The sequence below is a fragment of the Polaribacter sp. genome (genome assembly GCF_024639685.1).
GTDB lineage: Bacteria > Bacteroidota > Bacteroidia > Flavobacteriales > Flavobacteriaceae > Polaribacter.
Map to the genome: position 1 here is coordinate 1 of NZ_JAHEHX010000021.1, position 115343 is coordinate 115343.

Sequence of the window (115343 nt, forward strand, 5' to 3'; positions counted from 1 at the left end):
AATATACAACTCATTTCTATTCTCACAACTATTTCATAATAAAAAATTAAACCTTTTTTAAAACATAACCACAAAACACTCTAAAAATGAAGCTTATAACATTAAAAAAAAATGAAAAATAGCGAGGAAATAATTGAAGCTAACAAATTTAAATGATACAATAAGTACATTCTACGGAAAATAGAATAGATACATCATAGAAATTTACTCAGAAGATTAACTCAGGAGTGACTAAAAAACTTCTATTTTTTCTTCTTTTTTATTTTAGAGAACATCAATTTATATTTTTCTACATCAATCTGTGCTTTCTTTTTAAAAATAATATCAGAAAAATCGAAAGTAAGTTTTGTTTTTTGAGTTTCTAAAAGACCATCTCTATATGCTCTTTGTAATATATCTTCTATTAAAAAGTCTTCATTTATATTTTCAGGATCATATTCATCCTTTAAAGAAAGTTTAAAAAGGTTAGCAGTTGTATTATACCAAAAAGCTTTCCAACCACTTCTCAAGCCCTTTATATTATTAAACGTAGTTTCTCCTGTTTGACGATGAATCAATTTAATTAAAATACGACCTTCAGTCTTCGTCATCTTTTTTATTTGATCTGTAAATTCACCTTCAATGTACTTTTGAACTTGTCTTGTATATTTTCTCTTTTTACTTTTAGATTCTATTCTACTTAACCTTGAATTTAATGAATCTAATCTTTTTGATGCCAAAATTGCATAAGGATATGCCTTAAAAACTTTTCTTCTAAACCATAGGTAATAACGAATATCATCTTTAGACTGAAATTTTTGTTTTGGTAATAAGGTAATCTCATTTAGTTTGATGGTTACACTATCTCCTGGTTTAACAAAGATATAGTCATCAATATTATGAGGAAGATTATCTAACACCTCTTTCTTTTGGGAAAAAGCTATCAACGAGAAACACGTTATATATATGTATAGTATTTTTCTCAAACTTTTAAATAATAATCATTAATTGGGCCAAAGTATTTTAAGCTATTTTATCTATAAACTCTTGTTCTGAAATAATAGCTATACCTAAGGTTTCTGCCTTCGCCAATTTTGAAGGTCCCATATTATCACCAGCAACAATAAAATTTGTTTTCTTAGAAATTGATGAACTTACTTTACCTCCATTATCTTCAATTACTTTTTTAAGTTCTGTTCTACTCATTTGATGAAAAACCCCAGAAACCACAAATATTTGACCTTGTAACTTATCTGTCTGATTTTTTAAACTGTCTTCAGATACTGATAATTGAACTCCCGCTTCTTTTAAGCTAGCAATTAATTGAATACTAGTTAAATTTGATGAAAAATCGATAATGCTTTGTGCAATTCTATTTCCAATTTCATCTACAGATATTAGAGTTTCAAAATCTGTAGCCATTAATTTATCTATAGATTTAAAATGTTTTGCTAACTTTTTAGCTACAGTTTCACCAACAAAACGAATTCCTAAAGCAAATAATACTTTTTCAAACGGAATTTCTTTCGACTTTTTAATTCCATCAATCAAATTCTTGGCAGATTTCTCTGCTATTCTTTCTAAAGGCAAAACTTTCTCTACAGTTAAATCATATAAATCTGCATAATTCTGAATTAAGCCTTCCTTTCTTAATAAATCCACAGTTTCTCCTCCTAAACCGTCAATATCCATAGCTTTTCTAGAAATAAAATGCTGAATTCTACCTGTTATTTGAGGAGCACATCCAAATTCATTTGGGCAGTAATGTTTTGCATCACCCTCTGTTCTTATTAATTCTGTTCCACATTCAGGACAATTAGTTGCATAAACTGTTGGCTCTGAATTTTTAGGACGTTTAGAAAAATCTACTCCTACTATTTTAGGGATGATTTCCCCACCTTTTTCTACAAAAACTGTATCATCTACTCTAATATCTAACTTTTCTATTTGATCTGCATTATGCAAAGAAGCTCTTTTAACGGTTGTGCCTGCCAATTGAACTGGCTCTAAATTTGCAACTGGTGTAATTGCACCTGTTCTACCCACTTGATAGGTAATTTCATTTAATAACGTAGCTTCTTGCTCAGCTTTAAATTTATAAGCAATAGCCCATCTTGGAGCTTTTGATGTATATCCTAATTCTTCTTGATGTTGTAAATTATTTACTTTTATAACAATACCATCGGTTTCATAGGGCAAATCATGTCTTTTTGCATCCCAAAGATTTACAAAATCGAAAACTTCATTAATAGAGTTTACTAGTTTTATAGTATCAGGGACTTTAAAACCTACGTTTCTTGCTTGCTCTAAACTTTCAAAATGAGTTTGATATTTTCTTTCTGATGTAACCACCTGATACAATAAACAGTCTAAAGGTCTTTTTGCAACTTCTGTACTGTCTTGTAATTTTAAACTCCCACTTGCTGTATTTCTTGGGTTTCTGTATTCTTCTTCTCCATTAGCAACTCTTTCTATATTCATTTTATTAAAACCATTTAAAGGCAAAATAATTTCTCCACGCATTTGGAAATTGCTAACAAAGTCTTTTTGAATAGTTAAAGGAATTGATAAAATGGTTTTAATATTATTGGTTACTTCATCACCCTGGAAACCATCACCTCTTGTAACTGCTTTTACAAACTGACCATTTTTATAAGTTAAGTTTATTGATGCTCCATCATATTTTAATTCGCAAGTGTAAGATAGTTCTGATGTACCTAATATTTTCTGAATACGTTTTTCCCAATCTAATAAATCTTCTTTTGAATAAGAATTATCTAAAGAATACATTCTATTCTTATGAACAATAGTGTTGAAGTTTTTAGTAATGGTACCTCCTACTCTTTGCGTTGGAGAATTCGCATCAAAAAAGATAGGGTTTTCTTGTTCTAACTTTTCTAGTTCTTTCAATTTTATATCGAACTCAAAATCGGAAATAGTAGCATTATCTAGTACATAATAATTGTAGTTATGTGCATTTAATTCATTTCGTAATTCTATTATTTTTTCTTGAACATTCATATTCATAAAACTTTATTGCAATACTTTCTTTAATTCTTCAATTATTAGAAGATAAATACGCTATAAAAATACGCAATTTTTCTACAGCTAACCTCTTACAATTCTTTAAGAATTTATTATCTAAGCCAAGAATTTTATGGAACTTTCGATTTAGATATTTGAAAGTATTGATTTAAAAGAACTAAGAAACTAAAAAAGCAAATTATTCTAAAAGTAAAAACCCAAAACAATTTGTTTGGGGTTTTTACTTTTTATATAATTACTACTAATAATAAGTAAATCTTCTAACTTTTGCAATATGTTTTGCCAAACGCATTACTTGATGAGAATATCCATACTCATTGTCATACCATATATAAATTACAATAGAATCTCCATTTGTAATAGTTGCTTTACTATCAAAAATTGATGGTGCTGTAGAACCAATAATATCTGAAGAAACCAATTCGTTATCTAAAGAGTATTTAATTTGTTCTACTAAATCACCTTCTAAAGCGTTTTGTTTTAAAATTGCATTAATAACATCTGTTGTAACAGGTCTTCTTAATTGTAAATTTAATATTGCTAAAGATCCATTTGGTACAGGAACACGAATTGCATTAGAAGTTAATTTACCTTCTAAAGCTGGTAATGCTTTTGCTACTGCTTTACCTGCACCAGTTTCTGTAATTACCATATTTAATGCTGCAGCTCTACCTCTTCTATACTTAGAGTGCATATTATCTACTAAATTCTGATCATTAGTATAAGCGTGAATTGTTTCTAAATGTCCTTTCTTAATCCCGAAGTTGTCTTCTAATACTTTTAAAACAGGTGTTATTGCATTAGTTGTACAAGATGCAGCAGAAAAAATATCAACTTTATCTGGGTCATTTTGTTTGTGATTAACTCCATGTACAATATTAGGTATTCCTTTACAAGGAGCGGTTAATAAAACTTTACTAGCTCCTTTTGCTTTTAAGTGTCTTGCTAAAGCAACGTCATCTCTAAAAGCACCTGTATTATCAATAATTAGAGCGTCGTTAATTTTATACGCTGTATAATCTATATCTTCTGGGTTTTTAGCAGAAATCATATGAACAGTAGTACCATTTATAATTAAAGCTTTGTTTTCTAAATCTGTTTGCACAGTTCCTAAAAAATCTCCATGAACAGAGTCTATGCTTAATAAAGAGGCTCTTTTATCTAAAACTGCCTGAGTAATTTCTCCACGAGTTACAACAGCTCTTAATCTTAATTGAGAACCTTTACCCATTTTTGTCATTAACTCTCTTGCTAATAATCTACCAATTCTACCAAAACCATACAATACGACATCTTTTGGAGTTATATTTTTTGCTTCAGTTACATTCTGTAATTGTTTTTTTACAAAGGCAACTTTGTCTTCACAACCCTTAGGATTTAAATGACATTCGTAAGCCAATTTACCAATATCCAATTTTGATGATGGCAAAGCTATTTTTTGTATAGCTCTTGCAATACTTAACGCATCTTGTATTGTAATTGGTTTGTTTACAAATTCTTTTGCGTAATCAATTAGGTTTAAAACCTCACTAGCTCTTTTATCTACTAGCGGATTTCTAAAAAGTACAAGTTCAATAGATTTATCATACCATAAATCATTTACAATATCAATAAATTCTACAGTAGCTCTTCTCGTTTGTGCTTGTGAAGAAACTTCTTTTTCATAATCTAAAATTGATGACATAGTTGTATTGCTATTTTAAAATTTTTTGCAAAATTATTTCTTTTTTTTAAAATACGAAATCGATTTCGTTAAAAGTTTAGTCTAAAAAAAATCCTGATGTTCACATCAGGATTTTTAATTTGATTTTTGAATCTTATCTTAAAACAATCTTCTCTATTTCTCCTTTAGGGTTTATCAACTCTAAAAATAAAGGTGTACCTCTATTTACCTTACTATTTTCTATTTTTCTTATAGCATCTGCAGCATTTGCTATTGATTTAGAGTTCACTTTTGTAATGATATAGCCTTCTGTTATTCCATAATAATTTAAAGTTCTATTATTATTTTGAATAATCTTTGCCCCTCCTTTAATATCAAACTTCTTTTTTTCTTTAGCAGTTACATCCTTCAAAGAAATATTTAAAGTTCTTGAATTAAAAGTATCTTTTTTATTTAAGACTACTTTTTTTGTTATTAACTCCCCTTTTCTTTCTATAGTAACATCTACATAATCACCAGGTCTTTTAGCTGTTAACTGCCCTTTTAATTCAGAGAATTTGGAAATTTTTACATTGTTAATGCTTTTAATAATATCACCTTCTTTAAATTGATTGTTATGAGCACCCTCATCATAATATACCTTTCCAATTTTTACGCCTTCATCTTCATATCTATTGTCAATACCAATTCCTAAAATTGCTTCTTGCACTGCTCCAAACTCTAATAAATCATCAACAATTTTTTTTGCAATATTAGAAGGAACTGCAAAAGAATAACCTACAAATGAGCCTGTTCTAGATGATATTGCAGTATTAATACCTACCAATTCTCCTCTTGTATTTACCAAAGCTCCTCCACTATTACCTGGATTAACTGCTGCATCTGTTTGTATAAAAGATTCAATATTACCATTTCCTTCTAAATCTCTTCCCTTTGCACTTACAATACCTGCAGTTACTGTAGATGTTAAATTATATGGATTACCAACAGCCAAAACCCACTCCCCTATTTTTACACTATCTGAGTTAGTAAAAGGAGTATAAGGCAAGTCTATATCTGCTTCAATTTTTAATAAAGCTATGTCATTAATAGCATCTGAACCTATTAATTCTGCCTCATACTTTTTCTTATTATTTAAAGTAATTTCTATTGCACTTGCATTTTCTATTACGTGATTGTTTGTAACAATATAACCATCTGCTGAAATAATAACACCACTTCCTGTGCCAACTTGTTCAAATTTTCTTGTACCATTTCCTGTACCAAAGAAAATATCTAAAGGACTTTGTTGCGTTTTAATCGTGGTATTTTTAACATGCACTACAGCATTTACTGTTTTTTCTGCTGCAATTGTAAAATCAATAGATGCTGTTTCTATTGAAGTCGAATTTGTGCTTAATGATGAATTATAATTTGCCTGTATTGTTGGCAAAGTAGCATCTTGTAAATTATTTTGAACCAATGGCTCATTAAAAAGCATTTTATATCCTCCTAAAGTAAGAGCTCCTCCTAAAAATGCTATTCCTAAAAAACTGAAAAATTTCTTCATAATTTTAAATTTTAATAAAGTAAAAATACAATTTTAACATTTTTAAAAATTCTGTTTAACTTTGTTTTAACTGTTTTTAACCGTGTTTTAACATAACTAATTTTATACGTAAATCATTACCTTTGTTATATGAATTTACCTTTTTTAAAATATCAAGGAACAGGAAATGATTTTGTTATGATTGATAACAGAACAAAAATCTTTCCAAAAAAAAATACTGAAAAAATTTCACAAATTTGCAATAGACACTTTGGAATTGGTGCAGATGGTATTATACTTATAGAAGAGGATAAAGAGTATGATTTTAAAATGATATATTTTAATGCAGATGGTAGTAAAACTTTTTGTGGTAATGGAGCTAGATGTGCTGTGGCTTTTGCTAAACATTTGAAAATGATTACTGACAAAACCACTTTTATTGCAGTTGATGGACCTCATTTTGCTGAAATAAATAATGATATTATTTCTTTACAAATGATAGATGTTGATGAAATTGAGGTTAAAGAAAATGCAGTATTTATATATACAGGTACACAGCATCATGTAGAACTGGTAGACTCCATAGATAATTATCCAGTATTTGAAAATGGTAAAAAAATAAGGTATTCTTATGCGAACCCGGGAAGCAATGTAAACTTTGTGCAACAAATAAGTGAGAATACATTTAGAGTTAGAACTTATGAAAAAGGAGTTGAGAATGAAACTTTAGCTTGCGGAACCGGAGTAACAGCTGTTGCAATTGCCATGCATAAAATCAAGAAAACAAATAGTAATTTAATTTCTTTACCTGTAGAAGGAGGACATTTAAAAGTATCGTTTTCTGAAGAAAATGGTACCTATAAAAATATTTTTCTAAAAGGACCTGCTACATTTGTGTTTAAAGGAGAAATATCAATTTAATGAAAACACTAAAAGGTAATTCGGTTTTTTTAAGAGCTTTAGAGCCTGAAGATTTGGAGTATTTATTTGAAATTGAAAACAACGAAACTTTTTGGGAAGTTAGCCATACACAAACTCCATTTTCTAAATATGTCTTAAAACAATATTTAGAAAATGTACATTTAGATGTTTTTGCAGCAAAACAGCTGCGTTTAATGATCGTAGATGCTTTAAATCGCAAAAATATAGGCTTAATTGATCTGTTTGATTTTAATCCGAAACATAAAAGAGCAGGAATTGGTATATTAATTGACCCAGCATTTCAACACAAAGGCTTTGCAAGTGAATCTTTAGAGTTACTTATCAAGTATACTTTTTCTCATTTAGAACTGCATCAACTTTATGCAAATATTACTAGTGACAATGCTAAAAGTATTAAGTTGTTTGAAAGTAAAAACTTTACTAAGGTTGGTGTAAAAAAAGACTGGATTTCATCTCAAGGAAATTTTAAAGATGAAATTTTATACCAATTGATAAATGATTAGTTTTGTTAAAATTTAAGATTATTACAATTTGAAAAAGAAAATAGTCATTATAGCAGCAATTACTTTTATAGGTTTAGCTTTAGTTGTATTTACTTACTATCAAAACATTTTTGGTAAAGCTATAAAGAAAGAAACTGTTCTTTTTGTTAATGAAACTGATAACTTAATTGATCTAAATAAGAAAATTGCTCCTATTTCTAATAGACCTAATTACTTTTTGTGGTTGGCCTCAAAAAAAAGTTTTACCAAAGTAAAATCTGGTAGATACATATTAAGTAAGGGCATGTCTAATAATGATTTAGTGAATATGCTAAGAATTGGAAATCAAACTGCAGTAAGTGTATCTTTTAATAATCAAGATACTCTTGAAAAGTTTGCAGGAAGAATTGCAGAACAAATTGCTAAAGATTCAATTGCTATTTTAAATTCCTTTAAAAATGAACAATTTTTAAAGGAGAATAGTCTAACAGAAAAATCTGTTCTACAAATTTGCATACCTAATAGTTATGAATTCTATTGGACAGTTTCAGCTGATCAGTTTAGAGATAAATTATTAACTGAATACAACCGATTTTGGAATAAGAATAGGCTAACAAAAGCTAAAGATTTAAACATGACACAATCTGAAGTAATTACCCTAGCTTCTATTGTACAGAAAGAAACAACAAAAAAAATAGAAAGACCAATTGTAGCTGGTTTATATATAAATAGATTAAAAAATAGTTGGCCTTTACAAGCAGATCCAACAGTTATTTATGCTATAAAAGAAGTTAAAGGTAAAGATTTTGTTGTAAAACGTGTCTTAAATGTTGATTTAGAGATTAACTCACCTTACAATACTTATAAAAACACAGGCTTACCTCCTACTTTAATTAGTATGCCAGACATTTCGTCTATAGATGCAGTTTTAAACTATAAAAAACATAATTACTATTATATGTGTGTTGATATAGAGAATTTTGGATATCATAAATTCGCAAATAGCTTGACACAACACAACAGAAATGCAAGAAAATATCAGGCTTGGCTAAATAAAAACGGCGTAAATAGATAAGTTTTTATCAAATCGATCTAAATATTTATGTTTTATTAGATTATTCTTAAGTGTAAAGGCTATGATTACTACAAAGTCTTAATAAAAACACTTTTATACAGTATTATAGACAATTTTCACAAAATTAATCTATTGGTTATCAGTGTTTTTAAAAATTAACTTTAAATTTGCAATCGCAAAACAAAGATTATTATGATCGAAAAGTTTTTATTTTTAATAAGTATAACTTTAATACTCTCAGTGATTACTGAAGAAACTGAAAAGAAAAACATTATTGAAGCAGATACAAATCCTATCTATGTAGACTATAACATCCTTTATTTGCAAAAAAACTTTGTGGCTTTTAAAGAGGCAGTTGCTTTTAAAGAGTCTCAAGGAAAATATAAAGTAATCAACACTTTAGGTTATTTAGGTAAATATCAGTTTGGAACAACTACTCTAGAACGCTTTAGAATATATAATACAAAAGCTTTTTTAAACAATCCTGAACAACAAGAAAAAGCATTTATTGCTTTGTGTAGCGTAAATAAATGGATTCTTAGAAAAGACATTAAACGATCTGTGGGAAAAACTATTAACGGAATTAAAATTACAGAATCTGGAATTTTAGCTTCAGCACATTTAAGTGGTGCAGGAAATGTGAAAAAATTTTTAAGAAGTAATGGAACTGTACATTTTAAAGATGCCTTCGGAGCTACGATACAAATGTATATGAAAAAATTCTCTGGTTATGATGTTAGCTTTATTAAAGCTAATAGAAAAGCAAAAGTATAATTACTACTTCTGAATTATAAAAATAGCTGGTTTTTTGTGTAAATCTGGCTGTTGGTGTTTCCAATCTTTTATAGAATGTGTTTTAATATATTCACTAGGCAAAGTAATATCTGCAGCTATACATAAAGATGTACTTGGTGATAAAATGGCTTTTAAATCTGTTAGCATTTTTTCATTCCTGTAAGGTGTTTCAATAAAAATTTGAGCTTGATTTTTATCTAAAGAAATTTTTTCTAAATCTTTAATTGCCCTTTTACGTTCTCCTTTATCAATAGGTAAATAACCATTAAAAGCAAAGTTTTGTCCATTCATACCAGAACTCATCATTGCCATTAAAATAGAGCTAGGCCCAACTAGGGGCACAACTTGAATGTTCTTTTCATGTGCTAGTTTCACTATACTTGCTCCTGGATCTGCGATAGCTGGAACTCCTGCTTCAGATAACAAACCTACGCTAAAACCTTGAACACAAATATCTAAATACGTTTGAGTTTCTTCTTCTACAGCGTATTTATCTAACAACTTTATAGTTAAATTTGGTTGTGGCTTTTTTGGTGTAATTTTTTTTATAAAACGTCTTGCTGATTTTTCATTTTCTACAATGTAATAATCTATTTGCTCTACTACCTTTTTAACAGACAGTGGCATAACCTCTAAAGGTTCAGTTTCTCCTAAAGTTGTTGGTATTAAATAGAGTTTACCAATCATAGTAAATAAAATTTTTGATTAATTATAGTTTTGATGCTATTGCTGAACAAGCTTCATCTAACATATTATATACATTTTCAAAGCCATCATTTCCCCCATAATAGGGATCTGGAACTGATAAATTTTGTGAAGGTTCAGACTCATTCAAAATCAAATGAACTTTAACCTCATCTTCACGATTCCTAGCCAAGTCTAAAATATTTTGATAATTTCTTTTGTCCATGGCATAAATGAAGTCAAATTTATCAAAATCTTCAACGATAAACTTCCTTGCTCTTTGACTTGTAATATCGATATCATATTTCTGTGCAACCTTAATTGAACGTTCGTCTGGTAAATTACCGACATGATATGCTGCGGTTCCTGCAGAGTCTACAAAAACATCTTTTGAATTAATTTTAGATTGTAAAATTCCTTCTGCCAAAGGTGAACGACAAATATTCCCTAGACAAACCATGAGTACTTTAGTCATGATAAAGGTTTAGAAGGTTAACTTCTTAGTAAGGTCGTCTACGTATTTTTTAAACTGCTTGTCTGTTTCTGTAAGATTATCTACAGTTTTACAAGCGTGTAAAACAGTTGCATGATCTCTTTGCCCTATTTGATTACCAATACTTGCTAAAGAAGTTTTAGTTAATCTCTTCGCAAAAAACATGGCTAATTGACGTGCTTGAACAATATGACGTTTTCTTGTTTTAGATTGTAATGTAGCTACGTCCATGTCAAAGTACTTAGAGACTTCTTTTTGAATGTAGTCTATAGATACCTCTTTTTTAGTATTCTTAACAAACTTATCTACAATCTGTTTTGCTAACTCTATAGAAAATTCTCTTCTGTTAAAAGATGCTTGTGCTATCATAGAAATAATGACACCTTCTAATTCTCTTACATTAGATTTTATATTCTTAGCAATATATTCAATAATTTCTTCTGGCATTTCTACACCGTCTCTAAACAATTTGTTTTGAAGAATAGAGATTCTAGTTTCATAGTCTGGTGCTTGTAATTCTGCTGATAGTCCCCATTTAAAACGAGATAATAAACGTTGCTCTATGTCTTGCATATCTACAGGTGCTTTATCTGATGTCAAAATAACCTGCTTTCCATTTTGGTGTAAGTGATTAAATATATGAAAAAACACATCTTGTGTTCCTGCTTTACCAGATAAGAACTGAACATCATCTATAATTAATACATCTATCATTTGATAGAAATGAATAAAATCATTTCTTGTATTCGATTTTACAGAATCTATAAATTGTTGTGTAAATTTTTCTGAGGATATATATAAAACAGTCTTGTCTGGGTATTTGTCTTTAATATCTACACCTATAGAGTGAGATAAATGTGTTTTTCCTAGCCCTACACCTCCATAGATTAATAAGGGATTGAATGATGTTCCACCTGGCTTATTTGCAACAGCCATTCCTGCAGAACGTGCCAAACGATTTGAGTCTCCTTCTACAAAATTAGCAAAACTATAATTTGGATTCAACTGAGACTCAATCTTTACTTTTTGTAAACCTGGGATTATGAATGGATTTCTTAATTCTCTTTTGTTTGATTCTAAAGGAACAGTAACCTTTTGTGGCTTTAGTGGATCTCTATTAGAACTTGGTATTTTAACAGTTTGAGGCCTATTACTACTGTAATTATTTTCCATCTTTACGTCATAAATCAATTTGGCATCATTTCCTAATTGCCTTACTAACGCAACTCTTAATAACTTTATATAATGTTCTTCTAACCACTCGTAAAAAAATTTACTAGGTACTTGTATGGTAAGTGCTTCTCCAGAAAGCTTTACTGGTTTAATAGGCTCGAACCAAGTTTTATATGCTTGTGGTTTAATATTATCCTTTATGAAAGATAAACAGTCGGTCCAAACGGATTCAGGGGAATAACTCATTGGTTAATTGTCATTTTCTAAATTAAAAGTTTTTCTGGATAAAATCCTTTTCAATAGCCCTACAAAAATGTGAATAAAAAACAATAAAAAAAAATGATTTTGCTATTGATTATTAATTATTTTTTACGTACAATGAGGTTGATTTTTTTTAAAAAGAAAAAATTGCAGCAATCAATTACAAAAACTAGAGTAAGATATTCAGAAACAGATCAAATGAGCGTAGTTTATCATGGAAATTATGCGCAATACTTTGAATTAGGCAGAACGGAATGGCTTAGGGATCTAGGCATTACCTATAAAAGTATGGAAAATAAAGGAATTATGTTACCTGTAATTTCTTTAACTTGTAATTTTAAGAAATCTGCTTTGTATGACGATCTTTTAAAAATTACTACTTCATTAGTAAAGAAACCAATGGTAAAAATTGAATTTATATATGAAATCAAAAATGAAGAAGATCAACTTATTTGTACCGGAAACTCTGTACTTGCTTTTATAGATATTAAAACGAATAAACCTGTTAAATGTCCAAAGGATTTATTAATAAAACTAGGATTCTAATTTTAGGATATCAACTTTATGTAAAATATCAAAAATATCAAAAATAACTTTTGACTCTTTTTTTCTAACTGATACAACATATTCACAAGTTAAATCCATTTTTTGACTTATTAAATTGATGTTCTTTTCTTTTAAAACTCGCATCACTTTATTCATCATATCATATTCGAAATTTAATTGATAAGAAACATCTATGGTTTTTTCAACAATTTCTGAAGCATCTAAAGAAATTTGAGCGGATGATTTGTAGGCATTTATTAAACCACCTACTCCCAATTTTGTTCCACCAAAATATCGAATAACAACTATTAAAATATTGGTAACTTTAAAAGACTGAATTTGTCCATAAATAGGCATTCCTGCAGAGTTATTAGGCTCTCCATCATCATTTACTCTATACTTAACATCTTCTACTCCTATTTGATATGCATAGCAAAAATGACGTGCTGAATGATGTATTTTTTTTACCTCTTCTAAACAATCTTTTACTTCCTCTTCATTAGTAACAGGAAACGAAAAACCAAAAAACTTACTGTTTCTGTCTTTAAACAAGGTTTCTTTTGTAGGTTCTACAATAGTTTTATAACTGTCTAAACTCATTAAGCTAATGCTACAATTATGATTCCTAAAATGGCCAAAACTACACCTAACTTATTTTTTAAGGTAAACTGTTCTCTAAAAATTAGAATACCTAAAAGTGTAGACACAATTACAATACCTACATTATTCATTGTAAAAAGTGTAGAGCTCTCAAAACCTTCTGTTTGCAATGCTTTTATTAAAAAAACTATCGAAAAGTAGTTGGGTACGCCCAAAATTAAGCCCGCAAAATAATTTTTAATTCCAAATTTTTCTTTCTTTCTAAATGTTTTTATTATTAGTATAACCCCTGAAAAAAAGGCTGCTATAACAAAAAGACTTCCAGAAAAAATAGAAACATCTGCTTTGTCTACAAAATTAGTTTCTATATATTTTAACGTAGTGTCTATAGTGCCTGAACCGAAAAAAAGTAAAATAGGGAATAATAATCCTGCATTTTGAGCAGTAATTTTATCTTCTTTTACAGATGTCAAATACACAGCTATTAGCGCAATTACAATACCTACTACCTTTAAAACTGTGAGTGATTCATTATACAGAAGAACCCCAAAAAAAACAGGGATAACAACAGACATTTTACCTGCTACAGAAGCAACTGAAACACCATTTTTATGAGCAGTAACAGCCATTACAAAGAAGATTGACACAAAAAGCGCTCCTAAAAATAAAGCTCCTATAAACCAAGACTGATTGGGGATCTCCACTACCGAAAAATCTCTTTCTGCAAAAGTAAAGCCTAAGATAAAAGCGACAATATAATTAATAAAAATAGCCTTTAATATATCAACTTTGTAAATACCAAAATATTTGAAAATCACAAATAGGCCTGTAGAAATTAATATGCTTAATACTAAGTAAATCAAAGACTATAGTTTTTAGTAAATAAATTTGTTACATCTTCTGTTTTAGGATCTAAATTCCAAACCTGAACACCTAATTTCTTTGCAGAATCTGTATTTTCTTTTAAATCATCTACAAATAAAGTTTCTTTTGGTTTTATATTATTTTGCTCTAAAACAAACTCATATATTTCTGAATCTGGCTTTCTAAAATGAATTTCATGCGATAAGTAGAATTGTTCGAAAGCTTTTTTAAATTCGTTATAAAACTCAGTACCTAAACTATTTTGAATCCATTTTATATGTAAATCATTAGTATTACTCAATAAAAACAATCTATACTTTTTACTTGCTGCTAATTCTGTAATAAAACCTAACCTTCTTTTTGGGAAATCAAGTAAAATTGCATTCCAGGCATTAACCAGATCTTCTCTATTTAAATGAAATTTATCCTCATAAAAATTAATAAATTCCTCTGTAGAAATTAATCCTTTTTCATATTGATGATACACCTGAATCATATCCTCAGAAATCTTAGTAACAGCTAAAGCAGCCATAGCTTTATAAGTCCCTTGTTTATCTAGGTTGATGAAAATATCACCAAAATCAAAAATTATATTTTTAATCATTTATATATACTTTTAAAGTATCGTTTTTATTTTTTTGTTGATGAGCTAATTTCATATCAAACTTAGGCGCTTTTACACCTTCTTTAAATTCAACATTACCTACAAAAACCATAGCCTCATCCCAAAGGTTTTCATTTATAAAGGTTTGCATTGTCTTTGCTCCTCCTTCTACAATTAAAGACTGAATTTTATGTTTTTGCAAAATTGCAGTAATTTGCTTAGCAACATTATTTTGAAAATCAATCTTTTCAAACACTATGTTTTCCTGCTTTGAATTTGCATCTGTATTTTCATCAATGATAAAAATGGTTTTTACTGAATTATCAAACACATGCAAAGATTTAGGTATCCTTAAATTTTTATCTAAAACAACTCTTGTAGGATTATTACCTGACCAAGACCTAACATTCAATTTAGGGTTATCTGCAATTACAGTATTTGTACCTACTAAAATAGCATGTTCTTTGCTTCTATGCTTATGTACAATTTGTTGCGAATATTGACTTGAAATCCAAACAGGTTTTTGTTCCTCTTTATAATTTGGAGCTATAAATCCATCTTGAGATTCTGCCCATTTTAAAATTATATAAGGTCTTTTCTTCTTTTGATTAGTAAAAAAGCGTTTGTGATGCACCTTACATTCCTCTTCTAAAACCCCTACTAATACTTCAATTCCTGCATTTTTTAATCTTTCAACACCTTTACCTGCAACCAAAGTATTAGTATCTAAAGTACCAATTACCACTTTTTTAAAGTTATGTTTTACAATTAAATCTGCACAAGGTGGAGTCATGCCAAAATGAGAACAAGGCTCTAAAGTAACATAAATAGTAGCCTCTTTTAATAAGCTCTTATCTAAAACTGAATTAATTGCATTTACTTCTGCATGATTGCCTCCATAATTAGAAGTAAAACCTTCTGCAATTATTTTATTATTGTTTACAATTACAGCACCAACAAAAGGGTTTGGTCTTGTAGTACCCAACCCGTTTTTGGCAATTTGCAAACAACGTTTTATGTAAACTTCGTGATTAATAGCGTATTATATTTTTAATAAAAATGAACTAATTTCTAAAACTAAGTTAAAAATATAGCCTTTAATTTATCTAATATTTCTTTAAAAAATTAAGTAAATTGCTAAAGCAAAAATACAGTATTAAATGACAAGTGAAGATTTTATCATTAGAGAAATTAAACCACAAGATGATGCAGCTCTTGCTAAAGTTATCCGCGAAGTAATTCTAGAAATGGGTGCTCCAAAAATTGGGACAGCTTATGAAGATGAGGCTACAGATAATATGAATAAACAGTATCAAAAAACTAGAAGTAAATACTATGTAGTTACCCACAAAAATACTGTTGTTGGTGGTGCAGGTATTGCTCAATTGGATGATTTTGAAGGAAACACTTGTGAACTTCAAAAAATGTATTTTTTACCTATTGCAAGAGGAAAAGGCATAGGCACTATGCTTATTAACAAATGTTTAGATAAAGCAAAAGAATTTGAATTTACTCATTGCTATCTTGAGACACTGCCATACATGAAAGCTGCTGTAAAACTTTACAAACAAAATAATTTCAATCATTTAGAGCAACCATTAGGAAACACAGCGCATTATAATTGTACGGTATGGATGATTAAAAAGCTATAGTTTCTAAAAACTAATTATATAATACATTCTTCTCCATTTACTTCTATTTTAAACCTTTATCATAAGCATGACATTAAAAGAATACAGATCTTTTTTTACCGAATCGTTACTTACGATTTATCCAAAAACAGAAATAGAGACATTCTTGTATTTATTAATAGAGGAATATTTAGGGCTAAATCGTATTGAATTTGCAATACAACCAAATTATGAAATTAAAGAGGAGAAAATACAGCTTTTAAATAAAGGGCTGGAAAGGTTAAAAAAAGAGGAACCCATACAATACATCATGGGACATACTGAGTTTTTTGGATATTCTTTTATTGTAAATAAAAACACGCTAATTCCAAGACCAGAAACAGAAGAACTAGTTGCATGGGTTTTAAATGAAATTGAGAAACCCACTTTACATCAAAGAAAAATAAATTACATTTTAGATATTGGAACAGGTAGTGGATGTATTCCGATTTCAATTGCAAAAGAAAATAAAAACACAAATCTAACTGCAATTGATATTTCTGAAGAAGCTTTAAAAACTGCTCAAAAAAATGCAAAAAAAAACAAAGTTACTATTCAATTTACAAAAGCAAATATTTTAACTGAAGCTAAACTAGACAAGCAATATGACATCATTATTTCTAACCCTCCCTATGTTAGAAATCTTGAAAAAAAAGAAATTAAAAATAACGTGCTGTTAAACGAACCCCATTTAGCTTTGTTTGTAGAGAATAAAAACCCTTTGATTTTTTATGATAAGATTGCAGATTTAGCTAAACAATATCTAACAAAAAAAGGAAAACTATTTTTTGAAATTAACCAATATTTAGGAGAAGAAACAAAGCAACTTTTAATTCGAAAAGGGTTCAATAATATTGAACTACGTAAAGATATTTTTAAAAATGATCGGATGATAAAAGCAACTCTTTAATACAAAAAAAGCCAATGAAATTTCATTGGCTTTTTTTAAACTTATTTATACTTTTATTTATTTAAATACATTTTACGTCTTGCATATAAATCGTAAAATTCATCGTCTTTTAAACTATCTATAAATAATATACTTTCTCCTGTAGATTTCATCTCTGGGCCTAGCTTTTTATTTACGTTTGGAAACTTGTTAAATGAGAATACTGGTTGCTTTATAGCAAAACCAACTAACTGCGGGTTAAAATCGAAATCGGTTACCTTCTTTTCACCTAACATTACTTTTGTAGCATAGTTTACATAAGGTTCTTTATATGCTTTTGCTATAAAAGGAACAGTTCTAGATGCTCTTGGGTTTGCCTCAATAATATAAACTATATCATTTTTAATAGCAAACTGAATATTTATTAAACCAACTGTTTTTAAAGCTCTTGCAATTGTATGCGTATGATCTTTAATTTGTTGCATTACAAATTCGCCCAAATTAAATGCTGGTAAAGTTGCATTAGAATCACCTGAATGTATTCCACAAGGTTCTATGTGCTCCATAATCCCTATGATATATACATTACCATCTGCATCACAAATTGCATCAGCTTCAGCCTCTATTGCTCCATCTAAATAATGATCTAGTAATAATTTATTACCTGGCATTCTACCTAATAAATCAACAACATGCTCTACAAGTTCTTCTTTATTGATAACAATTTTCATTCCCTGACCACCTAATACATAAGAAGGTCTTACTAATATTGGAAAGTTTAATTGATCTGCTAAAGTTAATGCCTCATCTGCAGTTTCTGCAATACCAAACTCTGGATAAGGAATGTTATTTTCTTTTAACATTGATGAGAATCTACCTCTATCTTCTGCAATATCTAATGCTTCAAAAGAAGTACCAATAATCTTAATTCCGTATTTAGTAAGTTTCTCTGCTAATTTTAAAGCAGTTTGTCCTCCTAATTGTACAATTACTCCTTCTGGTTTTTCATGACGAATAATATCATAAATATGCTCCCAGAAAACTGGTTCGAAGTATAATTTATCTGCTGTATCAAAATCTGTTGAAACAGTTTCTGGATTACAGTTAATCATTATAGTTTCATAACCACACTCTGAAGCTGCTAAAACTCCATGCACACAACAATAATCAAACTCAATTCCTTGACCAATTCTATTTGGTCCAGAACCTAAAACAATTACTTTTTTTCTATCTGAAACAATACTTTCGTTTGCAATGGTAATTTCTCCATCTGCAGTTTCTATTTCATTTTCGAAAGTTGAATAATAATAAGGTGTTTTCGCAGTAAATTCTGCAGCACAAGTATCTACTAACTTATAAACTCTTTGAATTTTAAGTTCTTCTCTCTTACTATACACCTCACTTTCTAAACAATCTAGCATATGTGCTATTTGTCTATCTCCATATCCTTTTTGTTTTGCCTCTAACAATAAATCTCTTTCTATTGTGTCAATAGTAAAGGTTGATATTTCTTTTTGTAATTGAAATAACTCTTCATATTGTTTTAGATACCACATATCTATTTTAGTGATATCGTAAATTTTACTTAGAGGAATTCCCATTGCAATTGCATCATAAATTGCAAAAACTCTATCCCAGCTTGCGTTGGTTAATTTTTCTATAATTTGGTTGTAGTTGGTATATCCTTTACCATCTGCTCCTAAACCATTTCTTTTTATTTCTAAAGATTGAGTGGCTTTGTGCAGCGCTTCTTGAAAAGAACGTCCAATACCCATCACTTCACCTACAGCTTTCATTTGTAAACCTAAAGTTCTATCTGAACCTTCAAATTTATCAAAGTTCCAACGTGGAATTTTTACAATAACATAGTCTAATGTTGGCTCAAATAAAGCAGATGTAGATTTAGTAATTCCGTTTTCCAATTCATCTAAAGTATAACCAATGGCTAATTTTGTAGCCACTTTTGCAATAGGATAACCTGTTGCCTTAGAAGCTAAAGCTGATGAACGAGAAACTCTTGGATTAATTTCAATAGCAATAATTTCTTCTTTTTCGTCTGGAGAAACTGCAAACTGCACATTACATCCACCTTCAAAATCACCTATAGAACGCATCATATGTATAGCCATATCACGCATTTTTTGATAGGTTTTGTCTGATAAAGTCATTGCAGGAGCTACTGTAATCGAATCTCCTGTATGAATACCCATAGGATCCATGTTTTCGATAGAACAAATAATAACAACGTTATCATTTTTATCTCTTAACAACTCTAATTCATATTCTTTCCAACCCATCATGGCTTTGTCAATCATCACCTCATGAATTGGTGATGCTTCTAAACCTCTACTTAATAATTCGTCAAAATCTTCTGGCTCATATACAATTGATGCACCTGCACCTCCTAAAGTATATGAAGAACGAATTACTAATGGAAAACCAAAACGTTGTGCAATTTCTTTACCTTTTAAGAAAGAAGTCGCTGTTTCTTGAGGGGCCATTGCAACCCCAATTTTACCCATTAATTCTCTAAACTGTTCTCTATCTTCTGTAACATTAATGGCGTTAATATCTACACCAATCATTTTTACATTAAAATCTGCCCAAATACCTTTATCGTCTGCTTCAATACAAAGATTTAATGCAGTTTGACCACCCATTGTTGGTAAAACAGCATCAATTTGTGGGTGTTCCTTTAATATTTGAATAATAGATTTAGTTGTTAAAGGCAATAAGTATACATGGTCTGCCATAGATGGATCTGTCATGATAGTTGCAGGATTCGAATTAATTAAGATAGTTTCGATACCATCTTCTCTTAAAGAACGTAGAGATTGTGAACCAGAATAATCGAATTCACAAGCTTGTCCAATAACAATAGGTCCAGATCCAATAATTAAAATTGATTTGAGGTCATTTCTTTTTGGCATGGTAAGTAGTTGTATTTATAAGTTTTACAAAAATAGTTAGGGTTTAGATATAAAAAAAGGTGTTACTTAAAAAAGTAACACCTAATATATTAACAATTGTTAATCATTTATCTTTTTGGTCTTGCTTCAGATGAAACAGATAATTTCTTTCTTCCTTTAGCTCTTCTACGTGCTAAAACCTTTCTACCATTAGCAGAAGCCATTCTTTCCATGAAACCGTGTTTGTTTCTTCTCTTTCTCTTTGATGGTTGATACGTTCTTTTTGGCATTATCTGTATTTTTAAAAATCTTCTTAATTATTTTCTTTTCGCTATAAGATTATCACATTATTAAAAGCGTGTGCAAATATACAACTGTTTTTATTTTTGACAAATACTATTTGAAAAAAATAAAAAATTATTTAATCCTTCTTAAAATACTTTTAAAACACTTCTTTATTAGCTGTTTTTCACTCTGATGAGTTGCTATTCTAACATCATCTTCAAAAGAATTAGTTTCAAAATTAAAATCTAAATCGTCATAAACAGCACTTTTACAACTAATTTCTAAAGCTGTAGTATTGTTTTTAACATCTATTATCTTAAAAAACACCACAGAACCTGCTAAAAAATTACTTCTATATTTTAAATGTCTGTATTGACCTAGGTTAGAGTTATTAATTTCATTAGCACTTAAAATTTTAGTTAATACAACATAATCTAAATCTGTTTTCTGTTGAAATAACGCTTTATATTCTTTTGGCAAGTTATAGTCTAAAATGTAAGGAACTATCATTCTACCTAACGAATCTTTATAATTTGATTTATCATAAATTTCTTGCGATAATTCATCTTTAAAAAAATCGACTAAATGTTGGTTATAAAAATCATTTCTTCTTGCAAAATGAGATTTTTGAGTAGTATTAATTAAATATTTTACATTAGGATTTTTATCTAACTGAGAGGTAAACCAAAGATCTTCTATCATAAAGCTTGCTGGTTTGCGATCAACGTATTTGGGAAATAATATAGTACAACCGCTAAACAATAAAATTACGCCACAAAATAGTATTTTTCTCATGCTTTTAAATCATCAAAAGTTATTCCAAAAATAATTTTACAATAATGCGTGTTTTTATTTGAGATAAAAAACAGAGTTAGTACTTTTGCGCAAACCTAAAAGAACCATGCACAATACTAAATACGTTTTTGTAACAGGAGGCGTAACTTCATCACTCGGAAAAGGAATTATAGCAGCATCATTAGCAAAACTCTTACAAGAAAGAGGTTTTTCTGTAACGATTCAAAAATTAGATCCATATATTAACATAGATCCAGGAACCTTGAATCCATACGAACATGGAGAGTGTTATGTTACTGACGATGGTGCAGAAACTGACTTAGATTTAGGGCATTATGAGCGTTATTTAAACATTCCAACATCTCAAGCGAATAATGTTACTACAGGTAGAATTTATCAATCTGTAATCGATAAAGAACGTAAAGGGGAGTTCTTAGGAAAAACTGTACAAGTAATACCACATATTACTGATGAAATAAAACGCAGAATTCAACTTTTAGGTGAAACAGGTGAATATGACATTGTTATAACAGAAATTGGAGGAACTGTAGGTGATATTGAATCTTTACCTTATGTAGAATCTGTAAGACAAATGCTTTGGGAAAAAGGGGAAGAAAATGCTATTGTTATTCATTTAACGTTAGTACCATTTTTAGCAGCAGCTGGTGAACTAAAAACAAAACCCACACAGCATTCTGTAAAGATGTTAATGCAAAGTGGTGTTAGTCCTGGTATTTTAGTCTGTAGAACTGAACATGAAATTTCTGATGATATTAAACGAAAATTAGCTTTATTCTGTAATGTTAAAAAAGAAGACGTTATACAATCAATAGATGCAGAAACCATTTATGATGTACCTAATTTAATGCTAGATCAAGGTTTAGATGAAGTTGTATTAAAGAAACTTAAATTAGAATCTAAACAAAAGCCTGAGTTAAAGACTTGGAATAATTTTTTACAAAAACATAAAAACCCAAAATCTGAAGTAGAAATAGGTTTAATTGGAAAATATATAGAGTTACAAGATTCATATAAATCTATTACAGAAGCGTTTATTCATGCAGGTTCTTCTAACGAAACTAAAGTAAAAGTTAGATGGATTCATTCTGAGAGTTTATCACCTAAATCTGTAGAAAAGAAATTAGAAGGTTTAAACGGAATTTTAGTGGCACCTGGTTTTGGAGATCGAGGAATTGAAGGAAAAATAAAGGCAGTAAAATACGCAAGAGAAAATAATATTCCATTTTTGGGAATATGTTTAGGAATGCAAATGTCTGTTATTGAGTTTTCAAGAAATGTTCTAAATCTAGAAGGAGCTAGCTCATCTGAAATGAATAAAAGGGCAAAACATCCTGTGATTAACTTAATGGAAAGTCAAGAAAATGTTACCAACAAAGGAGGTACAATGCGACTTGGAGCTTGGGACTGTAAACTAACCAAAGGATCTAAAGTGTATGATGCTTATAAATCTGAAAATATTAGTGAAAGACATAGACATAGATATGAATTTAATAACAAGTATTTATCACAAATAGAAAAGGCTGGTTTAAAAGCTACTGGAGTTAATCCTAAAACTGGATTGGTAGAAGTGGTAGAATTAGAAAATCATCCTTGGTTTGTAGGAGTTCAATATCACCCTGAATACAAAAGTACCGTTTTAAAACCTCATCCTTTATTTGTAGATTTTATTAAAGCCGCTTTAATAAAATCTAAAAAATAGTCTTCTAAAATATGGAACACTAATTGAACTATTAAAAAGTAAATTAATTTAAAGTAGAAAATAAATCAAAAATCTGCTTTTTAACTACATTTGTCGCATATAGTTTTTAAAAAAACTAATAAAAGTGACAAACTGACATTATTAAAGAACATGGAACAAAAAAAATTCGATTACAATTCTTTTATAGGAATGATTCTTTTAGCAGGAATAATGCTATGGTACTTTAACACGAACAAACCCGAAGATCTAGAAAATAAAGAAAGTACAGAAGTTCTTGAAACCACTGTAAATACAACAAAAGAAAACACTAAAGAAATTGCAGCTCCTGTTTTTCAAAACGATTCTTTAAAACAAATTGCACTTCAAAATAAATTAGGTGCATTTGCACAAAGTGCTATTAATGGTGCTGAAGGAACAACTGTTTTAGAAAACAATCTAGTTCGATTAACTATTGATAATAAAGGTGGACAAATTATAAAGGCTTTATTAAAAAATTATAAAACATATGATTCACTTCCTTTATATATGATAAAGGACAATAACGCCTCTTTCAATATTAATTTTGGAACAACAGACAATAGAATTTTAAATACTAAAGATTTATTTTTTGACCCTACTTTAACAAAAAGTGGGGAAAACCAAATATTATCTATGAAGCTAAAAGTTTCTGATAGCCAGTATTTAGAGTATAGATATGAAATTAAACCAAAGAAATATTTTGTTGACTTTTCTATACGATCTCAGGGTCTCGATGGGGTGTTTAATTCATCTAACCCAATAAACTTAGATTGGACACTTAATGGTTACAGACATGAAAAAAGTTTAAAAACAGAAAACTCGATGTATTCTTACTATTATTACAAGAGTAATGATGAAGTAGAATACTTGAATGCTGGAAATACAGAGATTGCAAATGATATTGACTGGGTTGCATTTAAGCAACACTTTTTCATGTCTAACCTGTTAACTGACAAACCTTTTAACAACGCAACTGTTACCTCTACAGACTTAGTAGAAGATGAAAAAACTGACACTGTCTTTACAAAAAAGTACGAGCTAAAAACACCTTTAGATTTAATTGGCGGTGAACTAAATTATAATATGAAATGGTTTTATGGACCAAGTGATTATAAATTATTAAAAAAATATGAAGGAACTGACTTAGATGAAACTGCAGATTTGGGTTGGGGAATCTTTGGATTCTTAAATAGAACCGTTTTTTACCGAGTATTTAACTTCTTAGAAGGGTTTCTGGGTAACTATGGGTTAATTATAATACTAATGACTATTGTAGTCCGTATTTTAATGTCTCCACTTGTATATAAATCATATTTATCTAGTGCTAAAATGAAAGTAATTCGTCCTGAATTACAAGAATTGAATAAAAAATATCCTGGAAAAGAAAACGCAATGAAACGTCAGCAAGAAACAATGGCCATTCAAAGAAAAGCAGGAGTTAATATGATGTCTGGTTGTATACCAGCATTGTTACAAATGCCTATTTTCTTTGCATTATTTAAGTTTTTCCCAACAAATATAGCGCTACGTCAAGAAAGCTTTTTGTGGGCACCTGACCTATCTTCTTATGATGTAATATACAACTTACCGTTTGAAGTACCTTTATATGGAAATCATATAAGCTTGTTCCCTATATTGGCTTCAATTGCTATTTTCTTTTACATGAAAATGAATCAAAGTCAACAGGCAAATATGCAAGCTCCTCCCCAGGAAGGTATGCCAGATATGAGTAAAATGATGAAGTACATGATTTACTTCTCTCCAATAATGATGTTGTTTTTCTTTAATAACTACGCGAGTTCATTAAGTTTGTATTACTTTATTTCTAACTTATTGACCATTTCTATTATGTTAGTAATTAAGAACTATGTAATTGATGAAGATAAAATTCATGCTCAAATAGAAGAGAATAAAAAACTTCCTGAAAAAGCGAAAAGCAAATTTAGACAACGTATTGATGCTGCAATGAAACAAGCACAAGAACAGCAAGCAAAACAGCAAAAGAAATAAAATAAAACGTTTTCAAAAAAAACAATAAAAACCCAAAACTAAAGTAGTTTTGGGTTTTTTATTTACATTTGATTATGGCTAAAAAAGTATATAATTTAATTCCATTATTTCTTTTAGGAATCTATTACTTTATAAAACCACACATAGACTTTAATTACGAAATCATCTATTTTACGTTTGTCATATTGATAAGCGTTTATATTATAAGCAAAATAGTAAAATAAATTCAACTTTTAGCTACATAGAAAAAATAGGAGTTTAAAAAACCTAAACCATAGCCTAAAAATTGGGTTAGTGAAGTAAATATAGCTAAAAAACCAACTATAATTCCGTTTTTGAATATAGCTTCTAACAAGAGCGCTATAAAGTATAAATAATAGAAACTAAACAAATATACATTACCAAATAATGCTAAAACTATACCTAAAGCTAAACCCAAAACAAATAGACTTGGAAACCAATAGGTAATTTTTGCTGTGGATGGAAATTTCTTATTTAGTATTGGTCTTGCAGTTCCAAAACCAAACGTTTGTTTGTAAAACTGTGGAATAGAACTTCTTCTTTTATGATAAACAAAAGCCTTTTCTATTAATTGTGTTTTAAAACTATTATCCCACAATCTAAAAGTAAGTTCTATATCTTCTCCATTTTTCATTTTAGAGAAACCTTGCGTTTTTTCGAATGCAATTTTAGAAATTCCTAGATTAAAACTTCTTGGTTGAAACTTACCTAAAGCCTGTTTTTTGCCACGAATTCCACCAGTAGTTAACAGAGAAGTCATAGAATAGTTAATAGCCTTTTGTAAATATGTAAAACTTTCATGAGCAGCATCTGGCCCACCAAAAGCATCTGTATAGTTTTCTGTTAATGCCTTTTTAACTTCTGATAAATAATGTTTAGGTAAAATTACATCTGAATCTAAAATGATAAAGTAATTACCAATAGCTTTTTGCATACCATAATTCCTGCTAGCACCTGCACCTGAATTTTCTTTAAAATGATAGGATACATTGCTAAGTTGAGAAGTATAACTTTCTACTATAGCTTTACAAGTTTGATTAGATCCATCTTCTATAACTAGAACTTCAAATTCGGCATCAAAATTTTGCGTTACTATACTTGCCAACAATTCGTCTATTTCTTTTGGACGATTGTATACTGGAATAATGATAGAAAATTTGATATTCTGCAATGAAAATTAATTTTACTATTGTAGTTTTTGTAAAAATACAAAAAATGCAAACCTAAATTAGATTTGCATTTTAATATTTTACTACAGCTGACAAAGAAGTTTAGTCCTTATTTAACTTTTTGACTTCGCGCAAGACAAGCAATTTGTTTAAACTCTTTTGAAGCCCCTGAAATAAATTCAGGGTTGATAAAATGCAAGTATTGAAAGTAGAAAATTGCTTCAGGTACTTTTATTCTTCGCCCACAAATTTATCCATTACAGGATCACTTACACCCATATTAGAGAAACCTCCATCATGAAATAAGTTCTGTAAAGTTACTTTCTTAGTTAAATCTGAAAACATTGTAATAGTATAGTCTGCACATTCTAATGCTGTGGCATTACCTAATGGACTCATTTTTTCTGCATATTCTATAAAACCATCAAATCCTTTAACTCCACTACCTGCAGTAGTTGGTGTTGGCGATTGAGAAATTGTATTTACACGAACTTTGTGATCTCTACCAAAGAAGTACCCAAAACTACGTGCAATACTTTCTAAATAGGCTTTATTATCAGCCATATCATTATAGTCTGGAAATACTCTTTGTGCAGCCATATATGTTAAAGCAACAATAGAACCCCACTCACTCATGGCATTTTTGTTATATAACACATTCATAACTTTATGAAAAGATACTGCAGAAATGTCCCATCCTTTTGTAGTGAAATCATATTTTGGATCTGTATAGTGTTTTCCTTTACGAACGTTTACAGACATACCAATTGAATGTAAAACAAAGTCTATTTTACCTCCTAGAATTTCCATAGATTTTTCTACAAGATTGTTTAGGTCATCCATAGAAGTTGCATCTGCTCCAATAACCTGAGAGTTTGTCTTTTCTGCTAAAGCATTTAATTCACCCATTCTTAAAGCGATTGGTGCATTTGTTAAAACGAAAGTTGCACCTTCTTCATGTGCTCTTTCTGCTACTTTCCAAGCAATTGACTGCTCATTTAAAGCTCCAAAAATTATTCCTCTTTTTCCTTTTAATAAATTGTACATAATACTAGATATTCGTTTACTGGTTATTTTTTAGTTGATGGAACAAATATAGTTAATTTAATAACTCTTTTGCATGTGTTAAAGCCGAATCTGAAATGTCTTTACCACTTAACATTTCTGCTATTTCTACCACTCTTTCTTCTGTAGAAAGTTGTTTTAAGTTGGTTGTAGTTACACCTTTAATTTCCTTCTTAAATACTTTGTAATGGTTATTACCTTTTGCTGCAATCTGTGGCAAATGAGTAATTGCAATTACTTGCATATTTTTACTCATCTGTTGCATAATAGCAGCTATTTTATTAGAAACTTCTCCTGAAACACCTGTATCTATTTCATCAAATATAATAGTCGGTAATTGTGTATTTGCAGATAAGACTTTTTTTACTGACAGCATTATTCTAGACAACTCTCCACCAGAAGCAACTTTTTTTAATTCTCCATAGTTCCCTCCTTTATTTGCTGAAAATAAAAACGAAAGTTCATCTTTACCATTTGTAAAATAAGAAGTTGTAGGCTTTAGTTTTATAGAAAAACGAGCATTTTCCATTCCTAAATCTACTAAAAGTGTTTCTAATTCTTTGGTTAAATTAGGTATTGCTTTTGTTCTGTTTTTTGTGATGATTGAGGCAATTGCATCTAATTTATTCGATACAATTTCAATCTCTTTCTTTTTATTATTGATAGTTTCTTCTGCGTTTTCTACCTGAGAAACTTTGTCTTCTAATTCTTCTAGAATAGTTAGTAGCTCCTGGTTAGAATTTACATAATGCTTTTTATGTAAATTATAGATTAATTGAAGTCTATCATTTAATTCCTCAATTTCATTAGGATTAAAATCTACATTTTCATTTGCATTTTCTAATTCTGCAACAATATCATCGAACTCAATTTTTATTGAAGTGATTCTTTCTGATAGATTTTGGTATTCTTTAGAAAAAGTAGATATTTTAGAGAGCCTATTCTCTAAAGAATTTAACAAGTTCTGTAAACCAATTTCTTCATTATCCGATATTTCTAAAGATTCTGAAAGATTTACCTTTATATCTTCTATATTGTTAAGCTTTTCTAGCTTTTCTTCTAATTCTTCTTGCTCATCTGCCTTTATATTTGCTTCATCTAACTCATTGAATAAATGTAAATTGTAATCGTGTTTCTGATTAGCCTCTTTTTGAGCTTGTTCTAAATTTTGAAATTCCTTTTTTAACTGATTTAGTTTTTTGAATTGTACACCGTACTTTTCTAATTCGCTTTGGTTTTTTTCAAGTGCATCTAAAATTGTAAACTGAAAACTATTATCTGACAATTGCATAGTTTGATGCTGTGAATGCACATCTATCAATTTTACTCTTAATTCATTCAAAACACTAAGCTTAACAGGAGTGTCATTCACAAAAGCTCTCGATTTACCTGAAGGTAATATTTCTCTTCTGATAATTGTTTCTGATTCGTAGTCTAAATCTAACTCGTTAAAAAAAGCTTTTAAGTTATAATTCTCTATAGCAACCTTGGCTTCTACCACACATTTTCTTGAGGTATCTTTTAAAGATGACAAATCTGCTCTATTCCCTAAAACCAAACCTAATGCACCCAATAAAATGGATTTACCTGCACCAGTTTCTCCTGTAATTATAGATAAACCAGAAGAAAAATCGATGGCTAATTGATTGATTAAAGCGTAGTTATTTATAGAAAGTTGTGTAAGCAAGTCTACTTATTTTTATAAGTTAAAATTAATGAAATAAAATCAGAAAATTAAAAGAAAATATTACTCAATATTTCTCCACTTTGCATTATTATTTGGAGAAATTCTTTTTAAGGTTGTACTAACATTAGAACTATTTTTAGTTCTTGGGCCATCTGAATAAATATTTACAATCTCATTGGCTTTGGCATCAAAAAAAATTCTAATCAAATAGTTACCTACTGTTTTATTAAACAGTTGCTCCATAGAAAGCACACTGGTTTCTAAAGTCTGTTTTGCAAATTCTTTGTTAGATGCAAAGTTATCCATCCCTTTTATATGATAATCATACAATACCTCTCTATACTTTTTTAATTTTGGTGCTAGTAGATTATCTATCAACAAATAACGATTTTGTTTACCAACTACATTTTGCCAAGAAGCTAAACCACTCTGCTGTGCTTGTAACATGACATTCTGTGCTTCTTTTAATTCGAAATCTCCACCAAATTTTGAGAAGGTATCTGCATCTACTCCTAAAATAGTATATACATAAAAAACAATGGTAGAAATTAAATTACTATCAAAAGCGTTTCTATTGTAATTTAAAGGATCGAACTCATTATAACGAAATGTAAAATCGTTATCCTTAATATTAAGTATTGGTGTTAAATAACTTGAGCCATAAACAGGTCTAGAAGACTGCACTTGCAATGTTGCATTAAATGTATTATCGTTTCTAGAGGTAATAATAACGTTCATTGCACAATCTACCCTTTCCTCCGTTTGAACAACTCTGTCTGTCCATTTTGTTTTATTGATAAATTCTGATAATGCATTTTCTAAGGTTACAAATACTTGTCTATTAGAACCTGCAATTTGTTCGTAATTTATTTTTACCAAACAATTTAATTCTTGTGAAATAATTCCATTGGCAAACAATAACAAAGTAAATAGTACTAATAGTTTACGCATCTAGCTTTAATATAATTTCGTTAATGATGTCTTTAGCAACCTCATCCTTTGATTTTAAATTGAGCGGATTTTCATTAAAATCTTTATCAATAATAGTAATTTTATTTGTATCTGTTGCAAAACCCGCACCTTTATCTCTCAATGAATTTAAAACAATAGCGTCTAAATTTTTACGCTTTATTTTATTTTTTGCATTTTCTACTTCGTTATTCGTCTCTAGAGCAAAACCTACTAAAAATTGTTGCTTTTTGATAGCTCCAAGAGATGCTAAAATATCTTTTGTTGGCGCTAACTCAATAGTTAACGAAGTATCTTTCTTTTTTATTTTCTGAGCTATAACATTTTTTGGTTTATAATCTGCAACTGCTGCAGATAATATTGCTATATCTACATCCTTAAAATATTTATGTGCTTCTACATACATTTCTTCTGCAGCAACTACATTAATTCTACGTATTAATGAATGTTTAATTTGTTGTTGACTTGGTCCAGAAATTAAATACACTTCTGCTCCTAAATTTGCAGCAGTTTTAGCAATTGCAAACCCCATTTTACCTGAGGAATGGTTACCAATAAAACGCACAGGATCTATTGCTTCGTAAGTTGGCCCAGCAGTGATTAATACCTTTTTACCTTTTAATGGTAATTTAGAAAGTACATCTTTCTCTATAAATGAAACAATATCTACTGGCTCAGCCATTCTGCCTTCGCCTACTAAACCACTAGCTAGTTCTCCAGAAGTAGCAGGAATCATAATGTTTTTAAAGAATTGAAGTTTAGATAAACTTTCTATGGTTGACGGATGTTTATACATATCCAAATCCATTGCAGGAGCAAAATAAACTGGACATTTTGCTGATAAGTAAGTTGCTAATAATAAATTATCGCAAACACCGTTTGCCATTTTAGATAGTGTATTTGCAGTGGCTGGAGCAATTAAAAAATAATCTGCCCAAAGGCCTAAATCTACATGATTGTTCCAAACCTCGTTTTTATCTTCTTTATCATAAAAAGTAGAGTTAACAGGGTTTTTAGAAAGTGTGGAAAGTGTAAGAGGTGTTATAAAATCTTTAGACGCAGGTGTCATAATAACTTTAACATCTGCGTCTAATTTTATAAGTAAGCGAACTAAACTGGCTGTTTTATAAGCAGCAATTCCTGCAGTAATACCTAAAAGAATTTTTTTACCACTTAAAACAGACATGGTTTATTCTGCTTCTGGAGTTCTGTAATATACTTTGTCATTTAACCATTCTTCTACAGCAATTGCAGTTGGCTTTGGTAAACGCTCGTAAAATTTAGAAACTTCTATTTGCTCTTTATTTTCAAAAACTTCTTCTAAACTATCATTATAAGTAGCAAACTCATCTAATTTATCTACTAATTCTTTCTTTAAATCAGAATTAATTTGATTTGCTCTTTTAGCAATAATAGATATTGCTTCGTAGATATTCTCAGTTGGCGATTCTATTTCGTCTTTATTATAAGTAATTGTACTTAAAGCTGCTTTTGTATCTTTATAATCCATAATAGTAGTTATTATTTTTAAACTTTCTCTTTTTCCTTTATAATTTCTAAAACTTTTGCAATCCTTATTTCTTCTTTTTGTAAAGTAGACAACATACTGTCAGCATCCTCTAGAAATTTAGAATTAGGATAATTTCTAACCAATTTTTCATATGCTTCAATAGCATCTTTAATTCTTTCTGGTCTTCTTCTTTCTGTACTTTTTAGTACATAATCATGTGCTGCTTTCAATCTATAAAACAAAGCCTCTTCTTTAAATTCTGAACCTAAATAATCAGATAACAAATTATCAAAAGCTTGAATTGCAGCTTTATAGTTTCTCATATCATAATCTGCAGTAGTATAATATACTTTAGCAATATCAAAATATTTTTTTTGCAATTTATATCTCAGTTCTTTATAGTGAGCATTTGCTTCTTCTAATTTATCGGAATCTGGATAATTATTGATAAACATCTGGAAAGCTTCCAATGCCTTTTTTGTATCTGTTGGATCTTTACTTGACACAGGTGAAGCTAATTTATAACTATATGCAGATAAAAAGGCAGCTTCCTCTAACTTAGAACTATTTGGGTAATTTTTTGTAAAACGGTCAAAATAATATCCTGCTGTTGTGTAAGTTTTTACATTAAAATTAGATTGAGCAACCATAAATTGTATTCGTTCCATTTGTGGTTTACCTCTGTAAGCTGGTGTAATTTTCTCAAACAAACGCAATGCCTTGCTAAACTTTTTAGTTTCGTACATTTTTACGGCCATATTGTATTTTTCTTCTACACTACCCTTATTTAACACTTTTTGGTATTCACCACAAGAGTATAATAAAAGACTTAAAGCCAATAAATATGCTAAATTTTTAATTTTTTGCATCCTGCAAAATTATGAATTAATTATGGATAATAAAAGCATTTATTTTTATCAAAATAAAACTCAGTCATTGTTTAATTATGCCCTAAGACTTTATCTTAAATTCAAATAAGACTCAATGAAACAATCGACAATGCAATAATGCATTAAAAAGTCTTAAATTATTAATAAAAAGATACTAAAAGTTTGTTAAGAATTAAAAGGAAGCTACGTAGTTGGCTATCCTTTCTGTTAACTGATTACTAGCTTTTACTAATGGTAAACGTACTTCATTACCACATATCCCTAACTCTTTTAATACAGTTTTAATTCCTGCAGGGTTGTTTTCTTCAAAGATGTAGTCGATAATATCCATCAACTTAAAATGAATTTGATAGGCTTCTTTATTTTCACCTCCTAAACCTAATTGAATCATTTTACTAAATTGATGAGGAAAAGCTTGTCCTATTACAGAAATAACACCTGAGCCTCCTGCTAAAGCTACGCCTAATGCTAAATCGTCATCTCCAGAAATTATTAAAAAATCCTCTGGCTTGTTTTTTAATAAACTATTGTATTGTTGCTGTATGTTACCAGCTTCTTTTACACCTACAATATTGGTAAAGTCATTTGCTAATCTTATAATTGTTGAAGGCTCCATATTTTTAGCAGTTCTACCAGGAACATTATATAAAATTATTGGTAATTCTGTTGCTTCTGCTAAAGCTTTGTAATGTTTATAGAAACCTTCTTGAGTTGGTTTACTGTAATAAGGAGCTACAGACAAAATACCATCTATCCCTGTAAAATCTCTAGTTTTAAATTCTTTAACAACCTCGGCTGTATTATTACCTCCAACACCTAAAACTAAAGGAACTCTATTATTGTTTTCTTTAATAATTAGATCTATAATTTGCTGTTTTTCTTCTTTAGTAATCGTAGCACTTTCTGCAGTTGTACCATTTATTACTAAATAATTCGTACCATTTTTTATATTAAAGTTTACTAACTTTTTAAGTGCTTCAATATCTACAGATAAATCTTCTTTAAAGGGTGTGATTAAAGCTACACCTGTACCAACAAATTTTTGCATTAATTTTATTTTTTTGGATACCACAAAATTACAATATTTAGAAATATGAAATTGTATAATTATAGCAGAATATTAAGAATACACAACTTTAAGATTGAAGTTTAATTTTTTAGTTTTTTTAAGATTTTCAGATACTTTTTTAACTCCTGAAAAAACATCTTATTTGTATTAGTTGGTATGGAAATTTCTAAATCATACAACTGTTGATTTACATTAGAAATTCCTGCTTTAAATTTAGCATCAGAGCGCAATACAGCATTTTCAATATAAATGTTTTTTGAATTAAAAAGTCCGATTAATAAATCAAAAGGCTCTTCTATGAAAACTTTAAAACTAGGTTGCTTAATTTTACCATTCCACTTGAAATCTTTCTCTGTAAAATGCTTATAAGAAACTTCTTGTTTTCTATTATATGGTCTGAAACTATAAATTTTTACATTACTGATGTCTAAAACATCTTCTAATTCTTGTTTTATTTTTAAAATACTATAATTAGCATCTTCTGTTATAACACCAACTGTTTTTATAGAACCACTACTGACTTCTCTATTTTTTTCTTTTAGTAAAAGTAATTTTTTAAAATTTTTATTGATAAATTGTTTTTTCAATTGTTTTGAATGTTTTTTTTAAAACTTCGTTAAATTTATGTGATCTATCGAGTATTACATTAGATTTTTTTTCGATTATCATCAGACTTTGTATCTATCAATTTATTGTAAGGATCTACACCAACCTCTGTAGGTCTGCGATCTACAATAATCGAAATTTTATTATTAATCGCAGTAATTTTATGCTTTTGTAGGTAAATTTCTTTTTCCTTTTTCACTCCATCAACCTCTTCTTCTGCAAAAACACCTATATCAATATAATCGTTTAATTGAGTAGAAAGTATTTCTTTATCTGAGTCTGGTGTTTTATAAATTAAAGTGTCTCCTACTAGTTCTCCATAGAATTTTTTACCTTTTTCATCATTCTTGTATTTAGCTACTTCAAACTCTATATCTACTTGATATTTTCCATTGTCTAACTCTTTCGCCTCCACCTCTAAAATTCTATTTTTGTAAAGTGTAATCGTTTCGAACATATCTTTCATGATGTATTGTAAAGAATCTGGAGTAACCTCTCTGATAAAATCTACCATTTCTATGGATGTAGTATAAGGTGGTTCTTGAAATTTAACTTTTTCTATATACCTTTTTAAAGCTCCATTTAATTTTTCATCACCTATAAAATCACTTAAAGCATAAAAAACTAATGACCCTTTTTGATAACGTATATAACCTTGACCATCATTAAACATTAATGGTTTTTCACGTTTACTTTCAAAGGTCCTTTGTTGTAAATAACCATCTAAAGATTCTTTTAAAAAAGTTCTCATTTTAGATTTACCTAGCTCCTCTTCTAACACTTTTAAAGCAACATATTCAGACATACTTTCAGACAACATTGTGGCTCCTAAAACATCTGCACCAATTACTTGATGTGCCCACCATTGATGAGCAACTTCGTGCACAGTTACTGCATAAGGATAATCTACACCATCATCACTTTCATCATCTACATCTGCTATAAAACCTATACTTTCTGAAAACGGAATTGTATTTGGAAATGATTGCGCAAACGTACCTCCTGTTTTTGGAAATTCTATAATTCTGACTTGTTTGTGTTGATAAGGACTAAAATTTTCTGAATTATAATCTAATGAAGCTTTCATACCTTTCATCATTCTATCTAAATTAAATTCATGTCCTTTATGATAGTAAATTTCTAGACTAATGCCTTTATACATTTCTTTTTCCACTTCATATCTTGCAGAATTGAATGCATAGAAATTTAAAATTTTACTATCCATTTTATAATGGAAATATTTACGACCATCTTCTACCCATTCTTTCTGTAAATATCCAGGAGCTATTGCAATTTGATCTTCTGAAGTAGAAACAGTTGCTTCAAAATCGATCCAATCTGAGTCTTTAGAAATGTAAGTATTGCCTAAAGCTGTTGAATCTGATGGATGAGGACGTAGATTGTTCTTTGGTAAATCGTATTTTTTACGAGTTTGATTGTCTGTCAATTCTCCTGCAGCAGAATATCCTAAATTAGGAAACATTGAGTTATTGATAAATGTTCCATTTTTTCTAATTGGAGAATTTTGACTAAACATGGTATTCTTATCACTTTCTACTGTAACTTTTAACGCTAACGTATCTCCAGGAAGTAAAGAACTGTCAAAATGATAAATATCAAAGTTATGTATGGTGTCTTCTAAAACCAATTGATTAGATCTTGTAAATTCAAACGTACTTTTGGCTGCATTATGATTAAGAAAAACGCTATCTATAACTTGGTTTGTTTTGTTAACCATTTGCATAACTGCAGAAGCTTTAAACGTTCTTTCTTTAGGATAAATATCTACGTTAGTTTTAACAGCTATAATTCTTGGTTGTTTATAATCTTCGTATTTTTTATATTTCTTTTCCCACTCAACTCTTCTTTTTTCGATTTCTTTACCAGTAAAGCTTTCTTTATCGATATTATTTTCTTTAAAAATGGTAAAACCTAATCCTAAGAAAGCAACTAAGAATATGATAAAAGTTGTAGAAATTTTTCCTGTTAATCTATTTTTAGCAATAGCAAAACGTTCTGCAAAAGAAAACGGAATTCCACGAACCCAAAAAGACAAAGCCACAATAATTAAAGTGATACCTCCTAAAAGCCAATAGGTTTTGTACCATAAGTAAGGGCCTAAAGAAAAACCATAACCATTCATGTCTGAATAACTAAAACCTGGGCCTTCATTGTATTTAAAAATAGCTTGCTCTAAACCAATAAAAGATAATAAAGGCATACCAACTGCTATGATTAATAATGCAAAAAGACCTAAATATGGGTTTCTAATTAACGTTTGAATAAAGAGCGCTAGCAAAGCCCAAACTATATAGTTAAGAAAATCTAACACATACAATTCATAAATATAATGACCAATTTCAAAGTTATAGTAGCCTTTGTATATCTGAAATATAATTCCAGAAATCATAATTACACTTACCAACACCAATTGCATTTTTAATAGTGCAATTAACTTAGAAAACAATAAAGACCAATTAGGTATTGTAGTAGCATCAACCAAATGATTTACTCTTGCAATTTGTGCTCTTTGTACTAATAAACCAGCATATAAAAATGTACAAATGTTTATCGATAAAACAAAAACACCACCTCCATTTAGCATTTGCCAAGTAACAGGTAAAGTTTGAGTACCAAAAATACTACCCGCTGTAAATAAACCTACCACAATTAAAAGAACACCTACTAAAACTATAGAAATAAAAGGCCAACTTTTAATGATGTATTTAAAATCGATGTTCGATAACCTCCAAGTAGCTTTTAAGTTTTGAGCTAAAGAATAATCATGCGTAACTTTAGGTAAGTTAATTTTAGTAATTCCACTGTAATTTCTTTTTATAATTCTTTCTCCTTTTACTTTTCTAAAAGAAAATGAAATTGCATTCTGACTGAATGAAAAGATTTTATACACCAATCCAAAAATAATTGCAGCAATTAAAGACCACAACATACGATTGTAAATAATCATAGATTCTACAGGAATTTGCATGCTGTTTTGTTCTGACATAGTCCAATATTCTGTATAATAAGAAATTGATGCAGAACCGAAAGGATCTAAAATTGCAGCCAACATTTTATAATCAGCCTCCATTAAATTACTTATAACTACAGCTTGTGCAAACATTAAGATAATGACTGTAATAAAACCAGCTGCTATATTTCTTGTGAATGTTACAATTGCAAAAACGATGGCACCAAAGAAAACTACATTTGGAAAAATAAAAAGCAAATAGGTTATTAGGTAGGTTAAAAGACTAAACGGACCTACAATATCCGGGTTTGTACCTGGAAAACGAAAACCGATTATCATTCCTAAACCAATTCCTAAAACGATTATAGAAACTACAGTAATTCCACTTAAAAATTTTGCAAATAAATAATTTGCCTTTGTAAAAGGATAGGAATATAAAATGGTATGCATTTCACTTTTATAATCTCTATATACAGAAACACCAATTATGGAAGGAAATAAGAAAAAAATAAATGTAGTTAAACCATTAAATAAGCCATTAACCCCAATTGGCGAGTTAACAATTCTAGAAGAACCTGTAGTTACAGTAATAAAATCCCAAATACCAGCAGAGGATGCTGAGAAAAAGAAGGCTAAAAAAATAAAAATAGCCAAGTAAATATAGAAAGCTGGCCTACCAAACCAGTATTTTAATTCTTGTTTATATATTGTAGAAAACATTTTTTTGATGTTTAGATTGTTTGATGATTTGATTTCTTAATTCGTAAAGATTTAGATAAATAAATTCTTAGATTACATTTTTTGTAATTCAAAAATCTAAGGACCTTTTAAGCTAACTCTGGTTCATCTTGTTTTAATGCAATAAAGTAAACATCATCTAATTGAGGAGTTGCTTCAAAAAATTCTTCAGCTGGCTTTTCTTCTGCATGCACTCTAATATTTAGTGTATTGTCTTGGTTATAATTTGATGATAAAATAGAGAACATTTTTTCATTTGCTTCTAAATCATCTCTCTCAATAATTTTTGTCCAAATTTTACCTTGTAATTCTGCAGTTGCTTCTTGAGGAGTGGTATGCTTTAAAATTTTACCACCATTTAAAATGGCCATTTCATTACATAGTTCTTTAACATCTTCTACAATATGTGTAGAAAAAATTACAGTACAATTAGTACCTACTTCTCTTAAAACATTTAAAAATCGATGTCTTTCTGCAGGATCTAAACCAGCAGTTGGTTCATCTACAATAATTAGTTTTGGATTATTTAAAAGCAATTGTGCAATTCCAAAACGTTGTTTCATACCTCCAGAATAACCTGCAACGTGTTTATATCTTACATCATATAAATTTGTAATTTTTAAGACTTCTTTTACCAATTTTTCACGATCAGATTTTTTTGCAACACCTTTTAACGTTGCAAAATAATCTAGTAAATCTTCTGCAGACATTTTTGGATACACACCAAATGATTGAGGTAAATATCCCAACACTTTTCTTAAAGACATTTTATCTTCTAACACATTAACATCACCAAAAGTAATGCTACCTGAATCAGGACTTTGTAATGTTGCAATGGTTCTCATTAAAGAAGATTTACCTGCTCCATTTGGACCTAAAAGACCAAACATACCTATACCAATTTCTATACTTAAATTATCGATTGCTTTTACTCCGTTTTTATAAGTTTTCGTTAAATTCTGTACGCTTAATTTCATGTTAGTTTGGTTATAGTTTTTTTTTAATTTTAATTCTAGAAGATTTTGCAATGTTTCCTTCTTCCCTCTCATTTTCGAAGATAGTATTTACATAATCATAATTGTCTAAATTTAATAAATACTCTTTTACTTTAGTGATTATAAATTCAGCATAATTATTCAATTCTTGATTATTAGGCAATTCTTGTTCTGCAAACTCAAAAGTTAAGTTTAAACCTCTTTCTTCAAGACTATTATTTTTCTTTGTAAAATAAGTTCCAATTGCTAAATCATCAAAATCGAGTTGTTTTTTCAACTCTTTTTCAAATCCAGTTTTTCCTATTTTAAAATCAGGATGAAAATCTGATGTCCCTTCAACTATCGTAGTACAATTTACAAGCAGTAACACAACATTTATAAATAAAGTAGTTTTTAAAATTTTCATAGTTTTTTTTGATTGATTTAATAATTCTACTATAAGTGTATTAATCAGCTATAATATTACGATATTTAAGATTAAATTGTAAGAAAAGTTGAAAAAACGTTTTATTTTTACAAAAAACAGAATAGATATTATGTCAGATAAATCAATATTAAATAAAGAATCGCTAACGTTTTTAGAGAAATATTTAAATAATGCATCTCCAACTGGTTATGAATGGGAAGGTCAAAAAATTTGGATGAACTACCTAAAACCTTATGTAGATGAATTTATTACAGATACTTATGGTTCTGCTGTAGGTGTTATAAATCCAGATGCAAAATACAAAGTAGTTATAGAGGGCCATGCAGATGAAATTTCTTGGTATGTAAATTACATTACAGATAATGGTTTAATTTACGTGATAAGAAATGGAGGATCAGATCATCAGATTGCACCAAGTAAAATTGTAAATATTCATACTAAAAAAGGAATTGTAAAAGGTGTTTTTGGATGGCCTGCAATACATACTAGAGATAAATCTAATGAACAAGCTCCAAAACCAGATAATATTACCATTGATGTTGGTTGTGCAAACAAAGAAGAAGTCTTAGCATTAGGCATTCATGTTGGTTGTGTAATTACATACCCAGATGAATTTCATATTTTAAATGGTGATAAGTTTGTCTGTAGAGCTTTAGATAACAGAATGGGTGGTTTTATGATTGCTGAAGTAGGTAGATTGTTAAAAGAAAATAACATAAAATTACCATTTGGACTCTATATTACCAATTCTGTGCAAGAAGAAATAGGTCTGCGAGGTGCAGAAATGATTACGCAAACAATAAAGCCTAATGTAGCCATAGTTACTGACGTAACTCATGACACAACAACACCAATGATAGACATGAAAAAAGCGGGTCATTTAGAATTAGGAAAAGGTCCTGTTATAGCATACGCACCTGCTGTACAACAAAAATTAAGAGACTTAATCATAGGTACAGCAGAGGCTAAAGAAATACCTTTTCAAAAATCTGCACTTTCTAGATCAACAGGTACAGATACAGATGCATTTGCTTATAGTAATGGAGGTGTTGCATCTGCTCTAATTTCTTTACCTTTAAGATACATGCATACCACTGTAGAAATGGTTCATAGAAGTGATGTAGAAAATGTAATTAAAATGATTTACGAAGCATTATTACAAATTAAAGACGGAGATACTTTCTCTTATTTTGAATAAAGAATAAAAAAAACCTCACAGATTTTAAACATCTGTGAGGTTCTATTATAAAAATAATGGACGAGTATATAGACATACTAACTTCTGAAGGACAACTAACAGGAAAAATTGCCTTAAAATCTGATGCTCATAAACATGGTTGGTTTCATGCAACTGTGCACATTTGGCTCTTTACATTAAATAAAAAAATATTGCTTCAAAAAAGGTCACTAACCAAAAAGGTATTTCCTGGTTTATGGGATATTTCTGTTGCTGGACATATTGCTGCTGGTGAAACAATTTTAGCTTCAGCAAAAAGAGAAATCTTAGAAGAAATTGGCTTAGAAATTAAAAAGTCTGATTTGGTTAAAATAGGAACAAGAATTCATCAAGTTTCACATGCAAATGGCATTCAAGACAATGAACATCATCATGTGTTTATAGCTGAATTAAAAGCGCCAGTTTCTGAATTAAAAATTCAAGAGGAAGAAGTAGCTGATATTAAATTATTCGATTTATCTGTTTTAAAATCAACAAAAAACCTCGAAAACGTATTGCTATCCAGATTCCATGATTATTATGTTGATGTTTACAACAAGATTCTAGAATATTTAAAAAACAAAACAAAATAATAGTATTATTAAAATTACTTTTTAGGCTTCTCAAAAAATGAATCTGCTAATTTAGCTTTACTTGCTAAAGGCAATGTAAATTCTTTTGAAGGCCTTGATGGTTCTGTTGGCATACCTTTATCATCTTTATTGTACCAAGTAATTTCTTTTGGTAAAATTAAGTCATTTACATTTTCCCACTTACTGTATTTAATTAAATTATACCTATTGCTTGGTTCTTTAGAATTAAAAGTAACTGTGTACGCTAACCATTCCATTTGAAAGTTTTTTGGATTGTAATACACAATGTAATTGTCATCTGGAGAAGTACCAATATTTGCTTTATAAGAAATTTTAAAACCAGGGTATTCTATACCTTCAAAAGAAATTGAATCTGCTTTTTCATAAATAATACCATCATCTGCTAACACAAATGGCATTGCATAAAAGTAAAAATATAAGTTATAGTAAAATTCAGGATTCCCTTTGTAATCACCTTCATTCTCTTCATCTAACCAAACTTCACTACCATTAAAACCTAATGAATATTTGGGAGAATTTACGACTGTTTTTCTCGATTTTAAATCTGCTGTATGCGCTTCTTCTCCTTTATTAAATGATAAAACCTGCAAACTATTCCAAGTTGCTAAACCTCCATGAGTTTTAAAAACTTTAGCTAGTTCTTTTGGAATGTTTTTGTTTACTTCAGATTTAATCTCTGTTTTATTTTTATCCTCAGTTTCTTTTTTAAACTGTTTCTTACAAGAAACTATGGTAATTGCTAAAATAAATACAATTGCTATTTTTTTCATTAATTGGTTTTTTGAATATTTAAATTTTTGATTGATAGGTATACAAATCAAAATACCTGCCTTTTGCCTCAATCAACTCATCATGTGTACCTCTTTCTACAATTTTACCAGATTCTATTACTAAAATTTGATCGGCTTTTTTAATTGTACTCAATCTATGAGCAATAACTATTGTTGTTCTGTTCTTTATTAATTCAGATAAACTTTTCTGAATCAATGCCTCACTTTCTGTATCTAAACTTGATGTTGCTTCATCTAAAATTAGAATTCTGGGATCTGCTAGAATGGCTCTTGCAATTGCCAAACGTTGTCTTTGTCCTCCAGATAATTTTACACCTCTTTCTCCTATTAATGTATCTAAACCGTCATCAAACCTGTCTGTGAATTCGTTTACATAAGCTGCATTCACAGCATTTTGCAATTCTTTATCAGTTGCATCTGGTCTTGGAAAAAGAATATTTTCTCTTATTGTACCTTCAAATAGAAATTCGTCTTGTAAAACAACTCCTAAATTTTTACGATAACTAGACAGTTTTACTTTAGACATATTTTGATTATCTATAGTTATTTTACCAGATTTCGGATTTAAAAATGTTGCTGATAAGCCTGCTATTGTAGATTTACCAGAACCAGAACTACCCACTAAAGCAGTTACAGAACCTGCAGGAACTTGAAAATTAATATTATGTAGCACTTGTTTACCAGCTTCATAGGAAAAAGAAACATCATCAAAATTAATTTCACCATCAACTTTATCTAATTCTATAGTTCTGCTTGCATCATCTTCTTCAGCAGCCATATTCATTAATTCTTCAGTTCTATCTAAACCTGCTAATGCTTCTGTAAGTTGACTACCAATATTACTCATCTGTACAATTGGAGCCACCATAAAGGCTAATAGAAATGTAAACTGAATAAAATCTCCAAATGTTAAGGTTTCTTCTATCATATAATAACCACCAATTCCCATAACTCCGGTTGTTGCTAAGCCAATTAAAAAAGTTGAAGAACTTGTCATTATTGCAGTTGCTGTCATGCTTTTTTTAACATTGATAAAAATATCTGCAACACCTTTTTCGAAGATTTCACTTTCTTGTTCTTCTGCATTAAAAGCCTTAATAACTCGAATTCCACCTAAAGTTTCCGTTAAACGTCCATTTACCTCTGCGTTTATTTTACCTCTTGCCCTAAAAATAGGACGAATGTATTTAAATGATTTTAAAGCAATTAATCCAAATATAGATAATGGAACAAAGGTAAAAAGCGTCATCCAAACATTCATGTTAATCAAAATAACCAGCGTTACAATTGCTGTAAAAGAACCTCCAATTAATTGCACTAAACCTGTTCCAATTAAGTTTCTAACTCCTTCAACATCAGTCATAATTCTAGAAACTAAAGCTCCAGATTTGGTGTTATCGAAAAAACTAATAGGTAAGGTTAATACCTTTCTTTGCACCTCTGCTCTTAATTCTGAAATTAAATATTGTGCTTGTATACTTAATACTTTGGTCAGTAAAAAAGAGGTAATAGCTTGTACAGAAATAGCACCTATAACAATAGCTATCAAAGAGTATAATTGACTGTAATCCTTATTAGGTACAACCTCATCTAACAACACTTTACTTTGTAAGGGTAAAACAAAACCAGATAAACTTCTAATAACTATTAAAATTAGACCAACAAAAACTAGGTTTCTTCTTGGCCAAATAATAGTTTTAAAAGCTTGTTTTAAGGTTACTTTTGGCTTTCGTTTTCCTTTTGATGATTCTTTAAAATGCTGCATATTTTATATAGGTCAATTTACATGCCAAAAAAAGAAATCTGACATAGTTGCAAATTTAGTCTAAATTAAAAGACCCCGTAGATAAAAAGCTATGATGTCTAAGAAGAATTTAAAAATAAGCCTTTAAGAAACTTAGTTTTTGTAATCCATTTAAAAAATATTACAATCTGTTGTCAATAATATTTTGAACAACTTCTGGATTTAAAAGAGTACTAGTATCTCCTAAATTATCCATTTCATTTGAGGCAATCTTACGTAAAATACGTCTCATAATCTTACCTGAACGTGTTTTTGGTAAGCCCTCAGAAAACTGAATTTTATCTAATTTAGCTATCGGCCCAATTCTATCTGAAATTAACTGATTAATTTCTTTTCTTAAATTATCATGCTTTCTACTTTCTCCAGTATCTTTTAAAGTAATGTAACCATAAAGAGCACTCCCTTTAATATCGTGAGGAAAACCAACAATAGCAGACTCAGCAATAGCAGGATGCTCATTAATAGCGTCTTCTATAGGTGCAGTTCCTAGATTATGCCCAGATACAATAATTACATCATCTACTCTACCCGTAATTCTATAATAGCCTACCTCGTCTCGTAAAGCGCCATCGCCTGTGAAATATTTATTTTCGTAAGCAGAAAAATAGGTTTCTTTATAACGTTGATGATTTCCCCAAATTGTTCTTGCCATACTTGGCCAAGGATATTTTATACACAATCTACCCTCTACCTGATTGCCTTTTAATTCTTGTCCATTTTCATCCATTAAACAAGGTTGAATTCCTATAAAAGGTAAAGTTGCATAGGTTGGTTTTGTTGGCGTTACATAAGGAATAGGAGTAATCATAATACCTCCTGTCTCTGTTTGCCACCAAGTATCAATAATTGGACTTTTCTTTTTTCCAACAGTATCATTATACCAATGCCAAGCTTCTTCATTTATAGGTTCTCCTACAGAACCTAATACCTTTAAAGAAGATAAATCGTATTTATCTACTAATTCAGTTCCATGTTTTGCCAAGGCTCTAATTGCTGTTGGTGCAGTATAAAATTGATTTACTTTATGTTTTTCTACAATTTCCCAAAAACGCCCAAAATCTGGATAGCTAGGTACACCTTCGAACATTACAGAAGTTGCTCCGTTTGCTAATGGCCCATAAACAATGTATGAATGCCCAGTAATCCAACCAATATCTGCTGTACACCAATATACATCGTTCTCTTTATATTGAAATGCGTTTTTAAAGGTATATGCAGTATATACCATATAACCTGCAGTTGTATGGACCATTCCTTTTGGTTTTCCTGTGGAACCAGAAGTGTATAAAATAAATAAAGGATCTTCTGCATCCATTATTTCTGCTTCACATTCAATTGATGCTTTGTCTAATAAAGGCTGTAACCATTTATCACGTCCTTCTTTCATTTGGATATCTGAATTGATTCTTTTGGCAACCAAAACAGTTTCTACTGCAGCACAGCTTTCTAAAGCTTCATCTACAATCCCTTTTAAATCGATCATTTTTGAACCTCTGTAAGACCCATCTGAAGTAATCACTAACTTACAATCACAATCATTAATTCTTGTTGCCAATGCTCTTGAGGAAAAACCTGCAAAAACTACAGAGTGTATAGCTCCAATTCTTGCACAAGCTAGAGTTGCTATTGCCAATTCAGGAATCATTGGTACATAAATACAAACACGGTCTCCTTTTTGAATTCCATTTTCTTTTAACACATTTGCAAATTGATTTACTCGACTGTGTAAATCGTTATAAGTAATATGTTCTGCTGCTTCATTTGGATCATTAGGCTCAAATAAAATAGCTGTTTTATTTCCTCTCGTGGCAAGATGCCTATCAATACAGTTTTCTGTAATATTTAATTTTGCACCTTCAAACCATTTTATTTCTGGTTTAGAAAAGTCCCAATCTAAAACTTTACCCCATCTTTTTTGCCATCTAAAATGTTCTTCGGCAATTTCTTTCCAAAAATTTTCTGGCTCTCTTACAGATTTACGATATACTTGAAAATATTCTTCTAAATGTTTAATATGGTAGTTACTCATAATGGATTTGAAGGTTTTAAAACTTTATAAAAATAGAAATTTATTTTCTCTTTTAGAGTTCTAGCTACTTAATTTTAAATAATAAAATATATCTCTAATGTAGCAAACCAATTATTTTTGATTTAATTTTTTCTACATACAGCAGTATATTATCGCTAAAAAGCAAATTTTACAGGAATAGATCAGCTTATTTTATAGAGAATAATATATTTGTTACTTATGAATATGGATTTAATTATTACCTTAATTATAAGTAATTGGCATATTATTTTGCTTTTTTTTATTGTAGCCATTTTATACTCATCAGTAGGTTTTGGAGGTGGTTCTAGTTACTTAGCAATTTTGGCTTTAACCAGTCTCGCTTATACGCAAATTAGAGCAACTGCCTTGCTTTGTAATATTGTTGTAGTATCTGGAAATGTCTTTATCTACTATCAAAAAAAGGAATTAAACATTCCTAAAATACTACCTCTTGTTTTATTAAGTATTCCTTTTGCTTATTTAGGAGGCTACTTAAAAATTAGTGAGAATTTCTTTTTTATTCTACTTGGAATAACTTTGATATTTGCTTCTATAACCATTTGGATCTCTAAAAAAATAATAACATCAACCAAATCAGTAAAACAAAACAACAGCGAAAAAAATGGAGCAATTGGTGGTTTAATTGGTTTTATTTCTGGAATAGTTGGTATTGGAGGAGGCATATTCTTGGCACCTATATTACACCTTATCAATTGGGATTCTCCAAAAAAAATTGCAGCTACAGCAAGTGTATTCATCTTTGTAAATTCCATTGCAGGTTTTATTGGACAGACATCAAATCCTGATTTTCAAATTGATTGGAATTTAACTTCAATTCTTTTGATTATCGTATTTGTAGGTGGCCAAATTGGAAGTAGAATTAGCAATAACTTTTTTACACAAATTCAATTTAAAAAAGCAACTGCTGTTCTTATAGCATTTGTAGGACTTAAAATTTTGTATGATTTTATTTTCTAATTTTAATTTGAGTTCAAATTATTTTGGATAACGATTTTTTTATACCTATTGAAGAAATATATTTGGAGAATCAGCTAAAAAATGAACAATGTCAGAAAATATTTTTACACTATTAATACTAGTAATTTTACAAGCTGTTCTTGGCTTTGATAATTTACTTTACATTTCTTTAGAATCTAAAAAAGCACCTTTAGAAGAACAAAAACGAGTACGTAAAGTTGGTATTCTAATTGCTTTTGCTCTAAGAATAGGATGGTTTTTTCTATTAGTATCTATTATTGATTATTTTCAAGAACCATTTGCTTTTTTATCTGGAAGCATAAAAGATGTAGTAGAATTTGCTTTTAATAGGCATAATATTATTGTTTTAATTGGAGGTGGATTCATTATTTATAAAGCCATTAAAGAAATATGGCATTTGATTGGAACACCTGATTTAGAAAATTCAGAAATGGTAAACAGTAAATCTAAGAAAACAGCAATTGCAGTAATTGTAAGTATTGTTATCATGAATTTAGTTTTTTCCTTTGATTCAATTTTAGCTGCAATTGGCCTAACAAGTGAAATTGAAAACCCTACAACTGCCTTTATAAATATGGCAATAGCTATTGTTGCAAGTGGTTTGTTAATGTTATTTCTTGCAGATAGAGTATCAACCTTCTTAGCTAAAAACAGAATGTTTGAAGTTTTAGGTTTATTCATTCTTTTTATTGTAGGTATAATGTTAGTTATTGAAGGTGGACATTTAGCTCATATAAAATTATTTGGTAATGAAATTGTGCCAATGAGTAAAACTACTTTCTACTATGTTATTGCAATTTTGGTTATTGTGGATATTGTGCAAGGAAGATATCAAAAGAAACTGCTGCTAGAATCTGAAAAATAAAAATTGTAAAAGTATTTCTTTTGAAGTGCTTTTTTTATGACTGAAAATATTTTGTTTAGTTTATGTATAATTTTATTAAACATTTTTAGTAAATCAATGCTTAACCTTTGTAGTAAATCTAAAAAACGTATTATGAAACTAGCGTTTAAACTTACATCTTTTCTATCAGTAACATTTTTATCTTTCTTTTGTATATCATCAAAAAAGGAAGAAATAAAAGTAGCTGAAGTAGAGGTTGAAACTAAAAAATAAGTTGTAGAACAGAAAGAAACAATTGTAACAATTGCTGCTTCTAATGACAACTTTACAACTTTAGTTAATACTTTAAATAGTGATGGTCATTTTACAGTTTTCGCACCAGTAAATGAAGCATTTGATAAATTACCTGAAGGTACGGCTACTACTTTATTAAAACCAGAAAATAAAGAAGCATTAACATCTATCTTAACATACCATGTAATTTCAGCGAAATTTATGGCAACAGATGTTATAAAGGCAATTAATGATAATAATGGTAAATTCATGATTAAAACTGTACAAGTCGCTATGATTACTGCATCTTTAAATAATAGAAATGTAATTTTAACTGATGAAAAAGGAGATAATTCTACAGTTGTTATGACAGATGTTGATGCATCAAACGGAGTTATTCATGCAATTGACTCAGTAGTAATGCCTAAATAAGGTATTTATAAAATTCATTACAAAACTTAACATATTGTTTATTAATTTTAACATTTTATTAAACAGAATAATCTTATATTTGTAATGTATTGTTTTGGTAAACATATAAAAAAATACTTCTCTTGTTACTTCGTAACTAAAACGAAACTATTAATAAAAGAAGTTTTTTGGTTAATTGATTGAAACCGCTACTTTTAGTAGCGGTTTTTATTTTTTAAAGCTCAGAGATGCTATCTTGTAATCGCTTTGTAATTATATTAATTATTCTTCTATTATATTCAGAATCATTAATAAGATAAGTAATATACTCTTCAATAGTAAAGTGTCCTAAGATACTACCTAGCAATTGTTTATTAAAACTAACATCTTTTTGCAGATTATTTTTAATTGTGCTTTTCTTTTTTTCAATTTTAATTGCACTAAAATCTATTTTCCTTTTTAATAAATTTTGTTTGTAGAATGCAACTATTAAATCGTGTTGCATTTTTATAATAGGTCTAATTACCAAATTTTGAAACTCTTCTATTGGTGTAATATTAGGTTTTATTAATCCAGTTAACTCTGGTCTTTTTTTAGCCATTATCTATTAAATTATCTAATTCCTGCTGATAATCATATTGCAAATCTTCATGCAACTTTAAAATTGCATTACTTGTCATTCTCATTTGAGTTTGAAAAATGTTTTGTAATCGGTTACTCCTTTTAAAATAAGGGTTGTAATTTTTTAACTTTTTACAGAAATGAAGCAAAATTTGCGCTTCAGTATCTTTCTTTTTAGAAAATCTGATTAGTTTTTTAGTCGATGTAAGTATTTTACGAATCTTCTTTCTGACATAATAAGCGTTATTTGTTCCTATTTCAACAAATTGAATATCAATAAAAGTTTTACAATTAACAATATACTGATCTTCATCATTGGCTTCAAACAACAAATAGGTTAGCAATTCTTTATTTTCAAGTTTAAATCTTGCCAATTGTAAACATAAATCTTTTAGCTCTTGAGCACTTTTATGAGACAATTCGTCTTTAAGTTGTTTTATAGTACTTGCCTTCATTAAGAAAGAAAATCTAATACATTTTTTTCTATTCTATCTAATACATTTTCTGTTTGTGCCTTAACAAATTGCTCACCAGTAATTTGTTCAAACAACTCAATATATCTATTAGAAATCTCAATAATTTTCTCATCAGACATTTCTGGTATAGTTTGTCCTTCTTTGCCTTGAAATCCATTTTCTATTAACCACTGACGCACAAATTCTTTAGAGAGTTGCTTTTGAGCTTCATTATTATCTTGTCTCTCTTGATAACTATCTGCATAAAAATAACGAGATGAATCTGGAGTATGAATTTCATCTATTAAAACAATCTTACCTTCTTTGGTTTTACCAAATTCGTATTTAGTATCTACTAAGATTAAACCTCTTTTAGCAGCAATTTCAGAACCCCTTTTAAATAATTTTCTAGTGTAATCTTCTAAAACTAAGTAGTCTTCTTCAGAAACAATTCCGTTTGCTAAAATTGCATCTCTAGAAATATCTTCATCATGATCTCCATTATCTGCTTTGGTAGATGGCGTTATTATTGGCGTTGGAAATTTATCATTCTCTTTTAAATTATCTACCATTTCTACTCCACACAAAGTACGTTTACCTGCTTTATATTCACGAGCTGCATGACCAGATAAATAACCTCTAATAACCATTTCTAATTTAAACGGATCACACAAATGACCAACAGCTACATTCTCATCTGGATTTGCAATTAACCAATTAGGAACAATGTCTGATGTATCATTCATCATTTTAGTAGCTATTTGATTTAAAATTTGGCCTTTAAAAGGAATTTGTTTTGGTAAAATAACATCAAAAGCAGAAAGTCTATCTGTTGCAATCATCACCAAAAGGTCATTATTGATATTATAAACTTCTCTTACTTTACCTTTATATATTGATTTTTGACCTGGAAACTCAAAGTTAGTTTCGTTAATTGTGTTCATAGGGTGTTGTTATTTTGTACAAAAATAAGTTTAATTTTTAGGATATCATTTTCTTAATAAAGAAAAATTACCATGTAACACTTCTCCTGATTCTGTAATAACTTTAAACCAATAATCTGAGGATTGAATTTCTTTTCCATTTTCTTTACCATCCCAAAAACCTGTGGCACTACTTACAATTTTAATAAGCCTACCAAATCTAGAATAAATGAAAATAGTGTAATTAATATCTGGAAAGTCTTTTAACCTCCAAAAATCATTTTTGCCATCGTTATTCGGCGTAAAAAATGAGGAATAGGTTCTTACAAAAACCTCTTCATTATAAAATTCACAACCATCAATACCTCTCACAAAAACCATTTGGGTACCACCAGAAACATTATTAAAAACTGGATCTAATTGATACGTAACACCATCTAAAGAATATTCGTAAGCTCTTTTAGAAAAAACAAAAACTTCTATAGAGTTATTAGTGGATGAAAAATCATTTACCTGAATTCTAACATTATTTAATTCAGAGTTTCTTACTACTTCTACATTTACAGTTGAGGTAGCTCTACCACAAGGACCATTATCAATAGTGTAAGTGTATATACCTGAATTATTAATACTTGGATTAAACAAGTCATTTAATAAACTAGGACTCCAAGAACCTCCCATATCTGGTGTACCTTCTAAATAATCAAATAAATTAACTTGATCTGCAAATTCACAAATTTCTAATACTCCGTTTAATCCACTATTTGGTTCTGTAGATTCTATTATTGTAACTTTTGATTGCAAAGTACCACACTCTCTGTCTACCAAAACATAATTATAGGATGTTGCAATATCTAGGTTTTTATTATAAATATTAGTCCCGCTAGCCAACTCTGGTGACCAAAATCCGTTTGGAGATGGATTACCGTTAATCGCTTCAAAAAGGTTAAGTTCTACAACTCCATCACAGATTACTACTTCTGAATCTAACCCAGGATCTAATTCAGAAGAAAAAACAACTTTAACTTCTGCAGTTAAGTTTCCGCATACAGGGTCAGTATGTTTATACGTATAAACACCATCTCTATCTTCTTTTACATTAAAAACACCTGTTCCTGACTTTAAAGAGGGCGACCAAGTACCTCCAGGATCTGGAGATCCTAAAAGGATATCAAAAAGATCTATGTTATCTGAATTTTTACATAATTCCACTCTATTGTTTTTACCAGGACTTGGTATATTAAGTTCTTGAAAATCGAATAAACTATTGCTATTTCTGTCTGCAGGATCAGTATAGCCTGTAGTTTCATTAATTATCAAACCATTAAAATCAACATCATTTGGAAGATCTCCTAGCACACCATCATTATTTGGATCTTCAAAACCAGCCTCTAGAACATCAAAACAACCATCATTATCACTATCTAAATCCATAGAGTCAGGGTACCCGTCTTTATCAGTATCCTTAGTTCCATCACCTTCCAAAACATCTAAGACACCATCATTATCATCATCTAAATCTACAACATTCGCAATAGTGTCGTCATCAAAGTCTATATCACAAATTAAAATTACCTTTAAACTATTTATGCAATTCCCTAAATTATTTTGAATTGTTAAAGCACCTGTAATTTCACCGTTATTAATAATGTTACAAAGCCAAGAACAATCACTTAATAAAGGATTATTTTGAACCTCTACATTACCCTCTACTTTTTCGAATTGTCCAAAACCTATTACAGAGCTTAAGAGTCTGTTATTACTTACTATAAACCAGTCTTCTAAAAAATATTGCTCACCAACACTTTTTAATGAGTTGTAGCCTGCAATAGCTCTTACACTAGTGCTTTCTATCCTAAATGCAGCACCAACAATCTCCAATAAAGGAAAACTAGGTAATTCTTCAACACCATTTCCTCGAATATCGAAAAAACGTTCTATGGTTCTGAGTTGTTGAAATCCTCTAATAATTTTTACATTTTCGATATTTAAATCATTTCCAATAGATACTAATTTTCCGAAACCAATTGCTTCTTCTAAAATAGGGTTCGAAGTTAAATTTAAATCGTCTCCAATGGTTTCTAAATTATTAAAAGAGGGAATAGTTTTTAATACAGGGTTTTTACTAATATTTAGTTCGCCTCCAATTGTTTGTAAGTTTTCGAATCCTGTTATGTTTTGAATACCAGGACTATCACCAATTTCTAGACTTTTAAAAACCTTAATTAAACTTCTGAAACCGCTAACATCTGTTAAAACAGGATTTAAAGCAATAGTAACATTTCTTGCATTAAGCAGGTTATTAAAGCCACTAATTTTGATAAGAGAATTTGAACTTGTTATAACAAAATCTCCATTAACATCGGTCAGGTTATTAAAACCATCTAATTCTTCTACATCTACAGATATTCTTAAATCTCCATTAATAACCTTAAGAAAATACAAACCTGTAATATCTGTAATAGGAGTTTGTACTTCTCCAGTATCTTCAGTTCCTACTAACCCTGCTACAATGTCTATATTTCCTTCAATCCTTTGACACCCACTATATGCAGCCACAAAAGCGTCTACTCTTTCCTGTGAAGATAAATAATGATCTTGGTTTCCATTTGGGCACTGTGCTTTTGCTAAAAAGCAAAATGTAAGCATAAAAAAAAACACAAAAACCCTCATATACAATAGAAATGTAGTAAAAATAAACTTTCTGAATATCTAAATCAAAAATTATACTGTTAAAAAAAGTAAATCAACAGATACTATTTTGATTTATTCTGTTTCTATACTCTTATAGGCTTTTATGATTCGTTTTACTAAACGATGTCTTACAACATCCTTATCGTCTAAATATACTTGTGCGATACCATCTATATCTTTTAAAGCTAATAAAGATTCCTTTAGACCAGAAACCTGTTTTCTTGGTAAGTCTATTTGCCCAGGATCTCCTGTGATAATAAATTTAGCACTTTTACCCATTCTGGTTAAAAACATTTTCATTTGGTTATGAGTTGTATTCTGAGCTTCATCTAGAATTACAAAAGCATTATCTAAAGTTCTACCTCTCATGAAGGCTAATGGTGCGATTTGTATAATCCCTTTTTCTAGATAAGATTCTAGCTTTTCATGAGGTATCATATCTCTTAAACCATCATATAAAGGCTGCATATATGGATCTAATTTCTCTTTTAAATCACCAGGTAAAAACCCTAAATTTTCTCCAGATTCTACAGCTGGCCTAGTTAATATAATACGTCGCACTTCTTTCTCTTTCAATGCTTTCACAGCTAACGCCACTGCAGTATACGTTTTTCCTGTACCTGCTGGACCTACTGCAAAAAGCATATCATTTTTTTGCATCAAAGAAATCATTTTGCGTTGATTTTCTGTTTGTGCTTTAATTAATTTTCCATTTACTCCATGCACTAAAACGTCTTTGGTATTTTTATTCGAAGTATTCTTTTCATCACTCCCTGTAGATGTCAAAATTCGTTCTATGCTATTTTCGTCTAATTTATTGTATCTATCAAAATACTTTACCAAACGATTAAAACGAACTTCAAATTCATCTAAAATCTCAGATTCTCCAAATATCTTTAACTTTGCCCCTCTTGCAACAATTTTAATTTTAGGAAAATATTTTTTTAACTGTTCTACTGTGCTATTTTGAGTCCCAAAAAAATCTTTAGGATCTATTTCTGTTAACTCTATGATGCGTTCGTTCAAATGTTTAAGTTTTATAGAATATTAGTAAGAATTATTAAATTAAATGTAGTAATTTAAAGTAGTAAATTTATTAGATTTGCGTTAAGTAATAAAGAACTTTTACACAATTAATTAACAGCTATAATTAATGTCTTTTATAACATTAACAACAGATTTTGGAACTAAAGACCACTTTGTAGGTGCAGTTAAAGGAGCTATTTATAGTGAACTTGCAGACGCAAAAATTGTAGATATTACTCACCAAATAACACCTTTTAACATTACTGAAACTGCATATATTTTAAAAAACGCATACAGGAGTTTTCCAGAAGGCACCATTCATATTGTAGGAGTAGATTCAGAATTAAGCACAGATAATAAGCACATTGCAATAGCTTTAGACAACCATTACTTTGTTTGCCCAGATAATGGTATTATTTCTATGATTGCATCTGAAATTCAGCCAACAAAAATAGTAGAGATAAATATACATGATAGAGTAGAAAGTAGTTTTCCTGTCTTAGATGTATTTGTACAAGTTGCTTGTTTTATTGCAAGAGGAGGAAATTTAACAGTTATAGGAAAGGAAGTTAGAAATTATAAAAAACTGACTGAAATACAACCAAAAGTAAATCAAGCTCAAACACAAATTATTGGGGGCGTATTGTATATAGATAATTATGGAAATGTAATTTCTAATATTAGCAGAAAAATGTTTAATGAGGTAGGGAAAGGAAGGCCTTTTAAAATAAATGCATCAAGTTATACTTTTGATAAAATGTATAACAAATACAACGATATTGTAGAGAGCAACACTAAAACTAGCAGACAATTTGATGGTAATAAATTAACATTATTTAATTCTGCAGGACTTTTAGAAATAGCTGTTTATAAAAGTGATTTAACTTCTGTAGGTGGTGCCTCTACATTACTAGGACTAGCGTATAGAGATGCTATAATTATTGAATTTTTCAATGAATATAAACCAGAGTTTACACCATTAACATAAACCTAAAATATGCTTGTTAGAATTGTAAAAATGAGTTTACACTCAAGGTATATTGAAGAATTTCGAACAATGTTTGAAGAAAAAAAACTAAAAATAAGGAATAGTCAAGGTTGTGAATTGCTAGAACTGTATCAAGATAAAAACAATCCAGAAATCTTTTTCACCTATTCTTACTGGAATAACGAAAGTGATTTAGAACGTTACAGAAAATCAGATTTTTTTAAAAAAACTTGGCAACAAACTAAAGGTTATTTTAATGAGAAACCAGAAGCTTGGAGTGTCACAAAGAAAGTAAGTTTACCCTAATAAAAGTATATGCTAGCAATTTTTAAAAAAGAATTTATTTCATTTTTTGCAAGCCCAATTGCATACCTAGTAATTGGTGTTTTCCTACTAATTAATGGTTTATTCTTATTTATTTTTAATGATGATTTTAACATTTTAAATGCAGGTTTTGCAGATATAACTCCTTTTTTTAATTTAGCCCCTTGGGTATTTTTATTTTTAATACCTGCTATAACTATGAAAAGTTTTGCAGACGAATATAGCACTGGCACAATAGAACTTTTGAAAACTAACCCTATTTCTAATTGGCAAATTATCTTTGGTAAGTTTTTTGGATCTATCTTACTTGTTATTATTAGTGTTATACCTACATTAATTTACGCATATACAGTCTATAAATTAGGTAACCCTGTAGGTAACATTGATTTTGGAAGCACTATTGGTTCTTATTTAGGTTTACTTTTTTTAGCATCTACTTACACAGCTGTTGGTTTATTTACATCAACATTATCAAAAAATCAAATTGTAGCTTTTGTCTTAAGTTTATTTATAACGTTTATTCTTTTTTATGGGTTTGATGCAATTGCAACATCTTTTAGCAGAAACAGTTTTGCAATTCAGCAATTGGGTATTAACGAACATTTTAAAAGTATATCTAGAGGTATTATTGACACTAGAGATATTGTTTACTTTTTAAGTGTTACATTTTTCTTTTTATTCATTACTAAAACACGTTTAGATAATGAATAAGAACATAAAATATATAGCTGGTTTATGTATAGGTTTAATCATTTTAAACGTAACAAATCAGTCATTTTATAAAAGATTCGATTTAACTGCAGATAAAAGATATACACTTTCAGAAACCACAAAATTAATCTTATCAGAAGTAAAAAAAACACTTTTTATCACTGTTTACTTAGAAGGCGATTTTCCATCAGAATTTAAAAGATTACAAATTGAAACTAGACAGTTTTTAGAAGAATTGGCTGCAGAAAATAGTCTGATAAAAATTCATTTCGAAAATCCTGATGATCGAAGAGAAGCTCTAATTAAAAAAGGCATGATGCCAAGCCAACTTTCAGTAGAAGAAGATGGTAAATTATCTGAAGCTATTATTTTTCCTTGGGCTGAACTTAATTTTGATAATAAAACTAGGGTTGTTTCACTCTTACCTACAACCATTGTTGCTAACCAAGAAGAACAGCTTCAAAAGGCTATTGAGAATTTAGAATACAGTTTTTTATCTGCTACAAATAGTATTTTAAAAGAAAAACAAAAAAATGTAGTGCTGCTTACAGGAAATGGACAATTGCAAGATATTTATCAATATAGCTTTTTGAGTGAAGTTTCTAAAAAATATAGATTAACAAAATTTCCTTTAGATTCTGTAGCTTCAAATCCTCAGCAAACTTTGCAAGATTTAACTTCTATAGATTTAGCCATAATTACAAAACCAACACAAAAATTTACAGGAGCAGAAAAATTTACTTTAGATCAATACATTACAAATGGTGGTAAAACACTTTGGATGTTAGATAATGTACAAGCAGATCAAGACAGTTTGTTAGCTACAGGTAAAATGTTGGCTTACCCAAGAGATTTAAACATAACAGATTTATTATTTTCTTATGGAGTAAGAATAAATACAACTTTAGTAAAAGATTTATATGCCGCACAAATTCCATTGGCTACAGGAAATATTGGCAATCAAACTCAATATCAAAATTTAGATTGGTTTTACCATCCTTTAGTTTTAGGTAATCCTTATCACCCTATAACAAAAAATGTGGGTAATGTGCGTTTGCAATTTGCAAATCAAATAGACACTTTAAAAAATGATATTAAAAAAACACCTCTTTTAGTAAGTTCTTCATTAACTAGAAAAGTGGGTACACCATCAATAATTGAATTACAATCTATTGCAGAAGAACCTAAGGAAGAAGATTATGCCGCAGGAAATCAGTTATTTGCAGTTTTATTAGAGGGTAATTTTAAATCTGCCTATAAAAACAGAGTAAAACCCTTTAAATCAAACAATTATAAAGCAAATGCAACCCAGAATAAAATGATTGTAATTTCTGATGGTGATATTGCAAAAAATCAAATTTTAAAAGGGCAACCTACAGATTTATCTAGAGATAAATGGACAAATCAAGAATTTGGAAATAAAGACTTCTTAATGAATGCTATAGATTATTTATTAGACGATTCTGGTTTAATAAATTTAAGAAATAAAACATTAAAAATAAACACTTTAGATAAGCAAAAAGCCTATAAAGAAAGAACTTATTGGCAATTCTTAAACGTAATTTTACCTTTAGTTATTTTAGTTATTTTTGGTGTAGTACTTAACTATTTACGTAAAAGAAAATACACTTAGATTGCTAATAAATCATTATGAATAAACTCATAATTTAAGGTTTCTTGTATTTTTTTTGAAGAGATAATTTTCCATTCGTAACTCTCATTATTTTCGAACTCTGGCACATCAAAGCCTTTACTCAGTTTGGCTAACGTATAAAACTCTCTTCTAGTTGGATGATGATCTGCACAAGCATTAAAAACCTGATTCCAAGCATTTTGATGAATGACTTCATGAATAATTTCAATACAATCTTCTCTGTGAATCATATTTATATATCCTTTTGGTTGAGGAATTTTTCTACCTCCTTTAAACCAGTCTGATGGATGCCTATCACCACCAAATAAACCTGCAAAACGAATAATGGTAGTTTCAAAAAAATCACTTTTTAAAAACAAACTCTCTATCTCAGTTAATGGTGTTTGTAGTGTAGAGTCTTCTTCCGTAATTACTTTATTAAATTTACCATAAACAGAAGTTGAACTGATAAAAATCACTTTCTGAATTGATGAATTATTGATTTGAGAAATTAAATTTTCGAAACCATCAATGTCTTTAGAAATAATGGCTACTATTAAAATATCTGATGCTAAAAACAAATCAAACTCTTCATTTTCTGAGATATTTAACAAATGTGCTTCTATATTTTGCTGCTCTAAATTCTCTATTTTACTTTCTGAAGTTGTAGAACCTTTTACAGAAAAACCATCCTCTAAAAAAGATAAAGCCAATGGCTTTCCTAGCCAGCCACACCCTAAAATACTTATATTTCTCATTAATATTAAATATATATTCTACAAATATACAATGCTCATTTTAAGGTTTTGTTAACAATAAGCGTTTTTTGAAGTCGTAATTTTGATAAAATAAAAATAAAATATATTATGAAAAAAATTATGTTGACTTTCTTTGTAGCTACAATCACATTTGCTTTAAATGCACAGATTGAAACCCCAGCTCCAAGTCCATTTCAAAAAACTGAACAAAAAGTAGGCTTAACAGATGTTACTGTTGAGTACTCTAGACCAAGTATGAAGGGAAGAAAAATATTTGGAGGATTAGAAGATTACGGAAAAGTTTGGAGAACAGGCGCCAACGAAAACACCAAATTAACTTTTTCTACTGACTTTATGGTTGATGGAAATATGGTTAAAAAAGGGACTTATGCCTTATATACAATTCCCGGTAAAAACACTTGGGATATAGTGTTATATTCTGATGCTACAAATTGGGGAAATCCTGCAAAATGGGACGAAAGTAAAGTAGCTGTTAAAGTAAGAGTTACGCCTATAGAAATGCCTATGGACATTGAAACGTTTACCATTACTTTTGATGATTTAACTAATAATTCTGCTGTTTTAGGAATTATGTGGGAAAACGTCTATATACCTTTTAAATTTGAGGTTCCTACAGACAAAATGGTTTCTAATAGCATTTCGAAAATAATGTCAGGACCATCTGCAAATGACATGTATGGTGCTGCTGTTTATTATTTACAGGCAGATAAAGATATTAATCAGGCACAAGAGTGGATTGATAAAGCTGTAGAAATGACATCTGCAAAACCTAGATTTTGGTATTTACGTCAGCAATCTTTAATTCATGCCAAAGCAGGAAAAACAAAAAGTGCAATTGCTGCTGCAAAAAAGTCTTTAAAATATGCAAAAGAAGCAGGAAATATGGGTTATGTAAAAATGAACAAGACTTCTTTAAAAGAATGGGGAGCAATATAATTTAATAGATATATTCAAATGTTTTTTTTATAATTTGTAAGTAGTGCTTTTACTTTAGTATCCTCAAAAACATTAGGAAATAGTTCATCTAAAATAATATGATAATCGTAATCAATTTTTAAAGCCAATATTAAATGATTAAATCCATATTTTTTCTTGTTTAATATAAAGTACAACCCTGAGAGCCTGTACTCTATTTCAGCAGAATTTTTATAAATTTTTTGAGCCTTAAAAAGTATATAGATAGCTTTATCAAAAGCTCCTAAAAAAGATAATACATCTGTTAACGCAATATATACTTCTAGCTCATTGTTATTAAATTCGAGACAATTTTCAAAACCAGTAACTGCTTCTTCATAAAAATTTAGTTTAACTTTTATTTCTGCATATCTTTTCCAATACAATGGGTTTTGGTCGTCTATCTTTAAAGCTTTAGAAATGTAATAAGAGGCTTTTTCGTAATCTTTTTCGTAATAGTAAAGATTTGTTAATAAAACCCAACCCCTATCTAACAATGGATCTTCGTGAACTGCTTTTTTATAATATGAAATAGCTACTTCGTAATTTTTTAACCTTTCATAGCACTCACCTACCCTTTCGTAAGCAAATGCAGTCGGATCGTCTAGTTCTAAAGTTATTAAATAATTTTCTATAGCTTCTTTGAATTCTCCTAATTCTTGGAGGGTTTTTGCTTTTTCTAAATAACCTCCTATAAAGGATTCATCAATAAGAACTGCATAATCAAAAGCTTTTAATGCTTCTTTAAATTGGTTTAATACAAAATACTGTCTTCCTAATTGATGCCAAGCAACTTCGCAGTATGGGTTTAAATTAATATAACTTATTAAGTATTCTATAGCTTGCTGATGCTCTTTTTGCATATCAAAACAATACACAATATTATATAGGGCAGCATAATCTTCAATATCTTCATCAATACATAACTTAAAAATTGATCTTGCGTTCTTAAAATCATCTAGATACAAATACTCCATACCCATCAGGCTCCATACATCTGCTTTATCATCTGTAAAAATTAAAGCTTTATTTAAGTTATCTATTGCTTCCTTGTGTTTCCCTACCTTAGATTCAATTGAAGCCTGTTGAATAAAAACTTCGTCATTGTTGGGAGCTACAACTTCAATTTTTTGCAATAACTCTGAAGCACCCTCTAAATCATTTTCAAAAATGAATAGTTCTACTTTTAGTAATTTTAAGTCTACAGATTCTGGATGCTGCTCTAAGCCTAACTTTACTGCTTTTTTAGCCAAAGAATGTTTTCCTGCATCCATGTAATGGAAGATAATCTCCTCAAATTCAACCAAATCAAAAAAATATATATTGTTGGTTTTAAGCATCGATTCAAATTTTACTAAAGACATAGCTATGAGATTTGAATTATTAATTAAATGTACTATATCTAATAAGTAACAATAAAAAAAAATGGTTTTGTTTTCAACAATTTAATTAACAAACTCAATATTGCATTTACGTACTTTAAATTTTGCTCATACATATATTTACGTTAATTTTGATTGTCGATAACTATCAACCAAAATTTGATAGCATTCTTATGAGCAAAATAACGCTACTTAACTCAAAAGATATTGAAATTATTCTGCATAGATTGGCTTGTCAGCTAATTGAAAATCACAATGATTTTACAGAAACTGTTTTAATTGGCTTACAACCAAGAGGTTCTTACCTAGCAAAAAGATTATCTAATCTGCTCCAAAAAGACTATAACATAAAAAAATTAGAATCAGGACTTTTAGATATTACCTTTTTCAGAGACGACTTTAGGAGAAGAAATGCACCTTTAGCAGCTACCTCTACAGAAATTAATTTTTTAATAGAAGATAAAAAAGTAGTAATTATAGATGATGTATTGTATTCAGGTAGAAGTGTACGTTCTGCATTAACTGCCCTGCAATCTTATGGAAGGCCAAAAAAAATAGAACTTTTAGTACTTATAGATAGAAGATTTAGCAGACACTTACCCATTCAACCCAATTATAGGGGAAGACAAGTAGATGCTATTAATGAAGAAAAAGTTTTAGTAACTTGGAAAGAAACACACAAAAAAGACGCAGTTTATATAGAACAGAGGTAATATGGATCAATTAAGTGTAGAACATCTTTTAGGGATTAAATATTTAAATGCCAATGATATTGATTTGATTTTTAAAACTGCAGATCATTTTAAAGAGGTAATCAATAGGCCAATTAAAAAAGTACCATCTTTAAGAGATATTACTATTGCCAATTTATTTTTCGAAAATAGTACAAGAACAAAGTTATCTTTTGAACTTGCAGAAAAAAGACTTTCTGCAGACATAATTAATTTTTCTGCTGGGCAATCCTCAGTAAAAAAAGGAGAGACATTAATAGATACAGTAAACAATATCTTATCTATGAAAGTAGATATTGTAGTTATGCGTCATGGTAATGTGGGTGCAGGTGTTTTCTTATCAAAACATGTAAATGCAAAAATTATAAATGCAGGAGATGGAACACATGAACATCCTACACAAGCTTTATTAGATTCGTACTCAATTAGAGAAAAATTAGGTTCTGTAAAAGGCAAAAAAATTGTTATTGTAGGAGATATTTTACATTCTAGAGTAGCACTTTCTAACATTTTTGCACTACAATTACAAGGTGCTCAAGTAAAAGTTTGCGGACCCACAACCTTAATTCCAAAACATATAGCAAGTTTAGGCGTAGAAGTAGAAACCAACCTTAAAAAAGCATTAGAATGGTGTGATGTTGCGAATGTTTTAAGAGTGCAACATGAAAGGATGGATATCAAATATTTCCCATCAACTAGAGAGTATACTCAACTTTTTGGAATTAATAAAGAAATCTTAGACAATCTTGGTAAAAAAATAGTCGTCATGCATCCAGGACCTATAAACAGAGGTGTAGAAATTACTAGTGATGTGGCAGATTCGGATCAATCTATAATTTTAAATCAAGTAGAAAATGGAGTTGCAGTAAGAATGGCTGTAATCTATTTATTAGCACAACAAATTAAGAGGTAGATCATGAAGGTAGATCAAAAATCTAAATATACTTTAATTCATTCTGATGAAAAAAAACTTGAGCCTCTTATTGAAAAACTTAATAACGAGGTAGACGATTTAAAAACTCAGGACATCATTGTAATGTTTTCTGAAAATTTTAAGAGAGAAAAAGATGATTTTTTATTATTTTTGGGAACGGCAGCACACAAAAAAGAACTTGGCACATCATTAGTATTAGTTTATAAAAACATAAATGCAGATGATTATCCAGAAGATTTTAACATTGTACCCACGTTAATAGAAGCTGAAGATATTTTAGATATGGAAGCTATGGAAAGGGAATTAGGTTTTTAACATCTCATAAATTATATGCTAAAAAAATGTTTTTTACTTTATTTTTAACTTTTCCAGCAATTGGTTTTTCTCAATCAAAATCGATTGAAAAACTGTCTGCCGCTCCAAATCCGTTTACAACTTCTACCAACATTACTATTAATGCTACGAGTAATTCAAAAATTACATTGAACGTAATAAATGTTTTGGGAAAAATTGTTTTTAAAAAAGAATATACTACAAAAATCGGTAAAAATAATTTAGCTTTTTATAAAGATGATTTAGCAACTGGTATTTATATCTATAGTATAAGAGATAAAAAAGAAATTATATCTAAACGTTTTGTTATTAAATGAGTTTAAACCTAACTATATTAGGTTGTCATTCTGCAACTCCACGTGTAAATGCATACCCAACATCTCAGTATTTAGAAATTAACAATCGTCACTTTTTAATAGATTGTGGAGAAGGAACTCAACGTCAAATGAGAAAGTATAAGGTTGGTTTGTCTAAAATTGATCATATATTTATTTCTCATTTACATGGTGACCATTTTTACGGATTAGTAGGTTTATTATCTACTTATGGAATTTTAAGCAGAGAAAAAGATTTACACATATATGGGCCAAAAGGAATTAAAGAAGTTACCTTATTGCAACTAAAAATCTCCAAATCTCATGCTAAATATAAGATTGTATTTCATGAATTATCCTCTACAAAAAGTGAGCTTATTTTTGAAGATGAAAAAGTTTCTGTAAAGACAATTCCATTAAATCATAGAATTTATACAAATGGTTACTTATTTAATGAGAAGGAAAAGCCCAAAAAGCTTCATATGGGAAATATTGGTAATTATGAAGAGATTGGAAGAGCAGATTATTTAAATATTAAAGCAGGAAAAGATATTACTTTATCTACAGGAGAAATAATACCTAATAATGAACTAACTCTCCCTCCAAAAAAGGCATTAAGTTTTGCTTTTTGTAGTGACACAATGTATAAACCAGATATCGTTCCTATCATCAAAGATGTAGATTTACTGTATCATGAAGCTACATTTTTAGCAGATAGAGAAGATTTAGCTAAAAAAACCAAACACGCAACTTCTAAACAAGCCGCAGAAATTGCTAAAGCTGCGAAAGCTAAAAAATTAATTATTGGTCATTACTCAGGAAGATATAAAGACATTTCTTTATTTCAAGAAGAAGCCCAAGAGATTTTTGAGAATACAGAACTGGCAATACCTGGCAAATTATTTACAATGCAATAATCTAAAAGTTTATTAATATTGATTTGTAGAAAGCAAAACCAAAGTACATGCTATCTCTGAATCTATCTTATTTTCTTTCAACAACTTTACAAACTCTGTGTTTTCTGTACCTGGATTAAAAATCACTCTTTTCGGTTTTAAACCAAGAATATAATCATAATACTCTTCTTGTCTTTTTTTGTTAAGGTAAAGTGTAACAGTATTGATATCTTCAAAATTCTTTCTGTCTGTATCAATAACTACATTAAATGCTTTTCCTTCTCGCAGACCAATAGCAGCAGTTTCTATACCTTTGTCTTTAAGCCTTTTTATAGCGATATTAGAATATCTATTAGGATTTAATGACGCACCAACAACTAATGTTTTCTTTCCTTTCATAATCTTCTTTTTCTATAAGAAACAATAATTCTATAAAACATAAAAGGATTACCCTCTTCTTCTACCCATTCTATTATTTCTCATTTCTACCATTTTTTCTCTAATGGTTTTTGTATAATCAACTTTAGTAATTTCTTTACCATTATCAGGTAAATCGATCTCTAATTTATCTTCTTTGTTTAACACTATTTCTGTGCACAATAATGTGGTGTTTTGAGCACTTACTTCTAAAATTAACCCTGGAAGGCCCCAAAATTCTGCAGGACCTTGAGCCATTGGAATCTGTGGAGTATACCAAGCCTCTACAACAACTAAATTCTCTTCTATTTCATCCTCATTCTTATCATTATTTCTTAAATCTCCCCAAGAAAAATTATACCAGTTTAACTCAGAATAAGGCACAAATGCTTTGGCTTTATAGCATGTATAATCTCCAATTTTCTTTGAATCACTACCAATAGTCCAATTGACTTTATACAAATCATCCTTTATTAAAAAACGTTTTCCATAAAATTCTTGACTTTGTACTAATTTGTTATTTGAAATATTTTTATAGTGATCTCCACGAGTAAAATACGCACCCCAAGAATCTGTGGCACCAGATATAGCATCAATCTTTTCTTCTTCTACAAATGAAGATTCAGTTGTAGTAAATGTTAATTCGTATGTTTTTTCTAATCTATTTTTTAACCTGTTAGCTACTTGTTTCTTTTGTGCCTCACTCATTCTAGCTCCCCAATTTCCTAATTCCATTTTAGATTTAGAAATATAAGTAGCTTTACCACTTAACTTTTGAGCGCTTGTATTTGTTACTAAAAAACAAAGAAAAAATAGGCTAACTGTTATTGATTTAAAAATTTTCATGATTGATAAATTTACAATTTGTTTAACAAATTTATTAAAATATTAAACATTTAATGATTTTAGAAATTTAATTAACAATACTTTAAGGTTATTTAACTGACTAAAAAAACTGTTATGACAATGTATAAAGCAAAAAAGACTTGCTTTTAGCAAGTCTTCTAATTTTATATATTGTGAATACTACCAACGAATTACAACAGAACCCCAAGTAAAACCACTACCAAAAGCAGCTAAAACAACTAAATCATTGTCTTTAATTTTACCTTGCTCCCATGCTTCAGTTAATGCAATAATTACAGAAGCAGCAGTTGTATTACCATACTTCTGAATATTGTTGTGTACTTTTTCATCTGCTAATTGGAATTTCTTCTGAATAAATTGAGCTATTCTTAAGTTTGCCTGATGAGGAATTAGCATATCTATATCCTCTTTCTGCAAATTATTAGCTTGTAAACCCTCTACGATAGCCTCAGAGAAACGAACTACAGCATGTTTAAAAACAAACTGACCGTTCATATAGGGAAAGTAAGATTGATCTTCAGGATCGTTCTCTGCAATAATTTCCGGTACCCATCTACCAGTTGAAGGACCATCTAACATTAACTCTCTTGCGTGTTTCCCTTCTGAATGTAAGTGAGACGATAAAATACCTTTTCCTTTTTCTTCACATCTAGATAAAACTGCTGCTCCTGCCCCATCTCCAAAAATAACAGTGACACCTCTACCTCTAGTAGATTTTTCCAAACCACCAGAATGATTTTCAGCACCAATGACTAAAATATTTTTATACATTCCTGTTTTTATGAACTGATCTGCAACAGACATAGCATATATAAATCCAGAACATTGATTTCTAACATCTAATGCACCAATATTAGGCATATCTAACATATCTTGCACACGAACACCACCTCCTGGAAAATACATATCTGGACTTAAAGTTGCAAATACAATAAAGTCTATATCATCTTTGGTTAAACCAGCTCTCTCTATCGCTACTTTAGATGCTTTAGCACCCATTGAAGAAGTATTGTCTCCAGATTTAGGATCTATCCATCTACGTTCTTTAATACCTGTTCTTTCCTGAATCCATTCATCTGAGGTATCCATAAATTCCTTTAAGTCATTATTGGTAACAACGTTTTCTGGAACATAATAACCTAAACCAATAATTTTTGAATTATACATATTTTAAAGTGCTAATTTTAATTATTTGTTAGTAACAGTAAGCAAAAATAGTGAATTTTCAATTTATAAACGATATCTTAAAATTTAGATTACTATGTCATCTTGTCATAATAACAAATTTGGTATTTTTTTTGACTATAGTAAAACAGAAAATAAAAATAAATAATTATAAATTATGAGTAAAGGAAATATTAATGTATCAGTAGATAATATTTTTCCACTGATTAAGAAATTCTTGTATTCTGATCATGAAATCTTTTTAAGAGAGTTGATTTCTAACGGAACTGATGCTACCACAAAATTAAAACACCTCATTTCTATAGGTGAAGCAGAAACTGAATTGGGTGATGCTAAAATTGAAATCAGCATTGATAAAGATGCCAAAACCTTAACTATAAAAGATCAAGGTTTAGGAATGACTGAAGATGAGGTTGAAAAATACATTAACCAAATTGCATTCTCTGGGGCTGAGGAGTTTTTAGATAAGTACAAAGACGATAAAAACGAAACTGGTGTAATTGGACACTTTGGTTTAGGTTTTTATTCGGCATTTATGGTAGCAGATAAAGTAGAAATTTTTACAAAATCTTTTAAAGATGCACCAGCTGCACATTGGACATGTGATGGGTCTCCTGAATATACTTTAGTAGAGCATGACAAGTCTGACAGAGGAACAGAGATTGTTTTACACATTGCAGAAGATTCTACAGAGTTTTTAGAAGAAGGTAAAATTAGAGGTTTATTAACAAAGTACAATCGTTTTAACCAAGTACCAATTAAATTTGGAACTAAAAAAGTAAACGATCCAACTCACGAACCACAAACTACAAAAGATGCTGAAGGTAAAGAAACTACTGAACCTCACAGACAAATTGAAGTTGATGATATTATCAATAACACAGACCCGGCTTGGACTAAAAAACCAGCTGATTTAGAAAAAGGTGATTATGATAACTTCTACAGAGAATTGTATCCAATGCAATTTGAAGAATCATTATTTCATATCCACTTAAATGTAGATTATCCTTTTAATTTAACAGGTATCTTATTCTTCCCTAAGTTGTCTCAAAACTTAGATATGCAGAAGGATAAAATTCAATTATATCAAAACCAAGTATTTGTAACTGATAATGTAGAAGGTATTGTACCAGACTTTTTACAAATGCTAAAAGGTGTTATTGATTCTCCAGACATTCCTTTAAATGTATCTCGTTCTTATTTACAAGCAGATGGCGCTGTAAAAAAGATTTCTGGTTACATTACTAAGAAAGTTGCAGATAAATTAGCTTCTTTATTCAAAAAAGACAGAGCAGATTTTGAGCAAAAATGGAATGATATTAAAGTAATTATTGAGTATGGAATGTTGTCTGAAGATAAATTCTTCGATAAAGCTAAGAAATTTGCCCTATACCCAACAGTTGCTGATTCTTACTTTACGTTTGATGAGTTAATAGAAAAAACCAAAGATGCTCAAACAGATAAAGATGGTAACCATGTAATTTTATATGCTTCTAATAAAGATGCACAACACAGTTACATTCAAGAAGCTACTGCTAAAGGTTATGAAGTTTTACTTTTAGACTCACCAATTATTTCGCACTTAATGCAAAAATTAGAAGGTGGAGATGCTAAAGTGAAGTTTACAAGAGTAGATGCAGATTTCATAGATAATTTAATTAAGAAAGATGAAAATGTTATTTCTAAATTATCTGATGAAGAAAAAGACAAATTGAAGCCTATTATTGAAGCTGCTGTCCCTAAAGAAACGTACACTGTTCAATTAGAATCAATGGATTCTAGTTCTTCTCCATTTATAATTACAGTACCAGAATTTATGCGTAGAATGAAAGAAATGCAAGCTTCTGGAGGTGGAGGAATGATGGGAATGGGTAATCTCCCAAACATGTATAACTTAGTTGTAAATACAAATAGTCCTTTAATTTCAGAGATCTTAAATACAAAAACAGAGAAAAAACAATCTCGTTTAATCTCTCAAGCTTTTGATTTAGCTAAATTATCTCAAAACCTTTTACATGGTGAAGAGTTAACTAACTTTATCAAACGTTCTTACGAATTGATTAAATAGTGGTAATATTACCTATAACTTATAAAACCTCTCTGTGAAAATAGAGAGGTTTTTATTTTGTATTCAATTGATAAACATTTTGTTCTAAACTGAATTTTGTAAATTAGAAATATAATTTAAAACAATAATTAAAATAGTCCATACAAAGCAACTCCCTGAAGTTGACACAAGTCATAATGTAGATATCAAGAAAAAAGTCTTCATCAACAAAGATGAAATACCACAATTAATGATGTTTGGCGCTGCCACTTTTAAACCTGGACAAACAGTAAAAACTCATAAACATGATAATATGTATAAAGTTTTCTATATTCAAAATGGTAAAGCAGAATCTATTATAAATGATGAAAAATTTATAGTCAATAAAGGTGATTGTATCACTATTGAACAAGGAGAGTACCATTCTATGAATAATCCGTTTAAAAAAGAGGTAACATAGGTTTATTTTGGAATTGCCACAGATTACCCAATCTAATTAAACTAACTTTGCCTAAAAATAACACATGCAGTTTTCTGATTTACCATTAAATAAATCCATCTTAAAAGCAGTTGCAGAGCAACGATTTCATAGACCTACATTAGTTCAAGAAAAAGCAATACCCTTAGTTTTAGAAAAGAGGAATGTAATCGTTTCTGCACAAACAGGTACAGGAAAAACTGCTGCTTTTGCATTGCCAATAATTGAACTTTTGTTTAACAAACAAGATGTAGAAATAGGAGCAAAAAAAATAAAAACTCTAGTTGTAACTCCAACTCGTGAATTAGCAATTCAAATTTTAGAAAACTTTAAATCTTATAGTAAATATTCTAATTTAAGAACTACTGCTGTTTTTGGTGGTGTTTCTTTAGAGCCTCAAAAAGAAGTTTTAGCCAAAGGTATAGACATTTTAGTAGCAACTCCTGGAAGGTTAATCGATTTGCAAATACAAGGAAATATCGATTTAAGTGAGCTAGAAATATTAGTTTTAGACGAAGCTGACTTAATGCTAGATATGGGGTTTATTAATGACGTAAAAAAGATTGAAAAACTTTGCCCTAGAAAAAAACAAACACTTTTATTTTCTGCAACCATTCCAGAAAAAATTGATGAATTGTCTAAAAGCATTGTAAAAAATGCAACCAAAATTGAAATTAATCCTGAAGAAACTACAGCTAAAAATATAGGTCAGTTATTGTACTATCTGCCAAAAAAGAACAAAACAGATTTGTGTTTGTATCTGTTAAGAAACACCATTAATGGTAAAATCATCATTTTTAGACGTACTAAATTTGGTGTAGATAAGTTAGAACAAACCTTAATTAAAAACGGTTATTCTGTATCTAGTATTCATGGTGATAAAACTCAAGGTGTTCGAAACAAATCCATAGAAGATTTTAAAACCAAAAAAGCATCAATTTTAATTGCTACAGATGTTGCTGCAAGAGGTATAGATATTACAAATGTAGATGCAATTATAAATTTTGATATTCCAAATGTACCAGAAACCTATGTGCATAGAATTGGTAGAACAGGAAGAGCTGGTAAATCTGGTATTGCATTTTCTTTTTGTTCTCCAGATGAAAATAGCTATATAGTTTCTATCGAAAATTTAATCGAAAAATCGATAAAGGTTATAGACGACCATTCTTACCCAATAAATAAACCAAAGCACACAAAAAAGCGAACTAATACTATAAGTAAACACAAAAAAAGTAGAAAATCTGCAGCTTCTAAAAAGAAGAAAAAACGTTGGTATTAATAATAACAAGCGTCCCAACAATTAATTTTAATTTAAAAGGTTAGTATTATTAATCATAAAAACATCAGCAATGTCTACTCTTTTTAAAATTAGTAAAATCCTTTTCGTCTCTCTAATTATTGTGCTTTTAGCTTCATGCAATACACAAGTTAATAGTAAGAACCAGAATCAAGATCCTTTAAAAGGTGTCTGGAAATTAGATGCCTTCTATACTTTAGCAAATTCAGATACCATTGTTAAAAACTACAATAAAGTACAACACAAAATGTATTTAAATGGTCATGTACTTTGGAATACAGATACTGACGAAAATGATATAGATTGGAGTGGTTATGGAACTTACAGCTTTAAAAATGACACCATAACAGAAACATTGACTTCGACTTCTAAATCCATGAAAAGTGATATAAATACCTATGTTATTCCTATTGACTTAAATGTAAATTCTTACAAACAAGTTAATAAATATTATAGAAATGATACTGTATTTAAAAACATAGAAATTTTCACAAAAATTGACTAGATGATTACAATTAGAAAAGCTATTGTAAATGATGTTAAACAGTTAGCAATAGTCTCTAAAAAAGCTTTTTTTATACCTCACCAGCATGCAATTCCTAAAGAAATAATGGACAATTATCTTAAGGAAAGTTTTAGTGAAGAAAATCTAACAGAAGAAGTCACTCAAGAGAATTATGAGTATCATTTAATCTTTTATAAAGATGAATTGGCTGGGTTTTCAAAGGTTATTTTAAATACACCAAATAAACATCTTAAAGATCAAAACGTAACAAAAATGGAACGTTTGTATTTGGCTGAAGAATATTATGGCTTAGGTTTAGGTAAAAAATTATTTGATTATAATTTAGAGCTTATCAAAAAAAATAACCAAAAAGGAATATGGTTATATGTTTGGATTAAAAACTACAGGGCTTTAAAGTTTTATGAAAAAGTAGGCTTTAAAAAAGTTGCACTTTATAATTTCCCTATTTCAGCTACAGAAACAAGACCAAATGATGTATTATTTCTAGATATAAGCTAGCCTAAAATTATTCTCACAATTTCAATTACCTTAATTCTTTTTTAAATTCAGTGAATAGAATGTCTAAACTTGTTAAAAACTAATCAAGGAAAGAAGAAGAAAAAAAGATGATGTATATTGTAATTTTAAAATCAAAAATTATTACATAAAATGAAAAAAATTACTTTCTTATTATTACTATTTACTTCAGTAATAACAGCACAAATCGATTTAAAAATTTATGATATTATTAATGAAGTATCTGCAGAAAAAATTAAGGCAGATGTAAAAACACTAACAGAATTTGGTACAAGAAATACGTTTTCAGACACCATCTCAGAAACACGTGGAATTGGTGCTGCAAGAAGATGGATTAAAGGTGAGTTTAATAAAATATCAGAAAATTGTAATAATTGTTTAAAGGTTTTTTATCAAAAAGATTTAGTGACTACAAAAATGAGTAATAGAGTACCTCATGATGCTTATGTTGTAAATGTAGTTGCCATACAAAAGGGAACAAAATACCCTAATAGGTATGTAATTATGAGTGGTGATATTGACTCTAGGAATAGTGATGGATCTAATTTTACTAAAGATGCTCCAGGTGCAAATGATAATGCTTCAGGAATGGCAGGTACTATAGAAGCTGCACGAGTTTTAAGTAAATATCAATTTGAAAGTAGTATAATATATGTAGGTTTATCTGGAGAAGAACAAGGTCTTTTCGGTGGTGCAGGTTTAGCAAAATATGCCAAAGATAAAGGTTGGGACATTATTGGAATTTTAAATAATGATATGATTGGTAATATTACAGGTGTTGATGGTGTTGTAGACAATAGAGCTTTTAGAATTTTCTCTGAACCAGTACCTGCAAACGAAACAGATAGACAAAGAAGAATGAGACGTTTTTATGGTGGTGAAGTAGATGGTATTTCTAGACAGTTAGCAAGATATGTGCATAAAACTACAAAAACGTATATGCCAGAAATGAATCCTATGATGATTTATAGATTAGATAGATTTGGTAGAGGTGGACATCACAGACCTTTTAATGATTTAGGTTTTGCAGGAATTCGAATTATGGAAGCTCATGAAAATTACACGCAACAACATCAAGATATTAGAACCGAAAATGGTATTAAGTATGGTGATACTTTTGAACATGTTAATTTTCCTTATGCTAAAAAACTAACAGCTGTAAATGCTATTAATTTAGCAAGTTTAGCTTGGGCACCTGCAGCTCCTGAAGTTGTTGGAATTGGAGGAATTGTAGAAGCATCAGCCAGACTAAAATGGTCTGCTGTAGAAGGTGCTAAAGGGTATAAAATTTACTGGAGGAACACTACTTCTCCTACTTGGGATAATTCTAGATATGTAGAAACAACAGAATTTACTTTAGAAGGTATTGTTATTGATAATTTCTTCTTTGGAGTAGCTGCAGTTGGCGAAAACGGACACGAAAGCATGGTAGTTTTCCCAAATAAAATAATGAGATAAAATAATTTCATAAACGTCGTAATCCATAAATTATTAGTTAATCTAATTGTTAAATTAATATTTAAAAAAAAGATAGCTACGTATAGCTATCTTTTTTATTATAATCCGTTTATAAAACTTCCATAAGGATCCTTAAACTGTGTACCCTCTGCAAAACGATATTTACTTAACTTTTTAAATTCTACTAAAGCCCAAAGCACATACTCTTTTACAAAATAAGCGTCATTCTTATTCATGTTAGGTTGATGTTGGTTTAAAAAATCATCTAATGGTTTTATTTTATCTAACTCCTTTTTGTAGGCTTCTTCAGAATAATCATCTAATAACTCAAAATGTTCATCAGCATTAAAAAACCACGAGATAATATCATCATAAGGCGTTTCTTCGTTCTGCTTTTCTAATTTTTTAATTTCAGGAAAGTAAATAGGAAATAGCGTCTTAATTGCTCTCTTAATTAAAGTTTCTGCAACAACTTGTGCTCCTTCTTGCTCACCTTCATAAACCAATTCTACTTTACCTGTAATTGCAGGTATAATTCCATCAAAATCATTTAAACGAATCATGGTTTCCGAATCACCAGACAAAATAGCTCTTCTTTCTGCAGTACTTAATAAATTCTCAAAAGCAGAAATACTTAAACGTACACTTACACCACTTTTAGCATCAATATATTCGCTATCTCTTGCTTCGAACACAATTTGCTCTAACAAGTCTTTTGCCAATTCTGGTACTTTCATAAATTCTTTTTGAGAAGCTAATTTATTCGCTTCTTGCTGTGTAATTATTTTGGCAGTTTCAATATCTTCTGGATAATGAGTTAAAATCTGTGAACCAATTCTATCTTTTAGAGGTGTAACAATACTACCTCTATTAGTATAATCTTCAGGGTTTGCTGTAAACACAAAATGCATATCTAAAGGTAATCTTAATTTAAAACCTCTAATTTGAATATCACCCTCTTGTAAAATATTAAACAAAGCCACTTGAATTCTAGCTTGTAAATCTGGCAATTCATTAATTACAAAAATACATCTGTTTGCTCTAGGAATCATTCCATAATGAATAACTCTATCATCTGCATAACTTAATTTTAAATTGGCTGCTTTTATAGGGTCTACATCACCTATTATATCCGCTACAGTAACATCTGGAGTTGCTAATTTTTCTGCAAAACGATCATTTCTATGTAACCAAAAGATAGGTGTTTCATCTCCTTTTTCGTTAATTAATTCAAGCGCAAATCTAGAAATTGGATTTAATGGATCATCATTTATCTCAGAACCCTCTACAACTGGAATATATTCATCTAATAAATCTAACATTAACCTAGCTAAACGAGTTTTTGCTTGCCCTCGTAAACCTAATAGATTAATGTTATGCTTACTTAAAATTGCTCTTTCTAACTCTGGTATAACCGTATTTTCATAACCATGTACCCCTTTAAAAACAGTCTCATTACTCATCATTCTACTAATCAAGTTCTCTCTTAACTCATCTTTAATAGATTTAGATTCGTAACCTGCGTTTTTTAATTCTCCAATAGTTTTAATTTGCTGTAAATCCATTTTTTATCTTATTTCTCTTCTCTTGATTCTTAGTTACCCTCTAATTCTTTTTTTTCTGTTTGTTTCATAATCTTCAAAAATCATTTCTCCTAAACCTTTAAGCCCAGTATAAAATGCTTTTCCTTGATTTTCTTGTGTAAATGCTTCTACAAATTGCATTAAATAAGGATCTTGTGCAATCATAAAAGTAGTGATAGGTATGTGTAACTTTCTAGCTTGTTGAGCCATTGCATAACATTTATTTACAATATATTTATCTAGGCCATTACTATTTTTATAATATTGTCCATCAAGTAAACGTAAACAACTTGGCTTACCATCTGTAATCATAAATATCTGTTTGTTGGTATTTTTCTTTCTTCGCAATAAATCCATTGCTAATTGTAAACCAGCAACAGTATTTGTATGATAAGGTCCTACTTGTAAATAAGGTAAATCTTTAATTTTTATGGTCCAAGCATCATTACCAAAAACCAAAATATCTAAGGTATCTTTTGGGTAACGAGTAGTAATTAATTCAGCTAAAGCCATTGCCACTTTTTTGGCTGGTGTAATTCTATCTTCTCCATATAAAATCATAGAATGGCTAACATCTATCATTAACACAGTACTCATTTGACTTTTATGCATAGTTTCTTCAACAACCAAATCGTTTTCAGATAAAGTAAAATCTCCTAATCCATTATTTACCTGAGCATTTCTTATGCTTTCTGTCATGGAAACTTTATCTAGATTATCACCAAATTGATACGCTCTAAAATCTCCTGTATGCTCGTCTCCTATTCCTGAAGATTTACTTTTATGATTACCAGAACCACTTCTCTTAATCTTACCAAAAATATGATTTAACGCCTGCTGACGAATTGCTCTTTCAGTTTTAGAGGTTATTGCTTTTCCTCCAGTTCCATCTCCTTTTATTTCTTCTTTAATGTAACCCTGCTTCTTTAGATCTTCAATGAAATCATCTATAGTGTAATTTTCATCTGTAAGGCTGTATTCTTTATCTAAAGATCTTAACCAATCTATAGCTTCATCAAAGTCACCAGAGGTATGTGTTATTAGCTCTTTAAAGATTTCAAATAGTTTTTCGAAAGGAGATTGATTATCTGCTTCATAAGTTTTAAAGACAAAACCTTTTCTTTTTTTAATTTCTTTCATCACTATAAAAATATGGTTTTATTGTGGCTTTTAAAAAGATTTATAGTGCTTTAATGTATAAAAAATTGTTTTAAATGAATTAAAATAAATTCCAGTTTTATTAAGAAAGAAGGATTACCTGAACTATCTAAAGCTATAAAAAATCAATAATTTATAGAATTTTGTATTTATAAATGAAGGTTTTTTTATATTTACATATGGCGAAAATTTTAATTACCGGTGGCACTGGGTTAGTAGGAACCAAACTAATATCTCTTCTTGAGAAAAAAGGTAATAGAGTAAGAGTGCTAACAAGATCTCCAAAAAAAAATAATGAATTTAAATGGGATTTGTCTTCTAATTATATAGCTGAAGAGGCTTTAAGAAACATAGATTACATAATTCACCTAGCGGGAGCTGGCATTGCTGAAAAAAGATGGTCTAAAGACCGAAAAAAAGTAATTATAGACAGTAGGGTTAATTCTGCAAATCTACTTTTTACTAAAATTAAGGAGTTAGATATTTCATTAAAAGGGTTTATTTCTGCTTCAGGAACAGGTTACTATGGGGCTAAGACTTCTGAAGATATTTTTATTGAAAGCGACCTTGTTGGATCTGACTTTCTTGGAGAAGTGTGTAATAAATGGGAATCTGCAGCAATGCAATTTAAAGACTTAAAGACACCTGTCTCTTTAATAAGAACAGGAATTGTTTTGTCTGAAAAAGGAGGTGCTTTAGAAAAAATGAGAACGCCAATTATAGCAGGCTTAGGAAGCGGTAATCAATACCTTCCATGGATTCACATAGAAGATTTATGCAATTTATATATAAAAGCTATAGAAGATAAATTAGAGGGTGCATTTAACGCTGTAGCTCCAGAATTTCATACAAGTATTTCTTTTTCAAAAATTCTAGCTATGAGTACTTCTAAACCATTTACAAAGATTTGTGTACCTGGTTTATTATTAAAAATAGTTTTTGGAGAAATGGCTACAATACTTTTAGAAGGAAGCAGAGTATCAAGTAAAAAAATTGAGCAGCTAGGCTTTAAATTTAAATATCCTGAGTTATCAGGCGCACTGAAAGAACTATTTTAATGTAGTTTTTTATGCTTAACTATTCTTATTATGCTTGAGAATTTTTTCTGCTAATTCAATATATTTTGCCTTAGCTTCATTTGTAGACATTCCTTTTAATTGTATCCAAGCATTAAACTTAAATCCACTTCTAACATCTAAACCTCTTTTTAAAGAACGATTATTTCCATAATTTGCCTGTTTATGAAAAGCGTATAACTTTAACATTAAGTCTGGAGTAATGGTTTTTTTTAAATTTGAAAGCTTCTGAAATGAATCTTGAAATTTTTGATCTATATTTTTAATAATACTTATTTTTCTGCAATAACTTGCGTTCCTCCTTTAACTTTATCTCCTAAATTAACATTTAATTTTGTTCCTAAAGGAAAATATAAGTCTACACGTGAGCCAAACTTTATAAAACCTGCATCAGTTCCTTGTACAACATTACTACCCTCTTGAGCATAGTTTACAATTCTCTTTGCTAGTGCTCCTGCAATTTGTCTATACAAAACATCTCCAAAACTATCATTATGAACTACTATAGTAGTTCGTTCATTATCTGTAGATGCCTTTGGGTGCCAAGCAACTAAATATTTACCTGGATGATATTTACTATACTTTACGAGTCCACTCATAGCGTACCTTGTAACATGTACATTTATTGGAGACATAAATATAGAAACTTGTAGTCTTTTATCTTTAAAGTATTCTGGTTCTTCAACTTCCTCAATTACAACGACTTTACCGTCTACAGGTGCAATAATACTTTTATCATTTAACTCAGTAACTCTCTTCGGGTTTCTAAAAAACTGAAGCACTATAATCAAAAAAGCTAAGGCTAAAATTTGTATTGCTTTTATAAGCCAAAGAATACTAATAAATTGTTCAGCCAATAGTACTGTGACAATTACAAGAAGAAATGTAATTGTTATAATTTTATAACCTTCTTTATGAAAACGAATCATGATTTAAAAAATATAATTAATAAACAAATATACAAATGGTGCAGCAAATAGTAGGCTATCTAACCTATCTAAAATTCCTCCATGACCTGGCATAATACTTCCACTGTCTTTTATTTTGGCCTGTCTCTTAAATTTAGATTCTACCAAATCTCCAATAGTTCCTAATACTGAAAGTAATACACCTATAATTATCCAATGAAATATAGTAAAGTCTGTATTTATTAGACTGATAATTAGAGCAGCAAATACAGTAAACAAAAGTCCTCCAAAAAAACCTTCAACTGTCTTTTTTGGTGACACAGAAAAAAATAATTTATGCTTTCCAAAATTTTTACCTACTAAGAAAGCAAAAGAGTCATTAATCCAAATTAAAGAAACTAAAGATATCATTAAGTAAGGATGGTACACATTTTTATAGAAAGGTAGTAGAACTAAAAAACACATTGAAAAAACAACATACCTTATAGATAAACCTAATTTCTGCCTATTATCTTTATAGAAAACTTGTTTTTTAGTAATAAGTTGCATCATTAAAAGAAAAGATGAAAACAAAGTTATTACTAGTAATCCAGCTGTTACAATACTAGACTGTATATTTAATAGTAAGAAGAGAGTAACAGGAAATATAATGTAAGAAACATAATTTTTGAATGCGATAATTTTTGAAAATTCCCAAATAGATATAAATCCAAAAAGTGTAATTAATGCTATATAAGACTCTTTAGAAAAGAGAATAGCAGTAATAAAAATTAGAACATAAATAATTCCAGAAAAACTCCTTTTTAAAAGGTTACGCATATTATAAATCTTCAAACAGCAACAAATATAGGTTTTTTGAGTTATTGTTACCGTAGTTTAAAAAATTATCATCAACATTATTAATATTATAATTTTTTATTGAGGAAATATTTGTGGGTAGATTATTTACATATTTTGATTTAATTCCTGTAAGTGCTTGTCCAGTATCTTTAACCAACTGACTAGTAGTTGCATATACGATAAAATTATCCGTAAAGTCTTTTAATTTTTTACTTCCAAGTTGATTTGACGAAAATAGTATATCACCTTTATCTGCTACTAAATGTTCACAGGTTGTAAAAACAGGGTTATCAAATTTATTTTCTTCAACTGTACTTGAAATCTTATTTGGCAAAAAAGTTTTTAAACTCTTATTAAGAATGTGAGTAGTAAACCAATTATTCTCTTTAAATATTTTTTCAAAACTACTTTTTAATTCTATTTCAGTTGTGCAATAAATAAATTTCCCTCCCTTTTCTTTAAAGTTATGGACAAATAAATCATCTAGAGACAAATAAACTTCTTGCTCTACAATTTGTTTATTTTCTTTTTCTGAAATATTAAAAAGTTTCTTTAAAAAACTCATAAATTATTATGAATCAGTTACATTATCTCCTGAAGATATTTCAACAGGTTCTTTCTGCTTGATCTCTACATCTAATTCCTCAAAAGGTCTTTTGCCAAATATTTTTTGAAGGTCATCTTTAAAAATCACTTCTTTCTCTAATAATAATTCTGCAAGTACCGATAACTTTTCTTTATTTTTAGACAATAAATCTATAGCTCTTTGATACTGAATTTCTATCATCTTAGAAATTTCTTTGTCTATTTTTTTACCAGTTTCTTCACTATATGGTTTTACAAATGCGTCGTTTCCTGATGAATCATAATAAGTGATATTACCAACCTCATCATTTAAACCATATACGGTAACCATAGCCCTTGCTTGTTTAGTTACTTTTTCTAAATCGCTTAGAGCTCCTGTAGAAATTTTATTGAAAATAATTTTCTCTGCAGCTCTTCCTCCTAAAGTGGCACACATTTCATCCAACATTTGTTCTGTTTGCACAATTAAACGTTCTGCTGGCAAATACCATGCTGCTCCTAAAGATTGTCCTCTAGGCACGATAGTTACTTTTACTAGCGGTGCTGCATGCTCTAACATCCAACTTACAGTTGCATGACCTGCTTCATGAAAAGCAATAACTTTCTTCTCTTTTGGAGTAATTCTTTTTTTCTTCTTCTCTAAACCGCCAACAATTCTATCTACGGCATCTAGGAAATCTTGATGATGAATTGCTTTTTTTCCTTGTCTTGCAGCAATTAATGCAGCTTCATTACACATATTAGCAATATCTGCTCCCGAAAAACCTGGAGTTTGCTGAGCTAAAAACTCTACATTAACATCATCAGATAATTTTAATGGTTTGATATGTACTTCAAAAATTTCTTGTCTTTCTCTAATATCTGGCAAATCAACATAAATTTGTCTATCAAAACGTCCTGCTCGCATTAAAGCTTTATCTAACACGTCTGCCCTATTTGTTGCTGCTATAACAATTACATTAGTATCTGTACCAAAACCATCCATTTCTGTCAATAACTGGTTTAAAGTATTTTCACGTTCGTCATTACCACCTGTCATTGAGTTTTTTCCACGTGCTCTTCCAATTGCATCAATCTCATCTATAAAAATAATAGAAGGTGATTTTTGTTGAGCTTGTTTAAATAGGTCACGAACTCTAGAAGCACCTACCCCTACAAACATTTCAACGAAATCTGAACCAGAAAGTGAAAAGAAAGGAACACCAGCTTCTCCTGCAACAGCTTTGGCTAATAATGTTTTACCTGTTCCTGGAGGCCCAACTAGTAGAGCTCCCTTTGGAATTTTACCTCCTAAAGAAGTATATTTTTCTGGGTTTTTTAAAAAGTCTACAATCTCTTGTACTTCTTCTTTTGCACCTTCTAAACCAGCTACATTTTCGAATGTAGTTTTCACTTTAGTATCTTTATCAAAAAGCTTAGCCTTTGATTTACCAATGCTAAAAATTTGACCACCTCCACCAGAACCAGCTCCTCCACCAGACATTCTCTTCATAAAAAACAACCAAATAGCAATTAGTATAATGAATGGTAAAAGACCTAATAAAGCGTCAAAAATACTTGTCTTTTCTCTGTTATCTATATCTACAACAAGATTCCTTTTGTCCTTTTCCTCAATTACACCTTGTTCAAAAGTTCTTTGGTCTCCAAAATTGTATTCGTAAACTGCAGAACCTGGTCTATAAAAAGTAGAAGAAGTGAATTTTTTGTGTTTTTGTTTCTTTAATGCTTCTTTAGTCAGATAAATCTGAGCTACATCTCTATTGATAACAACGATTTCTTTGATATCATTATCTTGTAAGATTTCATCAAATTTATTTTTAGAGATACTCTTTGAAGCTAAATCTCCACTACTGAAAAACTGAATTGCGAAAATTGCCAAAATAACGGCTCCATAAATCCAATACGAATTGAATTTAAATTTAGGCATATTTGATTTTTTATCTTTATTTGAATTACTCATCTTTTTAATAAATAGTATTAAACTGGGTTAATTTCAGTGATTTTTGCATCACCCCAAAGGCTTTCAATATCATAATAATCTCTAACATGTTTTTGAAAAATATGTACTACTACATTTACATAATCCATTAAAACCCATTCAGAGATTCCTTGACCCTCTACATGCCATGGTTTATCTTTCACCTCTTTACTTACAACTTTTTGAACTGATCCAGAAATGGCGTTGACCTGTGTGTTTGAGTTACCAGAACAAATTACAAAGTAATCGCAAACGGTATTTTCTATTTCTCTTAAATCTAATAATTGGATGTTTTCTCCTTTAACATCGTCGATTCCTTTAATAATTACAGCGATTAAATCATCTGTACTTACTTGTTTTTTTGTCATTAATTTGTTCTATAATTTAGTGCAAAGTTATTATTTTTTTGCGAGTATTTTATGTAATATTGAACTTGTTTACACAATATTTAATAATTGAAATTAATCAAACTTAATGCCATTGACTCTACAAGTACTTTTTTAAAGGAAATGGTTACAAATTCTAACTTAGAAAATTACACTACTGTTGTTGCTAAAGCACAAACCAAAGGTCGTGGTCAAAGAGAAAGCTCTTGGACATCTGAACCTTATAAAAACCTTACATCTAGTGTGTTTATTAGAGATTTAGATTTACAAATAACCAATCAGAAATATTTTAATTTTGCAATCTGTTTAGCTGTTTATGATGTAATTTCTAAATATATTGACAACCAACTTTTTATTAAATGGCCAAACGATATTCTGTCAGCTAATCAGAAAATTTGTGGAATATTAATTGAAAATTCGATTTCAAAAGGTTTTATCCAGAAATCTATAGTTGGAATTGGAATTAATGTTAATCAAGAAAAATTTCAAGATGATTTAAATAAAGTTTCATCTCTAAAAAATATAACTGGCAAATCATATAATTTAGATGATCTACTAATTAAAGTTGTAAATTCAATAAAAGCTCGAGTAATCCAAGTTATAAATAAAGATTATAAAAACTTAGAATTGGACTATTTAAATGTTTTGTACAAAAAAAACACTCCTAGTATGTTTAAAACTACTGAGAATGTTTTATTTATGGGTAAAATTATAGGCATCTCTTCTTCTGGAAATCTGCAGGTGGAACTTGAAGATGAAACTTTAAAAGAGTTTGGAATTAAAGAAATTTCTTTTGCCTAAATTGTTTCTAAATTATCCGTAAGCGTTTCAATAAAACTGGTTAATGGTTTTTTAACCATCATTGCCATCATTGCATTAAACTTACCTTGAAATTCTAATTGAACTTCTGAAGAATCTTTATCTATGGACTGAATATCAGCCACCAATTGAAAATCTAATTTGTTACTTGCAGCTCCCAAAGTTACATTAGAATATGATGTCTTTGCTTTAAGGACTAACCTAATTTCTGGCATACCTTTTAAGCCGAAAATAAAAGAATCTCCTTCTACCTCAAACTTTTGAATAGATTCTGGCATTAACTGCTCAAAGTTTTTTAAATCTGATAAAAATTCGAAAGTTTCTTTTTGAGATTTCTCAACAACTATTCTAGTACCTTTTATATTCATGCTTATTTATTTTATTGATTCCACTCACTAGGGTTAGCTCTCCATTCTTGTAAAGTAGCTAATTCTTTTTGAGAAATATAATTACTATCTAATGCTTGCTCTAATAAATTCTCGTAATTGCTTAACGTTTTTAAGTTTAAGTTTTTATCCTTAAAATTCTGTGTTGCCACATCAAATCCATAAGAAAAAATAGCAACCATACCTTTTACAACAGCTCCTACCTCTTTTATGGCTGCTACTGCATTTAAACTGCTATTACCTGTACTTATTAAATCTTCAATAACAACTACATTTTGTCCACTTTCTAAATGCCCTTCTATTTGGTTTTTCCTACCATGTTTTTTAGGTACTGGCCTAACATATACGAAAGGGACACCAAGTTCTTGAGCAACCAAAATACCAATTGCTATAGCTCCTGTTGCAACCCCAGCAATTACATCTGGCTTACCATATTCTAATTCTACAATTTTAGCAATTTCTTCCTTTAAGAAAACACGAACAGGAGGATAAGATAAGGTAACTCTATTATCACAATAAATAGGAGATTTCCAACCTGAAGCCCACTGAAAAGGTTCATTAGGACTTAGTTTAATCGCTTTTATTTGCAATAAAAGTTCAGCTGTTTTTTTTGAAGTATCTTTGTTCATAACCATGTCACAAATGTATAAAGTTTTTGTAAATGATAAACCAATAATTATCACATCTTCATCAAAAAATGAAAAAAATCTTCCAACTTATTCATTCTCTGAGATTAATTTTAAGGATGTACTTCTAAAATTACAAGATACATCTACTCTAGGTATTATTCTTATCGCCGCAAATTTAGAACTTGATTGGCAATTATTCATCAAAAATTTAAAAGTAATTCCTGCTGCAGGTGGTTTGGTTTTAAATGATGAAAAATCTGTATTATTTATTTATAGAAATAAAGTTTGGGAATTACCAAAAGGAGGAATAGAAAAAGGGGAATCTAAAGAAATAGCTGCTATTAGAGAAGTAGAAGAAGAATGCGGAATAACCAACTTATCTATACTAAAACAGCTACCAACCACCTATCATATTTATGATTATAAAGGTTTAAATTTAAAACAAACCTTCTGGTTTTTAATGCACTCTAATGATACATCAGCATTAACTCCTCAATTAGAAGAGGGCATTACGAAAGTTGCTTTTCTAAACTCAAAAAAAATTAAAAGTGCACTTTCAAATACATATACTAACATTAAATTAGTATATGATGCTTATAAACAAGCTTAAATCTAAAAAACACACTATATTTGCCAACTTTTAAAAGCCAATAAATTATGACAGAATTCATAAAAAAAATTACACCTAATGTTAAAGACGATGTTTTAGCCGGCATTACTGTTTCTTTAGCTATGATTCCTGAGGTAGTTGCTTTTGCGTTTGTTGCTCAAATAGACCCTTTAGTAGCGCTTTCTGGTGCGTTCATAATAGGTTTAATAACAGCTGTTTTTGGTGGTAGACCAGGTTTAATTTCTGGAGCTGCTGGTGCTGTTGCTGTAATTTTTGTTGCTATGATTTCTGAAGGGCATACAAAAGGCATGTTGTTTGATACACCAGTAGATAACATGGGTTATTTTTACCTATTAGCTTGTGTAATATTAATGGGTATTATCCAGGTTTTTGCAGGTGTTTTTAAACTAGGGAAATTTGTAAGATTAATTCCACACCCAGTAATGATGGGTTTTGTAAATGGATTAGCTATAGTAATCTTCTGGGCTCAAGTAAAAATGTTTTCTCACAAATCTTTATCAATTTCCAGTGAAGGTGTAAATGAATATACTAGTACTTTTATGCAGGGTTCAGAACTTTTTATAATGCTTGGACTTGTTGCTTTAACCATGGGAATTATTTGGCTTTTACCTAAAATCACTAAAAAGATTCCTGCTTCATTAACCGCTATTTTAATAACTACGTTAATTGTTGTATTCTCTGGATTAGAAGTCTCTACTGTTGGTTCGTATATAATAGAAGGAGGAGGAACTGGATTAAAGGGTGAATTCCCAACACCAAGTTTAGAACTTTGGAAAAACTTACCCTTTAATTTAGACACACTAACATTTATTTTACCATTTGCTGTTCTAGCAGCTTCTGTTGGTTTAATAGAATCTTTAATGACCATGAATTTGGTTGATGAATTAACAGAAACTAGGGGAAATGGAAATAAAGAATGCGTAGCTCAAGGAGCAGGAAACATTGTAAGTGGTTTGTTTGGTGGAACAGGTGGTTGTGGAATGATTGGCCAAACCGTAATAAATATAAACGCAGGTGGTAGAGGAAGATTATCTGGCATAATGATGGCTGTTACTTTATTAACTTTTATACTTTTTACAGATAAATTGATAGAACAAGTGCCAATTGCAGCCTTAGTAGGTGTAATGTTTATGATGGTTATTGAAACTTTTGCTTGGTCTAGTTTTAGAATTCTTAAAAAAATACCAAAGTCAGATGCTTTTGTTTTAATAACGGTATCTGCTGTAACCGTTATTTTTGATTTAGCAATAGCCGTTTTTGTTGGTGTAATTATTTCTGCCTTAGTTTTTGCTTGGGAAAACGCTAGAAGAATTAGAGCTAGAAAACGTTTTAAAGAAGATGGTACTAAAGTATATGAGATTTGGGGACCTTTATTTTTTGGAAGCATCTTAGCTTTTAACGAAAAGTTTGATGTTAAAAATGATCCTGATCAAGTAGAAATAGATTTTGTAGAAGCTAGAATATCTGATCATTCTGCTATTGAAGCTATCTTTGCTTTGGTGGAAAAATACCAGGCCTTAAATAAAAAAGTAATTTTAAAACACCTTAGCGAAGATTGTAAAGTATTATTATACAAAGCATCTCCAATCTTTATAGATATTATAGAAGAAGGTATAGATGACCCAAGATATCACCTTGCAGCAAACCCTGAAAAATTCCCTAAACCATTAAGCGAATATAAGTTCTAGAAAAGCACTATATTTGGATAACCAATTTGGTAAACCAATTATATTTGACTTACGTTAAGAATTTTAGTTTCAGTTTTTGCCTTACTTTTATTCTCATTAAACACCAAAGCACAAGTAGTGTTGAGTGCTGATGGAGCAGGAAACACCTACGAACTTATAAATTCTGTTATGGCTCCAAATTACAATGTAGTTAAAGTGCCAGATTGTGTACACACCTCTTTTGGTAGACATATAGATGAAGTCTTTGATACTGATCTAAATAAAAATGTCTTTCGTTTTTTCGCTCATGCTTCTGAAGATAATGATCGATGTAAAACTTTTGACAGGCAACGAACTGAAATAAAATCTTATGACAAAAGCCCAGATAATTTATTAGGCTTAGAAGGTGAAAGACTAATCTATAAATGGAAAATGAAGCTTAGTGCAGACTTTCAAGTTTCACCAAACTTCACACACTTACATCAAATTAAATCTGTTGGAGGTAGTTTTGCATCAATACCAATGTTTACACTAACTGCAAGAAAAGCAACTCCAGATCGTTTAGAATTAAGGTATACCAGTACTAATGATCAAAACACCATGAAAACTGCAGACTTAGATTTATTAAGAGGGAATTGGGTTTCGATTAGTGTTGATTTAACTTACGGTACTAACAGCGATTACGAAATAGAAATTAGAAATATTGCTACAAATGCTGTAATACTTTACTATCAAAATTCGAATTTAGATAACTGGCAAGAAGGTGCTGAATTTGCTAGACCTAAATGGGGTATTTACAGAAGTTTAAACAACGTACAAGACTTAAAAGATGAAGCTGTACTTTTCGCAGATTTTAGCATTGAAGAAACAAACCCGTTATCTACAAATCGTTTCTTCACAAATAAGGCTTTTATTTTGTCTCCTAATCCAGTTAAAAATGATATTAAAATAATTAATACTAATCTAGAGTGTGATTATGTATTAGTTTTTAACAGCTTAGGAAAAAAAGTAACCGAAAAGAAAATAACTACAAGACAAATAAATATTTCAGAATTAAATGCCGGAGCTTATTATTTTATTTTTAAGAATGGATCAAAAATGATAAGTAAAAACAAAGTAATTGTAAAATAATTTTCATAAAATTAAAAGAATTCCTTGAAACTTTTAAAACTAATCTTTTGTGCTATAAACCTTAAAAACAGGAAGCATTAGATGTGTCTTTTCGTAATAAGGTGAATTTTTATAAATATAATCTAATTGCATTCTTGGGTTTTTCTGAAAATATTCATCTTCTTTAAGTTTGTTTTCAAATTCATTTTTCAAAAACTCATTATCTTCTAAGATTTGGGCTGCAACATCTTCAAAAACGTAGGATGAATAACCTTCTTTCTTTTGCAAAACAGTGTCAAAAAAGTTCCAATTAAAAAAAGAATCTGTAGCTTCTGCTTCTAATGTTTCTAGTAAATAACGAACTCCATTTTGAATTGTTGGTATGTATAAATCACCTTTTTGAAATGCTACTTCTTCTATTGAGCTAAATACTTCTGTACTGTAATGTAAATAATGCCCTTCATAAGGTGCACTTCTAGATTTAAAATCTTTCACGTGATTTACAGTAACAACAATTGTTGTATCATTTTTAATCCTTGTGTACTCAATTTGATTGTTATTTAATCTTTCTACAACTTTATGCCAACCTTTAGGTAAAATGTAAGCAACAGGAATTTCAATTTCTTTGGTAACTTTAAACTCATCAAAATACTTTGTTTCTTTTTCAAAAGGTTTGTTTTTGTCGTAAAACAAACGTTTACCATTGGTAACTTTACTGTCTATATAAGAACCTTCAAAACCCTTAAAATTTAGTATTCTGTACTTCTCTCTATCTACAGCATATTGAATAGGATATGTTTTTTTACTTAATAGTCCTGATGTAGCTTTTGCTCTTAAATCTTTAATTTTTTCTGAATTTTCTTCAGTAAAATCAAAAGCAGATAACATAAGCTCATAAGTTTGTTCTACTCTAATTTTATAAGGCTTTAGCATGTGCGTTTCTACCATTAAACCTAATGTATTAAACAAGGTTGTATAGCCTGTAGAATATCTTGGAGAATCGAAAAATTGAGAAAAACCAACTTCTGGTGTATTACCCCAAACATTTACATATGGCGTAATTATAATGTCTTTTTGCTCTAGAGATTTCTCTAAATTTGGCCTCATTTCATTCTGCAAAAAAGAACCTAATTTACCACCCAATTTATTATGCTGGGTAAATAGATGTGTTATTGAATATTGATAATCTGCACCATTACTCACATGATTATCTATAAAAACATCTGGATTTACAGTATGAAAAATATCTGCAAATGCAGCTGAATTCTTAGTATCTTGCTTTATGAAGTCTCTGTTCAAATCGAAATTTCTGGCATTTCCTCTAAAACCATATTCTAAAGGTCCATTTTGATTTGCTCTTGTATGCGAATTTCTATTTAAAGATCCTCCAATATTATACACAGGAATTACACAAATAATCGAATTTTTATATTTCTTTTGTAAAGAATCATTTTTTACAATATCTCTTAACAACATCATAGTAGCATCTATTCCATCAGATTCTCCTGGATGAATTCCATTATTAATTAAAATTCTATTTTTTGCTGAATTTTTAATTTCATCAACATTATAAATTCCATTGCTATCATAAACCACTAAATGTAATGGCTCTCCAGAATCTGTTTGCCCAAAATTAAACAGCGAAATTTCATTATAAACCTCAGACAACTCTGAAAAATATTCTATAACCTCAATATATTCTGGAGTTTCTGTTCCTTTAGACTTTTCGAAAATTGTAGTAAAATCTGCTGATTGTTTAGATGATTTGCTGCAAGAAACCACAAAAATCAAGGTTGAAACCAATAAGGTTTTCAATAAAAATTTGCTCATAAATTATTTTTTTACGCTAACTGCATCAGGCACTAAACCTGTATAATCTCCATTATTTATAATTACATCTCTTACAATTGATGATGAAATGTAACTCTTACCTGAAGATGTTAGTAAGAATACAGTTTCTATTTCTGATAGTTTTCTGTTGGTATGTGCAATGGCTTTTTCGAATTCAAAATCAGCAGGATTTCTTAATCCTCTTAAAATAAATTCAACATTTTGCTCCTTACAAAAATTAACAGTTAAACCTTGGTAAGTTAAAACCTTAATTTTTGGTTCGTCTTTAAAAGCCTTTTCTATAAAACTTTTACGTTCTTCTAAGCTGAACATGTATTTTTTATCTGCATTAATACCAATGGCTATGATTAGCTCATCAAAAAGTTTTACTCCTCTTTCTATAATATCAAAATGACCTAATGTGATAGGATCAAAAGATCCTGGAAAAACTGCTTTTTTCATAATTTTAATTTAATGCCATTTGAATAGCGTTCTCAAAAAGTTGTGCTAAAGAAATACCTGCTTCTTGTGCTTGTTGAGGCAAAATACTTTCTTCAGTTAAACCTGGTACTGTATTAATTTCTAAGAAATGAGGCTCATCATTCACAAAAATATACTCTGCTCTTGTAAAACCAGACATATTTAAAGATTTATATACCTTCTTTGCAACCTCTTCTACTCTATTCTGTTGTTCTTTAGATATTCTTGCAGGCGTAATTTCTTGAGATTTACCTTCGTATTTTGCTTCATAATCAAAGAAATCATTTTCAGAGACAATTTCCGTAATTGGCAGCACTTTTAAATTATTTTTGTATTGAATAACCCCAACTGAAACTTCTGTACCTTCTAAAAAAGATTCAATTAAAATAGCAGAATCTTCTTTATATGCTTTTAAAATACCCACAAAAATCTCCTTTTCTGTGTAAGCCTTAGAAATACCATAACTAGAACCTGCATTATTAGGTTTTATAAAACATGGCAAACCAACTTTCTTAATAATAGCTTCTGTATTAATTAAATCACCTTCATTTAAATAGATAGATTTTGCAGTTTTAACACCATAATCTTTTACAACACTTAATGTGTCTCTTTTATTAAAAGTTAAAGCCATTTGATAAAATGGTGCTGATGTATGAGGAATGTTCAGCAGTTCTAAATAGCTTAAAATCATTCCATTTTCTCCTGGATTACCATGAATTGCGTTAAAAACACAATCAAACTTTATATGCTTTTGATTTATAATACAAGAAAAATCATCTTTATTGATGTTGTATTCTTTGCCATCAGCATCTAAAACAACCCATTTTTCTTTTAAAATATGAATTTTAAAGATATTGTATCTTTTATCATCTAAATTTTTAAAGACAATATTTCCACTTTTAATAGATATGGCAGATTCAGATGAATAACCTCCCATAATAACAGCAATATTTTTTTTCATTAAATTCTATTATTTAAACAAATTTATCAAAATATAAATAGAAACTGCAAAGTTTAGATTTTATATATTTGTATACCTATTTAAAATCGTATTATGCAAATTTTTCAGTTTATTAAAAGTAAGTTGTTTTTTAAACAATTGGTTATTGCTTTAGTCGGTTTTATAGCTGTATTTTTAAGTTTAAAATTTTGGCTTACAACTACTACAAACCATAATCAAAAAATTCAAGTACCTAACTTGGAAAAAATGACAATTGTCGAAGCAGAAAAAAAAATAAAAGAAATAAATTTAGATTATAAAGTTATTGATAGTGCAAGTTATAATCCATTATATCCAAAAAAATCAGTTATAGAACAAACCCCTATTGGAGGAGACTTCGTTAAAGAAAATAGAAAGATATACTTAACATTAAACCCTTCTAAATACAGAGATATTTCAATTCCAGATTTAAATGGTCGTACAAAAAGACAAGCTATTTCAGAATTGAGAGCAATCGGCTTTATAGTAGGTACATCCTATACTTATGTAAAAGATATAGGCAAAGACGTTGTAAGAGGATTAAGACACAATGATAAAATTGTAAATCCGAACGATAAATTACCTAAAAACTCAATTATAGAATTGGTTTTAGGAGATGGAAACAGATAGAAATTAAAGAAGATTTGGAAGAAAACCAAAATTTAGAGTCAGAAAACGACGATTTATATGAACATTATAAGTTTGTTGCTGCTGATGGACAAGAGCCATTAAGAGTAGACAAATTTTTAATGAATTTTATAGAAAATGCAACTAGAAATAAAGTACAGCAAGCTGCAAAAGTAGGTAATGTTTTAGTAAACGAAGTTGCAGTAAAATCGAATCATAAAGTTAAACCAAAAGATGTAGTTCGTGTTGTTTTAGCTTATCCACCTGCAGAAAATTTATTGGTTGCAGAAGATATTCCTTTAGATATTATTCATGAAGATGATGCTGTTATTGTTTTAAATAAACCAGCAGGAATAGTTGTGCATCCAGGTCATGGAAATTATTCTGGAACTTTAGTGAATGGTTTAATTTATCATATAGAAAATTTACCAACCAATTCTAATGAAAGACCAGGTTTAGTTCATAGAATTGATAAAGATACGAGTGGTTTATTAGTAGTTGCAAAAACAGAATTTGCAATGGCTCATTTATCGAAACAGTTTTTTGATAGAACCACAGAACGTTTATACTATGCCTTAGTTTGGGGAAATATAGAAGAAGATGAAGGTAGAATTGAAGGTAATATTGGTAGAAGTTTAAAAAACCGATTGCAGATGGCTGTTTTTCCTGATGGTGATTTTGGAAAGCATGCAGTTACTCATTTTAAAGTTTTAGAGCGCTTAACTTATGTAACTTTAGTGCAGTGTAAATTAGAAACTGGTAGAACACATCAAATTAGAGCACATTTTAAACATATAGGACATACATTATTTAATGATGAAAGATATGGAGGAAATGAAATCTTAAAAGGAACTACTTTTACCAAATACAAACAGTTTGTTCAGAATTGTTTTAAAGTTTTACCAAGACAAGCTTTACATGCCAAAACTTTAGGTTTTACACACCCAACAACAGGAGAATTCTTACGTTTTAATTCAGAAATACCTGATGACATTAAAGAATGTTTAGAAAAATGGAGAACCTACAGTGAGCATTCTAAAGAAGAAATTGAGTAATAAAAACTCACAAAAAATAAAAAACCCATTCTACTTTAGAATGGGTTTTTATTTAAATCTTTGTTTTAACAACATCCAGAACCTGGAGCACAAGTGTTGTTTTGTATATCTGATATTTTAATTCTAGGTTTTTCTGCAGGAATTCCACAAGCATCTAAAGCTAAACATGCCGTTAATTTAGAAGTCAGCAAGAAGTTTTTACTATCAAAATCTAAATTATATTTTCCAATAGTGTCTTTACCTTGATATTCTACTTCAATTTCTAAATCGTCAAATTCAAAAATCTTTTCAGATAGCTGTATTATGTTTAATAGTTTTTCTGGATGTAACCTATGGTCATAATCTTGCTGTTCCCATAATTGAAAGTTAATTACAGATTCGCTTCTTACTTTACCTCCACAATCTATAAAATCTTTTTTTACCCTACCAACTTCTGTAACATGAAAGTGAGGAGCTACTAATTCTCAATTTGGCAATTGAAAACCAATGGATTTTAATTCTTTTAAATGTGTTTTGATTTCTGACAATTTCATGAGTATAAGATTTAAATTTTAGCAAAAATGTATTTCATTTCAGTCGCAATTTGCAAACTTCGTTCTTCGTATTTTTCATTTTGCTGATCAGTATTGTCAAACAATTTAGGATCATCGTAAGTAATAGGAATTCTCTTTTCTGCTCCTGCAATAAACGGGCAATTTCCATCAGCGTGAGAACAAGTCATAATTGCAGCAAAATCAGATTTTGGATTAAAATCATCACTGTATTTCTTAGAAAAAGCAATTATAGGATGTGAATTCTCATCAAACTTAATAGCATAAACTGGGTTGTTAGTTTCAGATAATTTTTGAATTTCAAATCCTTGATTTGCTAAAGTTTCTCCAACTTTAGGAAACATGGCTGTTGTTTCTGTTCCACCTGAATAAGTAACTACATTTTTTACATCAAAAAAAGTTGCCATAGTTTGTGCCCAAATTTGACCTAAATGACTTCTTCTTGAATTATGTGTACAGATAAAATTAATCATAATTGGACTGTTCTCAGATTTTTTTTGAGCTACAAAATCGATTAATGGTTCTAACACCTTTTTTCTTTCAGCTGATATTTCGTCAATATTAAGGTTTTTAATTAATTCTTCTATTTTAGCATTCATTTTATTCTACTTTTTTGTGATGGATTAGCAACAGCTTCCATTAGATTTTTTATTTAAAAATTTACCTAACAAGTTATTTACCTCAGCCCAGTTTTTTTCATCAATACAATAACAAACACTTGTACCTTCTGTGGTCCCTTTGATTAAACCTATTTTTTTTAACTCTTTTAAATGTTGTGAGATTGTTGATTGGGCTAACCCAATATCGTTAACCAAATCTCCACAAACACACTCCTCTAATTTTATTAAGTGTTCTAAAATAGCAACACGAGCAGGATGCCCAATAACTTTTGCGATTAAAGCAATTTTATTTTGTTCTTCTGTAAATATTTCTGATTTTGTTAAACCCACGTTAATTTATTTATTGCAATATTACGATTAAGTAATTAAATAAAAAAGAATTCTATTTATTATTTAAATCAAACATATATCCAACAGAAAGATTAAAGAAACCTGTTGTAAATAAATCAGTTTCATTAGATAATGCCTTAGGTAAATTTAAATTGTAGCCCAATTCAAAATCCCAAGAGTTGGTTGTATATGAAATTGGAAAAGTGATTTGAGTATTTAATAAATCGAAAACATTTTGAGTTGTAGTTATAATTCTTGGTCCTCTAGGACTTCTAACAATGTTTTGAAATGTGATGCTTTGATTAGCGATTATGAAACTAATATTGGGTCTAAAACGAACCGCAAAATTGATGGCTCTTTTTAGTGTAAAGTTCGCAAAACTATTAGATACAATTTGGTAAGATTTATCTGTGCCAAATAAATAAGAACCTGCAATTGTAGTTCCTAATGTTCGTTTTTTATTTCTGACTCCCAAACTAACATCTAAAGAATTTGTAAAAACATCATAACCATCAGCATAAAAGAAATGTGTATAACCTAAATTATAGATGATTTTTTTTTGTTTTCCTAATGTATTAAAGTAACCCAGAGATACACTTGTAAAATCCCAACTTGGGTCAAAATTTTGATAATAAATTCCAGAAACACTAGCATTAAAACCTGAAGAATGATAATATGAAACTTGTGGAATTATATTAAATTGATCTGTACCAGAATCTCGTCCAGAAAAATAAGTATTGCTATTGTAAGAAACAGAGGTATATAAAAAATTGTAAGTAAAATCACTTTCCAATAATTCATCTAAAAACTGTTGGTCGTCGAAAAAAAGTTCATCTATTAAACTATCTATATCATCTAAACTATCTTCTTGTGCATAAGCACAAAAAGAGGTTGCCACTGAAAACAGTAGCAACCCAAAAACTTTTAGTGTTTTTTTTAGTCCTTGATATAAATCAATCATAAATATTTAAAAACTAATTTCTCCTATTTCGTTTTTTCTTTCCTCCATTTGCATTATTTACTCTTGGACCATCATTTAATTCTCCTCTGTCTTTAGAGTTTCTAATTTTATCAATTCGTTGTTTCAACATTTTTCTTTGCTCACCAGTTAAAGTTTTTCTAAAATTTTCTCTGGTTTTGCGTAAACGAACTTGTTGGTTTTGAACCATACTTTTTTGATCTCTAGAGAAAGTGGCTAACAACTGTTTTCTTATTTCAGTTTTAGAGATGCTTTTATCTCTTAAAATAGTTAACTGTTCTTTAGTTAGTGATGCTTTAAAAGCTTCACGATTTGCTTTCATTACTTCTCTCTCTTTCTGTAACAAATCGATTTGCTTTTTTGTCAACTCTTTTTTAATCAAATTATAATTAGAATCTTGAGCAAAAACTGTTTTATGAAAAAGCATCAAACCAATAAAGCTAACTGTTAATATGATGTTTTTTAATTTCATTTTTTAATATTTTATATCATTTCTATTAAAGAAATAGTATTGCTCTTTAAAATCTAAAGTACAAATTTACAAATTAATTAGAACAACTTTCTTTTGCTGCTTCGTATTCAGTTTGATCATTAATAGTAGCTGTAGTTTTATCCTTGTATTGAATATCTACAGGGAAATTTAAAGCTGGTTTTACAGTAGCATCTGGATTTTGTTTTCTCCATCTTCTTAGCTTTTTAAAATCACCTCTTTTAGCAACTTCAATTACGCTTCCATCTTCCATTGTAAAGCTTACAGGCAATACTAATTTAAAACATTTTCTTTTGTCTTTTCCTCTTTTACAAGAATTTTTAACTGCATTTAATTCATCAACATCAATTAAAGTTTGGGTAGAACCATCTTCTTTTAATGTAACATCAACAGGAAAAACTAATTCTGGTCTTTCTGTAACATCTGGATTTTCTTCATACCAAGTTTTAATTAAAGCCCAATCTTCTTTACTGTTTAACGTAATTGAAGAATCATCAGCCATTATAAAATCGATAGGAAAAACAAACTCAAAACACTTGTTTCTTCTTCTTGTTCTTTTTTCGCTAGTGTCATTTAACTGTCTTCCTTGTGTTGAGAAAAAGACATCACTATCAATCTCTTCTTTAGAGGCATCATCAGTTCCAATGGATACTTTAAACCCTAATCCTGCTGCTAATTCTACTTTTTGAATGTAACTATCTGCCAATTCTCCATTAAATGTTGATGAAGTTGCTGATGGTAAACGAGTAGATTTTACAGTAGTTTTAGATGCACTTTCAATTTTTTCTATTAAAGTAGTATCATCAGTAACTTCTACACCTTCAGAATCTGAACAAGATGTAAATAATAAAGCTGATAAAATAAATGCACTAATTGTAAAAAATAAAATACTTGATTTTAAAACGTTGTCTTTGGAAATTGTAGTTTTCATAATATGTAAATTTTAATTAATAAATTGTTTCTATTTACTTAGAACCAACATTTTTAAAATAGTTTGAAAATTTTTTGTTTTTTTTATAAAATAATAGTCTCAAGAAGCTTATCATCCATATAATCATCTAATAATGAATCTTCTACCATTAATGAATTTATAATTAAATTATCTAATTTTTGCTCAGAAAGCTCTGCTTTTACCACAACTTCATCAAATAAAGTAGCATCAGCAAATGCATCTAAATCTTTATCATCTATTAATAAAGACTCTATTAAAACATCATCTTCGAAAGCTAATGACTCTATATATGTTGCATCAAAATCATCTTGATTATTTGAATTCTGTAACCAAACTGTAAGACTCAATATAAAAACTAAAGATGCAGCTGCTATATACCTAAATTGAGAACGCATATAAAACACCAATTGTTTTTTTGGCTGCTTTACTTCTAATGCAACTTCTTGTTTTACTTCTTCTTTAATTTTATCTAAAATAGAAAGTTTAGATTTTTCAAAATATCCTTCAGGAACAGTAGTTCCTAGATATTCTTTATGATGTTGATTGATATCAGAAAAATCTTCTTTTAAAAATTTAGTTGGATTACTTTCAGATTTTATTTTATCTAAAATAGAAAGTTTAGATGTAGAAAAATAACCTTCAGGAATAGCTGTTCCTAAAGACTCCTTATGATGCTTAGAAATATCACCTTGTAAACCTTCTTTAAGAAAGTTCTTTTTGTTGTTATTTTCTGTTGATTTTTCCATAATATAATAGTTAGACCCAACTAATTTGAAATAGTTTGGATTTACATCAAAATTTTTTGTTCAATTATTTTAACACAAGTATAATAGGTTGATTTTAATGTACTTTCTGACACATCTAAAATTTCAGAAATTTGCCGAAAACTTAAATCATCAAAATATTTCATTGTAAAGACTCGTTTTTGTTTTTCTTTAAAACTTGCAATAATTCTATGTAATTTTTTCTGAATTTCACCACCATCAAAATATTCATCTTGAAATAATACTTCTAAATTAGATTCGGAAACTTCATCAATATTATCATATCTTTTTTTATTGTTTTTCTCTAAAAAACGAATGGATTCATTGTACGCAATTCTATACATCCATGTATGTAAACTGCTTTTTCCTTCAAATTTTAAAATGCTTTTATAAATTCTGATAAAAGTATTTTGCAAAACATCATCTGCATTTTCATGAGTAGCAACAATTTTTCTTATATGCCAATACAATCGCTCTTGATATACATCAAGCAATTCACTAAAAGTACTATCTTTTAGTGTAGGGTTTTGTAGCTTTTTAACAAGTTCTATGTCTTTACTCAAATATTTTTTGGTTGGTTTATACTTCTTTTGACCGAAGATAATTCAAAAAGTTTGATTTTTTTATAAAGTAATTTTCAAAATACAATCATTCATCAATTTTTTAAATAGTTTTATCAAAATTAACTTTCTAATATATTTAGGATAAAACTACAATCATTCTTATTTTTACATTTACAATAAATGTAGTCAATGAAAATCATAATATCACCAGCAAAATCTTTAAATTTTGAAAGTAAATCACCGACAAGTTTATATACCCTTCCTCGTTTTTTAAAACAATCTGAAAAGGTAAATAAAAAACTAAAAACACTTTCTAAAAACAAACTGTCAGATTTAATGTCTATTTCAAATGATTTAGCTACGTTAAATTATCAAAGAAATCAAGAATGGGAAACTCCATTTACGTTAGAAAATTCTAAACAAGCTATATATGCTTTTACTGGCGCTGTTTTTCAAGGTATTGATGTAAATACTATCGAAGAGAAAAATATGAGTATACTACAAGATAAACTTAGAATTCTTTCAGGCCTTTATGGTGTTTTAAAACCTTTAGATTTAATTCAGCCTTATCGTTTAGAAATGGGAACAAAACTTAAAATTGGCAGAAAAGATAATCTATATAAGTTTTGGGACGATGCTATAGCTGAGTCCTTAAACAATGAATTAAAAGAAAATGAATTGTTAATAAATCTTGCAAGCTCAGAATACTTTAAAGTAATTCCAAAAAACACACTTAAAGTACCTATGATTACTCCTGTTTTTAAAGATTTTAAAAATGGACAGTATAAAACGATTATGACCTACGCAAAAAAGGCGCGTGGTCTTATGGTTCGCTACATTATAAATCATAACATAAATACTCTACAAGAACTAAAAGGATTTAATGTGGAAAATTATAGATTTTCTGAAGCATTATCTTCTCAATATGAAATTGTTTTTACTCGCTAGATTTCATGACGGACATTACCCACATATGAGGTGCAGTAACTGCAAATAAAACAGCAAATAGACTAGAAGAAAAAAGCTTTAAGTCTGGAGTGAAATAGTAAAGTAATAAAATTCCTAAAGCGCTTATAGCCCAAAATAATAGCGCCTTCTTTACAAATTGTAAAATTGTAATTTTAGTAACCTCACCAGATAAAAATAAAACTTGATGGAGTATTGAAGGTAATGAATGCCATAAAATAAAATAAATAGCAAAACCAAATATTAAAGAAGTTGTTTTAAAAACTAGAAATAAAAACATCAAATAGAAAATTTCTTTGATAATAACTTTTAATGTAATAGAATTTTTAATAAAAAAATATACATTAAATATTAAAAACAAAAGTATACTTATCAGTAGTCCTATTTTAATTATATACAAAGGAATAGAAATACCTACAAGGTCTACCATAATTCTTTTTAATTGGTCCTTAGAATTATAAAAAAGCATTCCAAATACAACAAGCCCATAAATAAAATAGTAGATATTATTGGTTAAACTATTTAGTTTTATTTTTTTTGAAAAATGTTCTTCACCAAAATGGAATGCACTAATTGCAATAAAAATAATTATAGCTAAATAGGGGTGCAAAAAGAACAAGAAAACACATAAAGCAATTAAAATTAGGTAAATAAATAAATTTTTAGAAAATTTATTTTTACCTGTAAAATCTTTTTTAGAGAGTATTAATAAATCATTAGCACCATGTAGTATACCTACTGTTATCACAAGGAAAAAGGCAATTGAATCTTCTACTATTTCCCCAAATTGAATACCAAACCAAAACAGCAAAAATGTAAAAAAAATCATAAAATTTTGGTAATATGTGAAAATTTCATCTCTCATGTTGCAAACATATTAATTTTATATTGTATATTCGTTATGGCTTTTTAAAAAAAAGTTAAACAAAATATTTACTAACTTAATTAATTTATTATGAATTTATCACATTTTTTAGCCGTTTCAAAGATGGCACCAGATGATTATGTAGGGTTTACATTTTTCGTAGGATGCATGGCAATGATGGCTGCATCAGCTTTTTTCTTTTTATCAATGAATAGTTTTGATAAAAAATGGAGAACATCTATTCTAGTTTCTGGTTTAATTACTTTTATTGCAGCTGTTCATTATCTTTACATGAGAGATTATTGGGCTGCAAACGCAGAATCACCTACATTTTTCAGATATGTTGACTGGATCTTAACTGTACCATTAATGTGCGTTGAATTCTATTTAATCTTAAAAGTAGCAGGAGCAAAAAAATCATTAATGTGGAGAATGATTTTATTTTCTGTAATAATGTTGGTAACAGGTTACGTTGGTGAGGTTATAGACAGACCAAACGCTTGGTTATGGGGATTACTTTCTGGAGCTGCTTACTTTGCAATTGCCTACGATATTTGGTTAGGAAGTGCAAAAAAATTAGCTGTAGCAGCTGGAGGATCTGTATTGAAAGCACATAAAGCTTTATGTTGGTTTGTTTTAGTTGGTTGGGTAATTTATCCAATTGGTTATATGGCTGGAACACCAGGATGGTACGAAGGAATTTTTGGAGGATTAAACTTAGATGTTGTTTATAACATTGGAGACGCAATAAACAAAATTGGTTTTGGTTTGGTAGTGTATTCTTTAGCAGTTGAAAACTCTAAATAAATAATATAATCTTTAATATAAAAGTCCTAAAAGTAATTTTTCTTTTGGGACTTTTTTTTTAACAATCTGCCATTCTAACGGTAACTGCTAAACCTCCTTCTGAGGTTTCTTTATAGTTCTTATTCATATCCTTAGCAGTCTCCCACATCGTATCTACTACTTTATCTAAATGCACTAAAGATTCTTTTGGGTTGGTTTCTAAAGCTATTTCTGCAGCGTGAATTGCTTTTATTGCTCCCATAGAATTCCTTTCTATACAAGGTACTTGTACAAGACCTCCAATAGGGTCACAAGTTAAACCTAAATGATGTTCCATTGCTATTTCCGCAGCACACAAAGATTGTGCTGGAGTACCTCCGAGTAATTCAGTTAAAGCACCTGCTGCCATCGCAGAAGAAACCCCTATTTCGGCTTGACAACCACCCATTGCAGCAGAAATGGTTGCATTTTTTTTAAAAATACTACCAATTTCCCCAGCTACCAGAAGAAATTTTTTAACATGTTGAAAATCTGCATTGTGATTTTCTATTACTAAATAATACATTAAAACTGCTGGGATTACTCCTGCACTTCCGTTTGTAGGTGCTGTTACCACTCTTCCTAAAGAAGCATTTACCTCGTTAACAGACAATGCAAAACAACTTACCCATTTTAAAATTTCTCTAAACTTAACTTCAGAACTTCTTAACGCCGTGATCCATTCTTGTGGGTTTGAATATTTTGCATCTTTTATTAATTTTTGATGTGTACTAAATGCTCTTCTTTTTACATTTAGACCACCAGGTAAATTCCCTTCTGAATGACACCCAATGTACATACATTCTAGCATGGTATCCCAAATTCTTCCTAACTCAAATTCAATCTCAGGAGAAGATCTTAACTCCAACTCATTTTTTTGGACGATATCAGAAATCAACAATTGATCTCTTTCACAAAATTCTTCTAACTGAATCGCTCTATTTATTGGGTATGGAAAATTTTTTTTATTAATCTCTATCTCATCTTCTAAAGTGTCATTTTCTTGAATTACAAAGCCCCCACCTATTGAATAATAGGTTTCCGAAGAAATTTCTTTACCTTCAAAAAAACCTCTAAATGTAATTCCATTGGCATGAAATGGTAAAAAAGTTCTGTTAAATTGTATTGAACTCTTAAAAAAAGGGATCCTTTTACCTCCTTTAAATAATATTTCTTCTTGTGTATTAATGCGATCTACAATAATAAAAATATCTTCAATAGGAATATATTCAGGGTCTGCTTCACTTAAACCTAATAGTATTGCCAAGTCCGTAGCATGCCCTTTACCAGTTAAAGAAAGTGAACCATATAAGTCTACCTTAATTTCATCAAACTTATCAAATAGTTGCTGCTTTTTATCTTTTTGTATCCAAGCTTGTGCTGCCTTCCAAGGACCTAGAGTGTGTGAGCTAGATGGACCAACACCTATCTTTAGCATATCAAAAACACTTATAAATTGAGACATTCCTAAATATTTTAATATATTTTATTGTAAATGTAAAAAACATAGCTGCTTCAGCTAGATTTTTTTTAAATTATTAAAATATATAATTAATTACAAATTGTAAACTGATTCTTTGTCAAACTATTTTACTAGCAGGTAATAAACAACTGCGCGATATTTTTTTCGCTCAGATTTTCCAATTGTTTTCATTACCTCTTCGATACCTACATCTAATAATTCAGAATTTGGCAAACCAAGTTTTTTTATTAAAAAATTGTTTTTGACTGTGGTTAATTCTTTGTCATCTGAACCAGATACAGTTTCTGCATCTGCTTTGTAAATAGATGGCCCCAAACCTTTTGTAACAGCTGTTAACAGTTCTAGATTTGCATTTAAGTTCCTGTCATCCATAAATTTTTTGTAGAGCGTAACTTTTTCGTGTAGTTTACTCATATTTTATTTAATAAAGGGTTAATAAATACTGAGGGATGACATTAAATATAATAAAAGCAAATTGATTATTAAAAGAATAACTCTTTAAATTATGTCATGTTGTCATAAGAAACTAACTAAAAACTGACAATTTCTAAACAAACTATAGTTGGCATAGCCTTTGACTAAAAATGTTTGAAAACATTGAAAACAATATTTAATAAAAATAATAATTATGAGTAAAATTATAGGGATTGACTTAGGAACAACAAATTCATGTGTTTCTGTTATGGAAGGTAATGAACCTGTTGTAATTCCTAATGCTGAAGGAAAAAGAACAACTCCATCTATTGTAGCTTTTGTTGAAGGTGGTGAACGTAAAATTGGTGATCCTGCAAAGAGACAAGCAGTAACAAATCCAACAAAAACTGTTTATTCAATAAAACGTTTTATGGGTAATAAGTTCTCTGATTCATCAAAAGAAGTTAAGAGAGTACCTTATAAAGTAGTTAAAGGTGATAATGATACACCAAGGGTAGATATTGATGGTCGCTTATACACACCTCAGGAAATTTCTGCCATGGTATTACAGAAAATGAAAAAAACTGCTGAAGATTATTTAGGAGCAGATGTAACTCAAGCTGTAATTACAGTACCTGCATATTTTAACGATGCGCAAAGACAAGCTACTAAAGAAGCTGGTGAAATTGCTGGTTTAAAAGTAGAAAGAATCATTAATGAACCAACTGCTGCTGCATTAGCTTATGGTATGGATAAAGCAAATGACGATAAAAAGATCGTTGTTTTTGACTTTGGTGGTGGTACACATGATGTATCTATATTAGAATTAGGAGATGGTGTATTTGAAGTATTAGCTACAGATGGTGATACACATTTAGGTGGAGATGATGTTGATGAAAAAATCATTAACTGGTTGGCAGATGAATTTCAAGCAGATGAAAACATGGACTTACGTGAAGACCCAATGGCTTTACAACGTTTAAAAGAGGCTGCAGAAAAAGCTAAAATAGAATTATCTAGTTCTGCTTCTACAGAAATAAACTTACCATATGTAACTGCTACAGCTAGTGGACCAAAACACTTAGTAAGAACACTATCTAGATCTAAATTTGAGCAATTAATAGATGATTTAGTAAAAAGAACTATTGAGCCATGTAAGACTGCATTAAAAAATGCTGACTTATCAACTTCTGAAATTGATGAAATTATTTTAGTAGGTGGTTCTACCAGAATACCAGCTATTCAAGAAGCTGTAGAAAAATTCTTTGGAAAAGCACCAAGTAAAGGAGTTAACCCAGATGAGGTTGTTTCTTTAGGTGCTGCAATTCAAGGTGGAGTTTTATCTGGAGATGTAAAAGATGTATTATTATTAGACGTTACACCTTTATCTTTAGGTATTGAAACAATGGGGAATGTTTTCACAAAATTAATTGATGCAAACACAACTATTCCAACAAAGAAATCTCAAATATTTTCAACTGCAGTAGATAATCAGCCATCTGTAGAAATTCACGTATTACAAGGTGAAAGAGCAATGGCTGCAGATAATAATACAATTGGTCGTTTTCACTTAGATGGATTACCACCAGCACAAAGAGGTGTACCTCAAATTGAAGTAACTTTTGATATTGATGCAAATGGTATTATTAAAGTATCTGCTTTGGATAAAGGTACTAACAAATCTCACGAAATTAGAATTGAAGCTTCATCAGGATTATCTGAAGAGGAAATCGAAAAAATGAGACAAGAAGCAGAAGCAAATGCTGATGCTGATAAAGCCGCAAAAGAAACTGCTGAGAAAATTAATGGAGCTGACTCTATGATTTTTCAAACAGAAAAGCAATTAAAAGAATTTGGTGATAAATTATCTGCGGATAAAAAGGACCCAATTGAAGCTGCTTTAGTAGAATTAAAAGCTGCTCATGAATCTAAAGATCTTGCACAAATTGATGCTGCAATGGAAAAGATTAATGAAGCTTGGAAAGTTGCCTCTGAAGAAATGTATGCTGCTCAAGGTGGTGCAGAAGGTGCTGCTGGAGCTGCAGGCGCAGATCAAGGTCAGCCAGATGCAAGTGTAGATCAAGGAGATAATGTAGAGGATGTAGATTTTGAAGAAGTAAAATAGGCAATCCATCTAAATATATATATTTAGAGTCTAAATAAATGTAAAACGCAATCATTAAGTTGATTGCGTTTTTTTATGCATCTAACAATCATTTTATATCTTTGAGCTAATGAAAAAACTATCTATACTTCTTGCTCTTTTATTGCTCATTAGCTCTTGTGCAAACAAAAAGGAATCTGATTTTAAAATTGGTATTATTTCTGATTGTCAATATTGCAATTGTGAAATAAAGTGGGATAGATACTATAAGAAATCTCCTCAAAGATTAAAAGAAGCTATAATAGAATTAAATAAAGACTCTTTACAATACACTATTCACTTGGGTGATTTTATTGATAAAAACTTTAAAAGTTTAGATAGTATTCTAACAACTTGGGAGACTCTAAAATCAGAAAGCTTTCACGTTTTAGGTAATCATGATTTTGAAGTAGAAGAAAATCAAAAAGAGCAAGTAATTAAAAAACTAAATCTAGAAAAAAGATACTATAGTTTTGTGAGAAACAATTGGAGATTTATAGTTTTAGACGGAAATGATTTAAGTTTTTATGGCGCAATTACAGTTGACAAAAAAAAACAGACAGATTCATTATTCAATTCTTTAAAAGATCTAAACCTTCCATATGTAAAAAAATGGAATGGAGGCTTAAGTAATACTCAGATAAACTGGCTAAAATCTGAATTAGAGGAAGCTCAGCAAGAAAAACAACTAGTAGGCTTTTACTGTCATTTCCCTGTTTATCCAATAGACCAGCATAACATTTGGAACAGAAACCAATTTCTACAGATTATTAAGCCTTATAGAAATATAAAATTCTTTTTTAATGGACACAATCATGCAGGTGCTTATAAATATAAAGATAACATACATTTTTTAACTTTTAAAGGGATGGTTGATACTGAAAATACCTCAGCTTTTGCAAAAGCAAAATTTACAAAAGACACCATTTTTATCGAAGGGTATGAGCGTGAAGTTTCTCGAAAATTAGTAATTCAATAGATGTCTAGCTTTAAAAAGTACAACCCATCCAACTTTTTCAAACACACGTTTTGTGAGTTTAAAGAGGTGAATGACTTTAGTTTTACTGATAATAAATTCTATAAGAGTAAATCTAATAGTAAATATTATTATACAGAAAAGGGTGTTTATAGAAAATCTAATCATTGGGGACGAGTAGCAAATTGTAGGTGGAAATTGATAGCTTTAACTAGCTATAAAAACCAAAAAGAAGTTACTGGGTTTGCAAAATGGACAGATTTTAATTCTATGCAGTCCCTAGAAAAACAATTTGTAATTAGTGTAGATTATAAAACAAATCGTGCTAAGGTAATTTTAAAAGATATAGAAACTAAAGTTAGATCATTTAATTATGCCGAAGCACAACAAAAGTTAAAAGAAGTCAATAAACTTTTAAAAAATGATAGTTGGACGTCTTATTATAATTACGATTCTATCTTTTTGAAAAGAAAAATTATCGAAATGAGAATTAATTCTGATGAAAGTTTAGCTAAAATTAAAATATCATTTAACGAAACATTTAAATAAACTAAAAGTAATTGTACTATTTTTAAGTTTTTAACATTAAAAAATTAAAATGAAATACTTTTTAACCTTTTGTTTTATAACCTATTCCTATTTTTTTTCATTTAATGCACAAGAAGCAAATTTTAATTTAACAATAGAAATTTTGGGGATAAAAACAAATACAGGTAAAGTATATTTGGCACTATATGATAATACAAATGATTTCTTAAAAAAGAAAAGAGAATTTATTGGTGCTAAATCAGAAGTGAAAAACGGAAAATCTATAGTCTTTTTTAAAAATATAAAAAAAGGTGAATATGCTGCCTCTATTTTTTATGACGAAAATAACAATGGCAAAATGGATACTAAATTATTTGGAGTTCCAAAAGAACCTTATGGGTTTTCTAATAATGCAAAAGGATTTATGGGACCACCATCATTCAAAGAAGCAAAATTTACTTTAGCTTCCAATAAGAAAATTAAAATACTTTTAAAATAAAGATTAATAATACGAAAAGGGAGTATTTACTTAATGTATAATTTTTTGAATTAATTTTTCCTTTGCTTGAATATCATCTCCAAAAATCCATTGAAGCACATTATCTTCCCAAATTTCGTTTTTCTCAGTTTCTGATATTAAATCTTTTTCGATAGCTAGATCTAAAATCTTACCTGGATAAGAAGATTGTTTATCACTTTCCATTTCTCCTAAAGGATAAGGATCATCTAATCCCATTAAAACCTGACTAGTTCCCTGTCTTTGAAACATTAATTTTAAAGAATCTGTATCGTGAACAAGTGTGTCAAAAAAGATGTTTTTATGACCTACAGCTTTTCTTGGATGATGTTTCCCTTCAAATAAATCTGGTCTGCCATCAAAACCTTGTATTCTTCTTCCAAGATTAATTTGCGCTAATTGACCTCCATGTGCAAAACAAGTTCTAATGTTTGGAAAACGGTCTTGCATACCATTTAAGGTATAAAAATGATAAGCATCTCCACATTGTGCTAACATCCAAATTAAATGAAAACGCCAATTGGTATTTTCTAATTTTATCATTTTATCTCCATCATAAGGATGAATTTCAATGGCCCTCTATCCGATAAGGCTAAGTTTATAGATCTACCAGCAGAAATATCTACTTTACGTAAATCTGCCCTGCTTTCAAACAACTCAATTTTATAACCTCTTTGTGCTAAACGAAGTGCTAGGAGATTTCCACATAAGCCAGCTCCAATTATAAGTATTTTATCATCTTTATTCATAGAACTAAGTATAAAAAATTAATAATCCTTTAGAATCTCTTTAAGTATAGATACCATTTTATATACATCCTCAAAACTATTATACATAGGTGCAGGTGCACATCTTATTACATTTGGTTCGCGCCAATCTGTAATAATATGTTTATTCATTAACTTTTGATGTAAACTTTTATCCGCATTTTTTACTTGTATTGACAATTGACAACCTCTTTCTGATGGGTTTTTAGGTGTTATTACAGACACTGCATCTGAACCCAATTCTTGAAAAAGAAACTCCATAAAACCTGTAAGTTTTATCGATTTTTCTCTTAAAGCATCCATACCAACTTCTTCAAACATTTCTAAAGAAGCTTTTATTGGAGCCATTGCCAAAATTGGAGGATTACTCAATTGCCAACCTTCTGCTCCAGCCATAACATCGAAAGGCAAACGCATATTAAAACGTGTTTCTTTATTATGATTCCACCAGCCCGCAAAACGTGGTAATTCTTTATTATGTGCGTGCTTCTCATGCACAAAAATACCTGATAAACTTCCAGGACCTGAGTTTAAGTATTTATAGGTACACCAAGCCGCAAAATCTACTCCAGACTCATGTAAATCTGGCTGAATGTTTCCTGCTCCATGAGCTAAATCAATTCCAACTACACATCCTTTAGCATGACCAAGTTCTGTTATCTTCTTAAAATCGAATCTTTGACCTGTGTAATAATTTACACCACCTATAAGTACTAGTGCAATTTCATGACCTTGCTCTTCTAGAATATTCTCTAAATCATTTATTTCTAAAAGATCTTTACCTTTTGGAGGAGACCAATAAATTAAATCTTCTTCAGAAAAACCATGGAATTTTAATTGCGATTGTACAGCATATCTGTCTGATGGAAAAGCATCACTCTCAATTAATATCTTATATCTTTTTTTAGTAGGTCTGTAAAAAGATACCATCAAAAAATGAAGATTGGCTGTAAGTGTATCCATTATAATAACCTCTATAGGTTTTGCACCAACTACTTTTGCCATCATTTTAGATAATGACTCAGGATATGTTACCCAAGGATTCTCACCATCAAAATGACCTTCTACACCTTTTTCTGCCCAATCTTGCAATTCTATATTTATATATTCTTTTGCTTTCTTGGGCTGCAACCCTAAAGAGTTTCCTGTAAAATATAGCCAGTCATTTCCCTGTTTATCTTGTGGAATATGAAATTGAATTCTATATGAAGCCAATTGATCTTCGCTATCTAATTTTTTAGCGAATTCTAGTGTGTTTTTATATTGCATTAAATTATAAAATGATTGTTCTCAAAGATAAACAATCTACTTTATAAAGTTATTTTTGATGGTATAAATTACTATCTTTATAGTACAGAAAAGAAAAAAATCCCTTATGAATTTTGATAAAAAACTCTTTTATTTTATTGCAATTTTGTTTATTTCTTGCAATAATAATTATTTATTAGTTACTGGTTTACAGGGTGTAAACGAAAGTATTAAAGAACAATATGCTCCAGACAAAAGAGTAACAGTTTATGATATTGAAGTAGATTATGATAATGATAAAGTTATTGTAAGTGGTGAAACCGATTCTAAAATAGGTTATCAAAAATTGTTAGATAGTTTAAAAAGTTTAGAGATCGACTTTTTAAATAAAATTCGCGTTTTACCAGACACAATTATTGGAAACGAAATGTATGCCATAGGTAACAACTCTGTATTAAACATAAGGTCTGAACCTAAACATTCAGCTGAATTAGGTACGCAAGGATTGTTAGGAATGTCATTAAAAGTACTAGACAAAAACGAGGATTTTTACAGAATACAAACTCCTGATGGTTATATTTCGTGGGTTGATAAAGGTGGAATTTACAGAATGAATAAAGGCGAATTCGATAATTGGTCTAATTCCAAAAAGATTATTTACACAAATTCAGCTGGTTTTGTGTATGACAGTATTGCAACAACAGATGGTATAATTTCTGACATTACTCTTGGAGGTATTTTAAAATACATTTCTGAAAACAGAAATACTTATGAAGTAGAGTATCCAGATAAAAGAAAGGGTTTTGTTAAGAAAGACGAAGCTAAAGTTTTAACTGAATGGTTAATAAATACAACAGCATCGCAAGAAAGTATAGAAAAAACGGCTAAATCTATGTTGGGATTCCCTTATTTATGGGGAGGAACCTCTAGCAAGGGAATGGATTGCAGTGGTTTTACAAAAATGACTTATTTATTAAATGGTTTTGTTATTCCTAGAGATGCATCTCAACAAATAAATGCAGGTAAAATTGTTGACAATGATTTAGATTTTTCTGATTTACAAAAAGGTGATTTACTATTTTTTGGCACAAAAGCTACAGAAGATAAAAAGCAAAGAGTTGTGCATGTTGGTATTTGGCTAGGTAATAATAAAATGGAATTTATACATTCTTCAGGAAATGTGCATATTAGTTCTATGGATGAGAACAATGCTCTATTTGATGAAAAGAATAAAAATAGATATTTAGGAAGCAGACGTTATTTAGGCGTGAAAGACAAGAATATCATCGATTTGAAAGATGAATTAAAATTATAAAAAAAAGCCTCTCAAAATTGAGAGGCTTTTTTTTATTAATATAGAACTCTAAACTTAATTGTACCTTCTACATTTTTTAATTTTTCTATTACTTCTTTGTTATATTCTTTATCTAAATCTGTAATTACATAACCAACTTTTGGATCTGTAGATAAATATTGACCAGTAATATTTAAATCATATTGAGCTAAAATCTCGTTAATCTTAGCCATAACTCCAGACTTGTTTTTATGAATATGTAAAAAACGATGTGCATTTGTTTGTCTAGGCAAACGAATATTTGGAAAGTTTACAGCATCTACAGTATTACCTGAGTTTATGTAAGCCATAATTTTATTAGGTACAAAATCTGCAATATCTCTTTGAGCCTCTTCTGTGCTACCACCAACATGTGGAGTTAAAATTACATTATCTAAGCCTTTTAATTCTGTTAAGAATTTACCATTTTTTCTTGGTTCTTCAGGATACACGTCAACTGCAGCTCCTGCTAATTTACCGCTTTTTAGAGCTTCTACTAAAACTGGAATATCTACCACAAATCCTCTAGATAAATTTACTAAATGTGCACCATCTTTCATTTGCGCTATTTCTTTATCTCCAAAGAAATTTTTATTGGCTGAATTATCATCTACATGTAAACTAACTGCGTCAGAAATAGACAACAATTCTTCTAAGGTATCTAATTTGGTAGCATTACCTAAAGCTAGCTTATCTTCAACATCATAATAATAAACATCCATCCCTAAGGCTTCTGCCAAGATTGATAGTTGAGAACCAATGTTTCCATAACCAACAATACCTAATTTTTTACCACGAACTTCTCTAGAACCTTCTGATGTTTTTCTCCATTGACCATTGTGAATTTCTGTACTTCTCTGAAACACAGAACGCATTAACATAATAATTTCTCCAATAGCTAACTCAACTACAGAACGTGTATTACTATAAGGTGCATTAAACACAACAATTCCTTTTTCTTTACAAGCTTCTAAATCAATTTGCTTGGTTCCAATACAGAATGCACTTACCACCATTAACTTTTCTGCAGCATCTACTACTTTTTGAGTAACATTAGTTTTAGAACGAATTCCTAAAACGTGAACATCTTTAATTTTTTCAATTAACTCATCTTCGGATAAACTTTTAGAGATCGTTTCTACAGAAAAACCATCTTTAGATAGCTTATCAAATGCATCTGAGTGTATGTTTTCAAGAAGTAAAATTTTAATTCTGTTCTTTGGGTAAGATATATTTCGTGTCAAATCGTTTACGTATAAAAATTCATCTAAATTAGGTGCAATATAATCTGCATTTTCTGTTGTTTTATCTCTGGATACATTTTCTGTGTAAGCAAAAAACTTATCTGCTACTCCTGCTTCACGAGTTACGTAATCACTATAACCATCTCCAATAACTTGTATTTCTCCATCTAAATTCATGTCTTTTAAACATTGAATTTTTCCATTATGCTGTGATAATGGATTTTCATCATCAAAACCAACAATTTTTCCATCACTTGCAAATTTAAACGTATTTGCAAAAACTCTCTCTGAAGGGATGTTATATTCTTTTACAATTGGATCTATAAATTCTTTAAAACCACAAGAAATTACATAAATATCGTTTGAATATAGCTCAAAAAAATCCTTATTCCTTTCTATAGAAGAGGATACCTGCTTTTTTAAATCTGTAATTAACTGAGATAAATCTGCTTCATTTGCCTCTAACAACTTAATTCTTCTTTCTAAAGATTCTGTAAAAGAAATTTCACCATCAATACCAAGGTTGGTAATATCTATGATTTCTTGAATAATTTCTTCTTTCTTTGGATTGTTTTCTAACGTAATTTCTGCTAAAACGTCTAAAGCTTCTACTCTTGTTAAAGTGCTATCAAAATCGAAAATATAGTTTCTTTTTGTAGTGCTCATTATGGTTAATTCTTAATTGAAATTAAAAGAGTAAATCTACAAATTAAACCAAGAAATATAAGGTGCATTTTGAGTTTTATGATATCAATTTTAAAAGAAGAGTATTTTAATCAAAAATTGAAAAATATACATTTATCCTTTTAAAAATTGAGAAATCCTAAAAGAAATAGCCACCAAATTATAGGTAATAATTCTACCCAGAAAGAACTGTAATATTTACTTTGTTCAATTTTAGATCGCATTAAAAAAATTATAACCAGAAAAAAGAACAACATAAATGGCGTATTCAATCTGTTAGAAGAGGGAAATAAATACTCTAAAATTAACGATAAAATTAAAAGTAGCAAGCCAAGTCTTTTAGTTTGATTTACTCCTATTTTTTTGGGAATTGTTTGTAGTGAAATAGCATCGTATTTTACATCTCTAATATCAAAAGGTAAAATTAAAACTACTACCAATAAAAATCTTTGTGAAAATGTAATTATGGTATTCACATCAACAGAAACCTCAGCATCTTCAAGAGGCAATAATACTGTAAATCCTGCCCAAACAAAAGCGACTATAATTACCTTTAAATAACTAATCTGTCTTAAGTTTTTAGCCAAACCACTTAAAAAAGGCACTGCATACAAAATAGTAAGTATGTTAAAGGGAATAGAAATAATTAGAGTTTCAACTTTTATTTTACAGGCATAATAGCACATCAACAAAAAGCAAATTAAAGAAAACACCTGAATTACTTTTAAGCTATCTGTTAAGCTTCTGTGGTGCAGTCTTGCAACTCCTGCATATTTTACAAAATTGTAACCTGTAATAGTACCAAAAAATATAAAATAATCTAAATCTTGATTGAAAGGCAAATTAAAATAAATTTCGGTGATTTTTAAAAAAGCAAACACAGCAAAAGCCACATGAATACTTGCATTTAAGTAAAAATCGAAAACAATTTTAAGAAACCTCATTTCACAAAAATAATGCATCTGTTAATAACATTTAGATTTAGTTAATAATTAACATTATTTGTTGTTAAAATATCAAATTTATACCCTCTAGAATCCTTATTTTTGTTGTTTTAAAAATCGAGTTAATTTTCAACATTTAATTAGCTATAAAATCGATTAAAAATTATCTAAATTAAACTTTATTTAATGAACACTAATTCGTTTCAATTAAGACACATTGGTCCTAGTAATAAGGAGCAAGAAACAATGTTAAAAGCTATTAAAGCAGATAGTTTAGAGCAATTAATTAATGAAACTGTGCCAGATAATATTCGTTTAAAAGACGATTTAGATTTAGCACCAGCCATGAGTGAATATGAGTACTTAGCTCATATTAAAGAACTTTCTGAGAAAAATAAAGTTTTTAAAAGCTACATAGGTTTAGGTTATCATGAAGCAATAGTACCGAGTGTTATACAACGTAACATTTTAGAAAATCCAGGTTGGTATACAGCTTATACTCCTTACCAAGCAGAAATTGCTCAAGGACGTTTAGAAGCTTTATTAAATTATCAAACTATGGTTTGTGATTTAACAGGTATGGAACTGGCTAATGCTTCTTTATTAGATGAGAGTACAGCAGCTGCAGAAGCTATGGCTTTGCTTTTTGATGTTAGAGAGCGTGCAAAGAAAAAAGCAGGAGCCAATAAGTTTTTTGTTTCTGAAGAAATTTTACCTCAAACCTTATCATTATTACAAACTAGATCTACACCAATTGGAATTGAATTAATTGTAGGTAATCATGAAGAATTTACTTTTGATGATGATTTCTTTGGTGCAATTTTACAGTACCCAGGGAAATTAGGTCAAATATTTGATTATGAAGATTTTGTTGCTAAGGCAAACAACAATAATATTAAAGTAGCTGTTGCTGCAGATATTTTATCATTAGTAAAATTAAAAGCACCAGGTGAATTTGGTGCATCTGTAGTTGTTGGTACAACTCAACGTTTTGGAATCCCATTAGGTTATGGAGGACCTCATGCAGCCTTTTTTGCTACGAAAGAAGCGTATAAGAGAAGTATTCCTGGTAGAATTATTGGAGTAACTAAAGATATGAATGGTAAGCGTGCCCTAAGAATGGCATTGCAAACTAGAGAACAACATATTAAGCGTGAAAGAGCAACATCTAACATTTGTACTGCTCAAGTATTATTAGCTGTTATGGCTGGTATGTACGCAGTTTATCACGGTAAAGATGGAATTCAATACATTGCAGACACTGTTCACAACAAAACAAAATTAGTTGCAGACTATTTAGAAAAAGCTGGTTTTAAACAATTAAACACCAGTTATTTTGATACACTTTTAATAGAAATCGAGGAAATACGTTTAAAACCTGTCGCAGAATCTTTTAAAGTTAATTTTAACTATGTTTCTGATCATTTAGTTTCTCTATCTTTAAATGAAGCTACTACAGAAAAAGATTTAATGAACTTATTTACACTTTTTGGTCAACTAAAAGAAAGACCAAATCCTGTACAAGAAGAAAATTACGATAGCTTCTCAAGAATATTAACTCAAGAACCATTTCATTCAGATTTTGAAGTAATTGCAGATAAAGTTGCAAGAAAAACTTCATTCTTAGATAATAAAATCTTTAACACGTATCAATCTGAAACAGATATGATGCGTTACATTAAAAAATTAGAGCGTAAAGATTTGGCTTTAAATCATTCTATGATTTCTTTAGGATCTTGTACAATGAAACTAAATGCTGCTTCAGAGATGTTGCCTTTAAGTAATCCTCAATGGGGTAACATTCATCCTTTTGTTCCATTGTACCAAGCAAGGGGTTACCAAGAGGTATTAATGAAGTTAGAACACCAATTAAATATAGTTACAGGCTTTGCTGGTACATCTTTACAACCAAATTCTGGTGCTCAAGGTGAGTTTGCTGGTTTAATGACAATTAGAGCCTATCATCAATCAAGAGGCGATTCTCATAGAAACATATGTATCATTCCTGCTTCTGCACATGGTACAAACCCTGCTTCTGCAGTAATGGCTGGTATGAAAGTTATCGTAACTAAAACTGCAGAAAATGGAAATATTGATGTGGCTGATTTAAGAGAAAAAGCAGAAAAGCATTCAGATAATTTAGCTGCATTAATGGTTACTTACCCATCTACTCATGGAGTATTTGAAAGCGAAATTCAGGAAATTACAAAAATCATCCATGATCATGGAGGTCAGGTTTATATGGATGGTGCAAATATGAATGCTCAGGTTGGTTTAACAAACCCTGCCACTATTGGTGCAGATGTTTGTCACTTGAATTTACATAAAACATTCGCAATTCCACATGGTGGAGGTGGTCCTGGAGTTGGCCCAATTTGTGTTGCTCCACAACTAGTACCTTTCTTACCTACAAATCCAATCGTAAAAGTTGGAGGTAAGAAACCAATTACAGGAATATCTGCAGCTCCCTGGGGGTCTGCATTAGCTTGTTTAATTTCATATGGGTATATTACAATGCTTGGCTTTAGAGGATTAACAAACTCAACTAAGAATGCCATTTTAAATGCAAATTATGTTAAGGAGCGTTTAAATGGTCATTATGACACTTTATATACAGGTGAAAAAGGAAGGGCAGCTCATGAAATGATTATTGACTGTCGAGACTTTAAACAAAATGGAATTGAAGTTGTTGATATTGCAAAGCGTCTAATAGACTATGGTTTTCATGCCCCAACAGTTTCTTTCCCTGTAAATGGAACAATGATGATTGAACCTACTGAATCTGAGAGTTTGGCAGAGTTAGATCGTTTTTGTGATGCGATGATTGCAATTCGTGAAGAGATAAAAAACGCAGACAAAGAAAATGGAAATAACCCTCTTAAAAATGCACCTCATACTCAAGAAATGTTAACTAATGATGAATGGGATTTCCCATATTCTAGAAAGCAAGCTGCTTTTCCATTAGAATACATAGCAGACAATAAATTCTGGCCAACTGTAAGAAGAGTTGATGATGCTTATGGTGATAGAAATTTAATATGTTCTTGTAATCCTATAGAAGATTATATGTAAAATATAAAATCTATTAAAAATAAAAAAACCACCTTATAAAGTGGTTTTTTTCACTTTTAGGCTATCAATTAAAATTAACTATAAAGTAAAAAGCCAAGTTTTAATTACACCTTTATTGTTATCTAAAATAGTTGATGCTAATTCTTGTTGTTTTTTACACTTAAATTTAAAAGGACTTTCAGTAATGATTAAACCACTTTGACTTTTAATTCGAATGCCTTGACCAGAAATAATATCTTTATTTGGTATAAACTCTTGATTAGGCAAATGTTCTGTAAGTATAACATACTTATACTCTTTTAATTTATTTAAAACTGATTGAACCTCTTCATTAGAAACATGTTGTAGCACTTGCCTTAAAATTACTACATCAGCCTTAGGTAGATCATCTTTAGAAATATCTAAACATTGAAACTCTAAGTTGTTATGAGAATATTTTGCTTTATTATAATTGATAACATTTACTGCAATATCTATAGCTATAAATTTTTTAGAGAAAGCAAATAGTTGCCCACCAATATTAAAATCTCCACAACCTAAATCTAAAACTGTAATTGGCTCTTGAAAGCTTTTAAGAAAATTTATGACAACCTCCAAATAAGGTTCTACTATTATTGGATTATGTGATCCTGATCCAGAATAGAACTCATCCTTATTGCCTCCCCAAAGATTTTGGTCGTAAATCTGCTCCATTGCCTTTTTAGTTGGCCATGTTTT

The 115343-nt window shown here is 29.6% G+C and carries 111 protein-coding genes and 3 pseudogenes (1 of these 114 running past the window's edge); 45 read left to right on the plus strand and 69 right to left on the minus strand.

The window, feature by feature from the left end; all coding sequences use genetic code 11:
- Window positions 1-242 precede the first annotated feature (242 nt).
- The 4 genes from Q0L44_RS09465 to Q0L44_RS09480 all read right to left on the minus strand — a co-directional run bounded on the left by Q0L44_RS09465 (window position 243) and on the right by Q0L44_RS09480 (window position 6236).
- Window positions 243-926, minus strand: a complete 684-nt coding sequence (locus Q0L44_RS09465) for a DUF4294 domain-containing protein (RefSeq protein ID WP_296637859.1) — start codon at window positions 924-926, stop codon at window positions 243-245.
- A 76-nt stretch (window positions 927-1002) separates the two neighbouring features.
- Window positions 1003-3000 (minus strand): NAD-dependent DNA ligase LigA, encoded by a 1998-nt coding sequence (ligA, locus tag Q0L44_RS09470; protein WP_296637861.1) that lies wholly within the window; start codon window positions 2998-3000, stop codon window positions 1003-1005.
- A 265-nt stretch (window positions 3001-3265) separates the two neighbouring features.
- Complete coding sequence (locus Q0L44_RS09475; protein ID WP_296637863.1) at window positions 3266-4708, minus strand: glyceraldehyde-3-phosphate dehydrogenase; 1443 nt, start codon at window positions 4706-4708, stop codon at window positions 3266-3268.
- A gap of 133 nt (window positions 4709-4841) precedes the next feature.
- Window positions 4842-6236, minus strand: coding sequence for a trypsin-like peptidase domain-containing protein (locus Q0L44_RS09480; protein WP_296637864.1), 1395 nt, complete (start codon window positions 6234-6236; stop codon window positions 4842-4844).
- 129 nt (window positions 6237-6365) lie between these two features.
- On the opposite strand from Q0L44_RS09480, the gene dapF reads away from it, so the two are divergent.
- The 4 genes from dapF to Q0L44_RS09500 all read left to right on the plus strand — a co-directional run bounded on the left by dapF (window position 6366) and on the right by Q0L44_RS09500 (window position 9488).
- Window positions 6366-7136 (plus strand): diaminopimelate epimerase, encoded by a 771-nt coding sequence (gene dapF / locus Q0L44_RS09485; protein WP_296637867.1) that lies wholly within the window; start codon window positions 6366-6368, stop codon window positions 7134-7136.
- A complete protein-coding gene (locus Q0L44_RS09490; protein WP_296637869.1) occupies window positions 7136-7660 on the plus strand; it encodes a GNAT family protein in 525 nt (174 codons plus the stop codon). The genes dapF and Q0L44_RS09490 overlap by 1 nt, the downstream gene beginning before the upstream one ends.
- A gap of 28 nt (window positions 7661-7688) precedes the next feature.
- Window positions 7689-8714 carry an endolytic transglycosylase MltG gene (mltG, locus tag Q0L44_RS09495; RefSeq protein ID WP_296637870.1) on the plus strand — a complete coding sequence of 342 codons (1026 nt, stop codon included), beginning with the start codon at window positions 7689-7691 and terminating at the stop codon, window positions 8712-8714.
- Between the two features lie 192 nt (window positions 8715-8906).
- Window positions 8907-9488: a peptidoglycan-binding protein LysM gene (locus Q0L44_RS09500; protein ID WP_296637872.1), complete on the plus strand. Its 582-nt coding sequence runs from the start codon at window positions 8907-8909 to the stop codon at window positions 9486-9488.
- Window positions 9489-9491: 3 nt separating this feature from the next.
- Here Q0L44_RS09500 and Q0L44_RS09505 read toward each other — a convergent pair whose 3' ends face one another.
- Genes Q0L44_RS09505 through dnaA form a run of 3 tightly spaced genes read right to left on the minus strand, consistent with a single transcriptional unit; the run spans window position 9492 to window position 12105 of the window.
- The gene (locus tag Q0L44_RS09505; RefSeq protein ID WP_296637873.1) at window positions 9492-10196 is read right to left on the minus strand and encodes an SAM-dependent methyltransferase; all 705 of its coding nucleotides are present in this window, start codon (window positions 10194-10196) and stop codon (window positions 9492-9494) included.
- Window positions 10197-10218: 22 nt separating this feature from the next.
- Window positions 10219-10668 carry a low molecular weight protein-tyrosine-phosphatase gene (locus tag Q0L44_RS09510; RefSeq protein ID WP_296637875.1) on the minus strand — a complete coding sequence of 150 codons (450 nt, stop codon included), beginning with the start codon at window positions 10666-10668 and terminating at the stop codon, window positions 10219-10221.
- Between the two features lie 9 nt (window positions 10669-10677).
- A complete protein-coding gene (gene dnaA / locus Q0L44_RS09515; protein ID WP_296637877.1) occupies window positions 10678-12105 on the minus strand; it encodes a chromosomal replication initiator protein DnaA in 1428 nt (475 codons plus the stop codon).
- Window positions 12106-12267: 162 nt separating this feature from the next.
- Between dnaA and Q0L44_RS09520 the strand changes: the two genes are divergently transcribed.
- The gene (locus Q0L44_RS09520) at window positions 12268-12666 is read left to right on the plus strand and encodes a thioesterase family protein (protein WP_296637879.1); all 399 of its coding nucleotides are present in this window, start codon (window positions 12268-12270) and stop codon (window positions 12664-12666) included.
- Here the strand turns inward: Q0L44_RS09520 and Q0L44_RS09525 are convergent.
- From Q0L44_RS09525 to ribD, 4 genes are read right to left on the minus strand one after another with little or no spacing between them, the layout of a single operon-like run.
- Window positions 12655-13266, minus strand: a complete 612-nt coding sequence (locus Q0L44_RS09525) for a YigZ family protein (RefSeq protein WP_296637880.1) — start codon at window positions 13264-13266, stop codon at window positions 12655-12657. The two genes, Q0L44_RS09520 and Q0L44_RS09525, sit on opposite strands and share 12 nt — an antisense overlap.
- A complete protein-coding gene (locus tag Q0L44_RS09530) occupies window positions 13266-14129 on the minus strand; it encodes an EamA family transporter (RefSeq protein ID WP_296637883.1) in 864 nt (287 codons plus the stop codon). Before Q0L44_RS09530 ends, Q0L44_RS09525 begins: the two co-directional genes overlap by 1 nt.
- Entirely contained in the window at window positions 14126-14734 is a 609-nt protein-coding gene (locus Q0L44_RS09535; protein ID WP_296637885.1) for an HAD-IA family hydrolase, read from the minus strand. Before Q0L44_RS09535 ends, Q0L44_RS09530 begins: the two co-directional genes overlap by 4 nt.
- Complete coding sequence (gene ribD, locus Q0L44_RS09540; protein WP_296638546.1) at window positions 14727-15770, minus strand: bifunctional diaminohydroxyphosphoribosylaminopyrimidine deaminase/5-amino-6-(5-phosphoribosylamino)uracil reductase RibD; 1044 nt, start codon at window positions 15768-15770, stop codon at window positions 14727-14729. Before ribD ends, Q0L44_RS09535 begins: the two co-directional genes overlap by 8 nt.
- 124 nt (window positions 15771-15894) lie before the next feature.
- Here ribD and Q0L44_RS09545 point away from each other — a divergent pair, with 124 nt between their 5' ends.
- On the plus strand, window positions 15895-16386 hold the full coding sequence (locus Q0L44_RS09545; protein WP_296637887.1) for a GNAT family N-acetyltransferase: 492 nt from the start codon (window positions 15895-15897) through the stop codon (window positions 16384-16386).
- A gap of 67 nt (window positions 16387-16453) precedes the next feature.
- Window positions 16454-17314, plus strand: a complete 861-nt coding sequence (gene prmC / locus Q0L44_RS09550; RefSeq protein WP_296637889.1) for a peptide chain release factor N(5)-glutamine methyltransferase — start codon at window positions 16454-16456, stop codon at window positions 17312-17314.
- A gap of 53 nt (window positions 17315-17367) precedes the next feature.
- On the opposite strand, the gene carB is transcribed toward prmC, so the two are convergent.
- From carB to Q0L44_RS09565, 3 genes are all read right to left on the minus strand, one after another.
- On the minus strand, window positions 17368-20223 hold the full coding sequence (gene carB, locus Q0L44_RS09555; protein WP_296637890.1) for a carbamoyl-phosphate synthase large subunit: 2856 nt from the start codon (window positions 20221-20223) through the stop codon (window positions 17368-17370).
- Window positions 20224-20330: 107 nt separating this feature from the next.
- Window positions 20331-20492: a 50S ribosomal protein L34 gene (gene rpmH, locus Q0L44_RS09560; protein ID WP_015482384.1), complete on the minus strand. Its 162-nt coding sequence runs from the start codon at window positions 20490-20492 to the stop codon at window positions 20331-20333.
- Window positions 20493-20619: 127 nt separating this feature from the next.
- Window positions 20620-21189 carry a hypothetical protein gene (locus Q0L44_RS09565; RefSeq protein WP_296637896.1) on the minus strand — a complete coding sequence of 190 codons (570 nt, stop codon included), beginning with the start codon at window positions 21187-21189 and terminating at the stop codon, window positions 20620-20622.
- A gap of 199 nt (window positions 21190-21388) precedes the next feature.
- Between Q0L44_RS09565 and Q0L44_RS09570 the strand changes: the two genes are divergently transcribed.
- Together Q0L44_RS09570 and yidC are read left to right on the plus strand one after the other, a co-directional pair.
- Window positions 21389-23002 (plus strand): CTP synthase, encoded by a 1614-nt coding sequence (locus Q0L44_RS09570; RefSeq protein ID WP_296637897.1) that lies wholly within the window; start codon window positions 21389-21391, stop codon window positions 23000-23002.
- A gap of 150 nt (window positions 23003-23152) precedes the next feature.
- A complete protein-coding gene (yidC, locus tag Q0L44_RS09575) occupies window positions 23153-25030 on the plus strand; it encodes a membrane protein insertase YidC (protein WP_296637899.1) in 1878 nt (625 codons plus the stop codon).
- Window positions 25031-25256: 226 nt separating this feature from the next.
- Here the strand turns inward: yidC and Q0L44_RS09580 are convergent, their stop codons facing one another.
- The 12 genes from Q0L44_RS09580 to Q0L44_RS09635 form a co-directional block, all read right to left on the minus strand.
- Window positions 25257-26222 (minus strand): glycosyltransferase, encoded by a 966-nt coding sequence (locus Q0L44_RS09580; RefSeq protein WP_296637901.1) that lies wholly within the window; start codon window positions 26220-26222, stop codon window positions 25257-25259.
- Between the two features lie 229 nt (window positions 26223-26451).
- Window positions 26452-27267: an SDR family oxidoreductase gene (locus Q0L44_RS09585; protein WP_015482375.1), complete on the minus strand. Its 816-nt coding sequence runs from the start codon at window positions 27265-27267 to the stop codon at window positions 26452-26454.
- Window positions 27268-27319: 52 nt separating this feature from the next.
- Window positions 27320-28972, minus strand: a complete 1653-nt coding sequence (gene recN / locus Q0L44_RS09590; protein ID WP_296637904.1) for a DNA repair protein RecN — start codon at window positions 28970-28972, stop codon at window positions 27320-27322.
- 60 nt (window positions 28973-29032) lie between these two features.
- Window positions 29033-29923, minus strand: coding sequence for a DUF4835 family protein (locus Q0L44_RS09595; protein ID WP_296637905.1), 891 nt, complete (start codon window positions 29921-29923; stop codon window positions 29033-29035).
- Window positions 29916-31127 carry a bifunctional phosphopantothenoylcysteine decarboxylase/phosphopantothenate--cysteine ligase CoaBC gene (coaBC, locus tag Q0L44_RS09600; RefSeq protein WP_296637907.1) on the minus strand — a complete coding sequence of 404 codons (1212 nt, stop codon included), beginning with the start codon at window positions 31125-31127 and terminating at the stop codon, window positions 29916-29918. The genes Q0L44_RS09595 and coaBC overlap by 8 nt, the downstream gene beginning before the upstream one ends.
- A gap of 3 nt (window positions 31128-31130) precedes the next feature.
- Window positions 31131-31451: a DNA-directed RNA polymerase subunit omega gene (locus Q0L44_RS09605; protein ID WP_296637909.1), complete on the minus strand. Its 321-nt coding sequence runs from the start codon at window positions 31449-31451 to the stop codon at window positions 31131-31133.
- A 17-nt stretch (window positions 31452-31468) separates the two neighbouring features.
- The gene (gene bamD, locus Q0L44_RS09610) at window positions 31469-32320 is read right to left on the minus strand and encodes an outer membrane protein assembly factor BamD (RefSeq protein ID WP_296637910.1); all 852 of its coding nucleotides are present in this window, start codon (window positions 32318-32320) and stop codon (window positions 31469-31471) included.
- Window positions 32321-32513: 193 nt separating this feature from the next.
- Window positions 32514-33389, minus strand: coding sequence for a 4-hydroxy-tetrahydrodipicolinate synthase (dapA, locus tag Q0L44_RS09615; protein ID WP_296637912.1), 876 nt, complete (start codon window positions 33387-33389; stop codon window positions 32514-32516).
- 101 nt (window positions 33390-33490) lie between these two features.
- Complete coding sequence (locus Q0L44_RS09620; RefSeq protein WP_296637914.1) at window positions 33491-33997, minus strand: hypothetical protein; 507 nt, start codon at window positions 33995-33997, stop codon at window positions 33491-33493.
- Window positions 33998-34056: 59 nt separating this feature from the next.
- Window positions 34057-37707, minus strand: coding sequence for a M1 family aminopeptidase (locus Q0L44_RS09625; RefSeq protein WP_296637915.1), 3651 nt, complete (start codon window positions 37705-37707; stop codon window positions 34057-34059).
- 107 nt (window positions 37708-37814) lie between these two features.
- Window positions 37815-38702, minus strand: a complete 888-nt coding sequence (locus Q0L44_RS09630; protein WP_296637917.1) for an ABC transporter ATP-binding protein — start codon at window positions 38700-38702, stop codon at window positions 37815-37817.
- A 10-nt stretch (window positions 38703-38712) separates the two neighbouring features.
- A complete protein-coding gene (locus tag Q0L44_RS09635) occupies window positions 38713-39126 on the minus strand; it encodes a hypothetical protein (protein ID WP_296637919.1) in 414 nt (137 codons plus the stop codon).
- Window positions 39127-39256: 130 nt separating this feature from the next.
- Here Q0L44_RS09635 and Q0L44_RS09640 point away from each other — a divergent pair, with 130 nt between their 5' ends.
- On the plus strand, window positions 39257-40345 hold the full coding sequence (locus Q0L44_RS09640; protein WP_296637920.1) for a M42 family metallopeptidase: 1089 nt from the start codon (window positions 39257-39259) through the stop codon (window positions 40343-40345).
- Between the two features lie 56 nt (window positions 40346-40401).
- The gene (locus Q0L44_RS09645; RefSeq protein ID WP_296637922.1) at window positions 40402-40956 is read left to right on the plus strand and encodes an NUDIX domain-containing protein; all 555 of its coding nucleotides are present in this window, start codon (window positions 40402-40404) and stop codon (window positions 40954-40956) included.
- 14 nt (window positions 40957-40970) lie between these two features.
- On the opposite strand, the gene Q0L44_RS09650 is transcribed toward Q0L44_RS09645, so the two are convergent.
- The 3 genes from Q0L44_RS09650 to acs form a co-directional block, all read right to left on the minus strand.
- The gene (locus Q0L44_RS09650) at window positions 40971-41747 is read right to left on the minus strand and encodes a DUF6503 family protein (RefSeq protein WP_296637924.1); all 777 of its coding nucleotides are present in this window, start codon (window positions 41745-41747) and stop codon (window positions 40971-40973) included.
- 19 nt (window positions 41748-41766) lie between these two features.
- The gene (locus tag Q0L44_RS09655) at window positions 41767-43533 is read right to left on the minus strand and encodes an ABC transporter ATP-binding protein (protein ID WP_296637925.1); all 1767 of its coding nucleotides are present in this window, start codon (window positions 43531-43533) and stop codon (window positions 41767-41769) included.
- Window positions 43534-43693: 160 nt separating this feature from the next.
- A complete protein-coding gene (gene acs, locus Q0L44_RS09660; protein ID WP_296637927.1) occupies window positions 43694-45601 on the minus strand; it encodes an acetate--CoA ligase in 1908 nt (635 codons plus the stop codon).
- 225 nt (window positions 45602-45826) lie between these two features.
- On the opposite strand from acs, the gene Q0L44_RS09665 reads away from it, so the two are divergent.
- The 3 genes from Q0L44_RS09665 (at window position 45827) to Q0L44_RS09675 (ending at window position 48170) form a co-directional block, all read left to right on the plus strand.
- A complete protein-coding gene (locus tag Q0L44_RS09665; protein ID WP_296637928.1) occupies window positions 45827-46600 on the plus strand; it encodes a sulfite exporter TauE/SafE family protein in 774 nt (257 codons plus the stop codon).
- An 88-nt stretch (window positions 46601-46688) separates the two neighbouring features.
- Complete coding sequence (locus Q0L44_RS09670; RefSeq protein WP_296637930.1) at window positions 46689-47486, plus strand: tellurium resistance protein TerC; 798 nt, start codon at window positions 46689-46691, stop codon at window positions 47484-47486.
- Between the two features lie 282 nt (window positions 47487-47768).
- Entirely contained in the window at window positions 47769-48170 is a 402-nt protein-coding gene (locus Q0L44_RS09675; RefSeq protein ID WP_366085434.1) for a fasciclin domain-containing protein, read from the plus strand.
- 214 nt (window positions 48171-48384) lie between these two features.
- Here Q0L44_RS09675 and Q0L44_RS09680 read toward each other — a convergent pair whose 3' ends face one another.
- The 5 genes from Q0L44_RS09680 to Q0L44_RS09700 form a co-directional block, all read right to left on the minus strand.
- A complete protein-coding gene (locus tag Q0L44_RS09680; RefSeq protein ID WP_296637931.1) occupies window positions 48385-48750 on the minus strand; it encodes a glyoxalase in 366 nt (121 codons plus the stop codon).
- Window positions 48743-49225 (minus strand): hypothetical protein, encoded by a 483-nt coding sequence (locus tag Q0L44_RS09685; RefSeq protein ID WP_296637933.1) that lies wholly within the window; start codon window positions 49223-49225, stop codon window positions 48743-48745. Before Q0L44_RS09685 ends, Q0L44_RS09680 begins: the two co-directional genes overlap by 8 nt.
- Complete coding sequence (locus Q0L44_RS09690) at window positions 49225-50169, minus strand: phosphoribosylaminoimidazolesuccinocarboxamide synthase (RefSeq protein WP_296637935.1); 945 nt, start codon at window positions 50167-50169, stop codon at window positions 49225-49227. The genes Q0L44_RS09685 and Q0L44_RS09690 overlap by 1 nt, the downstream gene beginning before the upstream one ends.
- Window positions 50170-50214: 45 nt before the next feature.
- Complete coding sequence (locus Q0L44_RS09695; RefSeq protein ID WP_296637937.1) at window positions 50215-52797, minus strand: T9SS type B sorting domain-containing protein; 2583 nt, start codon at window positions 52795-52797, stop codon at window positions 50215-50217.
- Between the two features lie 117 nt (window positions 52798-52914).
- Entirely contained in the window at window positions 52915-53868 is a 954-nt protein-coding gene (locus Q0L44_RS09700; protein ID WP_296637939.1) for a PhoH family protein, read from the minus strand.
- A gap of 127 nt (window positions 53869-53995) precedes the next feature.
- On the opposite strand from Q0L44_RS09700, the gene Q0L44_RS09705 reads away from it, so the two are divergent.
- Genes Q0L44_RS09705 through gldG form a run of 4 tightly spaced genes read left to right on the plus strand, consistent with a single transcriptional unit; the run spans window position 53996 to window position 57524 of the window.
- Window positions 53996-54856 carry an SAM-dependent chlorinase/fluorinase gene (locus tag Q0L44_RS09705; protein ID WP_296637941.1) on the plus strand — a complete coding sequence of 287 codons (861 nt, stop codon included), beginning with the start codon at window positions 53996-53998 and terminating at the stop codon, window positions 54854-54856.
- 9 nt (window positions 54857-54865) lie between these two features.
- Window positions 54866-55162, plus strand: a complete 297-nt coding sequence (locus tag Q0L44_RS09710; RefSeq protein WP_296637942.1) for an antibiotic biosynthesis monooxygenase family protein — start codon at window positions 54866-54868, stop codon at window positions 55160-55162.
- Between the two features lie 9 nt (window positions 55163-55171).
- Window positions 55172-55891, plus strand: a complete 720-nt coding sequence (gene gldF, locus Q0L44_RS09715; protein WP_296637945.1) for a gliding motility-associated ABC transporter permease subunit GldF — start codon at window positions 55172-55174, stop codon at window positions 55889-55891.
- Window positions 55884-57524, plus strand: coding sequence for a gliding motility-associated ABC transporter substrate-binding protein GldG (gene gldG / locus Q0L44_RS09720; protein WP_296637947.1), 1641 nt, complete (start codon window positions 55884-55886; stop codon window positions 57522-57524). The genes gldF and gldG overlap by 8 nt, the downstream gene beginning before the upstream one ends.
- On the opposite strand, the gene Q0L44_RS09725 is transcribed toward gldG, so the two are convergent.
- Window positions 57521-58282, minus strand: coding sequence for an NAD-dependent epimerase/dehydratase family protein (locus tag Q0L44_RS09725; protein ID WP_296637948.1), 762 nt, complete (start codon window positions 58280-58282; stop codon window positions 57521-57523). The genes gldG and Q0L44_RS09725 overlap by 4 nt on opposite strands.
- Window positions 58283-58390: 108 nt before the next feature.
- Here Q0L44_RS09725 and Q0L44_RS09730 point away from each other — a divergent pair, with 108 nt between their 5' ends.
- Window positions 58391-59239 (plus strand): DUF2911 domain-containing protein, encoded by an 849-nt coding sequence (locus tag Q0L44_RS09730; RefSeq protein WP_296637950.1) that lies wholly within the window; start codon window positions 58391-58393, stop codon window positions 59237-59239.
- Between the two features lie 14 nt (window positions 59240-59253).
- Here the strand turns inward: Q0L44_RS09730 and Q0L44_RS09735 are convergent, their stop codons facing one another.
- Complete coding sequence (locus Q0L44_RS09735) at window positions 59254-60621, minus strand: tetratricopeptide repeat protein (RefSeq protein WP_296637952.1); 1368 nt, start codon at window positions 60619-60621, stop codon at window positions 59254-59256.
- 191 nt (window positions 60622-60812) lie between these two features.
- Here Q0L44_RS09735 and pyrR point away from each other — a divergent pair, with 191 nt between their 5' ends.
- The 5 genes from pyrR to Q0L44_RS09760 are packed head-to-tail and all read left to right on the plus strand — an operon-like array spanning window position 60813 to window position 63868.
- Entirely contained in the window at window positions 60813-61352 is a 540-nt protein-coding gene (gene pyrR / locus Q0L44_RS09740; protein ID WP_296637954.1) for a bifunctional pyr operon transcriptional regulator/uracil phosphoribosyltransferase PyrR, read from the plus strand.
- A 1-nt stretch (window position 61353) separates the two neighbouring features.
- Entirely contained in the window at window positions 61354-62283 is a 930-nt protein-coding gene (locus tag Q0L44_RS09745; RefSeq protein ID WP_296637956.1) for an aspartate carbamoyltransferase catalytic subunit, read from the plus strand.
- Between the two features lie 3 nt (window positions 62284-62286).
- A complete protein-coding gene (locus Q0L44_RS09750) occupies window positions 62287-62619 on the plus strand; it encodes a hypothetical protein (protein WP_296637958.1) in 333 nt (110 codons plus the stop codon).
- A gap of 26 nt (window positions 62620-62645) precedes the next feature.
- Complete coding sequence (locus Q0L44_RS09755) at window positions 62646-62954, plus strand: T9SS type A sorting domain-containing protein (protein WP_296637960.1); 309 nt, start codon at window positions 62646-62648, stop codon at window positions 62952-62954.
- The gene (locus Q0L44_RS09760; RefSeq protein WP_296637962.1) at window positions 62951-63868 is read left to right on the plus strand and encodes a ribonuclease Z; all 918 of its coding nucleotides are present in this window, start codon (window positions 62951-62953) and stop codon (window positions 63866-63868) included. Before Q0L44_RS09755 ends, Q0L44_RS09760 begins: the two co-directional genes overlap by 4 nt.
- 12 nt (window positions 63869-63880) lie before the next feature.
- On the opposite strand, the gene Q0L44_RS09765 is transcribed toward Q0L44_RS09760, so the two are convergent.
- From Q0L44_RS09765 to Q0L44_RS09775, 3 genes are all read right to left on the minus strand, one after another.
- Window positions 63881-64246, minus strand: coding sequence for a CoA-binding protein (locus tag Q0L44_RS09765; protein WP_296637964.1), 366 nt, complete (start codon window positions 64244-64246; stop codon window positions 63881-63883).
- A 48-nt stretch (window positions 64247-64294) separates the two neighbouring features.
- Complete coding sequence (locus Q0L44_RS09770) at window positions 64295-65110, minus strand: GLPGLI family protein (protein WP_296637966.1); 816 nt, start codon at window positions 65108-65110, stop codon at window positions 64295-64297.
- 180 nt (window positions 65111-65290) lie between these two features.
- Complete coding sequence (locus tag Q0L44_RS09775) at window positions 65291-66298, minus strand: beta-ketoacyl-ACP synthase III (protein ID WP_296637967.1); 1008 nt, start codon at window positions 66296-66298, stop codon at window positions 65291-65293.
- A 175-nt stretch (window positions 66299-66473) separates the two neighbouring features.
- Between Q0L44_RS09775 and htpG the strand changes: the two genes are divergently transcribed.
- From htpG to Q0L44_RS09805, 6 genes are all read left to right on the plus strand, one after another.
- The gene (gene htpG, locus Q0L44_RS09780) at window positions 66474-68384 is read left to right on the plus strand and encodes a molecular chaperone HtpG (protein WP_296637969.1); all 1911 of its coding nucleotides are present in this window, start codon (window positions 66474-66476) and stop codon (window positions 68382-68384) included.
- A 229-nt stretch (window positions 68385-68613) separates the two neighbouring features.
- On the plus strand, window positions 68614-68823 hold the full coding sequence (locus tag Q0L44_RS09785; RefSeq protein WP_296637971.1) for a cupin domain-containing protein: 210 nt from the start codon (window positions 68614-68616) through the stop codon (window positions 68821-68823).
- Window positions 68824-68887: 64 nt separating this feature from the next.
- Window positions 68888-70123 carry a DEAD/DEAH box helicase gene (locus tag Q0L44_RS09790; protein WP_296637974.1) on the plus strand — a complete coding sequence of 412 codons (1236 nt, stop codon included), beginning with the start codon at window positions 68888-68890 and terminating at the stop codon, window positions 70121-70123.
- 70 nt (window positions 70124-70193) lie between these two features.
- Entirely contained in the window at window positions 70194-70646 is a 453-nt protein-coding gene (locus Q0L44_RS09795) for a hypothetical protein (RefSeq protein WP_296637976.1), read from the plus strand.
- Window positions 70647-71165, plus strand: a complete 519-nt coding sequence (locus Q0L44_RS09800) for a GNAT family N-acetyltransferase (RefSeq protein ID WP_296637978.1) — start codon at window positions 70647-70649, stop codon at window positions 71163-71165.
- 150 nt (window positions 71166-71315) lie between these two features.
- Window positions 71316-72641, plus strand: a complete 1326-nt coding sequence (locus Q0L44_RS09805; protein ID WP_296637979.1) for a M28 family metallopeptidase — start codon at window positions 71316-71318, stop codon at window positions 72639-72641.
- 98 nt (window positions 72642-72739) lie between these two features.
- On the opposite strand, the gene Q0L44_RS09810 is transcribed toward Q0L44_RS09805, so the two are convergent.
- Together Q0L44_RS09810 and Q0L44_RS09815 are read right to left on the minus strand one after the other, a co-directional pair.
- Window positions 72740-74206, minus strand: a complete 1467-nt coding sequence (locus tag Q0L44_RS09810; protein WP_296637981.1) for a magnesium chelatase — start codon at window positions 74204-74206, stop codon at window positions 72740-72742.
- Between the two features lie 33 nt (window positions 74207-74239).
- Window positions 74240-75364: a VWA domain-containing protein gene (locus Q0L44_RS09815; protein WP_296637982.1), complete on the minus strand. Its 1125-nt coding sequence runs from the start codon at window positions 75362-75364 to the stop codon at window positions 74240-74242.
- Window positions 75365-75561: 197 nt separating this feature from the next.
- On the opposite strand from Q0L44_RS09815, the gene Q0L44_RS09820 reads away from it, so the two are divergent.
- A complete protein-coding gene (locus tag Q0L44_RS09820) occupies window positions 75562-76440 on the plus strand; it encodes a TIGR01777 family oxidoreductase (RefSeq protein WP_296637983.1) in 879 nt (292 codons plus the stop codon).
- 15 nt (window positions 76441-76455) lie between these two features.
- Here the strand turns inward: Q0L44_RS09820 and Q0L44_RS09825 are convergent, their stop codons facing one another.
- The 6 genes from Q0L44_RS09825 to rsfS are packed head-to-tail and all read right to left on the minus strand — an operon-like array spanning window position 76456 to window position 81137.
- Window positions 76456-76734, minus strand: a complete 279-nt coding sequence (locus tag Q0L44_RS09825; RefSeq protein ID WP_366085436.1) for an acyl-CoA-binding protein — start codon at window positions 76732-76734, stop codon at window positions 76456-76458.
- Window positions 76731-77387 carry a phosphatidylserine decarboxylase family protein gene (locus tag Q0L44_RS09830; RefSeq protein ID WP_296637985.1) on the minus strand — a complete coding sequence of 219 codons (657 nt, stop codon included), beginning with the start codon at window positions 77385-77387 and terminating at the stop codon, window positions 76731-76733. Before Q0L44_RS09830 ends, Q0L44_RS09825 begins: the two co-directional genes overlap by 4 nt.
- A 3-nt stretch (window positions 77388-77390) precedes the next feature.
- Window positions 77391-78185: a phosphatidate cytidylyltransferase gene (locus Q0L44_RS09835; protein ID WP_296637987.1), complete on the minus strand. Its 795-nt coding sequence runs from the start codon at window positions 78183-78185 to the stop codon at window positions 77391-77393.
- A 1-nt stretch (window position 78186) separates the two neighbouring features.
- A complete protein-coding gene (locus Q0L44_RS09840) occupies window positions 78187-78771 on the minus strand; it encodes a hypothetical protein (RefSeq protein WP_296637989.1) in 585 nt (194 codons plus the stop codon).
- Window positions 78772-78777: 6 nt separating this feature from the next.
- Window positions 78778-80751, minus strand: coding sequence for an ATP-dependent zinc metalloprotease FtsH (gene ftsH / locus Q0L44_RS09845; protein WP_296637991.1), 1974 nt, complete (start codon window positions 80749-80751; stop codon window positions 78778-78780).
- Window positions 80752-80768: 17 nt separating this feature from the next.
- Window positions 80769-81137, minus strand: coding sequence for a ribosome silencing factor (gene rsfS / locus Q0L44_RS09850; RefSeq protein WP_296637992.1), 369 nt, complete (start codon window positions 81135-81137; stop codon window positions 80769-80771).
- Window positions 81138-81224: 87 nt separating this feature from the next.
- Here rsfS and Q0L44_RS09855 point away from each other — a divergent pair, with 87 nt between their 5' ends.
- Window positions 81225-81956, plus strand: a complete 732-nt coding sequence (locus Q0L44_RS09855; protein ID WP_296637994.1) for a biotin--[acetyl-CoA-carboxylase] ligase — start codon at window positions 81225-81227, stop codon at window positions 81954-81956.
- Here Q0L44_RS09855 and Q0L44_RS09860 read toward each other — a convergent pair.
- Window positions 81953-82342 (minus strand): SRPBCC family protein, encoded by a 390-nt coding sequence (locus Q0L44_RS09860; protein ID WP_296637995.1) that lies wholly within the window; start codon window positions 82340-82342, stop codon window positions 81953-81955. The genes Q0L44_RS09855 and Q0L44_RS09860 overlap by 4 nt on opposite strands.
- An 11-nt stretch (window positions 82343-82353) precedes the next feature.
- Window positions 82354-82995 carry an orotate phosphoribosyltransferase gene (gene pyrE / locus Q0L44_RS09865; protein ID WP_296637997.1) on the minus strand — a complete coding sequence of 214 codons (642 nt, stop codon included), beginning with the start codon at window positions 82993-82995 and terminating at the stop codon, window positions 82354-82356.
- 7 nt (window positions 82996-83002) lie between these two features.
- Between pyrE and Q0L44_RS09870 the strand changes: the two genes are divergently transcribed.
- The 3 genes from Q0L44_RS09870 (at window position 83003) to Q0L44_RS09880 (ending at window position 86418) form a co-directional block, all read left to right on the plus strand.
- The gene (locus Q0L44_RS09870; protein ID WP_296637999.1) at window positions 83003-83599 is read left to right on the plus strand and encodes an NUDIX domain-containing protein; all 597 of its coding nucleotides are present in this window, start codon (window positions 83003-83005) and stop codon (window positions 83597-83599) included.
- Window positions 83600-83646: 47 nt separating this feature from the next.
- Window positions 83647-85308 carry a SulP family inorganic anion transporter gene (locus tag Q0L44_RS09875; RefSeq protein ID WP_296638000.1) on the plus strand — a complete coding sequence of 554 codons (1662 nt, stop codon included), beginning with the start codon at window positions 83647-83649 and terminating at the stop codon, window positions 85306-85308.
- 117 nt (window positions 85309-85425) lie between these two features.
- The gene (locus tag Q0L44_RS09880) at window positions 85426-86418 is read left to right on the plus strand and encodes a T9SS type A sorting domain-containing protein (RefSeq protein WP_296638002.1); all 993 of its coding nucleotides are present in this window, start codon (window positions 85426-85428) and stop codon (window positions 86416-86418) included.
- 39 nt (window positions 86419-86457) lie between these two features.
- On the opposite strand, the gene Q0L44_RS09885 is transcribed toward Q0L44_RS09880, so the two are convergent.
- From Q0L44_RS09885 to Q0L44_RS09895, 3 genes are read right to left on the minus strand one after another with little or no spacing between them, the layout of a single operon-like run.
- A complete protein-coding gene (locus Q0L44_RS09885; RefSeq protein ID WP_296638003.1) occupies window positions 86458-88227 on the minus strand; it encodes a M14 family metallopeptidase in 1770 nt (589 codons plus the stop codon).
- 3 nt (window positions 88228-88230) lie between these two features.
- Window positions 88231-88689 (minus strand): pantetheine-phosphate adenylyltransferase, encoded by a 459-nt coding sequence (coaD, locus tag Q0L44_RS09890; RefSeq protein ID WP_296638005.1) that lies wholly within the window; start codon window positions 88687-88689, stop codon window positions 88231-88233.
- 4 nt (window positions 88690-88693) lie between these two features.
- On the minus strand, window positions 88694-89668 hold the full coding sequence (locus Q0L44_RS09895; RefSeq protein WP_296638006.1) for a D-alanine--D-alanine ligase: 975 nt from the start codon (window positions 89666-89668) through the stop codon (window positions 88694-88696).
- A 93-nt stretch (window positions 89669-89761) separates the two neighbouring features.
- Between Q0L44_RS09895 and Q0L44_RS09900 the strand changes: the two genes are divergently transcribed.
- The gene (locus Q0L44_RS09900) at window positions 89762-90316 is read left to right on the plus strand and encodes a PASTA domain-containing protein (RefSeq protein ID WP_296638007.1); all 555 of its coding nucleotides are present in this window, start codon (window positions 89762-89764) and stop codon (window positions 90314-90316) included.
- A 14-nt stretch (window positions 90317-90330) separates the two neighbouring features.
- The gene (locus Q0L44_RS09905; protein ID WP_296638009.1) at window positions 90331-91368 is read left to right on the plus strand and encodes an RluA family pseudouridine synthase; all 1038 of its coding nucleotides are present in this window, start codon (window positions 90331-90333) and stop codon (window positions 91366-91368) included.
- Between the two features lie 65 nt (window positions 91369-91433).
- Here the strand turns inward: Q0L44_RS09905 and Q0L44_RS09910 are convergent.
- From Q0L44_RS09910 to Q0L44_RS09945, 8 genes and pseudogenes are all read right to left on the minus strand, one after another.
- A pseudogene (locus Q0L44_RS09910) lies at window positions 91434-91901 on the minus strand (DUF6428 family protein).
- A gap of 11 nt (window positions 91902-91912) precedes the next feature.
- Window positions 91913-92518, minus strand: a complete 606-nt coding sequence (locus Q0L44_RS09915) for a protein-tyrosine-phosphatase (RefSeq protein ID WP_296638011.1) — start codon at window positions 92516-92518, stop codon at window positions 91913-91915.
- A 24-nt stretch (window positions 92519-92542) separates the two neighbouring features.
- Window positions 92543-92869, minus strand: a complete 327-nt coding sequence (locus Q0L44_RS09920; protein WP_296638013.1) for a metalloregulator ArsR/SmtB family transcription factor — start codon at window positions 92867-92869, stop codon at window positions 92543-92545.
- A 52-nt stretch (window positions 92870-92921) separates the two neighbouring features.
- Window positions 92922-93830: a hypothetical protein gene (locus tag Q0L44_RS09925; protein ID WP_296638014.1), complete on the minus strand. Its 909-nt coding sequence runs from the start codon at window positions 93828-93830 to the stop codon at window positions 92922-92924.
- Between the two features lie 13 nt (window positions 93831-93843).
- A complete protein-coding gene (locus tag Q0L44_RS09930; RefSeq protein ID WP_296638016.1) occupies window positions 93844-94320 on the minus strand; it encodes a hypothetical protein in 477 nt (158 codons plus the stop codon).
- A gap of 73 nt (window positions 94321-94393) precedes the next feature.
- A complete protein-coding gene (locus Q0L44_RS09935; protein WP_296638017.1) occupies window positions 94394-95269 on the minus strand; it encodes a hypothetical protein in 876 nt (291 codons plus the stop codon).
- A gap of 83 nt (window positions 95270-95352) precedes the next feature.
- Entirely contained in the window at window positions 95353-96036 is a 684-nt protein-coding gene (locus Q0L44_RS09940) for a hypothetical protein (RefSeq protein ID WP_296638019.1), read from the minus strand.
- 41 nt (window positions 96037-96077) lie between these two features.
- Window positions 96078-96617: an RNA polymerase sigma factor gene (locus tag Q0L44_RS09945; protein WP_296638021.1), complete on the minus strand. Its 540-nt coding sequence runs from the start codon at window positions 96615-96617 to the stop codon at window positions 96078-96080.
- Between the two features lie 189 nt (window positions 96618-96806).
- On the opposite strand from Q0L44_RS09945, the gene yaaA reads away from it, so the two are divergent.
- A complete protein-coding gene (yaaA, locus tag Q0L44_RS09950) occupies window positions 96807-97565 on the plus strand; it encodes a peroxide stress protein YaaA (protein ID WP_296638022.1) in 759 nt (252 codons plus the stop codon).
- Here the strand turns inward: yaaA and Q0L44_RS09955 are convergent.
- A complete protein-coding gene (locus Q0L44_RS09955) occupies window positions 97555-98412 on the minus strand; it encodes a Brp/Blh family beta-carotene 15,15'-dioxygenase (protein WP_296638023.1) in 858 nt (285 codons plus the stop codon). The two genes, yaaA and Q0L44_RS09955, sit on opposite strands and share 11 nt — an antisense overlap.
- A gap of 126 nt (window positions 98413-98538) precedes the next feature.
- Between Q0L44_RS09955 and Q0L44_RS09960 the strand changes: the two genes are divergently transcribed.
- Window positions 98539-99255 (plus strand): bacteriorhodopsin-like, encoded by a 717-nt coding sequence (locus Q0L44_RS09960; RefSeq protein ID WP_296638025.1) that lies wholly within the window; start codon window positions 98539-98541, stop codon window positions 99253-99255.
- Window positions 99256-99313: 58 nt separating this feature from the next.
- Here the strand turns inward: Q0L44_RS09960 and Q0L44_RS09965 are convergent, their stop codons facing one another.
- Both Q0L44_RS09965 and Q0L44_RS09970 read right to left on the minus strand, forming a co-directional pair.
- Complete coding sequence (locus tag Q0L44_RS09965; RefSeq protein WP_296638026.1) at window positions 99314-100738, minus strand: L-serine ammonia-lyase; 1425 nt, start codon at window positions 100736-100738, stop codon at window positions 99314-99316.
- A 120-nt stretch (window positions 100739-100858) separates the two neighbouring features.
- Complete coding sequence (locus tag Q0L44_RS09970; RefSeq protein WP_296638028.1) at window positions 100859-101170, minus strand: DUF2853 family protein; 312 nt, start codon at window positions 101168-101170, stop codon at window positions 100859-100861.
- A 214-nt stretch (window positions 101171-101384) separates the two neighbouring features.
- Here Q0L44_RS09970 and dnaK point away from each other — a divergent pair, with 214 nt between their 5' ends.
- The 4 genes from dnaK to Q0L44_RS09990 all read left to right on the plus strand — a co-directional run bounded on the left by dnaK (window position 101385) and on the right by Q0L44_RS09990 (window position 105316).
- Window positions 101385-103295, plus strand: a complete 1911-nt coding sequence (gene dnaK, locus Q0L44_RS09975) for a molecular chaperone DnaK (protein ID WP_296638030.1) — start codon at window positions 101385-101387, stop codon at window positions 103293-103295.
- Window positions 103296-103404: 109 nt separating this feature from the next.
- Complete coding sequence (locus Q0L44_RS09980) at window positions 103405-104292, plus strand: metallophosphoesterase (protein WP_296638032.1); 888 nt, start codon at window positions 103405-103407, stop codon at window positions 104290-104292.
- Entirely contained in the window at window positions 104293-104838 is a 546-nt protein-coding gene (locus tag Q0L44_RS09985; protein ID WP_296638034.1) for a hypothetical protein, read from the plus strand. It begins immediately after the preceding gene.
- A gap of 49 nt (window positions 104839-104887) precedes the next feature.
- Window positions 104888-105316: a DUF2141 domain-containing protein gene (locus Q0L44_RS09990; RefSeq protein WP_296638036.1), complete on the plus strand. Its 429-nt coding sequence runs from the start codon at window positions 104888-104890 to the stop codon at window positions 105314-105316.
- 30 nt (window positions 105317-105346) lie between these two features.
- Here the strand turns inward: Q0L44_RS09990 and Q0L44_RS09995 are convergent.
- From Q0L44_RS09995 to kynU, 3 genes and pseudogenes are all read right to left on the minus strand, one after another.
- Window positions 105347-105910 (minus strand): annotated as a pseudogene (locus Q0L44_RS09995) (amidohydrolase); the annotation flags it as partial.
- A pseudogene (locus tag Q0L44_RS10000) lies at window positions 105910-106083 on the minus strand (NAD(P)-binding protein); the annotation flags it as partial. The pseudogenes Q0L44_RS10000 and Q0L44_RS09995, both read right to left, overlap by 1 nt.
- A gap of 18 nt (window positions 106084-106101) precedes the next feature.
- Entirely contained in the window at window positions 106102-107370 is a 1269-nt protein-coding gene (gene kynU / locus Q0L44_RS10005) for a kynureninase (protein ID WP_296638038.1), read from the minus strand.
- Window positions 107371-107476: 106 nt separating this feature from the next.
- Between kynU and Q0L44_RS10010 the strand changes: the two genes are divergently transcribed.
- Complete coding sequence (locus Q0L44_RS10010) at window positions 107477-108664, plus strand: C40 family peptidase (RefSeq protein WP_296638040.1); 1188 nt, start codon at window positions 107477-107479, stop codon at window positions 108662-108664.
- A 35-nt stretch (window positions 108665-108699) separates the two neighbouring features.
- On the opposite strand, the gene serA is transcribed toward Q0L44_RS10010, so the two are convergent.
- Together serA and Q0L44_RS10020 are read right to left on the minus strand one after the other, a co-directional pair.
- On the minus strand, window positions 108700-110592 hold the full coding sequence (gene serA / locus Q0L44_RS10015; RefSeq protein WP_296638042.1) for a phosphoglycerate dehydrogenase: 1893 nt from the start codon (window positions 110590-110592) through the stop codon (window positions 108700-108702).
- Window positions 110593-110732: 140 nt separating this feature from the next.
- Window positions 110733-111554, minus strand: coding sequence for a hypothetical protein (locus Q0L44_RS10020; RefSeq protein WP_296638044.1), 822 nt, complete (start codon window positions 111552-111554; stop codon window positions 110733-110735).
- A gap of 186 nt (window positions 111555-111740) precedes the next feature.
- Here Q0L44_RS10020 and gcvP point away from each other — a divergent pair, with 186 nt between their 5' ends.
- The gene (gene gcvP, locus Q0L44_RS10025; RefSeq protein WP_296638046.1) at window positions 111741-114626 is read left to right on the plus strand and encodes an aminomethyl-transferring glycine dehydrogenase; all 2886 of its coding nucleotides are present in this window, start codon (window positions 111741-111743) and stop codon (window positions 114624-114626) included.
- A 78-nt stretch (window positions 114627-114704) separates the two neighbouring features.
- Here gcvP and Q0L44_RS10030 read toward each other — a convergent pair whose 3' ends face one another.
- Window positions 114705-115343 carry the 3' portion of a class I SAM-dependent methyltransferase gene (locus Q0L44_RS10030; RefSeq protein WP_296638048.1) on the minus strand. The gene runs 30 nt beyond the window's last position, so only the last 639 of its 669 coding nucleotides appear in the window; its start codon lies off the right edge, out of view; its stop codon occupies window positions 114705-114707.

Excerpts from the sequence above, each read along its gene's own strand:
- ligA (WP_296637861.1), bottom strand. The coding sequence starts at position 3,000 with ATGAATGTTCAAGAAAAAATAATAGAATTACGAAATGAATTAAATGCA.
- Q0L44_RS09475 (WP_296637863.1), bottom strand. The coding sequence starts at position 4,708 with ATGTCATCAATTTTAGATTATGAAAAAGAAGTTTCTTCACAAGCACAA.
- Q0L44_RS09480 (WP_296637864.1), bottom strand. The coding sequence starts at position 6,236 with ATGAAGAAATTTTTCAGTTTTTTAGGAATAGCATTTTTAGGAGGAGCT.
- dapF (WP_296637867.1), top strand. The coding sequence starts at position 6,366 with ATGAATTTACCTTTTTTAAAATATCAAGGAACAGGAAATGATTTTGTT.
- Q0L44_RS09490 (WP_296637869.1), top strand. The coding sequence starts at position 7,136 with ATGAAAACACTAAAAGGTAATTCGGTTTTTTTAAGAGCTTTAGAGCCT.
- Q0L44_RS09500 (WP_296637872.1), top strand. The coding sequence starts at position 8,907 with ATGATCGAAAAGTTTTTATTTTTAATAAGTATAACTTTAATACTCTCA.
- Q0L44_RS09505 (WP_296637873.1), bottom strand. The coding sequence starts at position 10,196 with ATGATTGGTAAACTCTATTTAATACCAACAACTTTAGGAGAAACTGAA.
- Q0L44_RS09510 (WP_296637875.1), bottom strand. The coding sequence starts at position 10,668 with ATGACTAAAGTACTCATGGTTTGTCTAGGGAATATTTGTCGTTCACCT.
- dnaA (WP_296637877.1), bottom strand. The coding sequence starts at position 12,105 with ATGAGTTATTCCCCTGAATCCGTTTGGACCGACTGTTTATCTTTCATA.
- Q0L44_RS09525 (WP_296637880.1), bottom strand. The coding sequence starts at position 13,266 with ATGAGTTTAGACAGTTATAAAACTATTGTAGAACCTACAAAAGAAACC.
- Q0L44_RS09535 (WP_296637885.1), bottom strand. The coding sequence starts at position 14,734 with ATGATTAAAAATATAATTTTTGATTTTGGTGATATTTTCATCAACCTA.
- Q0L44_RS09545 (WP_296637887.1), top strand. The coding sequence starts at position 15,895 with ATGACAAGTGAAGATTTTATCATTAGAGAAATTAAACCACAAGATGAT.
- prmC (WP_296637889.1), top strand. The coding sequence starts at position 16,454 with ATGACATTAAAAGAATACAGATCTTTTTTTACCGAATCGTTACTTACG.
- carB (WP_296637890.1), bottom strand. The coding sequence starts at position 20,223 with ATGCCAAAAAGAAATGACCTCAAATCAATTTTAATTATTGGATCTGGA.
- rpmH (WP_015482384.1), bottom strand. The coding sequence starts at position 20,492 with ATGCCAAAAAGAACGTATCAACCATCAAAGAGAAAGAGAAGAAACAAA.
- Q0L44_RS09565 (WP_296637896.1), bottom strand. The coding sequence starts at position 21,189 with ATGATAGAAGATCTTTGGTTTACCTCTCAGTTAGATAAAAATCCTAAT.
- Q0L44_RS09570 (WP_296637897.1), top strand. The coding sequence starts at position 21,389 with ATGCACAATACTAAATACGTTTTTGTAACAGGAGGCGTAACTTCATCA.
- yidC (WP_296637899.1), top strand. The coding sequence starts at position 23,153 with ATGGAACAAAAAAAATTCGATTACAATTCTTTTATAGGAATGATTCTT.
- Q0L44_RS09585 (WP_015482375.1), bottom strand. The coding sequence starts at position 27,267 with ATGTACAATTTATTAAAAGGAAAAAGAGGAATAATTTTTGGAGCTTTA.
- Q0L44_RS09595 (WP_296637905.1), bottom strand. The coding sequence starts at position 29,923 with ATGCGTAAACTATTAGTACTATTTACTTTGTTATTGTTTGCCAATGGA.
- coaBC (WP_296637907.1), bottom strand. The coding sequence starts at position 31,127 with ATGTCTGTTTTAAGTGGTAAAAAAATTCTTTTAGGTATTACTGCAGGA.
- Q0L44_RS09605 (WP_296637909.1), bottom strand. The coding sequence starts at position 31,451 with ATGGATTATAAAGATACAAAAGCAGCTTTAAGTACAATTACTTATAAT.
- bamD (WP_296637910.1), bottom strand. The coding sequence starts at position 32,320 with ATGCAAAAAATTAAAAATTTAGCATATTTATTGGCTTTAAGTCTTTTA.
- dapA (WP_296637912.1), bottom strand. The coding sequence starts at position 33,389 with ATGCAAAAATTTGTTGGTACAGGTGTAGCTTTAATCACACCCTTTAAA.
- Q0L44_RS09625 (WP_296637915.1), bottom strand. The coding sequence starts at position 37,707 with ATGTTTTCTACAATATATAAACAAGAATTAAAATACTGGTTTGGTAGG.
- Q0L44_RS09630 (WP_296637917.1), bottom strand. The coding sequence starts at position 38,702 with ATGAAATTAAGCGTACAGAATTTAACGAAAACTTATAAAAACGGAGTA.
- Q0L44_RS09635 (WP_296637919.1), bottom strand. The coding sequence starts at position 39,126 with ATGAAAATTTTAAAAACTACTTTATTTATAAATGTTGTGTTACTGCTT.
- Q0L44_RS09640 (WP_296637920.1), top strand. The coding sequence starts at position 39,257 with ATGTCAGATAAATCAATATTAAATAAAGAATCGCTAACGTTTTTAGAG.
- Q0L44_RS09645 (WP_296637922.1), top strand. The coding sequence starts at position 40,402 with ATGGACGAGTATATAGACATACTAACTTCTGAAGGACAACTAACAGGA.
- Q0L44_RS09650 (WP_296637924.1), bottom strand. The coding sequence starts at position 41,747 with ATGAAAAAAATAGCAATTGTATTTATTTTAGCAATTACCATAGTTTCT.
- Q0L44_RS09655 (WP_296637925.1), bottom strand. The coding sequence starts at position 43,533 with ATGCAGCATTTTAAAGAATCATCAAAAGGAAAACGAAAGCCAAAAGTA.
- acs (WP_296637927.1), bottom strand. The coding sequence starts at position 45,601 with ATGAGTAACTACCATATTAAACATTTAGAAGAATATTTTCAAGTATAT.
- Q0L44_RS09665 (WP_296637928.1), top strand. The coding sequence starts at position 45,827 with ATGGATTTAATTATTACCTTAATTATAAGTAATTGGCATATTATTTTG.
- Q0L44_RS09670 (WP_296637930.1), top strand. The coding sequence starts at position 46,689 with ATGTCAGAAAATATTTTTACACTATTAATACTAGTAATTTTACAAGCT.
- Q0L44_RS09680 (WP_296637931.1), bottom strand. The coding sequence starts at position 48,750 with ATGGCTAAAAAAAGACCAGAGTTAACTGGATTAATAAAACCTAATATT.
- Q0L44_RS09685 (WP_296637933.1), bottom strand. The coding sequence starts at position 49,225 with ATGAAGGCAAGTACTATAAAACAACTTAAAGACGAATTGTCTCATAAA.
- Q0L44_RS09690 (WP_296637935.1), bottom strand. The coding sequence starts at position 50,169 with ATGAACACAATTAACGAAACTAACTTTGAGTTTCCAGGTCAAAAATCA.
- Q0L44_RS09695 (WP_296637937.1), bottom strand. The coding sequence starts at position 52,797 with ATGCTTACATTTTGCTTTTTAGCAAAAGCACAGTGCCCAAATGGAAAC.
- Q0L44_RS09705 (WP_296637941.1), top strand. The coding sequence starts at position 53,996 with ATGTCTTTTATAACATTAACAACAGATTTTGGAACTAAAGACCACTTT.
- Q0L44_RS09710 (WP_296637942.1), top strand. The coding sequence starts at position 54,866 with ATGCTTGTTAGAATTGTAAAAATGAGTTTACACTCAAGGTATATTGAA.
- gldF (WP_296637945.1), top strand. The coding sequence starts at position 55,172 with ATGCTAGCAATTTTTAAAAAAGAATTTATTTCATTTTTTGCAAGCCCA.
- gldG (WP_296637947.1), top strand. The coding sequence starts at position 55,884 with ATGAATAAGAACATAAAATATATAGCTGGTTTATGTATAGGTTTAATC.
- Q0L44_RS09725 (WP_296637948.1), bottom strand. The coding sequence starts at position 58,282 with ATGAGAAATATAAGTATTTTAGGGTGTGGCTGGCTAGGAAAGCCATTG.
- Q0L44_RS09730 (WP_296637950.1), top strand. The coding sequence starts at position 58,391 with ATGAAAAAAATTATGTTGACTTTCTTTGTAGCTACAATCACATTTGCT.
- Q0L44_RS09735 (WP_296637952.1), bottom strand. The coding sequence starts at position 60,621 with ATGTCTTTAGTAAAATTTGAATCGATGCTTAAAACCAACAATATATAT.
- pyrR (WP_296637954.1), top strand. The coding sequence starts at position 60,813 with ATGAGCAAAATAACGCTACTTAACTCAAAAGATATTGAAATTATTCTG.
- Q0L44_RS09745 (WP_296637956.1), top strand. The coding sequence starts at position 61,354 with ATGGATCAATTAAGTGTAGAACATCTTTTAGGGATTAAATATTTAAAT.
- Q0L44_RS09750 (WP_296637958.1), top strand. The coding sequence starts at position 62,287 with ATGAAGGTAGATCAAAAATCTAAATATACTTTAATTCATTCTGATGAA.
- Q0L44_RS09755 (WP_296637960.1), top strand. The coding sequence starts at position 62,646 with ATGTTTTTTACTTTATTTTTAACTTTTCCAGCAATTGGTTTTTCTCAA.
- Q0L44_RS09760 (WP_296637962.1), top strand. The coding sequence starts at position 62,951 with ATGAGTTTAAACCTAACTATATTAGGTTGTCATTCTGCAACTCCACGT.
- Q0L44_RS09765 (WP_296637964.1), bottom strand. The coding sequence starts at position 64,246 with ATGAAAGGAAAGAAAACATTAGTTGTTGGTGCGTCATTAAATCCTAAT.
- Q0L44_RS09770 (WP_296637966.1), bottom strand. The coding sequence starts at position 65,110 with ATGAAAATTTTTAAATCAATAACAGTTAGCCTATTTTTTCTTTGTTTT.
- Q0L44_RS09775 (WP_296637967.1), bottom strand. The coding sequence starts at position 66,298 with ATGTATAATTCAAAAATTATTGGTTTAGGTTATTATGTTCCAGAAAAC.
- htpG (WP_296637969.1), top strand. The coding sequence starts at position 66,474 with ATGAGTAAAGGAAATATTAATGTATCAGTAGATAATATTTTTCCACTG.
- Q0L44_RS09785 (WP_296637971.1), top strand. The coding sequence starts at position 68,614 with ATGATGTTTGGCGCTGCCACTTTTAAACCTGGACAAACAGTAAAAACT.
- Q0L44_RS09790 (WP_296637974.1), top strand. The coding sequence starts at position 68,888 with ATGCAGTTTTCTGATTTACCATTAAATAAATCCATCTTAAAAGCAGTT.
- Q0L44_RS09795 (WP_296637976.1), top strand. The coding sequence starts at position 70,194 with ATGTCTACTCTTTTTAAAATTAGTAAAATCCTTTTCGTCTCTCTAATT.
- Q0L44_RS09800 (WP_296637978.1), top strand. The coding sequence starts at position 70,647 with ATGATTACAATTAGAAAAGCTATTGTAAATGATGTTAAACAGTTAGCA.
- Q0L44_RS09805 (WP_296637979.1), top strand. The coding sequence starts at position 71,316 with ATGAAAAAAATTACTTTCTTATTATTACTATTTACTTCAGTAATAACA.
- Q0L44_RS09810 (WP_296637981.1), bottom strand. The coding sequence starts at position 74,206 with ATGGATTTACAGCAAATTAAAACTATTGGAGAATTAAAAAACGCAGGT.
- Q0L44_RS09815 (WP_296637982.1), bottom strand. The coding sequence starts at position 75,364 with ATGAAAGAAATTAAAAAAAGAAAAGGTTTTGTCTTTAAAACTTATGAA.
- Q0L44_RS09820 (WP_296637983.1), top strand. The coding sequence starts at position 75,562 with ATGGCGAAAATTTTAATTACCGGTGGCACTGGGTTAGTAGGAACCAAA.
- Q0L44_RS09830 (WP_296637985.1), bottom strand. The coding sequence starts at position 77,387 with ATGATTCGTTTTCATAAAGAAGGTTATAAAATTATAACAATTACATTT.
- Q0L44_RS09835 (WP_296637987.1), bottom strand. The coding sequence starts at position 78,185 with ATGCGTAACCTTTTAAAAAGGAGTTTTTCTGGAATTATTTATGTTCTA.
- Q0L44_RS09840 (WP_296637989.1), bottom strand. The coding sequence starts at position 78,771 with ATGAGTTTTTTAAAGAAACTTTTTAATATTTCAGAAAAAGAAAATAAA.
- ftsH (WP_296637991.1), bottom strand. The coding sequence starts at position 80,751 with ATGAGTAATTCAAATAAAGATAAAAAATCAAATATGCCTAAATTTAAA.
- rsfS (WP_296637992.1), bottom strand. The coding sequence starts at position 81,137 with ATGACAAAAAAACAAGTAAGTACAGATGATTTAATCGCTGTAATTATT.
- Q0L44_RS09860 (WP_296637995.1), bottom strand. The coding sequence starts at position 82,342 with ATGAATATAAAAGGTACTAGAATAGTTGTTGAGAAATCTCAAAAAGAA.
- pyrE (WP_296637997.1), bottom strand. The coding sequence starts at position 82,995 with ATGGTTATGAACAAAGATACTTCAAAAAAAACAGCTGAACTTTTATTG.
- Q0L44_RS09870 (WP_296637999.1), top strand. The coding sequence starts at position 83,003 with ATGTATAAAGTTTTTGTAAATGATAAACCAATAATTATCACATCTTCA.
- Q0L44_RS09875 (WP_296638000.1), top strand. The coding sequence starts at position 83,647 with ATGACAGAATTCATAAAAAAAATTACACCTAATGTTAAAGACGATGTT.
- Q0L44_RS09885 (WP_296638003.1), bottom strand. The coding sequence starts at position 88,227 with ATGAGCAAATTTTTATTGAAAACCTTATTGGTTTCAACCTTGATTTTT.
- coaD (WP_296638005.1), bottom strand. The coding sequence starts at position 88,689 with ATGAAAAAAGCAGTTTTTCCAGGATCTTTTGATCCTATCACATTAGGT.
- Q0L44_RS09895 (WP_296638006.1), bottom strand. The coding sequence starts at position 89,668 with ATGAAAAAAAATATTGCTGTTATTATGGGAGGTTATTCATCTGAATCT.
- Q0L44_RS09900 (WP_296638007.1), top strand. The coding sequence starts at position 89,762 with ATGCAAATTTTTCAGTTTATTAAAAGTAAGTTGTTTTTTAAACAATTG.
- Q0L44_RS09915 (WP_296638011.1), bottom strand. The coding sequence starts at position 92,518 with ATGAATGCTAAAATAGAAGAATTAATTAAAAACCTTAATATTGACGAA.
- Q0L44_RS09925 (WP_296638014.1), bottom strand. The coding sequence starts at position 93,830 with ATGATTGATTTATATCAAGGACTAAAAAAAACACTAAAAGTTTTTGGG.
- Q0L44_RS09930 (WP_296638016.1), bottom strand. The coding sequence starts at position 94,320 with ATGAAATTAAAAAACATCATATTAACAGTTAGCTTTATTGGTTTGATG.
- Q0L44_RS09935 (WP_296638017.1), bottom strand. The coding sequence starts at position 95,269 with ATGAAAACTACAATTTCCAAAGACAACGTTTTAAAATCAAGTATTTTA.
- Q0L44_RS09940 (WP_296638019.1), bottom strand. The coding sequence starts at position 96,036 with ATGGAAAAATCAACAGAAAATAACAACAAAAAGAACTTTCTTAAAGAA.
- yaaA (WP_296638022.1), top strand. The coding sequence starts at position 96,807 with ATGAAAATCATAATATCACCAGCAAAATCTTTAAATTTTGAAAGTAAA.
- Q0L44_RS09955 (WP_296638023.1), bottom strand. The coding sequence starts at position 98,412 with ATGATTTTTTTTACATTTTTGCTGTTTTGGTTTGGTATTCAATTTGGG.
- Q0L44_RS09960 (WP_296638025.1), top strand. The coding sequence starts at position 98,539 with ATGAATTTATCACATTTTTTAGCCGTTTCAAAGATGGCACCAGATGAT.
- Q0L44_RS09965 (WP_296638026.1), bottom strand. The coding sequence starts at position 100,738 with ATGTCTCAATTTATAAGTGTTTTTGATATGCTAAAGATAGGTGTTGGT.
- Q0L44_RS09970 (WP_296638028.1), bottom strand. The coding sequence starts at position 101,170 with ATGAGTAAACTACACGAAAAAGTTACGCTCTACAAAAAATTTATGGAT.
- dnaK (WP_296638030.1), top strand. The coding sequence starts at position 101,385 with ATGAGTAAAATTATAGGGATTGACTTAGGAACAACAAATTCATGTGTT.
- Q0L44_RS09980 (WP_296638032.1), top strand. The coding sequence starts at position 103,405 with ATGAAAAAACTATCTATACTTCTTGCTCTTTTATTGCTCATTAGCTCT.
- Q0L44_RS09985 (WP_296638034.1), top strand. The coding sequence starts at position 104,293 with ATGTCTAGCTTTAAAAAGTACAACCCATCCAACTTTTTCAAACACACG.
- Q0L44_RS09990 (WP_296638036.1), top strand. The coding sequence starts at position 104,888 with ATGAAATACTTTTTAACCTTTTGTTTTATAACCTATTCCTATTTTTTT.
- kynU (WP_296638038.1), bottom strand. The coding sequence starts at position 107,370 with ATGCAATATAAAAACACACTAGAATTCGCTAAAAAATTAGATAGCGAA.
- Q0L44_RS10010 (WP_296638040.1), top strand. The coding sequence starts at position 107,477 with ATGAATTTTGATAAAAAACTCTTTTATTTTATTGCAATTTTGTTTATT.
- serA (WP_296638042.1), bottom strand. The coding sequence starts at position 110,592 with ATGAGCACTACAAAAAGAAACTATATTTTCGATTTTGATAGCACTTTA.
- Q0L44_RS10020 (WP_296638044.1), bottom strand. The coding sequence starts at position 111,554 with ATGAGGTTTCTTAAAATTGTTTTCGATTTTTACTTAAATGCAAGTATT.
- gcvP (WP_296638046.1), top strand. The coding sequence starts at position 111,741 with ATGAACACTAATTCGTTTCAATTAAGACACATTGGTCCTAGTAATAAG.